The sequence below is a fragment of the Streptomyces sp. NPDC033845 genome (assembly GCF_055576225.1).
This window is the reverse complement of the sequence record NZ_JBVIRI010000014.1, coordinates 57,672-169,636: the sequence shown is the minus strand read 5'-3', so window position 1 is coordinate 169,636 and position 111,965 is coordinate 57,672. Positions and strand designations below refer to the sequence as shown.

General features: G+C 73.1%; 103 protein-coding genes, 5 tRNA genes and 1 riboswitch (2 of these 109 cut by a window edge). Of the genes, 31 read left to right on the top strand and 77 right to left on the bottom strand.

What is annotated here, in order from left to right:
• Positions 1–53, top strand: a tRNA-Lys gene (locus ACZ50K_RS27480) (it extends 21 nt beyond the left edge of the window).
• A gap of 52 nt (positions 54–105) precedes the next feature.
• On the opposite strand, the gene ACZ50K_RS27475 is transcribed toward ACZ50K_RS27480, so the two are convergent.
• The gene (locus tag ACZ50K_RS27475) at positions 106–1,341 is read right to left on the bottom strand and encodes a M6 family metalloprotease domain-containing protein (RefSeq protein WP_468907813.1); all 1,236 of its coding nucleotides are present in this window, start codon (positions 1,339–1,341) and stop codon (positions 106–108) included.
• Positions 1,342–1,688: 347 nt separating this feature from the next.
• Here ACZ50K_RS27475 and ACZ50K_RS27470 point away from each other — a divergent pair, with 347 nt between their 5' ends.
• On the top strand, positions 1,689–3,497 hold the full coding sequence (locus ACZ50K_RS27470; RefSeq protein WP_468907812.1) for a putative bifunctional diguanylate cyclase/phosphodiesterase: 1,809 nt from the start codon (positions 1,689–1,691) through the stop codon (positions 3,495–3,497).
• A 75-nt stretch (positions 3,498–3,572) separates the two neighbouring features.
• Here ACZ50K_RS27470 and ACZ50K_RS27465 read toward each other — a convergent pair whose 3' ends face one another.
• On the bottom strand, positions 3,573–5,261 hold the full coding sequence (locus ACZ50K_RS27465; RefSeq protein WP_468907810.1) for a glycosyl hydrolase family 18 protein: 1,689 nt from the start codon (positions 5,259–5,261) through the stop codon (positions 3,573–3,575).
• A 265-nt stretch (positions 5,262–5,526) separates the two neighbouring features.
• Entirely contained in the window at positions 5,527–6,663 is a 1,137-nt protein-coding gene (locus ACZ50K_RS27460) for an LLM class flavin-dependent oxidoreductase (RefSeq protein WP_468907809.1), read from the bottom strand.
• Positions 6,664–6,902: 239 nt separating this feature from the next.
• Between ACZ50K_RS27460 and ACZ50K_RS27455 the strand changes: the two genes are divergently transcribed.
• Both ACZ50K_RS27455 and ACZ50K_RS27450 read left to right on the top strand, forming a co-directional pair.
• A complete protein-coding gene (locus ACZ50K_RS27455; protein WP_468907807.1) occupies positions 6,903–7,661 on the top strand; it encodes an IclR family transcriptional regulator in 759 nt (252 codons plus the stop codon).
• Positions 7,662–7,723: 62 nt separating this feature from the next.
• Positions 7,724–7,797 (top strand) — tRNA-Lys (locus ACZ50K_RS27450).
• Between the two features lie 119 nt (positions 7,798–7,916).
• Here ACZ50K_RS27450 and ACZ50K_RS27445 read toward each other — a convergent pair.
• Entirely contained in the window at positions 7,917–9,008 is a 1,092-nt protein-coding gene (locus ACZ50K_RS27445; RefSeq protein WP_468907805.1) for an AI-2E family transporter, read from the bottom strand.
• Positions 9,009–9,086: 78 nt separating this feature from the next.
• Here ACZ50K_RS27445 and ACZ50K_RS27440 point away from each other — a divergent pair, with 78 nt between their 5' ends.
• Positions 9,087–9,953 carry a DMT family transporter gene (locus ACZ50K_RS27440; protein WP_468907804.1) on the top strand — a complete coding sequence of 289 codons (867 nt, stop codon included), beginning with the start codon at positions 9,087–9,089 and terminating at the stop codon, positions 9,951–9,953.
• A gap of 241 nt (positions 9,954–10,194) precedes the next feature.
• Here the strand turns inward: ACZ50K_RS27440 and ACZ50K_RS27435 are convergent, their stop codons facing one another.
• The 4 genes from ACZ50K_RS27435 to ACZ50K_RS27420 all read right to left on the bottom strand — a co-directional run bounded on the left by ACZ50K_RS27435 (position 10,195) and on the right by ACZ50K_RS27420 (position 17,290).
• Positions 10,195–11,883 (bottom strand): AMP-binding protein, encoded by a 1,689-nt coding sequence (locus ACZ50K_RS27435; protein ID WP_468907803.1) that lies wholly within the window; start codon positions 11,881–11,883, stop codon positions 10,195–10,197.
• Between the two features lie 25 nt (positions 11,884–11,908).
• Positions 11,909–12,517, bottom strand: coding sequence for a lytic polysaccharide monooxygenase auxiliary activity family 9 protein (locus ACZ50K_RS27430; RefSeq protein ID WP_468907802.1), 609 nt, complete (start codon positions 12,515–12,517; stop codon positions 11,909–11,911).
• Positions 12,518–12,755: 238 nt separating this feature from the next.
• Entirely contained in the window at positions 12,756–15,881 is a 3,126-nt protein-coding gene (locus ACZ50K_RS27425; RefSeq protein ID WP_468907800.1) for an SPFH domain-containing protein, read from the bottom strand.
• The gene (locus ACZ50K_RS27420; protein WP_468907856.1) at positions 15,878–17,290 is read right to left on the bottom strand and encodes a peptidoglycan-binding protein; all 1,413 of its coding nucleotides are present in this window, start codon (positions 17,288–17,290) and stop codon (positions 15,878–15,880) included. The genes ACZ50K_RS27425 and ACZ50K_RS27420 overlap by 4 nt, the downstream gene beginning before the upstream one ends.
• A gap of 199 nt (positions 17,291–17,489) precedes the next feature.
• On the opposite strand from ACZ50K_RS27420, the gene ACZ50K_RS27415 reads away from it, so the two are divergent.
• Positions 17,490–17,563, top strand: a tRNA-Lys gene (locus ACZ50K_RS27415).
• Positions 17,564–17,623: 60 nt separating this feature from the next.
• Here the strand turns inward: ACZ50K_RS27415 and ACZ50K_RS27410 are convergent.
• The 13 genes from ACZ50K_RS27410 to ACZ50K_RS27350 form a co-directional block, all read right to left on the bottom strand.
• Positions 17,624–18,283 (bottom strand): class F sortase, encoded by a 660-nt coding sequence (locus tag ACZ50K_RS27410; protein ID WP_468907798.1) that lies wholly within the window; start codon positions 18,281–18,283, stop codon positions 17,624–17,626.
• Between the two features lie 13 nt (positions 18,284–18,296).
• On the bottom strand, positions 18,297–18,983 hold the full coding sequence (locus ACZ50K_RS27405; RefSeq protein WP_468907797.1) for a hypothetical protein: 687 nt from the start codon (positions 18,981–18,983) through the stop codon (positions 18,297–18,299).
• A 130-nt stretch (positions 18,984–19,113) separates the two neighbouring features.
• Entirely contained in the window at positions 19,114–19,893 is a 780-nt protein-coding gene (locus ACZ50K_RS27400; RefSeq protein WP_468907795.1) for an HAD-IIA family hydrolase, read from the bottom strand.
• A 176-nt stretch (positions 19,894–20,069) separates the two neighbouring features.
• Complete coding sequence (locus ACZ50K_RS27395; protein ID WP_468907793.1) at positions 20,070–21,590, bottom strand: alkaline phosphatase family protein; 1,521 nt, start codon at positions 21,588–21,590, stop codon at positions 20,070–20,072.
• Positions 21,591–21,762: 172 nt separating this feature from the next.
• Positions 21,763–22,833: a 2-aminoethylphosphonate ABC transporter substrate-binding protein gene (locus ACZ50K_RS27390; RefSeq protein ID WP_468907791.1), complete on the bottom strand. Its 1,071-nt coding sequence runs from the start codon at positions 22,831–22,833 to the stop codon at positions 21,763–21,765.
• 97 nt (positions 22,834–22,930) lie between these two features.
• Positions 22,931–23,728: an ABC transporter permease gene (locus ACZ50K_RS27385; protein ID WP_468907789.1), complete on the bottom strand. Its 798-nt coding sequence runs from the start codon at positions 23,726–23,728 to the stop codon at positions 22,931–22,933.
• Entirely contained in the window at positions 23,715–24,650 is a 936-nt protein-coding gene (locus ACZ50K_RS27380; RefSeq protein ID WP_468907787.1) for a 2-aminoethylphosphonate ABC transporter permease subunit, read from the bottom strand. The genes ACZ50K_RS27385 and ACZ50K_RS27380 overlap by 14 nt, the downstream gene beginning before the upstream one ends.
• Positions 24,643–25,692 (bottom strand): ABC transporter ATP-binding protein, encoded by a 1,050-nt coding sequence (locus ACZ50K_RS27375; protein WP_468907785.1) that lies wholly within the window; start codon positions 25,690–25,692, stop codon positions 24,643–24,645. The genes ACZ50K_RS27380 and ACZ50K_RS27375 overlap by 8 nt, the downstream gene beginning before the upstream one ends.
• Positions 25,689–26,459, bottom strand: a complete 771-nt coding sequence (locus ACZ50K_RS27370; RefSeq protein ID WP_468907783.1) for a phosphonatase-like hydrolase — start codon at positions 26,457–26,459, stop codon at positions 25,689–25,691. Before ACZ50K_RS27370 ends, ACZ50K_RS27375 begins: the two co-directional genes overlap by 4 nt.
• A 5-nt stretch (positions 26,460–26,464) precedes the next feature.
• Positions 26,465–27,586, bottom strand: a complete 1,122-nt coding sequence (locus ACZ50K_RS27365; protein WP_468907781.1) for a TIGR03364 family FAD-dependent oxidoreductase — start codon at positions 27,584–27,586, stop codon at positions 26,465–26,467.
• A 162-nt stretch (positions 27,587–27,748) separates the two neighbouring features.
• Positions 27,749–28,627: a GntR family transcriptional regulator gene (locus tag ACZ50K_RS27360; protein WP_468907779.1), complete on the bottom strand. Its 879-nt coding sequence runs from the start codon at positions 28,625–28,627 to the stop codon at positions 27,749–27,751.
• Between the two features lie 19 nt (positions 28,628–28,646).
• Entirely contained in the window at positions 28,647–29,522 is an 876-nt protein-coding gene (locus ACZ50K_RS27355; RefSeq protein WP_468907778.1) for a hypothetical protein, read from the bottom strand.
• Between the two features lie 181 nt (positions 29,523–29,703).
• Positions 29,704–31,443, bottom strand: coding sequence for an ROK family protein (locus ACZ50K_RS27350; RefSeq protein ID WP_468907776.1), 1,740 nt, complete (start codon positions 31,441–31,443; stop codon positions 29,704–29,706).
• 55 nt (positions 31,444–31,498) lie between these two features.
• Between ACZ50K_RS27350 and ACZ50K_RS27345 the strand changes: the two genes are divergently transcribed.
• Positions 31,499–32,584: a Gfo/Idh/MocA family oxidoreductase gene (locus ACZ50K_RS27345; protein WP_468907774.1), complete on the top strand. Its 1,086-nt coding sequence runs from the start codon at positions 31,499–31,501 to the stop codon at positions 32,582–32,584.
• Between the two features lie 342 nt (positions 32,585–32,926).
• On the opposite strand, the gene ACZ50K_RS27340 is transcribed toward ACZ50K_RS27345, so the two are convergent.
• The 4 genes from ACZ50K_RS27340 to ACZ50K_RS27325 all read right to left on the bottom strand — a co-directional run bounded on the left by ACZ50K_RS27340 (position 32,927) and on the right by ACZ50K_RS27325 (position 36,218).
• Positions 32,927–33,784 (bottom strand): fumarylacetoacetate hydrolase family protein, encoded by an 858-nt coding sequence (locus ACZ50K_RS27340; RefSeq protein ID WP_468907772.1) that lies wholly within the window; start codon positions 33,782–33,784, stop codon positions 32,927–32,929.
• A gap of 121 nt (positions 33,785–33,905) precedes the next feature.
• Complete coding sequence (locus ACZ50K_RS27335; RefSeq protein ID WP_468907771.1) at positions 33,906–34,685, bottom strand: YidC/Oxa1 family membrane protein insertase; 780 nt, start codon at positions 34,683–34,685, stop codon at positions 33,906–33,908.
• Positions 34,686–34,885: 200 nt separating this feature from the next.
• Positions 34,886–35,236, bottom strand: a complete 351-nt coding sequence (locus ACZ50K_RS27330) for a DUF6412 domain-containing protein (RefSeq protein WP_468907769.1) — start codon at positions 35,234–35,236, stop codon at positions 34,886–34,888.
• 76 nt (positions 35,237–35,312) lie between these two features.
• Positions 35,313–36,218 carry a class E sortase gene (locus ACZ50K_RS27325; RefSeq protein ID WP_468907767.1) on the bottom strand — a complete coding sequence of 302 codons (906 nt, stop codon included), beginning with the start codon at positions 36,216–36,218 and terminating at the stop codon, positions 35,313–35,315.
• Between the two features lie 56 nt (positions 36,219–36,274).
• On the opposite strand from ACZ50K_RS27325, the gene ACZ50K_RS27320 reads away from it, so the two are divergent.
• Complete coding sequence (locus ACZ50K_RS27320; protein ID WP_468907766.1) at positions 36,275–37,273, top strand: SEC-C domain-containing protein; 999 nt, start codon at positions 36,275–36,277, stop codon at positions 37,271–37,273.
• Positions 37,274–37,355: 82 nt separating this feature from the next.
• On the opposite strand, the gene ACZ50K_RS27315 is transcribed toward ACZ50K_RS27320, so the two are convergent.
• Together ACZ50K_RS27315 and ACZ50K_RS27310 are read right to left on the bottom strand one after the other, a co-directional pair.
• The gene (locus ACZ50K_RS27315) at positions 37,356–38,336 is read right to left on the bottom strand and encodes a hypothetical protein (protein WP_468907764.1); all 981 of its coding nucleotides are present in this window, start codon (positions 38,334–38,336) and stop codon (positions 37,356–37,358) included.
• Between the two features lie 433 nt (positions 38,337–38,769).
• Positions 38,770–39,315: a GNAT family N-acetyltransferase gene (locus ACZ50K_RS27310; protein WP_468907762.1), complete on the bottom strand. Its 546-nt coding sequence runs from the start codon at positions 39,313–39,315 to the stop codon at positions 38,770–38,772.
• A gap of 222 nt (positions 39,316–39,537) precedes the next feature.
• Between ACZ50K_RS27310 and ACZ50K_RS27305 the strand changes: the two genes are divergently transcribed.
• Positions 39,538–39,699: a hypothetical protein gene (locus tag ACZ50K_RS27305; protein WP_468907760.1), complete on the top strand. Its 162-nt coding sequence runs from the start codon at positions 39,538–39,540 to the stop codon at positions 39,697–39,699.
• 132 nt (positions 39,700–39,831) lie between these two features.
• Positions 39,832–40,128, top strand: a complete 297-nt coding sequence (locus tag ACZ50K_RS27300) for a hypothetical protein (protein WP_468907758.1) — start codon at positions 39,832–39,834, stop codon at positions 40,126–40,128.
• Between the two features lie 96 nt (positions 40,129–40,224).
• Here the strand turns inward: ACZ50K_RS27300 and ACZ50K_RS27295 are convergent, their stop codons facing one another.
• The 5 genes from ACZ50K_RS27295 to ACZ50K_RS27275 all read right to left on the bottom strand — a co-directional run bounded on the left by ACZ50K_RS27295 (position 40,225) and on the right by ACZ50K_RS27275 (position 45,201).
• Complete coding sequence (locus ACZ50K_RS27295) at positions 40,225–41,592, bottom strand: DUF445 domain-containing protein (RefSeq protein ID WP_468907757.1); 1,368 nt, start codon at positions 41,590–41,592, stop codon at positions 40,225–40,227.
• Between the two features lie 56 nt (positions 41,593–41,648).
• Positions 41,649–42,404, bottom strand: a complete 756-nt coding sequence (locus ACZ50K_RS27290; RefSeq protein WP_468907755.1) for a DUF1707 SHOCT-like domain-containing protein — start codon at positions 42,402–42,404, stop codon at positions 41,649–41,651.
• A 119-nt stretch (positions 42,405–42,523) separates the two neighbouring features.
• Positions 42,524–43,480 (bottom strand): ABC transporter ATP-binding protein, encoded by a 957-nt coding sequence (locus tag ACZ50K_RS27285; RefSeq protein WP_468907753.1) that lies wholly within the window; start codon positions 43,478–43,480, stop codon positions 42,524–42,526.
• A gap of 7 nt (positions 43,481–43,487) precedes the next feature.
• Complete coding sequence (locus ACZ50K_RS27280) at positions 43,488–44,393, bottom strand: ABC transporter permease (protein WP_468907751.1); 906 nt, start codon at positions 44,391–44,393, stop codon at positions 43,488–43,490.
• Positions 44,386–45,201, bottom strand: coding sequence for an ABC transporter permease (locus ACZ50K_RS27275; RefSeq protein WP_468907749.1), 816 nt, complete (start codon positions 45,199–45,201; stop codon positions 44,386–44,388). The genes ACZ50K_RS27280 and ACZ50K_RS27275 overlap by 8 nt, the downstream gene beginning before the upstream one ends.
• Positions 45,202–45,350: 149 nt before the next feature.
• Here ACZ50K_RS27275 and ACZ50K_RS27270 point away from each other — a divergent pair, with 149 nt between their 5' ends.
• Positions 45,351–47,849: a transglycosylase domain-containing protein gene (locus tag ACZ50K_RS27270; RefSeq protein ID WP_468907747.1), complete on the top strand. Its 2,499-nt coding sequence runs from the start codon at positions 45,351–45,353 to the stop codon at positions 47,847–47,849.
• A gap of 124 nt (positions 47,850–47,973) precedes the next feature.
• On the opposite strand, the gene ACZ50K_RS27265 is transcribed toward ACZ50K_RS27270, so the two are convergent.
• The 3 genes from ACZ50K_RS27265 to ACZ50K_RS27255 all read right to left on the bottom strand — a co-directional run bounded on the left by ACZ50K_RS27265 (position 47,974) and on the right by ACZ50K_RS27255 (position 49,133).
• A complete protein-coding gene (locus tag ACZ50K_RS27265; protein ID WP_468907746.1) occupies positions 47,974–48,294 on the bottom strand; it encodes a DMT family transporter in 321 nt (106 codons plus the stop codon).
• A gap of 32 nt (positions 48,295–48,326) precedes the next feature.
• A riboswitch (guanidine-III (ykkC-III) riboswitch) is annotated at positions 48,327–48,396 on the bottom strand.
• A 52-nt stretch (positions 48,397–48,448) separates the two neighbouring features.
• Positions 48,449–48,790 carry a GroES family chaperonin gene (locus ACZ50K_RS27260; protein WP_468907744.1) on the bottom strand — a complete coding sequence of 114 codons (342 nt, stop codon included), beginning with the start codon at positions 48,788–48,790 and terminating at the stop codon, positions 48,449–48,451.
• A 22-nt stretch (positions 48,791–48,812) separates the two neighbouring features.
• Positions 48,813–49,133 carry a DUF3618 domain-containing protein gene (locus tag ACZ50K_RS27255; RefSeq protein WP_468907742.1) on the bottom strand — a complete coding sequence of 107 codons (321 nt, stop codon included), beginning with the start codon at positions 49,131–49,133 and terminating at the stop codon, positions 48,813–48,815.
• A 118-nt stretch (positions 49,134–49,251) separates the two neighbouring features.
• Between ACZ50K_RS27255 and bcp the strand changes: the two genes are divergently transcribed.
• The 4 genes from bcp (at position 49,252) to ACZ50K_RS27235 (ending at position 51,303) form a co-directional block, all read left to right on the top strand.
• Positions 49,252–49,719, top strand: coding sequence for a thioredoxin-dependent thiol peroxidase (gene bcp, locus ACZ50K_RS27250; protein WP_468907740.1), 468 nt, complete (start codon positions 49,252–49,254; stop codon positions 49,717–49,719).
• A gap of 156 nt (positions 49,720–49,875) precedes the next feature.
• Positions 49,876–50,526 (top strand): HNH endonuclease signature motif containing protein, encoded by a 651-nt coding sequence (locus tag ACZ50K_RS27245; RefSeq protein ID WP_468907738.1) that lies wholly within the window; start codon positions 49,876–49,878, stop codon positions 50,524–50,526.
• Positions 50,523–51,215, top strand: coding sequence for an HNH endonuclease signature motif containing protein (locus ACZ50K_RS27240; protein WP_468907736.1), 693 nt, complete (start codon positions 50,523–50,525; stop codon positions 51,213–51,215). Before ACZ50K_RS27245 ends, ACZ50K_RS27240 begins: the two co-directional genes overlap by 4 nt.
• Before the next feature lie 12 nt (positions 51,216–51,227).
• Positions 51,228–51,303 (top strand) — tRNA-Leu (locus ACZ50K_RS27235).
• Between the two features lie 57 nt (positions 51,304–51,360).
• On the opposite strand, the gene rdgB is transcribed toward ACZ50K_RS27235, so the two are convergent.
• The 4 genes from rdgB to ACZ50K_RS27215 form a co-directional block, all read right to left on the bottom strand.
• Entirely contained in the window at positions 51,361–51,963 is a 603-nt protein-coding gene (gene rdgB, locus ACZ50K_RS27230; RefSeq protein ID WP_468907735.1) for an RdgB/HAM1 family non-canonical purine NTP pyrophosphatase, read from the bottom strand.
• A 71-nt stretch (positions 51,964–52,034) separates the two neighbouring features.
• The gene (locus ACZ50K_RS27225) at positions 52,035–52,421 is read right to left on the bottom strand and encodes a hypothetical protein (protein WP_468907734.1); all 387 of its coding nucleotides are present in this window, start codon (positions 52,419–52,421) and stop codon (positions 52,035–52,037) included.
• Between the two features lie 207 nt (positions 52,422–52,628).
• Complete coding sequence (gene rph / locus ACZ50K_RS27220; protein WP_468907733.1) at positions 52,629–53,354, bottom strand: ribonuclease PH; 726 nt, start codon at positions 53,352–53,354, stop codon at positions 52,629–52,631.
• A gap of 115 nt (positions 53,355–53,469) precedes the next feature.
• Entirely contained in the window at positions 53,470–53,739 is a 270-nt protein-coding gene (locus ACZ50K_RS27215) for a PTS sugar transporter subunit IIB (protein WP_468907854.1), read from the bottom strand.
• A gap of 187 nt (positions 53,740–53,926) precedes the next feature.
• On the opposite strand from ACZ50K_RS27215, the gene ACZ50K_RS27210 reads away from it, so the two are divergent.
• Together ACZ50K_RS27210 and ACZ50K_RS27205 are read left to right on the top strand one after the other, a co-directional pair.
• The gene (locus ACZ50K_RS27210) at positions 53,927–55,228 is read left to right on the top strand and encodes a PTS transporter subunit EIIC (protein ID WP_468907731.1); all 1,302 of its coding nucleotides are present in this window, start codon (positions 53,927–53,929) and stop codon (positions 55,226–55,228) included.
• Between the two features lie 296 nt (positions 55,229–55,524).
• The gene (locus ACZ50K_RS27205) at positions 55,525–56,793 is read left to right on the top strand and encodes a PTS transporter subunit EIIC (RefSeq protein ID WP_468907729.1); all 1,269 of its coding nucleotides are present in this window, start codon (positions 55,525–55,527) and stop codon (positions 56,791–56,793) included.
• A gap of 73 nt (positions 56,794–56,866) precedes the next feature.
• Here the strand turns inward: ACZ50K_RS27205 and ACZ50K_RS27200 are convergent, their stop codons facing one another.
• Positions 56,867–57,619: an MBL fold metallo-hydrolase gene (locus tag ACZ50K_RS27200; protein ID WP_468907727.1), complete on the bottom strand. Its 753-nt coding sequence runs from the start codon at positions 57,617–57,619 to the stop codon at positions 56,867–56,869.
• Between the two features lie 218 nt (positions 57,620–57,837).
• On the opposite strand from ACZ50K_RS27200, the gene ACZ50K_RS27195 reads away from it, so the two are divergent.
• Entirely contained in the window at positions 57,838–58,251 is a 414-nt protein-coding gene (locus ACZ50K_RS27195; RefSeq protein ID WP_468907726.1) for a hypothetical protein, read from the top strand.
• Positions 58,248–58,610, top strand: a complete 363-nt coding sequence (locus ACZ50K_RS27190; RefSeq protein WP_468907725.1) for a DUF488 domain-containing protein — start codon at positions 58,248–58,250, stop codon at positions 58,608–58,610. The genes ACZ50K_RS27195 and ACZ50K_RS27190 overlap by 4 nt, the downstream gene beginning before the upstream one ends.
• On the opposite strand, the gene ACZ50K_RS27185 is transcribed toward ACZ50K_RS27190, so the two are convergent.
• The 9 genes from ACZ50K_RS27185 to clpS form a co-directional block, all read right to left on the bottom strand.
• On the bottom strand, positions 58,607–59,932 hold the full coding sequence (locus tag ACZ50K_RS27185) for a DUF2254 domain-containing protein (RefSeq protein ID WP_468907723.1): 1,326 nt from the start codon (positions 59,930–59,932) through the stop codon (positions 58,607–58,609). The two genes, ACZ50K_RS27190 and ACZ50K_RS27185, sit on opposite strands and share 4 nt — an antisense overlap.
• 10 nt (positions 59,933–59,942) lie before the next feature.
• Complete coding sequence (locus ACZ50K_RS27180; protein WP_468907721.1) at positions 59,943–60,407, bottom strand: DUF7144 family membrane protein; 465 nt, start codon at positions 60,405–60,407, stop codon at positions 59,943–59,945.
• 178 nt (positions 60,408–60,585) lie between these two features.
• The gene (locus tag ACZ50K_RS27175; protein ID WP_468907720.1) at positions 60,586–61,536 is read right to left on the bottom strand and encodes a PLP-dependent cysteine synthase family protein; all 951 of its coding nucleotides are present in this window, start codon (positions 61,534–61,536) and stop codon (positions 60,586–60,588) included.
• On the bottom strand, positions 61,536–61,823 hold the full coding sequence (locus ACZ50K_RS27170) for a MoaD/ThiS family protein (RefSeq protein WP_468907718.1): 288 nt from the start codon (positions 61,821–61,823) through the stop codon (positions 61,536–61,538). The genes ACZ50K_RS27175 and ACZ50K_RS27170 overlap by 1 nt, the downstream gene beginning before the upstream one ends.
• 103 nt (positions 61,824–61,926) lie before the next feature.
• Complete coding sequence (locus ACZ50K_RS27165) at positions 61,927–62,040, bottom strand: putative leader peptide (RefSeq protein ID WP_468907717.1); 114 nt, start codon at positions 62,038–62,040, stop codon at positions 61,927–61,929.
• Between the two features lie 88 nt (positions 62,041–62,128).
• On the bottom strand, positions 62,129–62,551 hold the full coding sequence (locus ACZ50K_RS27160; RefSeq protein WP_468907716.1) for a M67 family metallopeptidase: 423 nt from the start codon (positions 62,549–62,551) through the stop codon (positions 62,129–62,131).
• An 89-nt stretch (positions 62,552–62,640) separates the two neighbouring features.
• Complete coding sequence (locus ACZ50K_RS27155; protein ID WP_468907714.1) at positions 62,641–64,080, bottom strand: amino acid permease; 1,440 nt, start codon at positions 64,078–64,080, stop codon at positions 62,641–62,643.
• Between the two features lie 336 nt (positions 64,081–64,416).
• Complete coding sequence (locus ACZ50K_RS27150) at positions 64,417–65,046, bottom strand: DUF2017 domain-containing protein (protein WP_468907712.1); 630 nt, start codon at positions 65,044–65,046, stop codon at positions 64,417–64,419.
• A complete protein-coding gene (gene clpS / locus ACZ50K_RS27145) occupies positions 65,046–65,360 on the bottom strand; it encodes an ATP-dependent Clp protease adapter ClpS (RefSeq protein ID WP_468907711.1) in 315 nt (104 codons plus the stop codon). Before clpS ends, ACZ50K_RS27150 begins: the two co-directional genes overlap by 1 nt.
• A gap of 79 nt (positions 65,361–65,439) precedes the next feature.
• Here clpS and ACZ50K_RS27140 point away from each other — a divergent pair, with 79 nt between their 5' ends.
• Entirely contained in the window at positions 65,440–66,768 is a 1,329-nt protein-coding gene (locus ACZ50K_RS27140) for a nicotinate phosphoribosyltransferase (RefSeq protein ID WP_468907709.1), read from the top strand.
• 84 nt (positions 66,769–66,852) lie between these two features.
• Entirely contained in the window at positions 66,853–67,476 is a 624-nt protein-coding gene (locus tag ACZ50K_RS27135) for an isochorismatase family protein (protein WP_468907707.1), read from the top strand.
• Positions 67,477–67,539: 63 nt separating this feature from the next.
• Here ACZ50K_RS27135 and ACZ50K_RS27130 read toward each other — a convergent pair whose 3' ends face one another.
• The gene (locus tag ACZ50K_RS27130) at positions 67,540–67,863 is read right to left on the bottom strand and encodes a hypothetical protein (RefSeq protein ID WP_468907705.1); all 324 of its coding nucleotides are present in this window, start codon (positions 67,861–67,863) and stop codon (positions 67,540–67,542) included.
• A 153-nt stretch (positions 67,864–68,016) separates the two neighbouring features.
• A complete protein-coding gene (locus ACZ50K_RS27125) occupies positions 68,017–70,386 on the bottom strand; it encodes an immune inhibitor A domain-containing protein (RefSeq protein ID WP_468907853.1) in 2,370 nt (789 codons plus the stop codon).
• Positions 70,387–70,795: 409 nt separating this feature from the next.
• Here ACZ50K_RS27125 and ACZ50K_RS27120 point away from each other — a divergent pair, with 409 nt between their 5' ends.
• A complete protein-coding gene (locus ACZ50K_RS27120) occupies positions 70,796–71,059 on the top strand; it encodes a hypothetical protein (RefSeq protein WP_468907703.1) in 264 nt (87 codons plus the stop codon).
• Between the two features lie 41 nt (positions 71,060–71,100).
• Here the strand turns inward: ACZ50K_RS27120 and ACZ50K_RS27115 are convergent, their stop codons facing one another.
• Both ACZ50K_RS27115 and ACZ50K_RS27110 read right to left on the bottom strand, forming a co-directional pair.
• The gene (locus ACZ50K_RS27115; protein ID WP_468907701.1) at positions 71,101–71,850 is read right to left on the bottom strand and encodes an RDD family protein; all 750 of its coding nucleotides are present in this window, start codon (positions 71,848–71,850) and stop codon (positions 71,101–71,103) included.
• A gap of 122 nt (positions 71,851–71,972) precedes the next feature.
• A complete protein-coding gene (locus tag ACZ50K_RS27110) occupies positions 71,973–73,577 on the bottom strand; it encodes an RDD family protein (protein ID WP_468907699.1) in 1,605 nt (534 codons plus the stop codon).
• Between the two features lie 314 nt (positions 73,578–73,891).
• On the opposite strand from ACZ50K_RS27110, the gene ACZ50K_RS27105 reads away from it, so the two are divergent.
• The gene (locus ACZ50K_RS27105) at positions 73,892–74,371 is read left to right on the top strand and encodes an SsgA family sporulation/cell division regulator (protein WP_468907697.1); all 480 of its coding nucleotides are present in this window, start codon (positions 73,892–73,894) and stop codon (positions 74,369–74,371) included.
• A gap of 28 nt (positions 74,372–74,399) precedes the next feature.
• On the opposite strand, the gene ACZ50K_RS27100 is transcribed toward ACZ50K_RS27105, so the two are convergent.
• Positions 74,400–75,770: an FAD-binding oxidoreductase gene (locus ACZ50K_RS27100; protein ID WP_468907695.1), complete on the bottom strand. Its 1,371-nt coding sequence runs from the start codon at positions 75,768–75,770 to the stop codon at positions 74,400–74,402.
• 96 nt (positions 75,771–75,866) lie between these two features.
• On the opposite strand from ACZ50K_RS27100, the gene ACZ50K_RS27095 reads away from it, so the two are divergent.
• The gene (locus tag ACZ50K_RS27095) at positions 75,867–77,360 is read left to right on the top strand and encodes a tetratricopeptide repeat protein (RefSeq protein WP_468907693.1); all 1,494 of its coding nucleotides are present in this window, start codon (positions 75,867–75,869) and stop codon (positions 77,358–77,360) included.
• Between the two features lie 163 nt (positions 77,361–77,523).
• On the opposite strand, the gene hppD is transcribed toward ACZ50K_RS27095, so the two are convergent.
• Positions 77,524–78,678, bottom strand: coding sequence for a 4-hydroxyphenylpyruvate dioxygenase (hppD, locus tag ACZ50K_RS27090; protein WP_468907691.1), 1,155 nt, complete (start codon positions 78,676–78,678; stop codon positions 77,524–77,526).
• 122 nt (positions 78,679–78,800) lie between these two features.
• On the opposite strand from hppD, the gene ACZ50K_RS27085 reads away from it, so the two are divergent.
• The 5 genes from ACZ50K_RS27085 to ACZ50K_RS27065 all read left to right on the top strand — a co-directional run bounded on the left by ACZ50K_RS27085 (position 78,801) and on the right by ACZ50K_RS27065 (position 83,179).
• The gene (locus tag ACZ50K_RS27085) at positions 78,801–79,271 is read left to right on the top strand and encodes an Lrp/AsnC family transcriptional regulator (RefSeq protein WP_468907852.1); all 471 of its coding nucleotides are present in this window, start codon (positions 78,801–78,803) and stop codon (positions 79,269–79,271) included.
• Positions 79,272–79,309: 38 nt separating this feature from the next.
• A complete protein-coding gene (locus ACZ50K_RS27080; protein WP_468907690.1) occupies positions 79,310–79,957 on the top strand; it encodes an ABC transporter permease in 648 nt (215 codons plus the stop codon).
• Positions 79,958–80,111: 154 nt separating this feature from the next.
• Positions 80,112–81,311, top strand: a complete 1,200-nt coding sequence (locus ACZ50K_RS27075) for a betaine/proline/choline family ABC transporter ATP-binding protein (RefSeq protein ID WP_468907850.1) — start codon at positions 80,112–80,114, stop codon at positions 81,309–81,311.
• A complete protein-coding gene (locus ACZ50K_RS27070) occupies positions 81,308–82,180 on the top strand; it encodes an ABC transporter permease (RefSeq protein ID WP_468907688.1) in 873 nt (290 codons plus the stop codon). The genes ACZ50K_RS27075 and ACZ50K_RS27070 overlap by 4 nt, the downstream gene beginning before the upstream one ends.
• Positions 82,181–82,288: 108 nt before the next feature.
• The gene (locus ACZ50K_RS27065) at positions 82,289–83,179 is read left to right on the top strand and encodes a glycine betaine ABC transporter substrate-binding protein (protein ID WP_468907848.1); all 891 of its coding nucleotides are present in this window, start codon (positions 82,289–82,291) and stop codon (positions 83,177–83,179) included.
• Positions 83,180–83,217: 38 nt separating this feature from the next.
• Here the strand turns inward: ACZ50K_RS27065 and ACZ50K_RS27060 are convergent, their stop codons facing one another.
• The 6 genes from ACZ50K_RS27060 to ACZ50K_RS27035 all read right to left on the bottom strand — a co-directional run bounded on the left by ACZ50K_RS27060 (position 83,218) and on the right by ACZ50K_RS27035 (position 89,309).
• Positions 83,218–84,015 (bottom strand): S16 family serine protease, encoded by a 798-nt coding sequence (locus ACZ50K_RS27060; RefSeq protein ID WP_468907687.1) that lies wholly within the window; start codon positions 84,013–84,015, stop codon positions 83,218–83,220.
• Positions 84,016–84,189: 174 nt separating this feature from the next.
• Complete coding sequence (locus tag ACZ50K_RS27055) at positions 84,190–84,831, bottom strand: IclR family transcriptional regulator (RefSeq protein ID WP_468907685.1); 642 nt, start codon at positions 84,829–84,831, stop codon at positions 84,190–84,192.
• Positions 84,832–85,280: 449 nt separating this feature from the next.
• Entirely contained in the window at positions 85,281–87,068 is a 1,788-nt protein-coding gene (locus ACZ50K_RS27050; protein ID WP_468907683.1) for a DEAD/DEAH box helicase, read from the bottom strand.
• A gap of 139 nt (positions 87,069–87,207) precedes the next feature.
• Complete coding sequence (locus ACZ50K_RS27045; protein WP_468907681.1) at positions 87,208–87,597, bottom strand: type II toxin-antitoxin system death-on-curing family toxin; 390 nt, start codon at positions 87,595–87,597, stop codon at positions 87,208–87,210.
• A complete protein-coding gene (locus tag ACZ50K_RS27040) occupies positions 87,594–87,794 on the bottom strand; it encodes a ribbon-helix-helix protein, CopG family (RefSeq protein WP_468907679.1) in 201 nt (66 codons plus the stop codon). The genes ACZ50K_RS27045 and ACZ50K_RS27040 overlap by 4 nt, the downstream gene beginning before the upstream one ends.
• A gap of 39 nt (positions 87,795–87,833) precedes the next feature.
• On the bottom strand, positions 87,834–89,309 hold the full coding sequence (locus ACZ50K_RS27035) for an MFS transporter (protein ID WP_468907678.1): 1,476 nt from the start codon (positions 89,307–89,309) through the stop codon (positions 87,834–87,836).
• Between the two features lie 183 nt (positions 89,310–89,492).
• On the opposite strand from ACZ50K_RS27035, the gene ACZ50K_RS27030 reads away from it, so the two are divergent.
• Positions 89,493–89,564: transfer RNA gene (locus tag ACZ50K_RS27030), tRNA-Cys, on the top strand.
• Between the two features lie 48 nt (positions 89,565–89,612).
• On the opposite strand, the gene ACZ50K_RS27025 is transcribed toward ACZ50K_RS27030, so the two are convergent.
• The 12 genes from ACZ50K_RS27025 to ACZ50K_RS26970 form a co-directional block, all read right to left on the bottom strand.
• The gene (locus tag ACZ50K_RS27025; protein WP_468907676.1) at positions 89,613–90,134 is read right to left on the bottom strand and encodes a hypothetical protein; all 522 of its coding nucleotides are present in this window, start codon (positions 90,132–90,134) and stop codon (positions 89,613–89,615) included.
• 10 nt (positions 90,135–90,144) lie between these two features.
• Positions 90,145–92,427, bottom strand: a complete 2,283-nt coding sequence (locus ACZ50K_RS27020; RefSeq protein WP_468907674.1) for a DUF6571 family protein — start codon at positions 92,425–92,427, stop codon at positions 90,145–90,147.
• A gap of 71 nt (positions 92,428–92,498) precedes the next feature.
• A complete protein-coding gene (locus ACZ50K_RS27015) occupies positions 92,499–92,939 on the bottom strand; it encodes a hypothetical protein (protein ID WP_468907672.1) in 441 nt (146 codons plus the stop codon).
• Positions 92,940–92,943: 4 nt separating this feature from the next.
• Complete coding sequence (gene mycP, locus ACZ50K_RS27010; protein WP_468907670.1) at positions 92,944–94,134, bottom strand: type VII secretion-associated serine protease mycosin; 1,191 nt, start codon at positions 94,132–94,134, stop codon at positions 92,944–92,946.
• 20 nt (positions 94,135–94,154) lie between these two features.
• Positions 94,155–95,645, bottom strand: coding sequence for a hypothetical protein (locus tag ACZ50K_RS27005; protein WP_468907669.1), 1,491 nt, complete (start codon positions 95,643–95,645; stop codon positions 94,155–94,157).
• Entirely contained in the window at positions 95,645–96,226 is a 582-nt protein-coding gene (locus ACZ50K_RS27000) for a hypothetical protein (RefSeq protein ID WP_468907667.1), read from the bottom strand. The genes ACZ50K_RS27005 and ACZ50K_RS27000 overlap by 1 nt, the downstream gene beginning before the upstream one ends.
• Positions 96,227–96,373: 147 nt before the next feature.
• Entirely contained in the window at positions 96,374–98,701 is a 2,328-nt protein-coding gene (locus ACZ50K_RS26995; RefSeq protein ID WP_468907847.1) for a xanthine dehydrogenase family protein molybdopterin-binding subunit, read from the bottom strand.
• A 26-nt stretch (positions 98,702–98,727) separates the two neighbouring features.
• Positions 98,728–100,965: a 2Fe-2S iron-sulfur cluster-binding protein gene (locus ACZ50K_RS26990; protein ID WP_468907665.1), complete on the bottom strand. Its 2,238-nt coding sequence runs from the start codon at positions 100,963–100,965 to the stop codon at positions 98,728–98,730.
• A complete protein-coding gene (locus tag ACZ50K_RS26985) occupies positions 100,962–101,849 on the bottom strand; it encodes an FAD binding domain-containing protein (protein WP_468907663.1) in 888 nt (295 codons plus the stop codon). Before ACZ50K_RS26985 ends, ACZ50K_RS26990 begins: the two co-directional genes overlap by 4 nt.
• 310 nt (positions 101,850–102,159) lie before the next feature.
• Positions 102,160–103,818, bottom strand: a complete 1,659-nt coding sequence (locus tag ACZ50K_RS26980; protein WP_468907661.1) for a beta-N-acetylhexosaminidase — start codon at positions 103,816–103,818, stop codon at positions 102,160–102,162.
• Between the two features lie 190 nt (positions 103,819–104,008).
• Entirely contained in the window at positions 104,009–104,293 is a 285-nt protein-coding gene (locus ACZ50K_RS26975; RefSeq protein ID WP_150207851.1) for a DUF3039 domain-containing protein, read from the bottom strand.
• A 29-nt stretch (positions 104,294–104,322) separates the two neighbouring features.
• On the bottom strand, positions 104,323–104,883 hold the full coding sequence (locus tag ACZ50K_RS26970; RefSeq protein ID WP_468907659.1) for a YqgE/AlgH family protein: 561 nt from the start codon (positions 104,881–104,883) through the stop codon (positions 104,323–104,325).
• A gap of 262 nt (positions 104,884–105,145) precedes the next feature.
• On the opposite strand from ACZ50K_RS26970, the gene murA reads away from it, so the two are divergent.
• On the top strand, positions 105,146–106,492 hold the full coding sequence (gene murA / locus ACZ50K_RS26965; RefSeq protein ID WP_468907657.1) for a UDP-N-acetylglucosamine 1-carboxyvinyltransferase: 1,347 nt from the start codon (positions 105,146–105,148) through the stop codon (positions 106,490–106,492).
• 111 nt (positions 106,493–106,603) lie between these two features.
• On the opposite strand, the gene ACZ50K_RS26960 is transcribed toward murA, so the two are convergent.
• The 4 genes from ACZ50K_RS26960 to ACZ50K_RS26945 all read right to left on the bottom strand — a co-directional run.
• On the bottom strand, positions 106,604–106,885 hold the full coding sequence (locus ACZ50K_RS26960) for an HU family DNA-binding protein (protein ID WP_030875040.1): 282 nt from the start codon (positions 106,883–106,885) through the stop codon (positions 106,604–106,606).
• A gap of 319 nt (positions 106,886–107,204) precedes the next feature.
• Positions 107,205–108,641 carry an NAD-dependent malic enzyme gene (locus ACZ50K_RS26955; protein WP_468907655.1) on the bottom strand — a complete coding sequence of 479 codons (1,437 nt, stop codon included), beginning with the start codon at positions 108,639–108,641 and terminating at the stop codon, positions 107,205–107,207.
• A 382-nt stretch (positions 108,642–109,023) separates the two neighbouring features.
• Positions 109,024–111,342, bottom strand: coding sequence for a HelD family protein (locus ACZ50K_RS26950; protein WP_468907653.1), 2,319 nt, complete (start codon positions 111,340–111,342; stop codon positions 109,024–109,026).
• A gap of 92 nt (positions 111,343–111,434) precedes the next feature.
• Positions 111,435–111,965 carry the 3' portion of a CGNR zinc finger domain-containing protein gene (locus ACZ50K_RS26945; protein ID WP_468907845.1) on the bottom strand. 36 nt of this gene lie beyond the right edge of the window, so 531 of the gene's 567 nt are visible here — the last part of the coding sequence; its start codon lies beyond the right edge, outside the window; the stop codon is at positions 111,435–111,437.

Genomic DNA, 111,965 nt, shown 5'->3' with positions numbered 1-111,965 from the left:
AGAGCAGCTGACTCTTAATCAGCGGGTCCGGGGTTCGAGTCCCTGGCGGCGCACAGACGGAGGAAGGCCCCCACTCTCACGAGTGGGGGCCTTCCTCGTTTCCGTTCAGGTGGTGATCTTCACCGTGTAGGCCCCGGAGCGGGTGCGGTCCGCGACCTCGATGGTGATCCGTTCGCCCGGCACCGTGTAGGTCTCGCCGACCTCCAGCGGGGCGTCCGCCAGCGGCGGGTACACCGAGCGGTCCCAGCAGGCCTCGGTGTCCGGATGGGCGTCCAGGACCTCGATCGGGCCGCCGCCGGAGGCCGCCTCGTTGCGGACCCGGTAGACCAGGACCCCTTCGGTGCAGGTGTCCCCGTCGTTGCCGGCCGATCCGCGGGCCTCGATGGCGATGGCGCTGCCGGGGCCGGTCCGGACCACGGCCAGCCGGGTGCCGCCGGTGCCGCCCTCGGGGACCGCCTCGGCCAGCGGCTGGAGGGTGTGCAGCGAGGAGCCGTTCTGCACGCAGTCCACCTGGCCCGGGTCGAGCCAGCCCAGCTTCCACTTGTGCCAGGCGAAGAGGTCGGGGGCCATGCCGAACTGGCTGCCCATGACGTCCCAGTCGCCGACGTAGGTGTCCCAGTCGCCCTTGCCGTCGGTGGGCCGGTGGTAGAGGTCGGGCAGGTCGAAGACGTGCCCGGTCTCGTGGGCGAGGACGTTGCGGTCCGGCGGGTGCTGCTCGAAGACGGTGACGATCCTCCGCAGCTCGGTGCCGTCGGCCCGGATCGGCCGGTCGAAGTTGACCACCTTGGTGGCGTCGGAGTCCACGCCGGGGGCGTCCGGGTCGGCCACGAAGTAGACGATGTCGTAGGCCGAGAAGTCCACCGACCGGTCGGCGGTGGCGACCGCGTCCCGCAGGTAGGCGGCCCGGTCCTCCGGGTCCCAGTCGCGCTGTATGCCGTACGCGGTGGACGGGCGGGGCATCCGGAGCCACTGCCGCCCCGGGTGCGGCACCAGGCGGAAGCTGCCGTAGGAGGCCCGCTCGAAGAACTCGCTGGTCGCCGGGAAGTAGTCGGCGGTCAGCTCCTCCGGGCTGTTGCGCGGGGTCGAGTCCGGGAAGGACAGGAACACCATCACCGCGTCGAGCTCGGTCTCCGGCTTGGGGTAGGAGCGGTTCCAGCTGTCCAGGCCCAGGGAGTGGTGGGCGGCCGTGCGGGTGAGGGCACAGGGGCCGGCCCCGGTGTCGGCGGCCGCGGGCCCCGCGACGAGAGACATGGCGGCGAGCGCCGTCAGTGAGGTGAGTGAGGCCGCCGCGCTGCGCATCCGCCGACGGTCCACTCCCCCGGGTGTCTGCTGTCGCGGCACATCGACCTCCGGTGGGGGGATTCGATCTATCTCACCCACCTTGCGACGATTGTCCTACTTATGCATTGTTCCGGTGCCCCACACGAGTGAGCGACCAGGGGAACAACGCCCGCACGGACCCGAACGGGACATTACGAAGCGTCACGAGCGATCACGTGAGCACCCGGCGTGTTCACAGCCGCGCAGAAACGATCGGGCGTGGCGGGTCCGACCCGCCGTCAGCAGACCGTCAGCACACCGAAGCAGCCCGCCCCGGACGGCGACGCCGCTGGATAGGGCCCCCCGGGTGGCTCTATGATCGGCACACTTTCCTGCGCCGACGGCACGAGCACTGCGGGAGCGAAACGGTGAGCGGAACCTCAGAGGGGACCGGTTCGGCGGCCGACAGCATCCGCCCGGCCGTCACGGAGCGTGAACTGCGCGACTACCGGGCCGCCTTCAACGCGGCCCATCTGGCGATGGCCGTCGTCGACCGGGACGGCCTGGTCGTCGCCGCCAACGACGCGCTCGGCGGGCTGCTCGGCACCGAGCCGCAGTCCCTGATCGAACGGTCCGCGGCCGACCTGGTGGACCTGGCCGCCGAGGCCCGGACCTGGCAGGCCTACCGGGAGGTGCTGCGCGGCCGGCAGGCCCGGCTGCGCTGCACCCGCCGGCTCAAGCACCCGGACGGGCACAGCCTCTGGACCGAGGTCACCCTCGGGCCTGTGCCCGGTACCCGGGACGTCCTGATGTCGGTCGCCGACATCAGCGACCGGCGCGACCTCCAGGCCCGGCTGAGGCACCTCCAGATGTACGACCCGGTGACCCGGTTGCCCAACCGGGCGCTGTTCTTCGAGCGGCTCTCCGCCGCCCTGGAGCCCGCCGCCTACGAGCAGCGCGGCGCCACCGGCCGGATCGGACTCTGCTATCTGGACCTGGACGGCTTCAAGGCCGTCAACGACACCCTGGGGCACCGGGTCGGCGACCGGCTGCTGACCGCGGTCGCGGCCCGGCTCGCCCAGTGCGCCGACCAGTCCGGATACGGGCGGACCGGCGGGCACCTGGTGGCCCGGCTGGGCGGCGACGAGTTCGCGCTGCTGGTCGAGGAGTCCACCGGGACCGAGGAACTGGCCGACCTCGCCCGCTCCGTGCTGGCCGCCGTCCAGGAGCCCTTCGACCTGGCCGGGCAGCGGCTGTCGGTGTCCGCCTCCATCGGGGTGGTGGAGCGGGCCGCCGCCGGCACCTCCGCCACCGCCCTGATGCAGGCCGCGGACACCACCCTGTACTGGGCGAAGGCCGACGGGAAGGCCCGCTGGACCCTGTTCGACCCGGAGCGCAACGCGCACCGGATGACCAGGCAGGCACTCTCCAGCACGCTCCGTCCGGCCGTGGACCGGGACGAGTTCGAGCTGGAGTACCAGCCGCTGGTGGACCTGGAGAGCGGGGTGGTGCGCGGGGTGGAGGCGCTGGTGCGCTGGAACCACCCCCAGTTCGGCATGCTGACGCCGAATCGGTTCATCGGAATTGCCGAAGAGGACGGCTCCATCGTCCAGTTGGGCCAGTGGGTGCTGCGGACCGCCTGCCGGCAGGCCCGGCGCTGGCAGATCGACCACCCCAGCGAGGCCCCGGTGTTCGTCTCGGTGAACGTGGCGGTCCGGCAGGTCTGGGACTCCGACCTGGTGGGCGATGTGGCGGAGATCCTCGCCGAGACCGGGCTGGCCCCCCAGCTGCTCCAGCTGGAGCTGACCGAGTCGGCGGTGATGGGCTCGGCGGGGCGCCCGCTCCAGGCCCTCCAGGCACTGAGCGACATGGGGGTCCGGATCGCCATCGACGACTTCGGCACCGGCTACTCCAACCTGGCCTATCTGAGCCGGCTGCCGGTCTCGGTGCTCAAGCTGGACGGGTCCTTCGTCCGCGGCTTCCGCTACGAGGGCGGGGCGCACCCCAACCCGGCGGACGAGACCATCGTGGAGGCCCTGGTGCAGCTGGCGCACCGGCTGGGGCTGACGGTGACGGCGGAGTGCGTGGAGACGGCCGGGCAGGCGGCTCGGCTGCGCCGGGTGGGCTGCGACACCGGCCAGGGCTGGCTGTACTCCCGCGCGGTGGCCCCGCACCTGATCGCCCGGATGATCAGCGCCCGGTCCGGTACGGCGGCCGGGGTGCTGCCCGCCGAGTAGCCCCCGGGCACACCGCCGCCCCCCTGCCTGGTCGGAGCAGGGGGGCGGCGGGTCGCTCGGCGCGGGGTGGGGGGATCAGCAGGCGCCGAGGTCCTTCCAGACGCCCCACTCACCGGTCGTGCCCGGCGTCTCGTTCTGGGTCCACCACTGGGCCTTGTACTTGCGGCCGTTGTGGGAGACCTCGCTGCCGCCGGTGTAGACGGTTCCGGCGACGTAGGCCTGGACGGATCCGCAGCCGGTCGGCGGGGTCGTCGGAGGCGTGGTCGGCGGGGTGGTGGGCGGCGTGGTCGGAGGCGTGGTCGGCGGGGTGGTGGGCGGCTGCGTGGCACCGCCGAGGGCGTCCGAGATCTGGTTCAGCAGGGTGGTGTTGTTGTCCAGGCCGAGGAGCGAGTACATCATCGCGCCGGCCAGGCCGCGCTGCTTGCCGTAGTCCACCCGGGCCTGGATGGCCTTCTGGTTCAGGCCGGTGAAGAACTCGCCGTCCTTGTAGAAGTAGGCGGACTTGGCGCCCTCGTCCCAGAAGGTGGTCGCCGGGTTGTCGACGATCCCGCCGAGCTCCTTGTAGTGGGCGATGCCGGCCTGCTGGCTGACCGGGCGGACGTTGGAGGCGCCGGTGGCCGACTGGGCGAGGCCGTTGTTGGCGCCGGCCGGGACGCCCTTCCAGCCGCGGTAGTAGAACTCGTAGCCGAGGGTCAGCTTGTTGGCGGGGAAGCCGCCGGCGATCCCGTAGGCCGGGTTGCCGTCGATCCAGGAGTCGATGGCGTTGTCGATGCTGTACTTCTGGGTGCCCGGGGCGATCGGGTCGGTCGGGTCGCCGGCCGGGGAGTAGAGCGGGGACTGGTGGTAGGTCGGCCCGTCGCTGTCCCAGGCGCCGTGCATGTCGTACGTCATGATGTTCGCGTAGTCGAGGTACGCGCCGATCTTGTCCGTCTCGATGTACTTGATCTTGTCCTGGCCGGCCGGCAGGGCCGCGGTCAGCAGGTACTTCTTGCCGCCGTTGGCCGCGCCCTCGGCGTCGAGCTGCTTGCGGAACTCCTGGAGCAGCAGGGTGAAGTTCTGCTTGTCCTCGGGGCCGTAGTGGTTGCCCAGGTGGCCGCCGGAGGAACCCGGGTACTCCCAGTCGATGTCGATGCCGTCGAAGATGCCCGCCGCGGTGCCGGCGCCGCCGTAGCCGCCCTCCACCGGGAGGTCGCCCTTGATGTACTGCTTGATGCAGGAGGCGACCAGCTTCTTGCGGGAGGCGTCGGTCTTGGCCGCGTCGTGGAAGAACTTCGAGTAGGTCCAGCCGCCCAGCGAGATGTTGATCTTCAGGTGGGGGTACTTGGCCTTCAGTTCCTTGAACTGGTTGAAGACGCCCACGATCGGCTGGTCCCACTTGTCGGCGACGCCGTCCACGCTGTCGGCCGCGCTGAAGGACTTCTGGTAGTCCGCGTAGCTGTCGCCCGCGCCGTCGCCGGCGTTCGGGTTGTTGTCGTCACCGGCGGCCTTGTTGGCCTGGAAACAGGTGAGTTCGGTGGGGTGGATATTGCCGAACGAGTAGTTGATGACGTCCAGCTTGCCCGCTATGCCCCGGGTGTCGAGGTGCTTGGGGTAGAAGGCGTTCCCGTACACGCTCCACTGGTCGTAGTACGCGATGCGGACACCACCGGAGGCGGCGGCGGAGTCGGCGGCCTGGGCGGTGCCGAGGCCCGCGAAGGTGGCGAACGCGCCGGCGGCGAGCGCCGCGGTGGTCGCCGCCGCGACGAGGGGTTTACGGATGTGCATGAGCAGCCTCCGGAGGGGGGCGGGAGGGATGTGACGGCCCGGGTGGGAGCAGTGATATCGATCACGGCACTACCGCGTCAATGGTTTAGGCCAAAGCTCGGCCAAAGATGGACTAGACCTGTCCGGGCACACTTTCCCAAGTCAGAGGCCTGAGGGCGCATCAGAAAGCGCTCTCCACCCCCGGTGAAGAGCGCTTTAAGGCTCCCTTGAGGAACCGCTGTGCAAGGTTGCTGCAATAGACCAGCCAAACCCCGTTCATCTGCCGTCAGTCGGCCGGACGCGTCTCCTTCGGCATCCCGTACGCATCTGCGACGAGCCCGTACGAGCGCAGCCGGGCCTGCGCGCCGTGCGCGTTGGCGGTCAGCATCAGCTCGTCCGCGCCGGTCCGGGCGACCAGCGCGTCCAGCCCCGCCCGCACCTCCTCCGGGGTGCCGTACACCACGTTCGCGAGCCAGCCGTCCACGAACTCGCGCTCCTGCGGGGAGTACGGGTGGGCGGCGGCCTCCTCCGGGGTCGGGATCAGCCCGGGGCGGCCGGTGCGCAGCCGCAGCATGGACAGGGCGCCGGTCAGCACCTGGGCGCGGGCCTCGGCCGGGTCCTCGGCGGCCAGCGCGGAGACCCCGATCGCCGCGTAGGGGGCGTCGAGCACGGCGGAGGGCCGGAAGCTCTCCCGGTAGAGGCGCAGCGCGGGCAGGGTGCCGGCCGCCGAGAAGTGGTGGGCGTAGGCGAAGGGCAGTCCCAGCTCGCCGGCCAGCGCGGCGCTGAAGCCGGAGGAGCCGAGCAGCCAGAGCGGCGGACGGGCGGACGGGCCCTGGACCGGTCCGGGGACCGCGTGCACCCGGGCGTAGGGGTGGCCGTCGGGGAAGTCGTCGTCCAGGAACCGGGTCAGCTCGGCGAGCTGCCGGGGGAACTCGGCGGCGTCGGCGTCCGGGCGGTTCGTCCCGCGCAGGGCGGCGGCGGTGCGGCCGTCGGTGCCGGGCGCGCGCCCGAGCCCGAGGTCGACGCGCCCCGGCGCGAGCGCCTCCAGGGTGCCGAACTGCTCGGCCACGGCCAGCGGGGCGTGGTTGGGGAGCATCACCCCGCCCGAGCCCAGCCGGATCCGCCGGGTGTGGGCGGCGAGGTGGGCGAGGATCACGGCCGGGGAGGAGCTGGCCACCCCGGGCATCGAGTGGTGCTCGGCCACCCAGTGCCGCTGGTAGCCCCGGGACTCCGCGAGTCGGGCGAGTTCCACGCTCGTGCGCAGGGACTCGTGGGCGGTGCCGCCGGCGCCGACGGTCACCAGGTCCAGCACCGACAGCGGAACCGGCGCGCCTCCCAGGGCGGTCCCCCGGATCGGGTCCCGGTCGGGCTCCCGGCCCGAGTCTCGGTTCGTGTCCCGGTTCGCGTCCCGTACGTCACTCATCGTTGCCTCCGTCACATCGCCTACCGCCCGGTATCCCGTACGAAGGAGTCGAACAGGAGGTGCCCGTCGGGCATTCCCGGCACACCGGGACAGCGGCCGTGACCTAGGCATATGCCGCTGGGATAGGTCCCGGCCAGGGGGCATGATTGAGCCATCAATCTCATCAACAGGCGCTCCAAGAGCGCCCCTTGGTGGCTATCGTGGTAGGGCAAGCGGTAACAACCTGCTAGGGGGGAACCGTGGCGCTGAAGCCCGAGCCGACCGCGCCGTTCCATTCGGTGCAGTACGCCCTGCGCGTGCTGGAGACGATCGGACGGCACCACAGTGGCGTGACCGACACGCAGATCGCCCGGGAGACGGGCCTGCCGGCCGCGCACCTGGCCCCCATGCTGCTCATGCTCCGCCGCGAGGGCTATGTCCTCCAGGTCTCGGACGGGGCCTACGCGATAGGCGACTCGCTGGTCCTCCTCGGCTCCGGGGTCGACCGCAAGCAGGCCCTCCAGAGCAAGCTCCAGGAGACCCTGGACAGGCTGCGCGACTCCGTCGGCGCGGCCGTCTACATCAGCCGCTATGTGGACGGCGAGGTCCGGATCACCCAGTTCGCCGACAGCCCGCGCACCCCCAAGGTCCACGAGTGGGTCGACTTCCGCTCGGCGGCCCACGCCAGCGCGGTCGGAAAGTGCCTGCTCACACAGCTGGACGTGAACGGGCGGCGGGACCACCTGTCCCGCCACAAGATCGCCCGGCTGACCTCCAAGACCATCACCAACGAGCGGGTGCTGTTCTCCAAGCTCGACAGCCAGCCGGCCACCGTGCCGATGCTGGACCTCCAGGAGTACGCGGTGGGCACCGTCTGCGCGGCCGTCCCGATCACCGCGGGCGCCTCGGTGGGCTGCCTGGCGCTGTCCATGCCGGTGGAGCACGCCCACCGGCTGCGGGCCGCCGCCGACGCGCTCAACCGGAAGGCCGCCCCGCTGCTGCTCTCGCTGACCCTCTGAGCCCCTCCGGGCGATGGTGCGGAGCACCCCCGGGGACCGGGTAGTATTTTCTCTGTCAGCAGGCGCCGCTAGCTCAGTTGGTTAGAGCAGCTGACTCTTAATCAGCGGGTCCGGGGTTCGAGTCCCTGGCGGCGCACCTGATCTTCGGGCGGTTTCCGGTTCACCGGGAACCGCCCGAAGTGCTTTCCGACGGGTTTCCGGACGGTTTCCCGGTGATTTCCGGGCGGTTTCCGTCCTTCGACGACCGATCGCTTTTCAGCCAGGCGGGGCCGGCACCGGCGGCGCGGGCGGCCGCAGCGCCGTCCGGACCGACCAGAGCACCGACACCAGCGGGACGGCCACGACCGCGCCCACCACCCCCGCCGCGGTGGCCCCGGCCAGCACCGACACCGCCACCACCAGCGGATGCAGCCGGACGGCCCAGCTCATCACCAGCGGATGCAGCAGATGCCCCTCGATCTGCCCGATCACCACGATCAGCACGACCACGATCCCGGCCACCACCGGCCCCTTCGCGGCCAGCGCCACCACCGCCGCCACCCCCAACGCCACCGGTGAGCCGACCAGCGGGACGAACGCGGCGAAGAACTCCAGCAGGGCCAGCGGCACGGCCAGCGGCACCCCGAGGAAGTACAGCGCCACCCCGACCAGCACCGCGTTGGTGGCCGCGACCAGCACGATCCCGTGGGTGTAGCCGGTGAAGGTGCGCCAGGCCGCCCGGCCCGCCGCCTCCCAGCGGCCGCGCGCCCCGCCGGGCAGCTGGTCGCAGAACCAGGACCACTGCCGGTGCCCCGAGTGGAGGAAGAACACCGAGGCGAACAGGGCCAGCGCCAGCACCGTCAGCACGTGCACCAGCTGGCCGGCGCCGCTGAGGGCCGTACTGAGCAGGGTGGACCGGTGGCTGGACAGGTAGTCGCCGGTCTTGGACTGGAGGTCGGCCAGGACCCCGGGGTTCAGATGGAACGGCGGCCGCTCCAGCCAGTCCTCGATCCGGCCCAGCCCGTCCCGGAACTCCTTCACCAAGGTGGTGCGCTCCCCCGCCACCGCCTCGCCGACCAGGGCCAGCCCGCCCAGCACCAGGGCGATCCCGCCGATCAGGGTGATGCCCACGGCGAGCCCCCGGGAGGCCCCGGTCGAGGTCACCAGATCGGCCACCGGACGGAGCAGGGCGGTGACCACCAGGGCCAGGAACAGTCCGACGCCGATCTCGTGGAACCGGCCCAGCACGGCGAACACCGCGTAGACGGCCGCGCCGACGACGAGCAGCCGCCACGCGTGGGCCGCGGCCCTGCGCAGCGGCCGGGAGACCAGGTCCGGGGGCGTTTCCGTGGGCACTTGCGGGGGCATTCCCTTCCCCTACCACCACGGGCCGTACGGGCCACGCCCCGGCGGGCACATTCCCCCGACCGGGGTGAGGATCGGGCCATGGGTGTCGTGCTGCCGGTCCTGGCCGCTCTGTTCGCCGCGTGCAGCAACGCGCTCGCCACGGTGCTGCAGCGGAAGGCCGCGCTGACCGTGCCGAGCGGCCGCGGGTTCCGGCCCGGACTGATCCTCGACCTGCTGCGCAGGCCGGTCTGGCTGGCCGGGATGCTGGCCGTGCTGGCCGCCGGGGCCGGCCAGGCGCTGGCCCTGGCCACCGGGCCGCTGGCGCTGGTCCAGCCGCTGTTCGTGCTGGAGCTGCCGCTGGCCCTGCTGATCGCCTCGCTGTTCGCCCGGCGGGCGCTGCCGGGCGCCCAGTGGTGGGCGGTGGCCGGGGTGGTCGGCGGTCTGGGGCTGGCGCTGGTGGCGCTGGCCCCCGCCGGGAACCGTACGGAGGTGCCGCTGGACCGCTGGATCCCCACCCTGGCCGCCGGGGCCGGCGCGGTGCTGGCCCTGGCCGCGGCGGGGCTGCGGCGCTCCCCCGGGCTGGTCCGGGCGGCCTGTCTGGGCCTGGCCACCGCGCTCTGCTACGCGCTGACGGCCGCCCTCATGAAGTCGGCGGTGCACGCCTTCGACGGGGGCGGACTGAGCGGCTTCCTGTCCGCGTGGGAGACCTACGGGCTGGTGGTGGCCGGGATCGCCGCACTCCTCCTGTTCGAACACGCCATGCAGGGCGGGCCGCTGGTGGCCTCCCAGCCGGCGCTGACCCTGGGTGACGCGGGCACCGGGCTGCTGCTGGGCGTACTGCTCTACGAGGAGGAGGTGCGGACCGGCTGGTGGCTGGTCCCCCAGCTGCTGGGGCTGGGGCTGATCGCCGCGGGGGTGCTGGTGCTGGCCCGGGCGGCACAGGCCGACCCCCCGGACGCGGTCTGATCCGCGTCCGGGGAGGCCCGGCCGGGGGCCGGTCGCACGCGGTCCCCGGCGGTCTCCGCTCGTGAGCGTAGGGCGGCGGCCGGGCCGGCGGATTCGGCGGGTGGCCTGGATGGGTGCTCGAAAACATCCCGCTCGCCCCGGCGATCCCCGACAACTCCTCCCGAACCGCCCTCCCGAACTTGGCCCGGAACGAACGAACGGACGGACGGGCGGGCGAACTGGTGAGCGCATGGGTGGACGGTCAGCGGTCCAGCAGGGGGTGGCGGCCGTGGGCGGTGTAGGAGGCGATCAGCGCGGCCAGGGCCGCCGGGTCCAGCGGGGTGTAGTCCGGGGTGCCGGGCGGGCGGTGCCAGACCGGGTCGGTGGTGTGCCGGAAGCCTTCCCGGCGCAGGGCGACCCGGTGGACCTTGTTGGTGGCGGTGACCGGCATGGCGGGGACCACCCGGACGTACCGGGGGGCCATCTTGGTGCCCAGGTCGGGCTGGGCGGCGAGGAAGGCGGCGAAGCCGCCCGGGTCGAAGGCGGTGCCGGGGCGCAGCGCGAGGGCGGCCATCACCTGGTCCCCCGCGGCCTCGTCGGGGACGGCGTAGACGGCGACGGCGGTGCTGTCCGGCCAGCGGGACAGGATGTTCTCGATCATCGCGGCGGCCAGGTTCTCGCTGTCCACCCGGAGCCGGTCGTCGGTCCGTCCGGCGAAGTAGAGGTGGCCCTCGGGGTCGCGGAAGAAGAGGTCCCCGGTCCAGTACCAGCCGTCCCGGGTGCGGGCGGCCTCGGCCTCGGGGTTGCGCCAGTAGCCCTCGAAGAGGCTGCGGCCGCGGTTGACCAGTTCTCCGATGGCCTCCTCGCCGTTGAGCAGCTGGCCGGTGGGGTCCAGTCGGGCGGGCGGGCACTCCCGGCCGGTGTCCGGGTCGACGACGGCCAGGTCGTCGCCGGGGGCGGCCCGGCCCAGGGCGCCGGCCGGGGTATCGGGGCCGCGCTGGACGGAGGCGCCGCCCTCGGTGGCCCCGTAGCCCTCGACCAGCCGGACCCCGAAGCGCTCGGCGAACCGGGCGGCGTCCACCGCCCCGGCCTCGGTGCCGAAGCCGAGCCGGAGCGGGTGGTCCCGGTCGTCGGGCCGGGGCGGGGTGGCGAGCAGGTACTGGACGGCCCGGCCGACATAGGTGAAGTAGGTGGCGCCGTGGGCGCGTACGTCGTCCAGGAACGCGGAGGCGGAGAAGCGGCGGCGGAGCGCCACCGAGGCGCCGGCGGACAGGGCGGGCAGCCAGTCGGCGATCACCGCGTTGCCGTGGAACATCGGCATGCAGATGTAGTGGACGTCCTCGGGGGTGACCGAGAAGTGCCGGGCCAGTGATCCGCCGGCGGCGGCCAGCCGGCCCTGGGTGCAGATGGCGGCCTTGGGGGCGCCGGTGGAGCCGGAGGTGAAGTAGAGCAGCAACCGGTCACCGGGGCCGGGGGCTCGGCCGCCGGGGGTGAGAGCGGCCTCGCCGGGTTCGGCGCCGGCATAGGGGGCGAGGAGGTCGGCGTACTCCTCGTCGTCCGTGACCAGCATCCGCACCCCGGGCAGGTCGAGACCGCGCAGCAGGGGCAGATGGGCCCGTTCGGTGACCAGGATCCGGCAGTCGGTGTGCAGGATGTCCCGGGCCAGTTCGGGGCCGCGCCGGGTGGGGTTGATCCCGGCGACGGCGGCCCCCGCGAGGGCCGCCGCACCGAGCCAGAACGGGAACTCGGGGGTGTTGTCGAGCAGCACGCCGATGTGCGGCTCCGCGCCCGCGGGAAGCAGGTCCGCGAGGAGGGCGGCGCGCGCGGCGGCCGCCTGGGCGGTCCGGTGGTGGCTGAGGACGGTGTCCCCGTACCTCAGCCCCGGCCGGTGGTCGCCCCAGCGGCGTGCGACGAGTTCCGCGACGGTTCCGGGTGCCTCGGATGTCCCCATGCCGGGGACCATAGCTGACGGAACGTCAGAACTTAACGTCCGAGCAGGAGTAGAAGGCCATCGGGGTGTCGTTGACGGTCCAGACCGCCAGCACGATGTGCCGTCCGGACTTGCCGGTGGGGAGCTGGCCCTGGTGCGTGAAGGTCATGGGCGGGCGGGCCCCGTTGTAGGCCACCGTCAGGAAGGGCTGCGATTCCAGGGCGGCCCGGGTGAGGGGCTTGCTGGAGTCCCAGCCGTTCTTGGTGATGAAGTACTTGAAGTCGGTGGCGGAGTGGTTGGCCGTGAACTGCCAACGGAAGGTGAAGTTCTGCCCGTTGGTCAGCTGGGTGGCGGGCCAGGCGCCGCCCCGGGGGTCGTCGAGCTCGGCGAACTGGGCGTTGCCGCCGGCACAGATCTTGCCGTCGGCCGGCCCGGCGGCCGGGAACCCCTTGAAGCCCTCGACGCTCTGCGGCTCCCACTGGATCGCACCGCAGTTGGCGACCGTGCGGTTGGCGCAGAGCTTCTGGCGGCTGATGGGGTTCTCGGTGTAGCCGTGGCTGGTGGCGGTGGGGGCGACCAGCACGGACACCCCGGCGAGGACACCGAGGCCGAGCGCGGCTGCGCCGGCCCGTGTGGCGGTACGGGAGTTACGCATGATGCTCCTTGAACGTGGGGGGAGTTCTGTGAGCGCGCGCACGCTGTGGGGATCGAGGTCCGGAACTGGCGTAGGTCTAGACCAAGTAAGTCCCAGACTATTGACGCCAGTTGTCCATGTCCAGACCAATGGGAGAAGACGGGGGTTCCCGGGCACGACCGCGCCCCGCCGGATTCCCGGCGGGGCGCGGTGCGATGGACTGCTGGGGGGCGGGGGTGGTGGCCCTGGAGCCCGGGGGCTACTCCCCGCGCCCCGTGTAGAAGGCCACGGTGAGGTCCTTCACCAACGCCTTCCGCTCGTAGTCGTCCAGCTCCACCAGTCCCCGCGAGGTCAGCCGGTTGACCGTGTCGTCCACCGCGTCCACCACCGAGGTCAGCACGCTGTCCCGGTGCTTGGCGTCGATCGCCGCGATCCGGCGGCGGCGCATCGCGGCCGCGACCTCCGGGGCGTACTCGATCCGGGTCGGCTGCGCCGAGTAGACCTCGATGCCGACCGCCTCCGCGTCCGCCGCCAGCATCCGGGTCAGCGCGTCACCGACCGCCTCGGCGTCCCGCAGCGTCGGCGCGTCCTCGTGGAAGGCGTCGGCCGGCAGCTGGGACAGCACCCGGGCCAGCGCGGACTCGACCTGCTCGGACAGATAGGCGGTGTGCTCGGCCACCGCCAGGGTCGCCCGGGCCGTGTCCCGGACCTGCCACACCACCTGGACGACCACCTGGAGGGCGAGCCCGCCCGAATCGACGGCGGGCAGCGGGTCGCTGCGCCAGTGCCGCAGGCGTACGTCGACCCGGCGGCGCAGCAACAGCGGACTCACCCAGACCAGGCCGGTGCGGCGCACGGTGCCGCGGTAGCGGCCGAACAGGGTCAGCACCCAGGCGTGCCCGGTCTTGCCGCGGCCCAGACCACCGAGGGCGAGCAGCGCGAGCACCCCCAGGAAGGCGAGCGGCGGCCAGTGCTGGGCGCGAAGCCCCCGGTAGGCGCGGGGGGTCGCGCCGAAGGCCTCGACCAGGGGGGCCGGCAGGGCCCCCGCCGGCCAGAGCACGGCGGCACAGCCGACCGCCGCCAACGCCCCGACCCCCACCCCCACCCACCCCGGCAACACCGGCCCCCGCCGCTCCCGCAACCGCTCGTCGGCACGGGGAACGCGCCGCACCCCGGCCCGCGCGGGGGCGTCGGCGGTGGCGGCGGGGGTGCTCCGGCGGCGCTGGGCGGGGGTTGCGGGGGCCTTCGGGCCCGCCTGCCCGGGGGCGACAGGGGCGACGGACCCGTGCGGGCCGCTCCGGCCGGGGGCGGCGGGGGCGTTCGGGCCGGTCTGCGCGGGCGTGACGGGGGCGGCGGGCCCGTGCGGGGCGCTCCGGCCGGGGGCGGCGGGGGCGTTCGGGCTGGTCTGCCCGGTGGCCGCAGGGCCGTTCCGGTGGCTCCGCGCGAGAGCCGTGGCTCCGTGCGGACCCGCCTGCGCGGCAGCGGCGACGGCCTCCGCACGCCCCGGCGCACCGGGGCTGAGCTGATGCACGGCACCGGTCACCCCGGCCACACCGCCGGAGGCGGGGGTGGCGCCGTGCGCGACGGCCGCACCGCCGGAGGCGAGGGCGGAGGCGGCGCTGACCGCCGGTGCCGTACCGCCGGAGGCGGCCGGGCCGGCGCCCGCAACAGCGGCGCCGTACTGATCGCCCGCGCCCCGCGCGGGGACGGCGGCACTCCCGGCCCCCGTTGCCGGGGCGAGCGGCTTCGCTGCGGCGGGTCCGGAGGTGGCGTTCCGCGCGGGGGCGGCGGCGTACCGGCCCCCCAGGCCGGGAGCAGGCCCTTCCGCAGCTCCGCGCGCGGCGGCGACCCCGGCCGTACCGCCGGAGGCGGGGGTGGCGTCCGCGCTCCGCGCGGGGGCCGGGTTGTGCCCGGCCCCCGGTGCCGGGGATGGGTTCAGGCCGCCGGTCACCGAGACCCGGACCGGTACGGAGACCGGGCCCGCGCCGGTCCCCGGAACGGACACCGGCCCGACGCCGGGGCGGGCGCCCGGGCCGGACAGCCTGGGCAGGTCCTGGGTGTCGTCCTCCGCCATCCCCCGGGCCACGGCGTCGGCGACGAGCGTCTCCACCCCGGGCCCGGGGATCCTCCCGCGCTCCTCGGGGGTACGGTCCGCCCTGCCGGGCACCCCGATGACGGGCCAACCGGCCGTACCGGCCGGCCGGACAGCCTCGGCGGCCCCGGGCACGCCGATGGCCGTGGCGGCACCGGCCGCGCCGGTTCGCGCGCCGTGCCCGGTCTGCTCGGTGGGCGCGGCGACCAGCTGCGCCACCAGCCCATGACTGTGGCCATGGCCCTGCCCGCGGGGCGATCCGGCTCCGGTGAACTCGGCTGTTTCCGGGGCGGGTTCGGTCAGGGGCGGCACCGCCGCCAAGGTGCGGGCCCGCTCGCCGTCGGCGGGGTGCCCGGCCGACGTCTGCGCCCCGCGCGGGTGTGCCACCGGCGCGGGCTCGTGCCCCGAGGCCACCGCCGGCGCGCCGCCGTGCCGCACGACCGCCTGCGCCGCCTCCGCGCCGGGCCCGTCGGCCCTGGTCCGGGCCGCCTGCTCGGCCTCGTAGCGCTGCCGGGCCCCGGAGGTCACGACCGTGGCCGCCTCGCCCCGCGCCGGGTCCGGGTGCGCAGCGGCCGCCCGGCCGTGGACGTGAGCGGCGAAACCCTCCGCCTGGCTCCGGTGCGCCGTGCCCGAAGCGGAGCAGGAGACCGTGACCGGGGACGCGGCCGGCTCGCGCCCTGCCGGGTCCGGGTACGCGGCAGCGACCCGGCCCTGGGATCCGGCGGCCACGCCCGCGGCCTGCCCCGGGGACGCCTCCGCCGTCGCAACCGCTCGGCCCTGGTACGCAGCCACGGCCGCAGCCGGGCCCTGGTGCGCGCCGGCCGCCCGGCCGTGGACGTCGGCGGCGAAGCCTGCCGACTGGCCCTGGTACGCGGTAACGGCCGCCGCCGGAGCCGACCCCCCGCGCACCGGGTCCGGGTGCGCAGCGGCCGCCCGGCCGTGGAGGTCGGCGGCCAGGCCGGCCGGCTGGCCCTGGTGAGCGGTGGCCGCCGCGGCCACCGCCGGCTCGCGCCGGGCCGGGTCCCCGGCCGGGTGCTCCGCACCGGCCCCGCCCCGGGGGTCTGCGGCGGGGTGCGCGGCCGGAGCCTGGCGCGCCGCGGCGGGCGCGGTGTGCGAGCCGTACGCGTCGGCGGTCGGCGTGGGCGCCGGGCCGTGCGGCTCGTGCGGCGCGGGAACCGACGCGTAGGGCGCCGTCGGCGCGATGGGCGCCTTGGCGGGGGTGGTGGCCGGCGGGACTGGCATGGTGCCGGTGGTGGAGGTGGTGCGGGTGGGGAACATGGTTGCCTCCGTCATGCGAACAGCCGTCGCCAGGTTTCCGGTCCGGGGTATCCGTCCGCCGAGGCGCCGCGCCAGCCCTGGGCGCGCTGGAACGCCTCGACGGCGCGGCGGTCGGCCTCGGACCAGCGGGGGCCCGCCCCCGTCCGGTAGTGCTTGCCGAAGCCCTTCTGGATGAGCCGCCGGCCCAGTGCCTCGATCGCCGGGTGGGTGCGGCCCGGCCGGAACACGGCCGTGCCCGGGTACGGCGGTGCCGTCACCGGCCGGGTGCTCGGCGGGGGCGGGGTGCCCGCGCCCGGGCTGGGCGGGATGTCCTTGCCCTGTCTGTTGACCAGCAGCCGCCAGGTGTGCGAGCCGGGGATCCCGTCGGCGTCCGCGCCGGTCCAGCCCTGGGCCTTCTGGAAGGCCTGGGTGGCCAGTCGGTCGGCGTCCGACCAGCGGGTGGCCGCCCCGGCCGGGTAGAAGCGGGCGCCGCCGCGGTCGATCAGCATCCGGCCGAGCTGGGCCACGTACGGGTTGTCGGCGCCGGGGCCGAACTTCGAGGTCCCGGGGTACGTCGTCGTCCCGACCGGGGTCGTCGGCGTGGTGCCCGGGCCGGCCGGGGGCGCCGGGGTGGCCGGGACCCCGGGGTTCGGTTCGGCGGCGATGCCGCCGGTCACCCCATTGAACCGGTAGGGGAGGTACTTCGTCGCGTTGTTCCAGTACCCGTACGGGGTCGCCTGCTTCCGCGTGGTCGGCCGGGTCTGCTCGTAGGCGATGTAGTGCGTGCGGGTCTCGTCGACCCAGCCGCCGAAGAGGGTGACGTGGGAGCCCTTGTTGGGGTCGGCCGGGTTGTGGAAGAGCAGCATGTCGCCGGGCAGCAGCTCCTCCTTGGTGATCCTGGTGGCGAACTTGTCCAGGCTGCCGGTCCACTCGTTGGTGCCGAGGTTCCAGGCCATGGAGACGTAGCCGGAGCAGTCCTGGCGGTAGCCGTCCGTCCAGTAGGCGGTCATGCTGTACGGGACCTTGGCGTCCAGCCACAGCTTGGCCCGGTTGATGATCGAGGCGCGGTCGATCCGCTTGGCGGTCGGGGCCTTGACCGGGACGCCCTTGGGGCCGTGCAGCGGACCCCGGGTGCCCTGCGGGCTGCCCGCCGGGTCGTCCTTGCCGGGGAGCCGGGCCGCTCCCGCGCCCGGGTGGTTCGGGCCCGCGCCCGTGCCGGCGGCGCCGGGGAGCGGGCCGGTGGCCGCCGCGGAGGATCCGCCGCCGAGGACCACTCCGGCGGCCGTCACCAGGACCAGCGCGCGGCGGGCCCCGTGCGCCCCGGGGTGTCCGCCGTCCCGTAGCGGTATGGCCCGCGCGCCCGCCATGGCTCGGCGCTGCTCGACGCACCCCCGGCATGCGCAGTCACCCGCGGGCTGGTACTCCTCGAAGACCGGCGTCTGCATCTGCTGCGTCCGCATCTGCGTCGTCATGCGCTTCCGTCCACTCCGTCCGCTACTCACCCAGAGCTGCCGCGGCGTCAGATTCGACGCGACCAGGGACATCCTGCACGGAAAACCCCACGAATATGGGTTAATCGGACAACCCGGGCGTGGCTGGTTACGAGCATCCGCCGGGGTGGGGTAAAGTTTTCCCTGTCACCAAGCGCCGCTAGCTCAGTTGGTTAGAGCAGCTGACTCTTAATCAGCGGGTCCGGGGTTCGAGTCCCTGGCGGCGCACAGACGGAAGAAGGCCCCACTCGTGAGAGCGGGGCCTTCTTCGTGTCCGTCCGGTCCACGTCACTTCGGTGCGGGGGCCGCCGTCAGATAGGCGGAGACCACCACGTTCGCCGTGTACTCCCGGGCCTTCTTGTCGTACTCCCCGCCGCAGGTCACCAGCCTCAGCTCGGCGCGTCCCGGCACCCTCGGGCCATAGGCCTTGTGAGCGTCGAAGGACTTCCGCTCGAAGACCTCCACGGCCTCGATGGTGAACTCGGCGACCGTGCCGTCGGAGCGGACCACCCGGACCTTGCCGCCCGGCTGCGCCGAGCTCAGACCGTAGAACACGGCCGGTTTCGACTGGGTGTCCACATGGCCGACCAGCAGGGCCGGGCCCGCCTCCCCCGGTCTGGTGCCGGCGCCCCACCACCCGACCACACCCGGCCGCTCGTACGGCGGCGGGTCGATCGCCCCCTGCTTGTCCAGCCCCCGGGAGATCACCGGGGCCTGGATGCCTATGGACGGTACGTCCACCCGCAGCGGCGGGGCGCCCGCCGGCAGCGGGGCGTGCGGCGGCGGCAGGCCGGGGACGGAGACCGCCCCGGCCTGCCCGGACGAGCTCCCGGGCACCACGTCGGTGATCTCGCGGCCCCACAGCCACAGGCCGAGCACCAGGACCGTCCAGGCGCCGACGGTCACCAGCCGGCCACCGCCGGAGGTCCTCGGCTCGGCGTCCCTCACCGGAGGGCCGCCGTCATTCGCCGCTGCGGCGGCGCCGCAGCGTCAGGGCCCGGCCCGCGACCGCGAGGGTGGCGGCACCCGCCAGCACCCCGCCGATCACGGTGTGCGGCAGCCCGGGACCGCCGTCCCGCTCGTGCTGCTCCTTCGCGGCGGCCGAGGTCGCCCCGGCCCCCGCCCCGGCCCCCGCACCGGCAACCGCACCGGCACCCGCGTCCGTGCCCTTGCGCGCGCCCGCCGCCGGGTCGGCGGTCAGCGCCTCGGCCATCCCGCCGCCGCCCGCGTGGACCGGCCAGCGCGGGGAGCGGTAGGGGTCGGGCCGGTCGTGGCCCCGGTGCCGGACGATCTCGATCGAACCGGTCGCCTTGTCCTCGCGGCCGTCACAGCTCACCCGGATGGAGTGCCAGCCCGGCTCGGCGTACGAGCTGATCGTGGCCTCCCCGTACAGCGGGCCGTCCCGGCCGCCCCGGCTGTCCAGGCCGGCGTGCGAGACGAACACGGAGGACTTGGCCACGCCCCGGGAGGCGTCGCAGCCGGTGACCCGCAGTTTGACGCGCGCTCCCGGCTCGGCCGCGGACGGATCGACCCAGACCGAACCTCGTTGGTCCGGTTCGGCCAGGGCGGTCGGTGCGGACACCAGGGAAACGGCGGTCAGGGCGGCTGCCGCGCCGGTGGCACGGAGAGCGAGCAGTGCGATGCGCATCGTGAACCTCCTCGTCAAGGAGACTCGCGCGGCGTACGCCGCTCCGCATCCGGAGCGGCGCTCCACTGGCCCGTCCGGGTCCACGAACCCGCCGGTCGGACCAGGTCAGACCAGGCCAGATCAGATCAGGTCAGATCAGGTCGACCAGGTCGGCGATGGAGTCGACGGTCTTCGTCGGCCGGTAGGGGAACTGCTCGGTGTCCGCGAGGGTGGTGAGGCCGGTCAGCACCAGGAAGGTCTGCATGCCCGCCTCCAGACCGGCCAGCACATCGGTGTCCATCCGGTCCCCGATCATCGCGCTGGACTCGGAGTGCGCGCCGATGGCGTTCAGACCGGTCCGCATCATCAGCGGGTTCGGCTTGCCGGCGAAGTACGGCTGCTTGCCCGTGGCCTTGGTGATCAGCGCGGCGACCGCGCCGGTGGCCGGCAGCGGGCCCTCGGTGGAGGGGCCGGTCTCGTCCGGGTTGGTGCAGATGAACCGGGCACCGGCGTTGATCAGGCGGACGGCCTTGGTCATCGCCTCGAAGCTGTAGGTGCGGGTCTCGCCGAGCACCACGTAGTCCGGTTCGTGGTCGGTCAGGACGTAGCCGATGTCGTGCAGGGCCGTGGTCAGGCCCGCCTCGCCGATGACGTACGCGGTGCCGCCCGGGCGCTGGTCGTCGAGGAACTTGGCGGTGGCCAGGGCCGAGGTCCAGATGTTCTCCACCGGGACGTCCAGGCCCATGCGCTGGAGCCGTGCCTGGAGGTCCCGGGGGGTGTAGATGGAGTTGTTGGTCAGCACCAGGAAGGGCTTGCCCGACTCGCGCAGCCGCTTGATGAAGGCGTCGGCGCCGGGGATGGGAGTGCCCTCGTGGATGAGGACCCCGTCCATGTCGGTGAGCCAGGATTCGATCGGCTTGCGCTCTGCCACTGGACTGTTCTCCGCTCTGACCCGCTCTGACCTCTGGTCTGTACCACCCACCCTAACGGGAACGGGCCGTGGACAGCGGAGGCGTCCACGGCCCGGACGGCCTGCCTGGTCGGAGGGCCTGCCGGACGGCCCCGGGTGGTCCGGGGCCGTCGCGGCTCGGCTCAGCTCAGCTCAGCTCAGCCGAGGGTGACGTCGTCGACGGCCCAGAACCAGTTGTTGTTGCCGCTGTAGCGGAACCGGACCTGGACGTCGGTGGCGCCGGCCGGGACCTGGAGGCTGACGGACTCGGTCCTGGCGAGGCCGTCGGCGGTGTGGGTCTTCACCACGGCGGGGGTGCCGCCGTTGTACGAGACCAGGACCTGTGCGGTCTGGCCGGCCTCGTGCCGGTAGTGGCTCTGGTACTTGAGGGTCCTCGTCGTCCCGCCGGTGACCGCCCACTTGGGGGTGACCAGGGTGGAGTCGAAGGTGCCGGTGTGCGCCTTGTCGTCCCACTCGTCGGAGTCGGCGACGGCGAACACGTCGCGGGAGCGGACGTTCAGCTCGCGCCACTGGTCGCGCTGCGACTGGGTCCAGAACTCGTCGGTGGCGAAGGACCAGCCGGCCCACTCGGTGATCCCGCCGGTGCCCATCCGGGAGTTGTCCACGGCCCAGCCGGCCGGCGGGGTGCGGGTGAAGCCCTTGGTCGTGGCCGGGATGCCGGTCTCGTCGACCCGGGTGCGGAGGGCGGGCCGCAGGCTGTCGAAGGCGTCGCCGTCGGATGCGTTCAGGGGTACGCCGTCGAGCCCGGCGGTGGTCACCCCGACCTGCTGGAGGGCCGAGGCGGCGACGTCGACCAGGCGGACGTCGTCACGGACCGATCCGGCGGGGATGCCGGCGCCCTTGGCGAGGACGAAGGTGCCGCGCTCGGCGATCGTGGAACCGCCGTGGCCGCCCGCGTTGGTGTGCCCGTGGTCGGTGGTGACCAGGATCCGCCAGTTCTCCTGGGCGTACGTGGGCCGCTGCTGGACCGCGGTCAGGAGCCGGCCGACCAGGACGTCGACCCGGGCGATGGTGTCCAGATAGGTCTGGCTGGCGGCGCCGGAGGAGTGGCCGGCCGCGTCGATCTCCCCGAGGTAGACGAAGGCGGCGTCCGGGTTGCGGTCGCGGAGCTCCGCGGCCGCCGCGTCGGCGATCTTCGGGTCCTCGTTGCGGTAGCCGTCGCGGTCGCCCTTGAGGGAGAGTCGCTTGTCGACCTTGGCGGAGAAGATCGGGCCGTTCTGGTCGGTGGAGGTGATGGGCTCCCAGTCGGCGGCCGCGTAGGTGTTGAGCGCCGGGTCGGCGTTCTCGATGCGGGTCAGGAAGTCCGGGTACGCGGTGTAGTTCTTGCCGGTGAAGGAGTTGTCCTTCACCCCGTGCTTGTCGGGCCAGACACCGGTGGCGATGGTGGACCAGCCGGGGCCGGAGGAGGTGGCGCCCATCGGGTTGGAATAGAGGCTGCTCTTCGCGGTGAGCCCTTGGGCCATCAGGCCGTTCAGATTCGGCGCGTTGGCGGCCTTGACGCGGTCGAGGACCACGCCGTCGAGGCCGATGACGAGGACCTTGTCGGTGTTGGCCGCGGCTTCGTCGGCGCCGGCGGGCTGGGCGGCGACGGTGGCGAGCAGGGCGGCGGCCGCGAGGGTCACGGCCGCGGCGCGTCGTCCGGGCAGGACAGGGGACACGTACTCCTCCTGGGAGCAAGTGGGGTAAGAGCGGGGCGGGTTGGGGCGGTGGAGCGAGTGGAACCGGTGGAGCGGATGGAGCGGATGGACCGAGCGGAGCGGGTGCGGGTTCGGTCCAGACCCGTTATCCGAGGTTCACTGTTCCGGGGCGGGGTGGACAGGGGGTTACCGGTCAGCTGCCCGTTGCGGACTTCCAGGCGTCCACGTAAGCGGTCAGGTTCTTGTCGATGTCCGCCCAGTCCGGTTCGAACACCTCCACACCGGTCATCAGCTTGGTCAGCTCGACGGCGTTCGGGTCGGTCGGCTTGATGTCGGTGCGGGCCGGGAAGCCGCCGCCGATCTCGCTGACCAGCTTCTGGGACTCCGCGGTCAGCAGGTGGTCGAGGAGCTTCTTGCCGTTCTCGGTGTGCGGGGCGCCGGCGACCAGCCCGGCGGCGTACGGCAGCGCGAAGGTGGTGGGGGCGCCGCCCTCCCTGGCGGGGAACCAGATGCCCAGGTTCGGCATGGACTTGGACTGGGCGAAGTTCATCTGGACATCGCCGTTGGCGACCAGCAGCTCGCCCTTGTCGGTCTTCGGCGCGAGCTTGCTGGTGGAGGAGGACGGGCCCACGTTGTTGGTCTGGAGCTTCTTCAGGTACTCCAGGGCCGGCTCCTTGCCGCCGAAGTCGTGCATCGCCTTGATGAGGACGGCGGTGCCGTCGCCCGCCACGCCCGGGGTGGAGTACTGGAGCCGGCCCTTGAACTTCGGGTCCAGGAGCTGCTCCCAGGTCCTGGGCGCCTCGGACAGTTCCTTCTTGTTGTGGATGAACCCGAAGTAGTTGTTCACCACCGAGGTCCACTTGCCGTCGGCGGCCTTGTCCCCGCCGCCGACCTGCTCCGAGCCGGCCGGGCGGTAGGCCTGGAGGAGGCCCTTGCCGTCGGCCTGCTGGATGAACGGCGGCAGCGTGATCAGCACGTCGGCCTGGGTGTTGGTCTTCTCGCGGACGGCGCGCTGCACCATCTCGCCGGAGCCGCCCTCCACGTACTTGACCTCGATGCCGGTCTTCTCGGTGAAGTCGGCGAAGACCTTGTCGTACCAGCCGTCGCCCTTCTCCCCCTTGAGGCCGTCGGCGCTGTAGACGGTGACGACCTTCGCGCCGCTCCCGGCGTCGGCGGAGCCGCCGCAGGCGGTGAGGACGGGGGCGAGGGCCAGGGCGGCGGTGACGGCCGCGGCGGAGCGCAGCAGGGTGCGGTTGCGGGACATCGGGGTTCCTTAGCGGGAAGGGGAAGGGGATCTACGGGGACGGGACGCGCGAGGTGTGCGGGACCGGTGGGGCCTGCCCTCCGGCAGCCCGGCGGGATCAGCGGTACGAGGCCTTGGTGCGGACCCGGGAGACGGCCAGCAGGACCAGCAGGGTGGCGGCCATCAGGACCACGGCGAGCGCGGAGCCGCTGAACAGCGAGCCGCGGTCGGTGGCGGTGAACACGCGGACCGGGAGGGGCATCCAGTCCGGCGGGTAGAGCATCATCGTGGCGCTCAGCTCGCCCATGGAGAGGGCGAAGCAGAGTCCGGCCGCGGCCGTCAACGAGGGCAGCAGGAGCGGGAGTTCCACCCGCCACAGCACGTACGCGGGCCGGGCACCGAGGCTGGCGGCGGCCTGGGCGTAGGCGGGGTCGAGGCGGACCAGGGCCGCGGACACCGACTGGTAGGCGAAGGCGGTGACCAGGACGGTGTGGGCCAGGACCACGATGGAGGAGGTGCCGTTGAGGAGCAGCGGGGGCCGGCTGAAGGCGACCAGCACGGCCAGGCCGACGACCACCGAGGGCACTGCCACCGGCAGGACGAACAGGGCGTCCATGACCCGTCGGGCGGGCCCGCGCAGTCTGGCCGCGGCGAGCGCGGCCCAGGTGCCGGTGGCGAGGGCGAGGAGGCTGGCGGTGGCGGCGGTGACCAGGCTGGTGGTGAGGGCCTGGAGGGATTCGCCGCGCACGGCGGAGGCGTAGTGGGCGGTGGTCGGGCCGGAGGGGAAGGCGCCGGACCAGTGGGTGGAGAAGGAGGCCGCGAGGACCACCAGCAGGGGCAGGGCGAAGAGGGGGACGAAGAGCAGGCCGAAGAGGATCCATGCGGTCCAGCGGCCCGTCCGGCTATGCACCAGCACGCTTGCTCACCACCCGGTAGAGGCCGAACAGGCCCACGGAGATCGCGATGTTGACCACGGCGACCACGCAGGCGGCCGGGTAGTCGGATTCGAGGATGGCCTTGCCGTAGACCAGCATCGGCAGGGTGGTGACGCCCTTGGCGCCGGTGAAGAGGACGATCCCGAACTCGTTGAGGCACATCACCAGGACGAGGCTGCCGCCGGCGGCGAGGGCCGGGAGGGCTTCGGGGAGGATCACCCGCCGGACGATCCGGCCGGGGCGGGCGCCGAGGCCGGCCGCCACCTCCAGCTGGGCGGTGTCGATCTGCGAGAACGCGGCGAGCAGCGGGCGCATCACGAACGGGGTGAAGTAGGTGATCTCCGCGAGGAGTACGCCCCAGGGGGTGGTGAGGAAGTGGAAGGGGCCCTCCGGGGAGCCGGTGAGGTCGGTCCAGACCCCGTTGGCCATGCCCACGGTGCCGTAGATGAACAGCAGGGCGAGGGTGATGAGGAAGGAGGGGAAGGAGAGGAAGACGTCGATGAAGCGGGCGACGGCCCGGGAGCCGGGGAACGGGACGAAGGCGATGACCAGGGCGAGGGCGAAGCCGAGGACCAGACAGCCGGCGGTCGCTCCGGCGGCCAGCCAGACGGTGGTGCCGAGGGCCTCGCGGAAGGAGGCCGAGGCGAAGACCTCGGTGTAGGCGGCGAGGGGGCCGCCGGTGTCGGGGCTGAGGGACTGCCGGACGACCAGGAACAGCGGGTAGAGGAACACCACCCCGAGCACGGCCACCGGCGGCACCGCCCAGGCCGCGCGGGCCGCCGCGGCCCCCGGCAGCCGCCGTACGGGGGCGGGCGGAGGCGGCTCGACGGCCCGGGCCGGCTCCGGGACCGGAACGGGGGGCGGGGCCGTGGCCGTGGCCGCCGGGTGCGAGGGCTCAGCCATCGGTGACACCCGCCGCGAGGAGGACCCCGTCCCGGGGCTCGAAGTGGAGGGTGACCTCGGAGCCCAGCGGTGGGGTGTCGCGGAGCTCGGGCAGGTCCGCCTTGACCCGGTGGCCGTCCACGTCCACGTACAGCCGGTGCGTGGACCCCCGCCACTGCACCTCGCTGATCCGGCCGCGCAGCGCGTTCGGCCCTTCGCCCAGCCCGAGCAGGTGGGGGCGTACGCAGAGGGTGGCGCGGGCGCCCACCGCGGCCCGGCCGGTGTCCAGGGACAGCGGGCGGCCCGCGAAGACCGCGCCGCCGTCGGCGACGGTGACCGGCAGCAGATTGGCGTTGCCGACGAAGGAGGCGGTGAACTCGGTGCGCGGCGCCCGGTACAGCTCCTGCGGGGTGCCGCAGTCCCGCAGCCGGGCCCGGTCCATCACGGCGATCCGGTCGGCCAGGGTCAGCGCCTCCACCTGGTCGTGGGTGACGTACAGGATGGACACCTCGGGGAGTTCCCGGTGCAGCCGGGCCAGTTCGGCGAGCATCCCGGACCTCAGCTGGGCGTCCAGCGCGGAGAGCGGTTCGTCCAGCAGCAGCACCCCCGGCCGGATGGCCAGGGCCCGGGCGATGGCGACCCGCTGCTGCTGCCCGCCGGACAGCTCCCGGGGGTGCCGGCGGGCGTAGGCGGCCATGCCGGTCATCTCCAGGGCCTCGGCCACCCGGCCGGGGATCTCGGCCCTGGGGGTCTTCTGCGCCTTCAGTCCGAACGCGACGTTGTCCTCGACCCGCATGTGCGGGAACAGCGCGTACTGCTGGACGACCATGCCGATGCCCCGGCGGTGCGGCGGCAGCGCGGTGACGTCGCGGCCGCCGATCAGCACCCGGCCGGCGGCCGGGCGGACGAACCCGGCGACCGCCCGCAGGGCCGTGGTCTTCCCGGAGCCGGACGGTCCGAGCAGGGCCATCACCTCGCCGGGCTCCACCGTCAGATCGAGGGAGTCCAGGACGGTGTTCCCGCCGTACGCCACCGACACCGACTCGAACCGGATGCCGCTCACGGCCGCTCCAGCTCGGCGAGCAGCTCGGGGAGTTCGGCCACCGAGCCGAGTACGTGGGTGGCGCCGTGGGCGAGCAGGGTGTCCCGGTCGTGCGCCCCGGTGAGCACCCCGGCCACGGTCCCGGCGCCGGACCGGACCCCGGTGAGCATGTCGTAGGCGGTGTCGCCGGCCACCACGGTCCGCCGTACGTCGTCCACGGCGCCGGTGCGCAGGAACGCGGCGAGCACCATGTCCGGGTGGGGGCGGCCGCGGCCGCCCGCGTCGGCCGGGCACAGGGTCAGCGCGGCCAGGTCCCGCCAGCCGAGCGCGTCGAGGATGGCGTCCTGGGTGACCCGGGCGAAACCGGTGGTGAGGACGACGGTGCGGCCCTCGGCGCGGAGCCGCTCGATGGCCTCGCGGGCGCCGGGCAGCGGGGCGACGAGACCGCCGTCGACGAGTTCCGCGTAGGCCTCCTCGAAGGCGGAGTTGGCCCGGTGGGCCAGTTCCTCGGAGCCGAACAGGTGCCGGAAGACGGAGATCTTGGACTCGCCCATGGTGTCGCGCACGTACTGGAGCTTCGTGGCGTGGTCGGCGGATCCGGGGGCCACGCCGAGGCGTTCGGCGGCCCGCTCGAAGGCGCGCTCCACCAGACCGCCGTCGGCGACGGTGGTGCCGGCCATGTCGAGGACGACGAGATCGAGGGTGCCGGGCGGCCGGGGGGCCGTCGGGTCGGGTCGGGGGGCCGTCGGGTTCGGTCGGGGGGCCGTCGGGTTCGGTCGGGAAGTCATCAGGTTCACCAGCCCAGTTCGTTCGCGGTGGTTTCAGCGATGGCGGGAGAGCAGGTCATCCCGCGTCCGCCCGGTCCGGTCACCAGCCATACGCCGTCCCGCACCCGCTCGCGGTGGACGACCCGGGTGGTGTCGGTGCACTGCGCGTACACCCCGGCCCAGCGGCGCCGGATCTTCGGCAGCGGTCGGCCGAGGAAGGACTCGACCACCGCGGTGAGGTGGTCGTAGGGCTCCTCGACGGTGTCGAAGGCGAAGGGGTGCTCGTACTCGTGGGTGTCGCCGATGGTCAGGCCGCCGTCGAGCCGCTGCACCATCAGCAGCTGCATCCGGTGCGCGGCCGCGGTCTCCGACTGGAGTTGCTCGGCGTTGAGGGCGTCGAGCGCCGCCGACCGGTAGGCGGGGTAGTAGCGGAAGCTGTCGGCGTCGGCGACCGAGGTGGTCAGCGGCTCGCCGAGCGGTTCGGTCTGCATCATCTGCAACCGCACCCGGCGGACCGGGAGTTCGGGGGCGAGCTCGCGGACCAGTCCGGTCAGCCAGGCGCCGGTGGCGAGGATGACGGCGTCGCCCTCGTGGACCTGCCCGTGGTCGTCGCGGACCGCCGCGGGCCCGGTGACCTCGCGGACCTCGCGGCCGGGGAGGAAGGTGTAGCGGCCGGACTCGCGCAGCGCCCGGCGGAGGCCGAGCTGTGCGGTGCGCGGCTCGACGGCGGCATCGCGCTCGCACCACAGGGCCGCTTCGAAACCTCCGCGCAGCGCGGGGTTGAGCTTCCGGGCCTCGGCGGCGCCGAGCAGCTCGTAGCCGCGGGCCGCCGCGTCGGACCGCCGCGTGGCGGCCTCCGCGACGGCGTGTTCCCGGGCGTTGCGGACGGGGGTGAGCGAACCGATGGCGCGGAATCCGAGCTCGGGGACCCGCTCCCCGATGCCCTCCCACAGTTCACGGGCCCGCAGGGCCGTCTCCAGCTCCGGGCCGCCGGCCCGGCCGCTCACCCAGATCTGGCCGAAATTGCGCAGTGAGGCGCCGCGCGCCTCGGCCTCCCGCTCGATCTGTACGACCTCGTGGCCGCGTTCGACTGCTTGCCAGGCGTGCATGGTGCCGACCACGCCGCCTCCGACGACTATGACTCTCACACCGGCCAAGGTGGTCGCGGGCCGTGTCCCGGGAGGATCGGTCCGGCAACGGGACGGTGAACAGCCCCCGACGCTTGGACTAGACCCGTTATCTTAACGTGACCAACGAGAGGGGAAGGGCGACGCTCTTTCCTGGCGCTATGCCTGAAATGCGGCTATGGGTCAGGACTGTCGGGGCTTCAGGTGAGTCGTGAAGCTGAACCGGTCGCCACGGTAGAGCGAACGCACCCGCTCCAGCGGCCGCCCGTCGCGGTCCCGGGAGAAGCGGTGGATCAGCAGCATGGGGAGGGCCGGCGGAGTGCCGATGAGCAGGGCCTCGCGGGGGGTGGCCAGGACCGTCTCCAGCTTCTCGTCCGCGTCCCCGAAGGGGATCCCGAGCCGGTCCCGCAGGTACCCGTAGAAGGAGGAGTCCGGCTGGAAATCGACGTCCAGGCGCGGCACCCGGGCCACCCGGATGTAGGTGCTCTCCAGGCCGACCCGCTCGTCGTCGGCCAGCAGCACCCGCTCCAGGTGCCAGACGGGCTCGCCCGGTTCCGCGCCGATGCCGGCGACGAGGTCCAACGGGCAGGGGAACTGCTCCAGCCCGATCAGGTTGCGGCCCGGCCGGCGCCCCTGACGGCGTACGCCCTCGGTGTAGCTCGCCAGGGACAGCGGCTGCTCCAGCTTCGGCCCGGCGACCACGGTGCCGCGGCCGGACCGGCGCAGCCGGCCCTCCAGCAGCAGCTCGCGCAGCGCCTGCCGGACGGTCTCCCGGGCCACCTCGTAGCGTTCGGCGAGATCCCGTTCGGTGGGCAGCGCCCCGCCCTCGCCCAGCTCCTCCACGAGTTCGGCGATGCGGGCCTTGACCGCGTAGTACTTCGGGATGCGGCCGTGCTCGGGGATTCCCGACCGGACGGGCGAACCGGGCCGGTGCCCGGCGGACGGACCGCCCGCAGCGGTGCCGGGACCGCCCGCCGCTGCGGGCGGTCCCGGGGTGCCCGGGTCGCGGTCCTGCCCTGGTACGGAGTCCGGCACCGGCTGCTGCATGTCTGTCGCTTCCACGTGGGGACTGTACGGGCGCTCAGCGCCCGCGCAGCCGCCGGGCCCCGAGCAGCAGGCCCCCACCGGCGGCCACGGCCCCGGCCGCCACACCCGCGTACGCCCAGTCCCGCGCCCCGGGGACTCGGAGGGTCCCGCTGGTGCCGGTGGCTCCGCCGGCCTCGGTGGTTCCGGTGTCGGCCAGGGTCGCCGAGCCCGGCCCGGCCTCGGCGTCGGGCCCTTCGGGGCCCTCGACCGAGAACCGGTAGCCGCCGGCCTCACCGACCCAGTCCCCGTCGTCCCCCTTGCGCTGGACCAGCGCGGCATCGGCGACCACCTCGCCGACCGGGGCGCCGGGACCGAAGGACAGGGAGACCTTGACGGTGACGGAGCCGCCGGGGGCGACGGTGAACCCGGGGAAGCCGCGGCCGCCGTCGAAGACGGCGATCACCTCGTCGCGGTCGGTGTGCTCCAGGCTGACCGGGCGGCTGCCGGCCGGGGTCTGGAACTCCATCCGGAGGTGTTCGGGGCGCAGTGCCCGGTCCTTGTCGGTGAGCACCACCACCGGGTGCACGGCGGTGCAGGGTCCGGCGGTGGCGTTGGTGAGGTCCAGGTACCAGGTCTGCGGTTCGCCGCCGGTCCGGTAGACGGCCGGGCCGCCCCGGATCCGGGCGCCGATCGGGAACTCGGGGCTCTTGGGGTCACCGCAGCTGGCCTTGGCCAGCGAGGGCATCGCGGGCGCGGGCTTGGCACCGCTGCCGGCCCCGATGTCCCGGGGCACGGAGGTGTGCGGGGCAGTGTGCGGGGCAGTGTGGGGGGCGGTGTGGGGGGCGGTGTGCGGGATGGCCTGCGCGGCGGCCGCGGGCCCGGAGAGGGCGAGCATGACGCCGGAGAGGGCAAGGGCTTGGCGCAGTCGCACCGGCAGACGCACAGGCAGTCGCACAGGCTGTCGCATAAGGGGCCTTGCCTTCACTGCTCGCCGAACGATGATCAGACCAGGTGACAATCACCCCGCCATGCCCGGCAGCCTTTCACGCGCGCGACGGGCCCTCCGGCCACCACGCCACGGCGGCGGTCGCTTTCCGCCCGTATGGACCAGGTCAGGAGCCCCCGAAGAACCCCCGCAGAATCAGCTCCGCAGCCCCCTCGGCAACCCGGTCCCCCACGACGGCCACCGCCGCGCGGGGGGCGGGGCCGGGGGTGGGATCGGGGGCGGGATCGGGGGCGGAGTCGGAGGCCGGCGGGCCGGACGGAGTGGCCGGACTGGCAGCGGACCCCGGGGAGGGGATACGACTGGTGAGGGCGGTCCGCACGCCCCTGAGGAACAGCTCGGGGGCGGCCCAGACCACCCGCCCGCCGAGCAACACCCGCTCCACGTCCAGCAGGGCCACCAGGTTCGCCGCCGCCTCCCCCAGCAGCCGGGCGGCCAGCGACAGATCGCCCCGCTCGGCCGCCGCCAGACACAGCACCTCCACACAGCCCCGCGCCCCGCACCGGCAGGGCGGCCCGTCGAGCAGCAGCACCTGATGGCCGAACTCTCCGGCCGCCCCGCCGCCGCCCCGGTACACCGCGCCGTCCAGCCACAGACCGGCACCCAGCCCGCTCCCCAGATGCAGATACGCCACCGAGCGCTCGGGACCGCGACCGGCCACGGCCGCCACCCCGGCGTTCGTGTCCTTGTCGAGCTCCACCCGGAGCCCGAGCCGGTCGGCGAGGGCCTCCCGAAGCGGAAAACCCGCCCAGCCGGGCAGACCGGTGACCCGCCCCAGCACCCCGGCCCGATGATCAAGCGGCCCAGGAGCCGCCACCCCAACCCCAAGCAGCCGGGCCGCGGGCGCGGCCGTGGGCCCGGGCGCGGCCGTGGGCGCAGGCTCGGCCAGCGGCTCGGGTACGCCCGCGGGCGCGGGCGCGGCCGTGGGCCCGGGCGTGGCCGTGGGCCCGGGCGTGGACTCCGGCCCGGGCGTGGACTCCGGCCCAGGCGTGGACTCCGGCCCAGGCGTGGACTCCGGCCCGGCCACCGCCGCAGGCGCGGCCTTGGCCAGAGGCACATCCGCCGGCGCGGGCGGGGCCATCGGCCGCGCGTGCTCGGCCGTCGGCTCGGACTCGGGCCCGGTCGCGGCCAGCGGCTCAGGCGCGACCGTGACCAGGGGCGCATCCGCCAGCGCGGACGCGGCCGTCGGCTCGGGCGCGGCCGTGGGCTCGGGTACGCCCGCCGATGCGGGTACGCCCGCTAGCGCGGACTCGGGCGCGGCCAGCGCCGCAGGCGCGGCCAGCGGCTCGGGTGCGCCCGCCGGCCCGGCCGTGGGCTCAGGCGCGGCCAGCGGCTCAGGCGCGGGCGTCGGCACGGGCGTAGCCGCCAGCGCGGGCGCGGCCGCGAGCGGCGGCACGGGTGCGGGCGCGCCTGCGCGGGCGGGCATGGCGGCCAGCGCGGCGACGGCGTCGGCGATCGCGGTCACCGCCGCCCCCGGGCCGGCCGCGAGGTCCACCGGGGCGCGGGTCTCGGCCACCACCCGGCCGGTCAGGTCGACCAGCACCGCCCGGAGCTCGTCCCGGTCCAGGTGCACGCCCACCGCGTGCCTCGCGTCGGCGGCCAGCCGCAGCAGGGTGCGCGGCTTGCCGCCGGTGGAGGCGCCCCGCCCGGCCTCGACGACGAATCCCTCCGCCCGCAGCCGGGCGGTGATCTTGCCGACGGCCTGCGGGGTCAGCCCGGTCCGCTCGGCCAGCTCGCCGCGCCCGAGCCCGGCGCCGCCCGCCCTGCGCAGCAGGTCCAGCACCAGTGCCGCGTTGTGGCCGCGCAACCCCGGCAGGTTCACTCCGCCGCCTTCACCATCCCTGTTCACCTGGCCATTGTCCCTCCTCCTTGCACTTTGGAAACACTGTTGCCAAAGTGGACGTATGAGTACCAGCACCCCCAGCCCCCGCCGCGTCGCCCTGATCGGCTACGGACTCGCCGGCTCCGTCTTCCACGCCCCCCTGGTCTCCGCGACCGAGGGTCTGGTCCTCGACACGGTGGTCACCGCGAACCCGGAGCGCCGGGAGCAGGCCCGCGCCGAGTTCCCCGACGTACGGTTCGCCGATTCCCCCGAGGAGCTCTGGGCCCGGCCGGACGCCCCCGGTCTCGTGGTGATCGCCTCCCCCAACAAGACCCATGTGCCGCTGGCCACCGCCGCCCTGGAGGCGGGGATCCCGGTGGTCGTGGACAAGCCGCTCGCGGCCACCGCCGCCGAGGCCCGTGCCCTGGCGGAGCTCGCCGACCGGCGCGGGGTGCTGCTGTCGGTGTTCCAGAACCGGCGCTGGGACAACGACTTCCTGACCGTGCGCCGGCTGCTGGCGGACGGCGAACTGGGCGAGGTCCAGCGGTTCGAGTCCCGGTACGAGCGCTGGCGGCCGCAGCTGAAGGGCGGCTGGCGGGAGTCCGGCAAGCCGGAGGAGATCGGCGGGCTGCTCTACGACCTGGGCAGCCATCTGGTGGACCAGGCCCTGGTGTTGTTCGGCCCGGCGGTCCGGGTGTACGCCGAGGCCGATCTGCGCCGCCCCGGCGCCGAGACCGACGACGACACCTTCATCGCCCTCACCCACGCCAACGGGGTGCGCTCGCACCTGTACATGAGCGCCACCGCCTCCCAGCTGGGCCCGCGGTTCCGGGTGCTCGGCTCCTCGGCCGGGTACGTGAAGTACGGCCTGGACCCGCAGGAGGCCGACCTGCGCGCGGGCCACCGCCCGGGGGACCCCGACCGGGCCTGGGGCGAGGAGCCGGAAGACGGCTGGGGCACCCTCGGCTCCGGCGAATCCCCGCGCACCGGCGGCGGCTGCCCGGTCCCCACCGCCCCCGGCGACTACCCGGCCTACTACGCGGCAGTGGCAGCAGCCCTACGGGACGGGGGCGAGGCCCCGGTGACCGCCCACGAAGCGGCCCAAACCCTGGCCGTCCTGGAAGCCGCCACCCGCTCCTCCCGCGAGGGAACCACCATCACCCTCTGAGCCACGGGCCTACGGCCGGCGGGCGCGGCCGACCGCGACGGGGCAGCACGCACCCCGCCGCGCCGGTCGGCGCGACAGCGGGCGCCAGTGGGCTCCGCCCCGGCACGGCGTGGGTCCGCAGCCCGCAGGTCGCGCCCGCAGCAGCCCGGCCCAGGTCGGGCCGGCTGTGCACTGCGGCGCGGTTGGGGGCCGGACGGGCCTGCACCGCCCGGCGACCTCCCGAGCAGGTACGGCCCAGCGGCCCGGGCAGGCGGCCGGGCGAGCCCGCCCGACCGTCCGGCCCGTACAGCCGCGGCCCGCGCGGGCGCACCGCGTCGGTGGGTGGGTGCGGGTTGGGGTGGGTCAGGCGCTCTTGAATTCCTGGCGTTGGCGGCCCAGGCCGGAGATCGCGACCTCGACCACGTCACCGGCCCGCAGGAACGGCTTGGGTTCCGGCTGCCCCGCGGCCACGCCGGCCGGGGTGCCGGTGACGATCACGTCGCCCGGGTAGAGGGTCATGAAGTGGCTGAGGTAGCGGACGACCTCGCCGACCGGGAAGATCTGGTCGGCGGTCGAGCCGTTCTGGCGGACCTCGCCGTTCACCCACAGGTTGACGTCGAGGGCCTGCGGGTCGGCTATCTCGTCGGCGGTGACCAGCCAGGGGCCGAGCGGGGTGAAGGTCTCGCAGTTCTTGCCCTTGTCCCAGGTGCCGCCGCGCTCGTTCTGGAAGGCGCGCTCGGTGACGTCGTTCGCGAGGGCGTAGCCGCCTACGTGGGCGAGGCCCTCCTCGGCCGAGCCGAGGTAGCGGGCGGTGGCGCCCACGACGATCGCGAGTTCCGCTTCCCAGTCGGTCTTCACGCTGCCGCGCGGGATCAGCACGGTGTCGTCGGGGCCGACCACCGTGTCCGGGGCCTTCATGAAGACGATCGGTTCGGCGGGGGCTTCCGCGCCGACCTCGGCCGCGTGGCAGTGGTAGTTCAGGCCGATGCCCACGATCTTGCCGATCCGGCCGACCGGCGCACCGGTCCGCAGGCCTTCCGCGTCCAGCACGGGGAGCTCGCCGGAGGCCGCCGCGTCCCGGACCCGGGACAGCGCGGACTCGTCCGCGAGCAGGGCACCGTCCACGTCCGCGACGAGGCCGGACAGGTCCCGGAGGGTCCCGTCCTGGTCGAGCAGCGCGGGGCGCTCGGATCCCGCCGGGCCGACACGAAGCAGCTTCATGGGCATTCTCCCGTGGTCGAGATGGTCGGCCCATGGGCATGCCCCGGGCCGGACGATGGGTTGCGGCCATCGGAGGATTGGTTGATCCTCCAAGAACTCGGTTCAATCCGCAAGACCCTGTTCACATTCCGGACCGCCGAATTCCGCGCTCCGCTTTCCGGTCCCACCGGCGCTGGAGCCACGCGCGCTCGCCGGCCGTCCACGCGGTGGTGGTCAGCAGGTAGAGACCGGCCGCAAGCGGCACCAGCGCGGCGGTGATCAGCGTGCCGAACGCCATCAGCGGCATCACCTTGAGCATCCGGCCGAGCAGCGCCGCCCCCGGCTCGTCCCCGGCCGGGACGACGGGGCCCTGACCGGCGGCGGTGGCCCGGCGCGCACGGAGCACCGTCCAGCCGGCCACGGCCGCGATCGCGGCGAACAGTCCGAGGAACACCAGCCCCTCTCCCCCGAGCAGCCCGCCGCCGGACAGCGCGTCCGCCCACCGCCCGCCGAGCGGGGCACCGAGCAGCCCCTCGGCCAGCAGCCCGTTCACCTCCCCGCCGATCCGGCCGGCCGAGAACACCTGGTACATCACGAAGAACACGGGCAGCTGCACCAGCGTCGGCAGGCAGCCGGCCAGCGGCGAGGTCCCCGACTCGGCGTGCAGTTCCAGGACGGCCTTCTGCAGCCGGTCCGCGTTCTTCGGACCGAGGTGGCGGCGCCGCAGCTCGGCGAGCCGAGGCGCGAGCTCGGCCCGCGCCCGCTCCCCCCGGAAGGCGGCCCGGGTGAGCGGGTGCATGAGCACCCGGACGAGCACGGTGAACAGCACGATCGCGACGGCCGTGGCGGAGCCCGCGAACAGCGGGTCCAGCGGGCCGGCGAGACCGGAGACGACATCGGCGAACACAGCGAAGACGGACACGGGAACCCTCCGGGGGTCTCGTCCTGCCGCCACCCCCGCCCGCACGGAACACGCGCGGGGAACCACCGGCGGTCGCAGGGCGGATCGCCGGGGATCAGAGGGTCAGGCGGCACCGAAAGATGGGATTTCGGTGTGACGAGCCACGAGGGGCACGCGAGAACGAACGAGCGGCCGGCGATGCGCCGACCCGAAGCGAGCCCCTACGCGGCCGTCAGGGACGGCCGGCCGGGCGCCCTGGGCCGGGACCGGCCCGAGGCGTCGGGGTCACGCTGCGGCAGGAACGCCGTACGCTGCTCGCGGTCGCGGATCGCGGTGCGTATTCGGGTCGGCGGGACCGGGGAGGCGCTGCGGGCGACCAGCGCCACGCAGCCCAGCACGGCGGCACCGACGGCGGCGGTGGCCGCGAAGGTCACGGCGGAGGCGAGCCCGCCCTCCCCCAGGACGAGGGCGACCACTCCGGCCAGCCCCAGCAGGGCGAGCAGGAACAGCCCGGCCACCGGCCCGACCCGCATCACCCGCGCACGCAACCGCGCGCGCATCCGCTCCCCCATCCCGCCCCCTCTCCTCACGTTCCTACCCCTCCCAACGTCCGCACTCCGCCGCCCGGTTCCCGGATCGCGGAGAACTTCAGGAACCCGTCCGGAGCGTCCCCCAGACCACCAGCCGGTACGTGGAGGTGTACTCGGGCGTGCAGGTGGTGAGCGTGATGTAGGCGCCCGGTGCGCCGTAGCCGTACCCCGGCCGGACCGTGCTCCGCGGCACCCGGGCGATCACCCCGGTGTCCCGGGGCGTGGTCTGCGGGAGGGTCTTCCCCACCACGTACACGAACCGCTTCCCCTTCACATCGACGATCAGCTCGTCCCCGGCCCGCAGCCGGTTGATGTAGCGAAACGGTTCCCCATGCGTGTTCCGGTGCCCGGCGAGCGCGAAGTTGCCCAGCGCCCCGGGCTCCCCGGTCCCCGGGTAGTGGCCGGCGTACCCCTTGTCCAGTACGGACTTGCGGCTCACGCCCCGGGCCACCGGCACGACCACCCCGAGGCGCGGGATCCGCAGTACCGCGTACGCCCCCGAACCCCGCACGGGCCCGGCCGGCGGCCGCGCCGTCCGCCCCGGCGCCGGCCCGGCCCCGGAGCCGCCCCCGTCACCGCCACCATTCCCGTCACTCCCGTCACCGGGGAGTACGGCCGCCGGATCCCCCGTACCCCCGTTGTCCCCGGTATCCCCATCCCCCGTATCCGCCCCGCCCGAAGGGGACGCCTCCGCAGACGACCCGCCCGACGGCTCCCCGCCCGCCCCCAGGCCCTCCCCCGTAGCCTCGTCCGCCCACGCCCGCTCCAGCGCCGCCACCTGCTGCCGCGCCCCGGCCGCCGCCTGCCGGTTGGTCCACCACACCTGGTGCACCACCAGCAACATCACGATCACCCCCACCGTGACCGCGAGTTCGGCCGCACCCCACAGTCCGCGCGCCAGCAACCCGCCGCGCCGCCGCCCGCCCCGCCCCCGCTGGACCACCACCGGTATGCGATCTCTCACGGCCGGCACCCTAGGTCCTCCCCCGCCAACTGACCAGCGGCAGTACCGTGTGAACCATGCGCCCCGACACGCCTGCCGAGCACACCGCCGAAGCCGAGCGCCTGATCCGCACGGCGTCCCGCTACCCCGAGGACCAGGAGCCCCTGCTCCTCCAGGCCGCGGCCCATCTCGAACTGGCCGACGCCCGGGACCGCGCCAGCGCCCTCTACGACCAGCTCCTGGCCGGCACCCCCGCGGACCCCCACCTGATCAAGGCCCTCCAGGCCGCCAACCTGTGGGAGTACGGCCACGAAGCCGAGGCCCGCGCCCTCATCTCCGGCATCCGCGCCGCCGCACCCGCCGACCCGGCACCGTGGGAGGTGATCGCGGAGGCCCTGGAGGCCCATGACGAGCTGACCGCCTCCGAGGAGTGCTTCACCGAGGCGGCCACCCTCCTGATCAAGGAGTCGGAGCCGCTCACCCAGGCCACCACCGCCCTGCTCACCGGCCGGCACCGGGTCCGTCGGCTGCTCGGGCTCCCGCACGACGACTGGGACATGGTCGCGGACACCCGGCACACCGGCCCGGTCCCCCTGGACGAACTCCACGACCCCAAGCGCATCTGGGCACTCGGCTCCGAGGACCCGGCCGAACTCCGCGCCGAGATCGCCCGGCTGCGCGCCGAACTCGGCGACCGGCGGGCCGCCCTGTCCCGGCCCTTCCCGGTGGCCCTGCTGCACTGGCCGGTCGAGGAACTCACCGAACTCCTCACCGCCTACCCGACCCTGGGCGCCGAGTACCCCTCGCACGCCGCCCATCTGGCCGGCATCGAGACCTCCCTGCGCGCCCTGGCCGCCTCGGGCACCCACAACCTGGGGATCGTCACCGCCAGCGTCCCCTCCTACGAGGCCTTCGCCGCCTCGGAGAAGACCTCCCCGGCCTCCCCCTCCCTGCTCCCGGAGTACGCCACCACCCTCGCCGCCCGCGGCAAGGCCGCCTCCTGGCCGCCCTCACCCACGGCCCCCTGCTGGTGCAGCTCCACCAAGCCGTACGCGGAGTGCCACGGGCTGCCGTAACGGCGTCGTCGCGGGTCCCGTCCGGCGGGCGGGGCCCCGCCTGACGGGCGGGACCCCTTCCGACCGCCAGGGTCCCCGAGGGTCATACGGACAGCTCCAGTTGGGCGTGGCCGCGGGCGCGGTCCGCGGGTGGGCACGGGCGGGTGGCGGCGAGGGTGAGCAGGGCCCGGAGGGCTCCGACCACCTCGGCGGGGGTGTCGCGGAGCTGGCCGGGGGTCGCCGAGACCACCAGGACCCCGTGCGCCTCCAGCCGGAGGCGCCGGCGGAGGGTGGCCTGCCAGGAGTCGCGGGTGTAGTGGTATTCGGCGGAGTCGACCTCCAGTGCCACGCCCTCGTCGGGCCAGTACGCGTCCGGGCTGGCCAGGAACGTGCCGTCCGGAGTGTGCAGGCGGGCGTTCCACAGGGGTGCGGGAAGGTCGGTCCCGGTGAGGGCCTCCCGGGCCCTCGCCTCCGCCAGCGACCGGGTGCCGGCCAGGAGTTCGGCGGCGGCCGCGCGGACCCCGGGGCGGTTCAGCAGGCGGGCGGCGCGGAGTTCGGCGTGCAGGTCGGTGGGATGGCACCAGCCCGACTGCACCACGTGCGCGAGGACCGAACGGACCAGATCCGGCTCCTCCGCCCGCGCCGCGAAGTCGGCGGCGGCCCGGAGCGGGCGGGCGCTGGGCACTCCGGCGACGGTGACGGTGGCCGGCCACCGGGTGGTCGGCACCGGTCGGACCCCGCCGGTAGGGGCCAGCCGACGCGGAGCCCGGATCAGCACGTCGTGCGGCGCCGCCGGAGCGTCCCGTACGCCGAACAGGGCGAGCGCGGCCCCGCCGGTGAGCGCGGCGGAGCTGCCGGACAGGGGGTCGGCATCGGGCAGGGCCGCGTACAGGACCGCGGCCAGGGCCCGTTGGCGCGGGTCCGGTGGGCCGGTCTGGAGGAGGTAGACCCGGGGCAGCAGCCGCTGCCAGGGGCCTGCGGCGCGGCGGGCCCGACCGGCGACGGTGGCCGCGGGCACGCCGGCGCGACGAAGCTGGTGGGTGGTGGCCAGGTTGAGCTGACGGCGCGCGAGTCGACTGATCATGCCGCCTGTATTCCCGCACCCTGCCGGGCCACTCCCCCGGCGGGAGCCGCCCCGGGGCGGTGCGCCGGACTCGGCAACGGCTCTCGGCCCGGGCTCCAACGCTGGTTCCCCGCCGGCCGAACGCCGGTCTCGACCCGCGCGCGGACGCCGGGTGCGGACACGAGCTCGCACCGGGGCGCCGCTCGCCCGAGGTTTGGATCGCGGTGGAGCGCGGGATGGCGTGACGGCATGACATCGGGCTCTGGCCGCACGGGGACACGGGGACTCCGGGACTCCGGGACGCGGGGACGCGGGGTGCGGTGACCGGGCTCGCGTCGGGGTTCGCCCGTACCGGAGCGGTCTGCCGCCGGGGTCGCGGCCTGCGCGCCGCCGGGGCCGCGCAGTAGTGGCCTGGTGCCGGTGCTGAGGCGGGGTGGGCTGAGGCGGGGTGGGGTCAGGACGGGGTGGCGGCGGGGTGGTCGGGGGCGAGGAAGACCACCACGTTGTTGGCGGTGCCGGGGAGTGGGGCGACCTCGTGCCAGCCGAGACGGCGGTACGTGGCGACCGTGTCCCGGGCGGTGCGTGCGGTGAGCAGCCAGGCACGGCGGTCGGGGGCGTCGGCGGTGATCTCGGCGAGCAGGGCCCGGCCGGTGCCCCGGCCGCGGGCGTGCGGGCGGACCGCGAGCTCGTTTATCTCCAGCGCTCCCACGAGGAGTTCACGGACCCGGGACGCGCCCAGCTGGGCGGCGACCTGGGCGTAGCTGCGGTCGGCCGGGAAGGGGGCCTTGGTCAGCCAGGCGGTGGCGAAGCCGTCGAGTCCGGCCCGGGTCTGGGCCAGGGCGGCCCGGAAGCCGTTGCGGCGGGTGTCGGCGGTGAGCCGGCCCGCGAACTGGCGAATGGTTTCTTCATCCTCGTTCCACGGCGGGGCGGAGAACACCTCGGCGTAGGTGTCGACGAGTTCGTCCGACAGGTCGAGGACGGTCGGTCCGTAGCAGATCACGGTTGGCCGCTCCTGGGATGGGTGGGGGAATTTCCTCCCCTTTGGAGAGTGAATCTATGCCTCCGGGGTTGCTCGCCCCGGGCGGCCGGCGGATCCGGCGAGTGTGCGACAAATCCGCCCGTGTCGGATGTCCGGCCGTGTCGCCGCGCCCGCGCGGCGCGTTGAGCGGGCGTGGACGGATTCATCGGGAGGCTGGGCGCTTGGGCGCTGGCGTTCCTTCTCGTGTTCCTGGTGGTACTGGGGCTGCTGGCACTGCTCCCCGCGACCGTGCAGGCGGCTGTGCCGGACGCCGGGGTCGGCGGGGCGGTGCTGCTGCTGGGCTTCGCGGTGGCGCGCCGCTTCGACCCCCGCGGCCATGCGCGCAGCGCCAGGCGCTCGCGCTAGCCGCCGCCGGAGCTGGACGGTCCGAGCCGCTCGGGGCTCGGGGCTCGGGGCTCGGGGCTCGGGGCTCGGGGCTCGGGGCTCGGGGCTCGGCGGAATCGTACGCTTGTCGCAGTCGGCGAAAGGATGGACATCATGGCGCAGGTACCGACCTCCGCAGTGGCGGCCGTGGGGCTGGTCGGCGGCTATGCCGTCGCCCGTTTCACCCGGAAGCGGCCGCTCGGCGGGGTGGTGCTCGGTGCGGCGGGGATCGCGGCGGGGCGGGAGTGGTACCGGCGGGCCGGCACTCCGGCAGCGGCCGCCCTCGGCACGCTGTACGTCGCCGCGTTCGCGGGATCGCACCCGCTGGCCAAGAAGGTGGGTGCCTGGCCTGCCGTGCTCGGCGCAGCCGGGGTCGTCGCGGCCGCCTCCTGGGCCGTCGCCGACCGCTGACCGCGGAACCCCGATCCGGGGACACTCCGGGGACACCCCGGGGCCGTCGAGGCCGTCGAGGCGCCCATCTCGGCGGCCCCTGCCGCCCCTCCCCGCTCAGGCGCCCAAGGCGCGCGATACGGAGTAGATCAGGAGGCCGGCCAGGGCGCCTACCACCGTGCCGTTGATGCGGATGAACTGGAGGTCGCGGCCGATGTGGGCCTCGATCTTGCGGGAGGTGTGTTCGGCGTCCCAGCCCGCCACCGTGTCCGTGATCAGGGAGGTGATCTCGGTCCGGTAGGTGGTCACCACGTACACCGCGGCACCCTCGATCCAGCCCTCCACCTTCGCCTGGAGCCGCCCGTCGGTGGCCAGTCGCGCACCCAGGGACATCAGCGAGGACCGGACCCGGAGCCGCAGTTCGCTGCGCTCGTCCTCCGCAGCCGAAATGATCATCGTGCGGATCGCCGCCCAGGCGGAGGCGATGACGTCCTGGACCTCGCCCCGCGCCAGGATCTCCGACTTCAGCCGCTCCACCCGGGCCCGGGTGTCGGTGTCCCCCTGGAGGTCGGTCGCGAAGTCCTTCAGGAAGCGGTCGACCGCGCCGCGCGCCGGGTGCTCCGGCATGTCGCGCATCTCGGTGACGAACCGCAGCAGTTCCTTGTACACCCGGTCCCCGACCTTGCGGTCCACGAACCTCGGGGTCCAGCCCGGGGCACCGCCCTGGACCGCGTCCATCACCGAGTCCCCGTGCGTCACCAGCCAGTCGTGGGCCTTGGCGCACACCAGGTCGACCACCCGCCGGTGCCCGCCGTCCGCGACCACCTTCTCCAGGGTCTTGCCGATCCCCGGCGCGATCTCCGCCGTCTCCGCCCGCCGGGTGATGGCCTCGCCGACCACCGCCTGCACATCGGAGTCCCGCAGCACCGCGAGGGCGCCCCTCAGGGCCGTCGCCAGCTCCGCCGTGACCCGGTCGGCGTGCGCGGGCTCGGCCAGCCAGGCACCGAGCCGCCCGCCGATCCCCAGGGCGTGCAGCCGGGTGCGGACCACATCGGAGGAGAGGAAGTTCTCGCCCACGAACTCGCCCAGCGAAACCCCCAGCTGGTCCTTCTTCGTGGGGATGATCGCGGTGTGCGGGATCGGCAGGCCCAGCGGCCGCCGGAACAGGGCGGTGACCGCGAACCAGTCCGCGAGCGCACCCACCATCCCGGCCTCGGCCGCGGCCGCCACATACCCGGCCCAACCGCCCGCGCCCCAGGAGTGCTGGGCGACCTTGGCCAGCACGTAGACCACGGCGACCAGCAGCAGCAGACCCGTCGCGGTGGCCTTCATCCGCCGCACGCCCCGCCTGCGCTCCTCGTCCGCCGCGTTGAACACGAACGCGCCGGGGCGCACCGCCGCCGTCACGCGGTCGTCCGTGGTGCCAGTGCCGCTGCTGTTCACGTGCTCCTGCCTTCCCCCGAAGGGCGCCGGTTTTGTCTGCATAGCATCCGACTCCCGGGAGGCGCGAGGAGTTCCCGGCGCGCCCGTACTCCCCGTACTCAGAGTTCCTTGCGGGCCGGACCGCCGCCGCCCAGTTCGTCCGGGCCGCGTTGTCCCTTGGGTGCCTTCACCTTGATCTCCACCCCGCCCCAGAAGGCGAAGCCGGTGACCACCACGCGCGGTGCGCCCGGTTGCGGGGGTCCCGGGTCGCCCTGCTGGTCGAAGGCGCCCATGACGCCGATGCCCCGTACTTCCAGTGCCACGCCCGGCGGGACCTTGATCTGGATGCCGCCCATCACCGCGACACAGTTGATCACCACTTCGCGGGCCGCGAAGTTCGCCTCCCGCAGGTCCAGCTCGCCGCCGCCCCAGAACGCCACCGCGGTGAAGCGGGCGGGCACCGTCCAGCGGCCCTTGTGCTGGAAGCCCGACATCACGCCGACGCCCACGGTGGAGGTCCCGGTGCCGCCGATCCGGTCCGGCCACGACCCCCCGGAACCCGGGTGGGCGACGGGGCCCGGCCGCCCCTGCCCGTACGCGGATCCGTAGCCCTGCCCGTAGCCCTGCCCGTAGGCCGGTCCGTGGGCCGGTCCATGTCCGTACGGGGGCCCCGCCGGTGCCGGCAGGTCGCGGGTCAGCGGCTCCAGTTCGGCGTAGGTCCGGGAGGCGTACGCGGCCTCCATCCGCTCCTCGAACTCCGACATGTCGAGCCGGCCCTCGGCCATCGCGTCGCGGAGCCGCTCGACCACCCGTTCACGGTCCGCGTCGGACGCCCTCAGCTGCGGAAGCGACTTGTCGGACCCCTCGTCATCCATGAGGACCAGCCTATGCAGCGGCTCCGCCCGGCGCCCCCGCCTCGACCCTGATTTATCCCCCAGACCCGCCCCTCCTCCCCCCTCCCTCCTCCTCCCTCCGCCCCTCTCCGGGGTCCCGCTCAGCTCCGGCCCGCGTACATCCGGGCGATCACGTCCTCGATGTCCGGTTCCCGCACCGACAGGTCCACCAGCGGGTAGTCCGCCGCCACCGCCGCCACCAGCGGGGCCGCCGAGCCGCCCGCCGGGAACGCCAGCCACTGCCGCGGCCCCTCCACCTTCACCGTCCGGGCGCCCGGCACCACGATGGGCGGCAGTTCCCGTTCCAGGTCCACCACCAGGGTCCGCTCGCTCTCCCCCACCGAGTGCAGTCCGGCGAGCGCCCCCTCGTAGACCAGCCGCCCGTGGTCGATCACCATCACCCGCCCGCACAGCTGCTCGATGTCCTGGAGGTCGTGGGTGGTGAGCAGGACCGTGGTGCCCAGTTCCTCGTTCAGCTGCCGCAGGAACCCCCGGACCTTCGCCTTGCTGACCACGTCCAGCCCGATCGTGGGCTCGTCCAGGTACAGCACCTCCGGGTCGTGCAGCAGCGCCGCCGCGATGTCCCCGCGCATCCGCTGCCCCAGGGACAGCTGACGCACCGGCACGTCCAGCAGGGCGGCCAGGTCCAGCCGTTCCACGCACCGCTCCAGGTTCCGGCGGAACCGGTCCTCCGGGATCCGGTACATCCGGCGCATCAGCCCGTACGAGTCCTTCAGCGGCAGGTCCCACCACAGGGTGGTGCGCTGCCCGAAGACCACGCCGATCCGGTGGGCGAGCCGGGTCCGCTCGCGCGCCGGGTCCAGGCCGGCCACCCGCAGCCGGCCGGTGCTGGGAGTGAGGATCCCGGTCAGCATCTTGATCGTGGTCGACTTCCCGGCGCCGTTGGGGCCGATATAGCCGACCACCTCGCCCCGGCCGACCGTGAAGCTGATCCCGTCCACGGCCTTGACCTGGTGTTTCTCCCGGCGCAGCCGGCCGACCCGGCGCCGCACCTCGAAGGTCTTGGCCACGTCCCGCAGCTCGATCAACACGTCCATCGGTCGGTCAACTCCCCGTACTGCGGTAGGAACGAAGGCCGGCCCGCCAGGCCAGCGAGGCCGGTACGAACACCAGGAACGCCACCAGCGGGCTCAGGTACGCCGTCCAGCCGGGCAGCCCCAGCGGATCCGGCCGGCCCAGCACCGCCATCGCCGGCAGCCAGTTCACGAAGGCCAGCGGCACCACGAAGGTCACCCCGCGCACCAGGTCCTGGGCGAAGATCGTCGGCGGGTACTGGAGCATCGTGCAGCCGCCGTACGTGAAGGAGTTCTGCACCTCGGCCGCGTCCCCGGCGGCGAACTGGAAGGCCGCCCCGGCCACCAGCACCGCCCCGAAGATGGCCGCACCGGACAGCACCATCACCGGCACCAGCAGCACCCGGCCCGCCGTCCAGTCCAGGTCGAGCACGGCCACCGCCCAGCCCAGCACGGCCAGCCCCTGCACCACCCGGCCCAGCCGGCGCAGCGCGAACCGGTCCGCGGCCACCTGCGCCAGCACCGGCACCGGACGGACCAGCATGGTGTCCAGCGAACCGTCCCGGACCCGCTGCCCGATCCGCTCCATGTTGCCCAGCAGCAGATCGGCCAGGCCCAGCGAGGCCGAACAGGATCCGTAGAGCAGCGCGATCTCGGGCAGCGAGAACCCGCCCAGCGCGTCCACGTGCCGGAACATGATGTAGATCCCGGCGAAGTCCAGCAGGGTGATCGCGGCGTTCCCGAACGTCGACAGCAGGAACGAGGTCCGATAGGTCATCGTGGCCCGGACCCACATGCCCACGATCAGCCCGTAGCCGCGCAGTCCCTCCCACGCCCGGCCGCGCCGTCCCGGCAGGTCCGCGTACGGCTCCGGAACCGCGGCCGGCTCCCGGACCGCCGCCTCAGGCGCCTCCGTCGCTCCCGTCAGCTCAGCCACCCTGGACCACCACCTTCCGCGTCGCCGCCGACTGCGCCAGCCGGCCCGCCCCCAGCAGGGCCGCCGCCCAGCCCAGTTGGAAGGCGAGGGCCGGCAGTGCGGCGCCCGCACCCGAGTGCTTGCCCATCAGCACGTCCAGCGGCACCTGGAGCACCGCCGCCCAGGGCAGCGCCCGGACCACCTCCCCGAACACCCCGGGGACCACGGTCAGCGGCAGCACCATCCCGGAGCAGAAGATGCAGAGCACGGTGGCCATCAGGTTGATCCCCTGCCCGTCCAGCAGCCAGAACGCGGCCAGCCCCAGCAGGTAGCGGATCGCGAAGCTGACCACCAGCCCGAGGGCCACGGACAGCAGGAACAGCAGCCAGCGCAGCGGGTCGGCGGGCAGCGCCAGCCGGAACACCAGCGCCCCGGCCAGCAGCGGCACCACCCCGCGGCCCAGCAGCTGGAAGGCCGCCCGGCCCAGGTCGGCGGCCAGCCACCACAGCTGGAGGTCGGCCGGGCGGTAGAGGTCCACGGCGATGTCACCCGTACGGATGCGTTCCTGCAACTCCTCCTGGAAGCCGCCGCCGATGAGCGCCCCGGCGGCCAGCAGGGACTGGCTCACCCAGACGAAGGTGAGGGCCTCCGACTGGTCGTAGCCCCCCAGATCGGGGCGTTCCGCCCAGAGTGCCACATAGGTGTAGGCCACGATGAAACCGAACACGGTGTTGGTGAACACCCCCGCCGCGGTGGCGGTTCCGTAAGTGGCGTAGCGGCGGAACCCGCCGGCGGCCACCGCCGGGTACAGAGACGCCGTCGAGCGCACCGTTTCCCTCCCCGTCCTGGGTCGTTCCCCTCCTGGGCCAAAGCGCGCGAGCTTAGTACGGAGGGGCTATCCACGCGACCGAATTACGCCCGTCCGGAGCGGAATCGCCCGGAGTCGGGTAGACACCATGAGGTACGGACGGTACATACATGGATATTTCGCGCGGCGCCGAGGAGTCCCCGGAGATGAGCGACCCGTCACCACCCCCGGCCTGGACCCCGCGCGACCCGGACACCCCCGGCCCCGGCGGGCCGGAGCAGCGGGGTGGTCCCGGCAAGCCCACCCGCCCCGGCAAGCAGAAGCGCAAGCGCTCCGGATGGCGCCGGCTGCTGCCCACCTGGCGGATGCTGCTCGGCCTGTTCCTGCTGGGCGCCCTGCTGCTCGGCGGCGCCCTGGTCGCCGGCTACCTGCTGGTCGACATCCCGCCCGCGAACGCCGCCGCCACCGCCCAGTCCAACGTCTACCTCTACTCCGACGGCTCGCAGCTGGCCCGCGACGGCGAGGTCAACCGGCAGAACGTGTCCCTGGCGCAGGTGCCGGTGACCGTGCAGGAGGCCGTACTGGCCGCCGAGGACCGGGACTTCCACTCCGAGCGGGCGGTGGACCCCAAGGCGATGGTCCGGGCCGCCTGGAACACCGTCACCGGCAAGGGCAAGCAGTCCGGTTCCACCATCACCCAGCAGTACGTCAAGAACTACTACCTGGGCCAGGAGCAGACCCTGAGCCGCAAGGCCAAGGAGTTCTTCATCGCCGTCAAGCTCGGCCGGGAGAAGTCCAAGGACTACATCCTGGAGGGGTACCTCAACACCAGCTACTTCGGCCGCAACGCCTACGGCATCCAGGCCGCCTCCCAGGCCTACTACGGCAAGGACGTCAACAAGCTGACCACCGCCGAGGGCGCCTACCTCGCCACCCTCCTGAACTCCCCCTCCGCCTTCGACGTGGTCACCCACCCGCAGGGCCGCGGCCGGGCGCTGGCCCGCTGGAACTACGTGCTCGACGGCATGGTCAAGAAGGGCTGGATGACCCCCGCCGAACGCGCCGCCACCCGCTTCCCCGAACCGCAGAAGGTCCGGCCGGCCTCCGGCCTCTCCGGCCAGCGCGGCTATCTCGTCGAGGCGGTCAAGGACTACATCACCGGGCACAAGATCCTCGACGAGAACACCCTCGCCGAGGGCGGCTACCGCATCACCACCACCATCGACAAGGCCCGCCAGTCCGCCTTCGTGGACGCCGTGGACGAGGAGCTGACCGCCGAACTGGACCCGGCCGCCCGTCCCGTCGACCGCGTGGTCCGGGCCGGCGGCGCCTCCATCGACCCGACGAACGGCGAGGTCGTGGCCCTGTACGGCGGGATCGACTACACCAGGCAGTACGTCAACAACGCGACCCGGCACGACTACCAGGTCGCCTCCACCTTCAAACCGTTCGTGTTCACCTCCGCCGTGGAGAACGGCTCCCGCACCCAGGACGGCCGCCGGATCACCCCCAACACCCTCTACAACGGGGACAACAAGCGCCCCGTGACCGGCAGCCGGATCCCCTACGCCCCGGAGAACGAGGGGCAGCGCTCCTACGGGGACATCAGCGTCCGCACCGCCACCGACCTGTCCGTGAACACCGTGTTCGCGCAGATGGTCGTGGACGTGGGCACCCGCGAGGTCAAGGACACCGCCATCGCCCTGGGCGTCCCGGCGAACACCCCGAACTTCGACCCGGGCCCGGCGATGGCCCTGGGCACCATGCAGGCCTCGGTCCTGGACATGACCCGGGCGTACGCGACGCTGGCCGACCACGGCCGGTACACCCCGTACACCCTGGTCGAGAAGATCACCAAGCGCGGGGACTCCGTCAGGCTGCCCGAGCGGGAGCAGCGCCAGGCGGTCAGCCGCGAGGCCGCCGACACCACCACCGCGATGCTGGTCTCGGTGGTCGACAACGGGACCGGGACCGCGGCCCTGGCCGCCGGCCGGCCGGCGGCCGGCAAGACCGGCACCGCCGAGCTGGACCGCTCGGCCTGGTTCGCGGCGTACACCCCGGACCTGGTGACCGTCGTGTCGATCATGGGCCAGGACCCGGACACCGGGGCCCTGAAATCCCTCTACGGGGCCCTGGGCGAGGAACGGATCAGCGGCGGCGGGTATCCGGCGCGGATCTGGGCGGCGTACACCCGGGCGGCCCTGGAGGGCAGCGACCCGGTCGAGTTCGACCTGGAGCTCCAGCCGGGCGCCCGCGAGCCGCTGCGGCCCCCGCCGCCGTCCTCGCAGCCGCCCCGCACCGGCCGCCCGCCGACCCCCACCCCTTCGGGCAGCGGGACCGACGGCGGGCGGGCGGACGGGGGCCGGACCGACGGCGGGCAGACCACCGGGGGCCAGAACCAGGGCGGGACGACCGACGGCGGCCGGACGGACGGCGGTCGGACCGACGGGGGCCAGAACCAGGGCGGCCAGACGCAGGGCGGGCAGACCCAGGGCGGGCAGACCCAGGGCGGGCAGACCCAGGGCGGGCAGACCTCCGACGGCCAGACCGACGGGGGCACCGACACCGGGGGCGGGACGGACGGCGGCCAGAACGGCGGCGGCACCGACACCGGCGGCCAGACGGGCGGCGGCGCCGAGGGCACCGACGGCGGCGGCCCGGGCCGCTGAGACGGCCGAGCCGCCGGGCCGGGAGGCTCGGCGGCTCAGTGACTCGGTGACTCAGCGGCTCGGCGAGTCGGCGGCTCGGCGAGTCGGCGGCTCGGCGAGTCGGCGGCTCGGCGAGTCGGGGGGCTCAGTGGCCGGAGGTGGCCTTCAGCCCCACCACGGCCACCAGCAGCAGACAGATGAAGAAGATCCGGGCGGCGGTCACCGGCTCGCCGAGCACCGCCATCCCCAGGATCGCCGCACCGGCAGCGCCGATGCCGACCCACACCCCGTAGGCGGTGCCGATCGGCAGGGTCTTCGCCGCGTACGACAGCAGCACCATGGACGCGACGATGCCCGCACCGGTGAACACGCTCGGCCAGAGCCGGGTGAACCCCTCGGTGAACTTCATTCCGATCGACCAGCCGACTTCGAGCAGACCGGCGAGCAGCAGCAGGACCCAGGCCATGACAGGCACCTCCGAGACGGGAGCGGTACGGGGGTGCGTCGTCTTGTCCAGCCCGGTACGGCGCGTCTCGTCGGGTTCCCCTCCACCGTAGCAAAGGCCCACGCAAGGGGCCGGTGACCATGGTCACCGGCCCCTTGGAACCACAGGTCGGGAACTACAGGTACAGCCCGGTGGAGTCCTCCGACCCCTCCAGCCGCTCGGCGGCCACCGCGTGCAGGTCCCGCTCCCGCATCAGCACGTAGGTCGCGCCCCGCACCTCGACCTCGGCCCGGTCCTCCGGGTCGTACAGCACCCGGTCCCCGGGCTCCACGGTCCGCACGTTCTGGCCGACCGCCACCACGGCGGCCCAGGCCAGCCGCTTGCCCACCGCGGCGGTGGCCGGGATGAGGATGCCGCCGCCCGAGCGGCGCTCGCCCTCCGGGGAGTCGGACCGGACGAGGACGCGGTCGTGCAGCATCCGGATGGGCAGCTTGTCGTGGGTGGGGTTCTCGCTCACGCCGTGAACCTACCTGGCCCGGTCAGCCGCGCTTGCGGCGGGCCGACACGGCCACCAGGCCGACCAGCCCGACGGCCAGCAGCGCCACCGGCAGGATCCGCTCCAGCCGGGGCGCGCCGGCCTCGTCGCGCATCCCGCCCGTCACGTCCGTGACCAGCCGGTTCACCGAGGCGAGGGCGCGGCCCGCGGTGTGGTCCACCTGGGAGGCCACCTTCGCCTTGGCGTCCCCGATGATGGTCTTCGGGTGCATGCGCACGCCGATCTCGTCGAGCGTCTCGGCGAGCTGCTCGCGCCGGCGGACGATGTCCGCCTCGATCTGCGCTGGGGTCCTGACGTCCGACACCGCGCTGCCTCCGTGGTGATGGTCTGCGGGATGGGTCCTGGTTGGTCCTGGTCCTTCGTGGACAGTCTGTCAGCTTAGTCTCGTCGGGTACCGATCCCCTCCCGAGGAGACTGTGAACATGAGCGAGCGACTCCAGCCGGGCGACACCGCCCCCGCCTTCACCCTGCCCGACGCGGACGGCAACGAGGTCTCGCTCGCCGCCCACCTCGGCCGCAAGGTGATCGTCTACTTCTACCCCGCGGCCCTCACCCCCGGCTGCACCAAGCAGGCCTGCGACTTCACGGACAACCTGGACGTCCTGGCCGCCGCCGGCTACGACGTCATCGGCGTCTCGCCAGACAAGCCGGAGAAGCTCGCGAAGTTCCGCGAGCAGGAGGACCTGAAGGTCACCCTGGTCGGCGACCCGGAGAAGACGACCCTGGAGGCGTACGGCGCCTTCGGCGAGAAGAAGCTGTACGGCAAGACGGTGACCGGGGTCATCCGCTCCACGGTGGTCGTGGACGAGGCCGGCAAGGTCGAGCACGCCTTCTACAACGTGAAGGCCACCGGCCACGTAGCCAAGATCATCAAGGACCTGAAGATCTGACCCTCCCCGCTCCCCCGCCTTCCCCCGCTTTCCCCCGTACGGCGGCCCGCACCCGAACCGGTGCGGGCCGCCGCGTAACCGTCCGACTATCGGACCGTTACTCCGTACGGGGGGCCGCACGCACGGGCGGGCGGCCGGGACCGGAGAGGGCCGGACATGCCGGCGAGTCCGTACACGCACCAGCGGCTCACGGAGGCGGCGAGCGCCTCGCGCACGCTGAGCGAGGCGCTGGAACGACTGGGCGTCGATCCGAGGAACCGGAACCGACGCCGATACCTGCACGACCGCATGCGGAAGCTCGGGGTGGACATCCGGCACTTCGAGCGCGAGGGCACCAAGTGGACCCGGGAGATCCTGAGCGAAGCGGTCGCCGCCTCGACGAGCATCTACGAGGTACTGCGCCGCCTGGGGATGGACGTGGTGGGCGGCAACCACACCCACATCAGCCGCAGGGTGAAGGCCTTCGGCATCGACTGCTCGCACTTCACACCTCCCCCACGGACCGAACGCACCAAGGACAACCACCGCCGTCGCCCGGCAGACGAGATCCTCCGCGCCGAAACCGCACCGAACGCCACACGGACCCCGAACCACCGACTGCGCCGCGCCCTGCTGGAAACCGGCCGCGAGGAGCGCTGCGCCGGGTGTGGAACGGAGCCCCGCTGGCGAGGGGAGCCGCTGCCCCTGGAGGTCGACCACGTCGACGGCGACTGGCGGAACAACACGGCGCAGAACCTGCGGTTCCTCTGCCCCAACTGCCATGCGACGACCGACAGCTACCGGGGCCGCGGCAAGGTCCGCCGATGAGCGGCGGGCGGCGCTACACCCTGGAGGTCCTGGCCGAGGCCGCGGCGCGATGCCGCAGCATCGACGAGGTGATCGTCTTCCTCGGTGCGACCCCCTACCGGAATCTTGTCCGCCATCTGACCCAGCGCTTCGCGGACCATGGCATCGACATCTCCCACTTCCCACCGACCGGGCGACGGGAGCGCCCGTCGGCAGAGGAGCTCGGGAGGGCGGTCACCGGAGCGTCCAGCGTGGCGGAGGCCCTGCGGGTACTCGGAAGGCCGGACAACGGCAGTCAGCGTGCGGGGCTGCGCAAGTGGGTGGCTCAGGACGGCCTTTCCACGGACCACTTCCTCGGACAGGCCCATCAGCGCGGAAAGCCCGGCACGACACCACGCAAGCCCGCTGCGGCCATTCTCGTCCGACACGAGGGAAAGCGGCGCACCCGCACTTCCCTCCTCCGCAGGGCACTGTCCGAGGCGGGAGTCCCGGAGTGCTGCGACACCTGCGGATCACCCCCCGAATGGCTCGGGCGGCGGATGACCCTGGAAATCGATCACATCAACGGCGACTGGGGCGACGACCGCCTCCAGAACCTCCGTCTTCTGTGCCCCAACTGCCATGCGATCACCAGTACGTGGTGTCGTGGCGGCAGCGGACGGGGTCCGCGTGGAGGCTTCTCTTCGCCAGAGGGAGCACGCGACCAGTAAGGTGACCCGAGCGGGTCCGTACCCCAGCTGGCCAAGAGGGCGCCGGTTTAGGTCCGGTGTGTCGTGGGTTCGAGTCCCACCGGGCCCACCCAGGCGGCCGGTTGTCCTCACATGAGGACAACCGGCCGCGGACGTGGGGCGGGTCTCAGCCCAGGAGGTCGCGGAGGACCGGGATCAGGGCTCGGAAGGCCTGGCCGCGGTGGGAGATGGCGTTCTTCTCCGCGGCGGTGAGTTCGGCGCAGGTCCTCGTGTCGCCGTCCACCTGGAGGATCGGGTCGTAGCCGAAGCCGCCGGTGCCGGCCGGGGCGTGGCGGAGGGTGCCGGTGAGGCGGCCCTCGACCACGCGTTCGGTGCCGTCGGGCAGGGCCAGGGCGGCGGCGCAGGCGAAGTGGGCGGCGCGGTGTTCCTCGGCGATGTCGGAGAGCTGGGCGAGCAGCAGCGACAGGTTGGCGGAGTCGTCGCCGTGGGTGCCGGCCCAGCGGGCGGAGAAGATGCCCGGGGCGCCGTTCAGGACGTCCACGCAGAGGCCCGAGTCGTCGGCGATGGCGGGCAGTCCGGTGGCCTGCGCCAGGGCGTGGGCCTTCAGCAGGGCGTTCTCGGCGAAGGTGACGCCGGTTTCCTTGACGTCGGGGATCTCCGGGTAGGCGTCCGCGCCGACCAGCTCGTAGGGCAGGTCGGCGTCGGACAGGATGGCGCGGAGTTCGGTGATTTTGCCCGCGTTGCGGGTCGCGAGGATCAGGCGGGTCATGGCCCCAGTATCGCCGTCCCCGCCGTGGTCACGGACCGGGCGTCGCCGGTCACGGGCTCTGCGCCGGTCGGTCAGCCCGGGGTGCAGACCTTGGAGATCTCGGAGGCGGCGTCGGCGACCGGCTGGATGTCCGGGGTGGCGTCGCCCTTCTCGATGGCGGTGCGGACGTTCGCGACGGCCGCCTCCATGGAGTCGATGGCCTTGCCGAGGTCGGCGTTGTCGGTCTGGTCGCCGATCTTCTTCAGGTTCTCGTCGATCCGGTTGAGGGCGTTCTGGGCGTCCTGCGGGCTGTCGCCGGCGGTGGAGACAGCCTGGGTGAGGTCGCCCGCGGCGTCCGTGATGGCCACCGCCGTGTTGGCGCAGTCCATGGCGGTGGAGATCGCGTCGCAGGCCGTGAGGGCCGGGATGCTCAGGACGGCGGCCAGGGCCAGGGCGCTTATGCGGTGGTGCTTCTGCATCGGGACGGCTCCCCCTCGAAGTGTGCTTGCGTGGACGGGCGCACGGTTCTCAGGCCGTGCGCCCGTGTCCGGTCAGACGCCCGTCGGGGCTCTTCCGGTTGCGCGTGGTGACGTGCGGCGGTGCGTGGTGACGTGCGGTGGGTGGTGATGTGCGGCGCGTGGAGCGTGGTGGTACGTGACGCGTGGTGCGTGGTGCCGGTCGGCGGGTCAGCCTTCCAGCGCGTGCAGCTGGAGCGCTTCGAGGTCGGCGCAGCCGCCGGCGGCGAGGTCGAGGAGGGCGTTGAGTTCCTTGCGGTCGAAGGGCTCGCCCTCGGCGGTGCCCTGGACCTCGACGAAGCGGCCGTCGCCGGTGCAGACCACGTTCATGTCGGTCTCGGCGCGGACGTCCTCCTCGTAGCAGAGGTCGAGGAGCGGGACCCCGTCGACGATGCCGACGCTGACGGCGGCGACGGTGCCGGTGAGGGGCTTCCGGTTGGGCTTGATCAGCTTCTTGGACTGGCCCCACGCGACGGCGTCGGCGAGGGCGACGTAGGCGCCGGTGATGGCGGCGGTGCGGGTGCCGCCGTCGGCCTGGAGGACGTCGCAGTCCAGGACGATGGTGTTCTCGCCGAGGGCCTTGTAGTCGATGACGGCGCGCAGCGAGCGGCCGATCAGCCGGGAGATCTCGTGGGTGCGGCCGCCGATCTTGCCGCGGACGGATTCGCGGTCGCCGCGGGTGTTGGTGGAGCGGGGCAGCATGGAGTATTCGCTGGTGACCCAGCCTTCGCCGGATCCCTTGCGCCAGCGCGGGACGCCTTCGGTGAAGGAGGCGGTGCAGAAGACCTTGGTGTCTCCGAAGGAGACGAGGACGGAGCCCTCGGCGTGCTTGCTCCATCCGCGTTCGATGGTGACCGGGCGGAGCTGTTCGGGCGTGCGGCCGTCGATGCGAGACATGGGGTGGAGCCTAGTCGTTGCCGGTGGTCGCCGGTCGTCGCCGGTCGATGTCCGGGGTACGCGAAGACCCCGTCCGGCAAGGCCGTGACGGGGTCGGCGGAGCCGGGGGCTCAGGTCACATCATGTCTTCGATCTCGCCGGCGATGGGGTCGGCGTCGGTGCCGATGACGACCTGGATGGCGGTGCCCATCTTGACGACGCCGTGGGCGCCGGCGGCCTTCAGGGCGGCCTCGTCGACCAGGGACGGGTCCTTGACCTCGGTGCGGAGGCGGGTGATGCAGCCCTCGACCTCTTCGATGTTGTCGATTCCGCCGAGCCCGGCGACGATCTTCTCAGCCTTGGTGGCCATGTGTTCTCCCTGAGTGCCTGAGTGCGGGGTCCGCATGCTGGTCCGCTTTGTCACGGTAGCCCACGGTTGGCCCAACTTCGCGAGCGCACGTCCGTCTTCTGTCGAATGATAACGATCAAGAGCCGCCTGCCCGCGCTTCGGGAGGGCGGTCCGCGACCGCATCAGAACTGGTCTACACCAGTGAGGCGGAACTGCCAAAACGGGCCGGTCAGGGAGGACTGAGATGAGCGCGAGCAGCGCCGCCGCAGTGCCGCAGCACAAGTGGTGGAACGGCTTGTTCCAAGGGCTCCAGAAGATGGGCCGCAGTCTCCAGCTGCCCATCGCCGTGCTGCCCGCGGCAGGCATCCTGAACCGGCTGGGCCAGCCGGACGTGTTCGGGGACGACGGTCTGGGCTGGACGAAGGTCGCCAAGGTGATGGCCGCCGCGGGCGGCTCGCTCCTCAACGCCGACCTGGGGCTCCCGCTCCTCTTCTGCATCGGCGTCGCCATCGGCATGGCGAAGAAGGCGGACGGCTCCACCGCCCTCGCCGCGGTCGTCGGCTTCCTGGTCTACCGGGGGATCCTCCAGGTCTTCCCGAAGGCCTGCCCCTCGGGCACCAAGGACATCGGCGGCGGCTGCCTGGGGCCGGACGACACCTTCGCCGAGTACACCTTCCAGAACCCGGGGGTGTTCGGCGGCATCATCATGGGCCTGCTGGCCGCCTGGTTCTGGCAGCGCTACCACCGGGTGAAGCTGGTGGACTGGCTCGGCTTCTTCAACGGCCGCCGGCTGGTCCCGATCATCATGACCTTCGTGGCCATGGCCTTCGCCGTGATCTGCCTGTGGGTCTGGCCGCCGATCGGCGACGCACTGGAGAGCTTCTCGGACTGGCTGGTGGGCCTGGGCGCCTGGGGCGCCGGCATCTTCGGCCTGGCCAACCGGGCGCTGCTGGTGATCGGTCTGCACCAGTTCCTGAACGTGCCCGTGTGGTTCCAGTTCGGCAGCTACACCAAGCCGGACGGGACCACGGTGCACGGTGACATCCCGATGTTCCTGGCGGGCGACCCGAACGCGGGGCAGTTCCTCACCGGGTTCTTCCCGATCATGATGTTCGCGCTGCCGGCGGCGGCGCTCGCGATCACCCACTGCGCGAAGCCGCGGCGCCGCAAGGAGGTCGGCGGGCTGATGCTGTCGGTGGGGCTGACCTCGTTCGTCACCGGCATCACGGAGCCGCTGGAGTACTCCTTCCTCTTCGTGGCTCCGGCGCTGTACGCGATCCACGCGCTGCTGACCGGTGTGTCGATGGCGGTGACCTGGGCGCTGGGGGTCAAGGACGGGTTCAGCTTCTCGGCCGGTCTGATCGACTACGTCATCAACTGGAGCCTGGCCACCAAGCCCTGGATGATCATTCCGATCGGTCTGGCCTTCGCGCTCGTGTACTACGCGGTGTTCCGGTTCGCGATCACCAGGTTCAACATCCCGACTCCGGGGCGCGAGAGCGATGCGGAGATCGACGCGATGGAGTCGGAGAACACGAAGGCCTAGACCGTGCGAGGCCTTTGAGCCCGGCCGTCCCGGGCCCTCGGATCCTGTGATCCGGGGGCCCTTCGGCGTGTGCGGACGCGATCGGGCGGGACCTTCGGTCCGACATCCCCGAGTGTGGTCCAGACCACATGAAATCGAAGGTTCCTTATCTATCCCTCACCGTGCTACAACTGGTCTACACCACACATTGGTGTAGACCACGCGGCTGGTTCAGGCCCGTGGGCCCCCCGTTTTGAGACGCCGCCGTCCCCCTTCTGCATGTCCCCTGGCGGCGCCTTGCCCACTGGAGGAAGTTCATGTCCACAGCCACCGCTGCGGAAAACAAGAAGGGCGCTGGCGTGATGGCCGTCATGCAGCGCATCGGCCGGAGCCTCATGCTCCCGGTCGCCGTGCTGCCCGCCGGCGCTCTCCTGCTTCGCCTCGGCGCGGACGACATGCTGGGGAAGGACACCTTCCCGACCTTCGTGAACAAGATCGCCGGCTACATGGCCGCCGGTGGTGGCGCGATCCTCGACAACATGGCGCTGCTGTTCGCCGTCGGCATCGCGATCGGCTTCGCCAAGAAGTCGGACGGCTCCACCGCGCTCGCCGCGGTCACCGGCTACCTGGTCTTCCAGAAGGTCCTCGGCACCTTCACCGACTCCAACCTCCCCAAGGTGGCGAAGGTCGTCGGCGGCAAGATCGTCAACGTGGACGCCCCGGTCAACGCCGGTGTGCTCGGCGGTGTCGTGATGGGCATCATCACCGCCCTGCTCTACCAGAAGTTCTACCGGACCAAGCTGCCGGACTGGGCGGGCTTCTTCGGCGGCCGCCGACTGGTCCCGATCCTCTCCGCCTTCGCGGGCCTGCTCACCGGTATCGTCTTCGGCCTGATCTGGCCGGTCCTCGGCGCCGGTCTGCACAACTTCGGTGAGTGGCTGGTCGGTTCCGGCTCGGTCGGCGCGGGCATCTTCGGTGTCGCCAACCGTGCGCTGATCCCCATCGGCATGCACCACCTGCTGAACTCCTTCCCGTGGTTCCAGGCCGGCTCCTTCGACACCGCCGACGGTGCCGTGCACGGTGACATCGCCCGCTTCCTCGCCGGTGACCCGAGCGCCGGACAGTTCATGACCGGCTTCTTCCCGATCATGATGTTCGCCCTCCCGGCGGCCTGCCTCGCGATCGTCCACTGCGCCCGCCCCGAGCGCCGCAAGGTCGTCGGCGGCATGATGTTCTCCCTCGCGCTCACCGCCTTCGTCACCGGCGTCACCGAGCCCATCGAGTTCACCTTCATGTTCATCGCCCCGGTGCTGTACGCGATCCACGCGGTGCTGACCGGTGTCTCCCTGGCGCTCACCTGGGCCCTGGGCATGCGTGACGGCTTCGGCTTCTCCGCCGGCGCGGTCGACTTCCTCCTCAACCTGGGCATCGCCGAGAAGCCCTGGATGCTCGCGGGTGTCGGCCTCTGCTTCGCGGTGGTCTACTACTTCGTCTTCCGCTTCGCGATCACCAAGTGGAACCTGCCCACCCCGGGCCGCGAGTCCGACGAGGAGCTCGCCGAGCTGCTCAAGGCCGAGGGCAAGTAAGCCCCCGGTTCATACGCCGAAGCCCCCGTTCTCCCTTCCGGGAGGGCGGGGGCTTCGGCGTGGTCGGCGGGGGTCAGACCGTGTAGACCGCGCCCGCGGTGGCCAGTTCCACCGGGCCGTCGTAGACCGCGCGGGCGTCCGCGAGGTTGCGGGCGGCGTCCGTCCAGGGCGGGATGTGGGTGAGGACCAGCCGGCCGGCCCCCGCGTCGCGGGCGCACTCGCCGGCCTCCCGGCCGTTGAGGTGGAGGTCCGGGATGTCCTCCTTGCCGTGGGTGAAGGAGGCCTCGCACAGGAACAGATCGGTGCCCTCGGCGAGGGAGCCGAGTTCGGGGCAGGTGCCGGTGTCCCCCGAGTAGGCCAGCGAGCGGCCGCCGTGCTCCACCCGGATGCCGTACGACTCCACCGGGTGGGCCACGCGTTCGGTGCGGACCCGGAAGGGGCCGATCTCGAAGGTGGCGGGCTTGAGCGTGCGGAAGTCGAAGACCTCGCTCATCGCCCGGTCGTCGGGCACGTCCTCGTACGCCGTGGTCAGCCGCCGCTCGGTGCCCTCCGGTCCGTAGACCGGGATGGTGCCGCAGCGGCCGCCCTCGTGCCGGTAGTACCGGGCCACGAAGTATCCGCACATGTCGATGCAGTGATCGGCGTGCAGATGGCTGAGGAAGATCGCGTCGAGGTCGTAGAGACCACAGTGGCGCTGCAGCTCGCCCAGGGCGCCGTTGCCCATGTCGAGGAGCAGCCGGAAGCCGTCGGCCTCGACGAGGTAGCTCGAACAGGCCGATTCCGCGGATGGGAACGACCCCGAGCAGCCGACGACGGTGAGCTTCATGGAGCAGGAACCTCCGTGGACGGTCCGTGGACGGGAGCGACGGATGCGGCGGAGCCGTGCGTGGGTCGAGCGTAAGGCGCGAAACCTCCGGTCGCTCCTCCGCGGTGGGCCGTTGTGCGGTAACTCACCTGTGCTGTCACCCGGGGGAGCGACGAACCGCTCCCGGTTGCCGTGCCGGTTGCCGTGCCGGGTGGTGCGGGCGCGGTTACGGTCGATGCATGGACACCTCGTGGTGGCCGGCGGTCGTCGCCGCGGTGGCCGTGGTGCTCGTCGTCCTGGTCGCCGGGCGGAGCCCCGCTCCCCCGCCGCCCGCCCGGTCCCCGCACGGACCGGGTCCCGAACCGCGCCCCCGGCCCGGGGAGATCTGGCGGCTGGAGGGGGATCTGGCCGCCCTGGTGCTGTCGGTGCGGGCGCACCGGGCGCGGATCGCCCGGATCACCTCCAAGTACCACGACGGGCGCCCCGGGGTGATCGCGCTGCCGCCGGGGACCGCGGGCGACGTGCACGGACGGCGCGGGTTCCTGGAGGCGGACCGGCCCGTCGAGGTGTCGGTGTGGGCGTTCCGGCGGCGGGTGGGCGAGCTGGACCCCACCCTGTGGGACGAGGTGAAGGGACTGGGTGGCGGGCGATGATCCGGCTGCGACGGGTGTACGAGCCGCCGGACCCGGCGGCCGACGGGGTACGGGTCCTGGTGGACCGGCTGTGGCCGCGCGGGCTGGCGAAGGCGGCGGCCGGGGTGGACGAGTGGCCGAAGGTGCTGACCCCGTCCACCGAGCTGCGCAGGTGGTACCACTCGGGGGCCGGGTCCGCGGCGGAGTTCCGGGACCGGTACGAGGCCGAGCTGACGGCCGCCGGACCGGAGGCGGCGGCCGCGCTGGCGCGTCTGCGGGCCCTGGCCGCGGCCGGGCCGGTGACCCTGCTGACGGCGGTCCGGGAACCGGAGCACAGCCATGCCGGGGTCCTGGCGGAGCTGCTGGCGGCCGCCGGCTAGGCGGTCGCCGGGGGGCGGGGTGGGCCGCCGAGGCCCTGGCGGTCGGGGGGTGTGGTGAGGGCGCGGTAGAGGGGGTCCTCGAACCGGGCTCCGGCGAGCCGGGCCAGGGCCCTGCGCCGCTCCTCCACGGGGGCGGTGCGGTCCGGCGGGACCGCCGCCGTCAGCGTGTCGAGCGCGGCGTGCAGCCGGCGGACCACCTGGGGGTGGCCGGCCCCGTAGAGGAGGGTCTCGTCCAGGCCCAGGGCGAGGAGGTCCTCCCAGCGGGGGGCCGGGCTGAGGACCCGGGGGACGCCCTGCCGGTCGGTGATCTCGACCGGGCCCAGCGGGCGGGTGGCGATCCTGGCCAGGACGTCGGTGATCTGGTCCAGGGTCTGCACCGAGGTGGTCGGGTCGTTGACGGCCGGGGAGAGGGCCCGGATCCCGATGTCGGCGAGCAGCCGCAGGCCGAAGGCCGGGTCCTGCTCCAGGGTGCGGGCGGGGCCGAAGCGGAGACAGCCGGCCACCCGCCCGGTCAGCCGGTCGGGCGGCGGTCCGGAGCCGGCGGGGGCGGTGAGGGTGGCGATCGGCTGGTCCTCGGAGACGAAGTCGCCGACCACGGCGTGCAGCTCGATCCGCAGCCCGTGCTCGGCGGCGAGCCGCACCAGGCGCTTCTCGTCGACCGACCGGACGACCGCGGGCACCCCCTCGTACCGCACCGGAAGTGCCACCACCTGCCCGGCCGGGTCCTCGGGGTCCCAGGGGACCGCCCCGCCCTCCGGGGTCGTCGTGGCCGGCGGGTAGACGCGGTCCGCCACCTCGCGGAGCCGGTCGGCGACGGCGCGGGAGAGGCCGCCGGGGGTGACCGCGCTGCGCAGGGCGGAGAGCAGGTAGACCACGGCGACGGTGGCCGCGAGGACCAGCACGATGGCGAAGGTGACGGTGGCCCGCGGGGCGGGCCGGTCGCTGTCGATGCCGCTGAGCGCCACCAGGGCGTAGAGGGCGGTGCCCACCAGCAGGCCGAAGACCAGGAGGTACTGGCCGAGGTGGCCGAGTGCGCCCACGAGTCGGGGGGACAGCGACTGGATCGTCTGCACCACCAGGGTGATCGCGGTGACCACGAACCCGGCCAGGGTGATCATGCTGGCGGCGATGGCGGCCAGGGTGGCCTGGGCGGTGCCGGCATCGAAGTCGAGCCCCGCCCCGGCGGGAAGGTGTCCTTCCCACCGGGGCAGGGCCCAGCCGAGGGCGGCGCCGCCCAGGACGGCCGTCAGGGCGGCCGCGTGGCTGCGGAGCCTGCGGGACCGGTGCTCGTTGCCGGTCCCGACGGGCGGCCGCCGCCTCACCGCTCGGCCCTCACCGCTTGGCCGTGTACCGGTCCGGGTGGTCGGTGCACAGGGCCCAGACGACGAAGACGCCGATGGCGATCGCGATCAGCGACCAGAGGGGCTGGTAGGGAAGCCACAGGAAGTGCAGGATGATCGACAGGGAGGCCAGGAAGATACCGGCGACCCGGCCCCACTCGGCGCCCTTGAGGATGCCGATGCCGACGATCAGCGCGATCACGCCGATGATCAGGTGGATCCAGCCCCAGGTGGTGAGGTCGAACTTGAAGGTGTAGTCGCCGATGCGCTGGTAGACGTCGTCCTTGGCGATCGCGGCGATGCCCTCGAAGATGCCGAAGACCCCGTCCACGATCAGCAGGACGCCCGCGAACATGGTGCCGCCCGCGGCCCAGGCCGAGGAGGCGTCCGGGTACTGCGGCGAGGACCTCGGAGGGGTCGGCGCGCTGGGAGGCGTACTGCCCGGTGTGGTGGTCATGGCGCCACCTTCCTGCTGCGGGGAACCGGTCGGTTCCGAGCGTGCGGGAGGGCGGCGGGCACGGCGAGCGGTGTGGGCCGAACGGGTGACCCCCGGCGGTGCGGCACCGCCGGGGGTCACCCGTTCGTCGTTCCCGGTCGTGGGACCTTTCGTGGGACCGGTCGTGGGCCCCGGCCGGTCAGGCCCAGAGCTGGCCCTGGAGGACCTCGATGGCCTCTTCGGTGGTGGCGGCCGTGTAGACCCCGGTCGAGAGGTACTTCCAGCCGCCGTCGGCGACCACGAACACGATGTCGGCGCTCTCCCCCGCCGCCACCGCCTTGCGGCCCATGCCGATGGCCGCGTGCAGGGCGGCGCCGGTGGAGACCCCGGCGAAGATGCCCTCCTGCTGGAGGAGTTCCCGGGTGCGGGTGACCGCGTCCGCCGAGCCGACCGAGAAGCGGGTGGTCAGCACCGAGGCGTCGTAGAGCTCCGGGACGAAGCCCTCGTCCAGGTTGCGCAGGCCGTAGACCAGGTCGTCGTAGCGCGGTTCGGCGGCGACGATCTTCACGTCCGGCTTGTTCTCGCGGAGGTAGCGGCCGACGCCCATCAGGGTTCCGGTGGTGCCCAGACCCGCCACGAAGTGGGTGATCGAGGGCAGGTCTGCCAGGATCTCCGGGCCGGTGCCGGCGTAGTGGGCGCCCGCGTTGTCCGGGTTGCCGTACTGGTAGAGCATCACCCAGGACGGGTTCTGCTCGGCCAGTTCCTTGGCGACCCGGACGGCGGTGTTGGAGCCGCCGGCGGCCGGCGACGGGATGATCTCGGCTCCCCACATGGCGAGGAGGTCACGGCGCTCCTGCGACGTGTTCTCCGGCATCACGCACACGATCCGGTAGCCCTTGAGCTTGGCCGCCATGGCGAGGGAGATGCCCGTGTTGCCCGAGGTCGGCTCCAGGATGGTGCAGCCCGGATACAGCCGGCCGTCCTTCTCCGCCTGCTCGACCATGTGGAGCGCGGGGCGGTCCTTGATCGAGCCGGTCGGGTTGCGGTCCTCCAGCTTCGCCCAGATCCGGACCGAGTCCGAGGGCGAGAGCCGGGGCAGCCGGACCAGCGGGGTGTTGCCGACCGCGGCCAGCGGGGAGTCGTAGCGCATTACTTGGAGCCGCCGGCCACGGCCGGGAGGATGGTGACGCTGTCGCCGTCCTTGAGGGCGGTGGAGATGCCGTCGAGGAAGCGGACGTCCTCGTCGTTGAGGTAGACGTTGACGAAGCGGCGCAGCTGGCCGCCGGCCGCCTGGTCCACGATGCGCTCCTCGATGCCCTGGTGGCGGGTCTCCAGGTCCGAGAACAGCTCGGCCAGGGTGGTGCCCTCGCCGTTGACGGCCTTCTCGCCGTCGGTGTAGGTGCGGAGGATGGTGGGGATGCGGACCTCGATGGCCATGGCAGGCTCCTGAATCGTCACGTAGGGGCGGGCGCGCGCTGTCGGCCCCCGCGCGGGTGGGGCTGTGGTGCGTGGGGCTGGTGGTGCTCGGTGGTGCAGCGGTTCAGGCGGCAGCGGGACAGATCGCGCTGGCGAGGCGGCACAGGTCGACGTGCAGCCGCGCCACGAGCAGCAGCTGCCTGCCGGGCGTATCGGTGCTCACGTCGTGGGAAACCATGCGGGCATCGTAACGATTCCCGGTCACCCGAATGGAGTGACGTATCGGATGCTGGACGAAAACCGTTCGAATGCTGGACCGGTGGGTGCTAGTAGCCCGCCACGACCTGCACTTCTTCCTCGGTGACGACCCCGTCCACGATCCGGTACGAGCGGAACTGGAACTCGCCCAGGCCGTCCGTGTCCGCCGTGGACACCAGGACGTAGTGGGCGCCGGGCTCGTTGGCGTAGGTGAGGTCGGTGCGCGAGGGGTAGGCCTCGGTGGCGGTGTGCGAGTGGTAGACGATGACGGGTTCCTCGTCCCGGTCGTCCATCTCCCGGTACAGCTTCAGCAGGTCCTTGGAGTCGAACTCGTAGAACGTGGGCGACCGGGCCGCGTTGAGCATCGGGATGAACCGCTCGGGGCGGCCGGTGCCCGCCGGGCCCGCCACCACTCCGCACGCCTCGTCCGGGTGGTCCTCGCGGGCGTGCGCCACGATCCGGTCGTACAGGGCCTGGGTGAGGGTCAGCATGAGCGACAGGATAAGCAGACGGGCCCTCCCGTACCGAGGAGCGGTACGGGAGGGCCCGAATGGTGGACAGGACCCGTGCGGGACCAGTGTCAGACGGGGCGGTCGGCCTTGGCCGGCACCTCGGGGGTGCTGCTCCTGCGGACCCAGAGGTAGTAGCCGGCGGCCAGCGCCAGACCCCACAGCGGGGCGCAGTAGAGCGAGACCCGGGCGTCCTTGTCGGCGCCCATCATCACGATGACCATGCCGATGAACAGCAGCGCGAACCAGCTGGTCCAGGGTGCTCCGGGGGCCCGGAACGAGGAGGCGGGGAGTTCGCCGCGGTCGGCCTTGGCCCGGTAGCGGAGCTGGCAGACCAGGATCATGATCCAGGCCCACATGCCGGAGATGGTGGCGAAGGAGACCACGTAGTCGAAGGCCTTGCCGGGGGCCACGTAGTTGATCCAGACGCCGACCAGCATCAGCGCCGCCGAGAAGGTGGTGCCGACCAGCGGGGTGCCGTTGCGGGTGAGCCGGGTGAAGAACTTCGGGCCCTGGCCGTTCAGCGCCAGGTCGCGGAGCATCCGGCCGGTGGAGTACATGCCCGAGTTGCAGGAGGACAGGGCGGCGGTGAGCACCACGAAGTTGACGATGGCGGCGCCGACGCCCAGGCCCATCCGCTCGAAGGCGGCCACGAAGGGCGAGACGCCCGGCTGGAAGTGGCTCCAGGGGACGACCGACAGGATCATGATCAGCGCGCCGACGTAGAAGACGGCGATGCGCCACGGCACGGTGTTGATGGCCTTGGGGAGGGTCTTCTCCGGGTCCTTGGACTCGCCGGCGGTGACACCGACCAGCTCGACCGCGAGGAAGGCGAACATCACGATCTGGAGGGTCATCAGCGTGCCGCCGATGCCCTTGGGGAAGAAGCCGCCGTCGTTCCACAGGTTGGAGACGGTCGCGGTGTCACCGGCGTCGGAGAAGCCGATGGTGAGGATGCCGGCGCAGATCAGGATCATGCCGACGATGGCCGTGACCTTGACCATGGAGAACCAGAACTCCAGCTCGCCGAAGAGCTTCACGGAGATCAGGTTCGCGCCGTAGAGGATGACCGTGAAGATCAGCGCGTAGGCCCATTGGGGGAAGTCGTCCCCGGTCCAGTAGGCCATGTACTGGGCGGCCGCGGTGACCTCGGTGATGCCGGTGACCACCCAGAACAGCCAGTAGGTCCAGCCGGTGACGAAGCCCGCGAAGGGGCCGATGAACTCGCGGGCGTAGTCCGAGAAGGAGCCCGCGACGGGCCGGTACATGAGCAGTTCGCCCAGGGCCCGCATGATGAAGAAGATGACCAGGCCCGCGATGGCGTAGGCCAGGATCAGGCTGGGGCCGGCCTTGGAGATGGCCTTGCCCGCGCCCAGGAAGAGCCCGGTGCCGATGGCTCCGCCGATCGCGATCATCTGGATCTGGCGGGCGCCGAGGGTGCGGTGGTAGCCCTCGCCCGGAGCGTCTTCGCCGGACGGGCGGTCGTTCGTCTCGACCTGCACAGAGGTCATGTTTGGTGCGCCTTTCTCCACGCCGGTCCGCGCCAGTGCAGTGGCTGCGGATCGGGTCCTCGATCCCCCCGGATACGGATTGGAGTTGCACGCCGGCGGTCTGCCGGTTCAAGCGGCGCCGTGGGGACAGGGGTGGCGTCCCGGCGGCGGTCGTGAAGATTTATCACGGGCTTATGGGCCGCCGGGGCCGTGGAGTGTGACGCAGGGCACGGGAAGAAGGGGACAAAGGTCCTGATACAGATCAGATCACCACAACGTGGTGATCTGATCGTTATCCGGATTTGAGGGTCCGCTGAGCGAACCGGCCGGGCCGGGAGCGGGCTCCCGGGGGCCGGCTCAGAGGGTCTCGATGAGGGTCTCCTGGAGCCCGCCCAGCCAGAGGTACGCCATCACCATCGGCTTGCGCGGATCCTCGTCCGGCAGCCGCAGGAGCAGGGCGCTCTCGTCGTCCTCGGTGAGTTCCAGCCGGGAGGCGATGGTCAGCCGGAGGTCGTTCAGGGCGCCCAGCCAGCGCAGCGGGAGCTCCCCGGTGAGCTCCAGTACGGCCCCGCCCTCCCCGGTCGCGCCGAGCCCGTCCAGGCTGCGGACCACGGCGAGGGCGTCCTCCCGCTTGCGGGTCCGCAGGTCGTTCTCGGTGAACCGGCGGAACTCCGCCGACCGGGCCTTGAGCTCGGCCGGATCCACCCGTGCGGCGGCACCGGGGGCCGGGTCGGGGTCCGCGCCGGTGGCCGGCGGGCCGCCGTAGGCGTCGGGGAAGAGCCGGGCCAGCGCCGGATCGGAGGGGGGCTCGGTGGGGCCGTCGGTGAACAGCGCGGCGAGCGGGTCGGCGTCGGGTGCCGGTTCGGGTTCGCCGGGGCCGATCAGCTCCAGCAGCTGCACGGCCAGCGAGCGCAGGATCGAGATCTCGATCCCGTCCAGGGCGACGGCGGCGCCGCCGTCGCGCAGCGGGGCGAAGGTGCCGCCCATCAGTCGCGGTCCTGGGAGAGGGTCGCCCACAGGCCGTAGCCGTGCATGGCCTGCACGTCGCGCTCCATTTCCTCGCGGGTGCCGCTGGACACGACCGCCCGCCCCTTGTGGTGGACGTCCAGCATCAGTTTGTTCGCCACGTCCTTGGAGTAGCCGAAGTACGCCTGGAACACGTACGTCACGTAGCTCATGAGGTTGACCGGGTCGTTGTGCACCAGGGTCACCCAGGGGACGTCCGGTTCGGGGACGGCGGAGGCCTCTTCGGCGGATTGGGTGCGTTCGATCTCAATGGGAGCAACACTCACTCGTCCCATGCTGCCACTGCGACCGGCCCGTCGCACAAACGGCCTTAGATTTCGTCACTCTGACGAGATGTGCGCTAGCATCCCTGACATGAACCCTGCGGACTTGGGCCTGCCGGTGGACGTGCCGTCGACAGCGCTCTTCACGGACCATTACGAGCTGACGATGCTGCAGGCCGCGCTGGCGAACGGCACCGCCGACCGCCGCTCGGTCTTCGAGGTCTTCACCCGGCGGCTGCCCGAGGGCCGGCGCTACGGGGTCCTCGCGGGCACCGGCCGGGTGCTGGACGCGGTGGAGAACTTCCGCTTCGACCCGCCGGTGCTGGAGTTCCTGCGGGAGCGGGCCGTGGTGGACATGCGGACCCTGGACTGGCTCGCCTCCTACCGCTTCTCCGGGGACATCTGGGGCTACCCGGAGGGCGAGGTCTACTTCCCCGGCTCCCCGGTGCTCCGGGTCGAGGGCAGCTTCGCCGAGTGCGTGCTGCTGGAGACGGTGATCCTGTCCATCCTCAACCACGACTCGGCGATCGCGGCCGCCGCCTCCCGGATGGCCTCGGCGGCCGGCGACCGCCCGCTGATCGAGATGGGCGCCCGGCGCACCCACGAGCTGGCGGCGGTGGCCGCCGCCCGCGCCGCGTACGTGGGCGGCTTCGCCTCCACCTCCGACCTGGCGGCCGGCTTCCGCTACGGGATCCCGACCGTGGGCACCTCGGCGCACGCCTTCACCCTGGTGCACGACACCGAACGGGACGCCTTCACCGCACAGGTGGCCTCGCTGGGCCGCGGGACCACCCTGCTGGTGGACACCTACGACGTGGCGGAGGCCGTCCGCACCGCGGTGGAGATCGCCGGACCGGAGCTCGGCGCGGTCCGCATCGACTCCGGGGACCTGCTGCTGGTCGCGCACCGGGTCCGCCAGCAGCTGGACGAGCTGGGCGCCACCGACACGAAGATCGTCGTCACCTCCGACCTGGACGAGTACGCGATCGCCTCGCTGGCGGCGGCCCCGGTCGACGCCTACGGGGTGGGCACCCAGCTGGTCACCGGCAGCGGGCACCCGACCTGCTCGATGGTCTACAAGCTGGTCGCCCGCGCCACCTCGGCGGACCCGAAGGCCGCGCTGGCACCGGTGGCGAAGCGTTCCTCCGGCGGCAAGACCTCGATCGGCGGCCGCAAGTGGGCGGCCCGCCGGCGGGACGCGGAGGGCATCGCCGAGGCCGAGGTCATCGGCACCGGCCCAGTGCCGGCCGCCCTCGCGGCCGACCAGCTGGCGGTCCAGCTGGTGAAGGCCGGCGAGGTGGTGGCCCGCGAACCCCTGGAGGCCGCCCGCGACCGCCACCGCGGCGCCCGCGCCGCCCTCCCGCTGTCCGCCACCCAGCTCTCCCGCGGCGAAGCGGTGATCCCCACCGAGTACGCGTAGCCGCCCCGGGGCGGGGGAAGAGGCCCCGCAGGGAGCCGCACCCGGAAGTCAGAGCCAGCCGCCACCGAGCCGAAGGACCGCGCCATGCACCGCGCACTGATCGTCGTCGACGTCCAGAACGACTTCTGCGAGGGCGGCAGCCTCGCGGTGGCCGGCGGCGCCGACGTCGCCGCCGCCATCACCGAGCTGATAGGCCAGGCCACCCCCGGCTACCGGCACGTGGTCGCCACCCGCGACCACCACGTCGACCCCGGTCCACACTTCGCCCGGCCGCCGGCCGAGCCGGACTACGAGACCTCCTGGCCGGTGCACTGCGTGGCCGGCACCGAGGGCGTCGGGTTCCACCCGAACTTCGCGCCCGCCGTCGCCTCCGGCGCGGTCTCGGCCGTGTTCGACAAGGGCGCCTACGCCGCCGCGTACAGCGGGTTCGAGGGCGCCGACGAGAACGGCGGCGGGCTGGCCGACTGGCTGCGCGAGCGCCAGGTGACCGAGGTGGACGTGGTCGGCATCGCCACCGACCACTGTGTGCGGGCCACCGCGCTGGACGCGGCGGCCGCCGGTTTCACCACCCGGGTCCTGCTGGACCTGACCGCCGGGGTGGCCGCGCACACCACCCGGCGGGCCCTGGAGGAGCTCCGGGCGGCCGGTGTGCGGCTGACCGGGGTCCCGGTGGTCGCGGGGGCCGCGGACGCCCCTGAGCCCGCCTAAAGGCCGCGTAAGGGCCCCTGGGGTCACGGGGGCGCTCCCCCGCCCGGCCGGTCGGTGCTCGGGTCAGGCCCCGCGCAGCAGGGCCCGGATCGGGTGCCAGAGCTCCACGGCCCCGTCCGGCACCGCCCGCCAGAGCAGCCCGTCCGGATGGTGCAGCACCGCGGTGATCTCGTCCGGGGTCGGCGGATGGGCGTTCCCCCGCAGGTAGACGGCGCGCATCCCGTGGTTCCGCAGCCTGGTCAGGGCGCGGGCCCGGTTCGCGGCGTGCACGAGGACCCGCACGGGTCCCGGGCACGGTCCGGCGTCGTGGCCGGCCCCCGGTCTGGGCAGGGTCAGGGCGACGACGACGCTCCCGTTCGGCAGCTTCACGAATCCTCCGGCCGGCATGTGGCGCTCCCCCGTACAGTCCCGGTCTTCGCCCCGATCCGGTCCGATCGGAGCGGAGTGTCAATACGACACTCGCACCGGCATCTAAACGCGATCGGCCGCCGCCCGCTAGAGGGCGACGGCCGATCATGCTCTGACCTGCGGGTTTACCGACTACTTGGTGGAGGGACCGACCTCGACCGTCATCTGGAGACCGTCGTAGGTCTCCTTCAGGATCTTGATCTTGGTGTTGGTGTCAGTGACCTTCACCGAACCGGTCGGGTTCTCGTCGTAGTAGTACTTGCCCTTGTGGTCGTCGAAGACCAGGTTCGTCGGCTTCGGCTTGACGAAGAGCGACTCGCCGTTCTTGTGCAGGGTGAACGCGTCCGTCGAGTAGGCGCTGAAGGTCGCGTCGTACGGCTGGATCTTGTTCCGCAGCAGGGTGCCGTCGGCCCACTTCATGGGCTTGGCGTTCGCGTCGATCGGCAGGATCAGGCCCTGGCCCGGGTGGACGCTGGTGTTGTTGTCCTTCTGGGAGGTGTCCCACTGCCAGATCAGCAGACCGTCCTGGTAGGGGTAGTGCTCGACCCAGTCCGGGCGGGTGTTGCCGAATCCGAAGTTGTACGGGCCGACCTGGAGGGTCTTGTCGTACGACACGTAGCGGCGGTTCTCCGCGAGGTAGTACTGCGCGTACTCCTTGGTGAAGCCCGCGCCGATCCGGGAGAAGCCCTTGCCGGTCCAGCCGTTGTCGCCGTTCTCCGCACCGTCGGTGAAGAGGGTGGCGCCGTCGGCGGTCAGGGTGATCGCGTCACCGGTGAAGCCCTTGCCGCCCGCGCCGCCGTCCGTCTGGTAGCGGAAGCGGAGGTCGAACTTCTTGCCGGCGTAGGCGTCCAGCGGGTAGTTCAGGTTCTGCCAGCCGCCGGAGACGTCGGTCAGCGACGGGGAGCCCGCGGCGTCGACCGGGATGGCCTTGCCGTTGGCGGTGCCGGCGAGCGCGGTCCAGTTGGCCCCGCCGTCGGTGGACACCTCGGTGTAGAGGTAGTCGTAGTCCTTCTCGATGTCCCACCAGCCCTTGAGGGACAGCGCGGCGGACTTCTTGCCGGTCAGGTCCACGGACCGGGTCAGGGTGTTCTTGAGGTCGTCACCCATGTTGCTCCACCACTGGGTGGAGCCCTCGGCCGGAGCCACCACGTCGGTGGTGACCTTCTTCTTGGGCAGCTCGACGACCAGCGCCTGCTTGTCCTTGGTGTTGTACGCCGACACGCCCAGGGTGTGGGTGGACTTCGTCGCGGCCTTGGCCTTGTCGTAGTTCAGCCAGCCGAGCTGCAGCTTGTCCCAGGCGGTCATGTCGCCGGGCAGGTCGCCTATGGAGTCCTTGCCCTTGCCGAGCCAGGAACCGGCCGACATCAGCGACCAGAAGCCGACCGAGTTCTCGCCGCCACCGGTGGTGTCGTAGAGGTCGGGCAGGCCCAGGTCGTGGCCGTACTCGTGGGCGAAGACACCGAGGCCGCCGTTCTCGGGCTGCATGGTGTAGTCGCCGACCCAGATGCCGGAGGTGCCGATCTCGGTGCCGCCGGCCTTGTTGTTGGCCGGGCCGGTCTTGCCGGCGTTGGTGCCGTAGGCGTACCAGCGGTGCGCCCACAGGGCGTTGGTGCCCTCGGCGCCGCCGCCGGCCGACTCGTCCTCGCCCGCGTGGACGATCTGGAAGTGGTCGATGTAGCCGTCGGGCTCGTTGAAGTTTCCGTCGCCGTCGAAGTCGTAACGGTCCCAGAGGTCGTACTTGGCCAGCTGCGCCTTGATCTGCGCGTCGGTCTTGCCGGCCTTCTTCTGCGCCGCGGCCCAGGCGGTCACACCGTCGCGGACGGTGTCCCACACGTTGGCGCAGTTGCTGTTGCCGCAGTAGTTGGAGCCGTAACGGGCCTCGTTGTACGGGACCTTGACCCAGTCGGCGACCTCACCCTCGACCGAGTAGCGGCCCGAGGAGGTCTTCTCGTAGTACGTCTTCAGGGAGTCCTTGCCCTTGCCGGTGGCAAAGTAGAGGTCCTGGAAGTGCTGGCGGTTGAAGTCCTTCTGCCAGGCGGTGCTGTTGTCCTTGGTGCGGTCCGGCTTGGCGATCTTGTTGTGCAGCGGACCGGGGGTGCCGCCGTACTTGACCACCGGCGGCTTCGGGCCGTCGGGACCGTCCGGGTCGAAGGTGGTGGTGTTGTCCACCTGGTCACCGAACTCGACCAGGATGGTGAAGATCTTGTCGGTCTTCTCCCGGCCCAGCTCGACGTACTTCTTGTCGTCGAGCTTGACGACCTTGGAGGCGCCGCGCTGCTCGGACTTCTTCTTCCCGGAGAGCACCTGCTCCAGGGCGGCCTTGCGGGCCTGCTCCTGCTGCTTGCTGAACGGGCCTTCGAGGTCGTGCTCGACGTGCGCCTTGGACTGGCCGGCCGGGTCCTGGTGGTCGGCGGCCGGAGCCTGGACCGGGGCCGCGGGGCCCTTGGTCTCGGCCTGGGCGCTGCTGGTGAAGGCGAGGGCGGTCGCTGCGGTGGCAGCCATGGTCACGGCCACGGCGGTCGCGCGCATGACACGTCCTCGGGTGGAATTGCTGGTCACTTGATGTCGTTCCCCTCCCGCGGCCGCTGCCTGAAACGGACGGAACGTCGCCAAAGGGTGGGGGGTTCCGCGCGGCACGCGTCTCAAGTGACGCCATTTGACCGGAGACACTCAAGAAAAGACAGACCTTGACTTGGCCCGGTCAACTGCACTATGCGGTCAGTCAGTTCCGCTATTCGGACATTCGGTGGCTTTCATCAAGTTACCGGCGAGTAACGGACGGGTCTGCCGACGGAGCGTGACTCCGTGCGCCCCCTGTGCACCGGCACCCCTGGTGAGGCCACGCTTACCATCGGTACCGCCCGGGAATCCACCGTCTGAGAGTCACTCCGCCATGAGGACGGATACCGCCATGCCGCGTCCGACTGCCGCACAGCTCGTCTACGGGTCCGCCACCGTGATCGTCTCCACGGTCGCCATGCTGCTGCTCTCGCAGACCAGCGCCGGACCGGGGGTGGCCGTCATCGCCGTCGCCGCGCTGGTCCTCGGGCTGCTGGTCGCGCTCACCGCCCCCATGCCGAAGCGGCGCCGGGCCGCGGCCGGCGCGCACACGACTGCGGCCGCCCGGGTGCCTGAGCCTCGGGCGGCCGCTGCCGAACTGCCGGTGCACCACTAGGGAGCGGGTCGACCGGCACTCGTGGAACCTGACCTACTCGGCTAACTCGCGGTGACCACCACCGTCTTGGCGACCTTGTCGTGCAGGCCCTGCTTGTAGGGCTTGTCCACGAGCATCGAGATCACCAGCGCCAGCGGCCACAGGCAGAAGCAGCACAGCAGGGTCGGGATCCAGAGCACCGCGGCCCGGGACAGCGCCGGGCCCGACTGCGGCACGCTGCCGTCGTTGAGCATGGCCACCCGGAGCTTCAGCAGCTTCTTGCCGAGCGTCTGCCCGTTCTTCTTCGTGAAGAACCAGTCGTAGCCGACGTAGGCGATGATCCCGATCAGCGTCCAGATCAGCCCGCTGCCGTTGTAGGAGCGGGTGATGATCTCGGTGACGTCCTCGCCGTCGTTCGTCTCCACCGTGTAGCGCTTGGAGTTGAAGGGCAGCTGGATCAGGAACAGCGGCACCGTGACGATCAGCGCGTCGAGGATACGGGCGGCCAGCCGCCTGCCGAAGTCGGCCAGCGGCGGCATCCCGGCCAGCGGATCGGGCATGCCGTAGCCGCCCGGGCCGCCTCCGGCACCGCCGTAGGGGTCACCGCCACCGCCGTAGGGGGGCGGCGGGGGCGGATAGCCGCCACCACCGGGCGGCGGAGGCGGGAAACCGCCGCCCGCGGGCGGCGGGGGGCCACCGGGGGGCGGTGCACCGTACGGCGAACCGCCCGACGGAGGCGTCGGTTCCTGGGGCTTCTTGAGGAACGGGTCGTCCTCGGGCGGCTGGCCCGGCGGCGGCTGATCGGTGCTCATGGCCCGAGTCGAACCCGGGCCGTTCACCCTCGCAACGGGAGACGGTCCGTTCGGGGGACGAGGTACGGGGGTGGGCTGTACGGGGATGGGGTACGGGGGGGGTGGCTGTCCGGGACGGCCCGTCAGCGGACCACGGCGGTGCGGGCCGCCTTGTCGTGCCAGCCCTGCCGGCGCGGGCGGTCGACCAGGCACCAGAGGGCGGCGGGCAGCCCGAGCGTCCCGTAGACCAGCCAGCGGCGCAGGGCCGCGCCGAAGGACGGCGGGCGGCCGGTGGCCACGGCCGCGACCCGGATGCCGAGCAGCTTCTTGCCCGGGGTACGGCCCCAGCGGGCCGTCGGCAGCACCTCGTAGAACACCCCGAAGACCAGCACCGCGCCGGCCACCACGGCCAGATGGCCGGCGGTGGTGGAATCCAGCAGCCATACGGTCACGGGCTCGCCGTTCCCGGTCTGCGCGGCGGCGTCCACCTTGGCCCGGAGGTGCTCGGTCACCGCGGGTACGGAGGGCCAGGCGGCGGCCGCGCCGGCCGCGGCGAGCGGCACGGAGTCCAGCAGCCGGGCCGTCAGCCGACGCCCCAGCCCGGCGGGCCGGGAGGCCCGCTCGGCCATCCGCTCGAACAGCGCCCGATGCTCTGCCGCGGACCGCCCGACCCGCGCCGCGGGCCCGGCGGCCCCGGCGGGGGCTTCGGTTGCCGGGGCCGGAACGGCCGCACCGGCGCCGGCCGGCACCCCGGCCGGGCCGTGGGCGCCCGGGGCAGCGGGCGGGGACACCCGGGCCGGGGCGGCGGCGGCCGGGGAAGGGGTCGACAGGATCCCCGCGGAGGCGGCGGGGGCGTGCGCGGCGGCCGACGCGGGAGCCGTGGCGGCGGCCTGTACGGGGGCGGCAGCCGGGGCGGCGACCCGGGTCCGGGCCGCCGGCAGCCCCGGCCCCGGAAGGGCCGCACCCGCCGCCGGCAGCGCCTCCCCGCGGGGCGCGGGCCACGGCCCGTCGGGCGCGGAGCCACCGCCCGCCGGAGCCCCGCCACCGTCCGCCGCTTCCCCGCGGGGCGCGGGCCAGCGTTCCTCCGGCGCCGGGCCGCCGTCGGAGGCGGCCCGGCCGCCGTTCCCCGACTGCCCGCCGGGCGCGGGCCAGCGCCCATCCGTATCGGCACCGCCCACGGGGGCGGGCCAGCGGTCCTCCGGCGCGGAGCCGCCGCCGGACGGGGCCCGGCCGCCGCCGCCCACCGCCGCCCCGCCGGGCGCGGGCCACAGCCCGTCCGCCCCGGACGCGGCCCGGCCGCCGTCCGCCGCTTCCGCGCCGGGTGCGGGCCACCGGTCGGCCGGGGCGGCGTCCGGTGTCGGGGAGCCCCAGGAGACCAGTTCGTCGCGGGGGCCGCCGAAGCCGTACTGCTGGGCCGGGTCGGCCTGCCAGGCCGGGGGTTCGGGGCGGGGCCGGGGGGACGGGGGTTCGGGGCGGGTCCTCGGGACCGGGTCGAGTGCCCCCGTCTCGTCCAGGAAGACCGGTCCGGTCTCCTCGGCCGGGGCCGCCGGGGACATCGGGGCCACCCGGGGCGTGGCGGACGGCGCGGCGGCCGGCCGGTCCGCCCGGCGGTCCTCCGCGGTGGCCGGGCGGCTGGTGCCCGGTACCCAGGCGGAGCCGTTCCAGTAGCGGACGAACCCGGGGATGGACGGATCGGGGTAGTAGCCCTCGCGGGCCGCGTTCTCGCCGTCGCCTGGGGAGGCCGTCAATGTCCCCAACTCCGATCGTGGCTTGAGGCTTGGCTTGTGCAAGGGGACTTGCGCAAGGGAGGACCATAGCCAAGAACCCCGGGCCCTCAGGTCCGGTAACGGGGGAATCCAAGCCTTCGGGCGAACTCCGCACCCGTTTACGGACAAGGACGTCCCATAACCGTCCTCATCGATCACTTCCGGCCATCATGGCGAATTCCGGCCATTCTCTGATCGGTGCCCGAAACCCGCGTCATGACCGGCCCGCAGCCCGCTCTCTCCCAGCGCGGGGCCGGAAGGCACCGGGCCCCGCACCGAACGAGAGGGTCACCGCCATGCACTACCCGGTCATCGAACGCGAGCTGGAACTCAAGCTGGTCCTGTCCCCCGAGCGCAGCGTCTCCGTCCCCGCCCGGCTGGCGTACCGGTCCGCCGACCCCTACGCCGTGCACATCACCTTCCACGCCGGCTCCAGCGCCCCGGTGAACTGGACCTTCGCCCGCGAGCTGCTGGTGGAGGGGGTGTTCCGGCCCTGCGGCCACGGGGACGTCCGGATCTGGCCCACCAAGATCGACGGCCGGGTGGTGCTCTGCATGGCGCTCAGCTCCCCGGACGGCGACGCCCTGCTGGAGGCCCCGGCCGCCGCCGTGTCGGCCTGGCTGGAGCGCACCCTGCACGCGGTGCCCCCCGGCGGCGAGGCCGAGCGGCTGGGGCTGGACGACGCCTTGGCCGAGCTGCTGGCCCCCACTCCGGCGGACGACCTGTGGCTGCGCGACCCCTGGCCCTCGGACGAGTCCGGGGACGCCGACCTGTGAGCCCCGCGGCTCCCCGGGGCGCCGGAGCTCAGAACACCTTGCCGGGGTTCAGCAGGCCCAGCGGGTCGAAGGCCAGCTTGACCGCCCGCTGCGCCTCCAGGCCCACCGGGCCCAGTTCACGGGCCAGCCACTCCTTCTTCAGCACCCCGACCCCGTGCTCACCGGTGATCGTGCCGCCCAGTTCCAGCCCGAGGGCCATGATCTCGTCGAAGGACTCCCGGGCCCGCCGGGTCTCGTCCTCGTCCGCCGGGTCGAAGCACACCACCGGGTGGGTGTTGCCGTCCCCGGCGTGCGCGCAGACCCCGATGGTGAGCGCGTACCTCGCGGCGACGGCAGCGGTGCCGTCCAGCATCTCGGCCAGCCGGGTCCGGGGCACGCACACGTCCTCGACCATGGTGGCCGGGCGCAGTGCCTCCAGGGCGGTCAGCGACATCCGCCGGGCCTGGAGCAGCAGTTCCGATTCCGCCTCGTCCTCGGCGGGCACCACCGCGGTGGCCCCGGCCGCCGCGCACAGCTCCCCCACGGCCGCCAGGTCGGCCGGCGCGTCCGGGGTGTCGAAGGCGGCCAGCAGCAGGGCCTCGGTGGTCTCCGGCAGGCCCATCCGGCCCAGCGCGTTGACGGCGCGGACCGTGGTGCGGTCCATCAGCTCCAGCAGGGAGGGCGTGAGCCCGCTCTCCATCACGGCGCAGACCGCCGCGCAGGCCGCCGCCACCGAGGGGAACTCGGCGGCCAGCGCCAGTTGCCGGGGCGGGGCCGGGCGCAGGGCCAGGACGGCCCCGACGACCACTCCGAGGGTGCCTTCGGAGCCCACGAACAGCCGGGTGAGGTCGTATCCGGCGACCCCCTTGGCGGTCCGGCGGCCGGTGCGGAGCAGCCGGCCGTCCGCCAGCACCACGTCCAGACCGAGCACGTACTCGGCGGTGACCCCGTACTTCACGCAGCACAGTCCGCCGGAGGCGGTGCCGATGTTCCCGCCGATGGTGCACTGCTCCCAGCTGGACGGGTCGGGCGGGTAGGACAGGCCGTGCTCGGCCACGGCCCGGGAGAGGGCGGCGTTGACCACGCCGGGTTCGACCACCGCGATCCGGTCGACCGGGTCGATCTCCAGGATCCGGTCCATCTTCAGGAGGGAGAGCACGATGCAGCCGTCGACGGCGTTGGCGGCGCCGGACAGACCGGTACGGGCGCCCTGCGGGACCACCGGGACCCGCAGGGCGGTGGCGGTGCGCAGCACGTGCCGCACCTGGTCCACGGTGCGGGGCAGGACCACGGCGGCGGGGCGTCCGGCGGCGCAGAAGCTCGCCATGTCGGTGGCGTAGGAGGCGGTGACCTCGGGGTCGGTGAGCAGGGCCTCCGGGGGGAGTCCCGCGGCGAGCCGGGTGTGCAGCTGACTGTCCATGGTGCCAGCGTGGCACCGGGGGCCATCGGTGTGAACCGTGCGGCGACCCCGTCCGGACACCGCGGCGAACTCTTCATATTGACGCACAGTGAGCGGGTGGAACGTCAGGATGCAGAATTCCAGCCGCCGCGGCCCGTGACCCTCACCGGCCGCAAGACCGTTGTGGGCGCGGCGATCGCCGTGGTCCTGATCGCCGGGGCCCTGGTGATCCGCCCGGCCCGGGTGGACGACGACCCCCGGCCGCCGGGGCCCACCGAGCGGGCCGCCTCGGCGGTCGGGATGGGGGCGCCGGCCGCCTCGGTGGACCTGGCGGCGCTGATCGCCGACCGGGAGAAGTGGCTGCGCGGCCACGCCGAGGACCACGGTTCCTGGGCGGTGCTGGGATCCGCCTATCTGGAGCAGGCCCGGCACGCCTCGGACGCGGACTGGTACCCGAAGGCGGAGAAGGCCTTCAAGCGGTCGCTGGAGCTGCGGCCCGCCGAGCGCGGCAACTTCGACGCGATGACCGGGATGGGCGCGCTGGCCAACGCCCGGGGCGACTACGCCACCGGGAAGAAGTGGGGCGAGCTGGTCCGGGCGCAGTCCAAGCGGCGCTGGACGGCCTATCCGGTGCTGGTGGACGCGTACGGCGGGACGGGCGACTACAAGGCGGCCGAGCAGGCCCTGGAGCGGCTGCTGGAGCTGCGGCCGGGGCTGACGGCCGACGCGCGGGCCGCTCAGGTCTACCGGGACCGGGGCTGGCGGGAGGACGCGGCGGTCTCGATGGAGAGGGCGTCCGGGGCGGCGAAGTCCCCGGCGGAGAAGGCGTACTGCCTGACCCGGCTGGGCGAGCTGGCCTGGGAGCGGGGCGAGTCCTCGGAGGCGCTGCGGCTGTTCGAGGCGGCGCTGCGCACGGATCCGGGGCAGGCGCGGGCGCTGGGCGGCCGGGCCCGGTCGCTGGCCTCGCTGGGCCGGGACGGGGAGGCGGTCCGGGACTACCGGATGGCGCTGGGCCGGTCCCGGGTGCCGCAGCTGGCGCTGGAGCTGGGCGAGCTGCTGGAGTCGCTGGGCCGTACGGAGGAGGCGCGGGCGGCGGACGGCCCGTACACCCTGCTGGGGCTGCTGGCCGCGCGGGGCACGGCGAACGGGGTCCGGGAGCCGGTGGTGCTGGGCCTGTACGAGGCGGACCACGGGGATCCGGCGGCGGCGGTGCGGCGGCTGACGGCGGAGTGGGAGCGGCACAAGAGCGTGCAGGTCGCGGACGCGCTGGGCTGGGCGCTGCACCGGGCCGGGGATTCCTCGGCGGGTCTGGAGTACGCGAAGAAGGCGACGGACCTGGGGCTGCGGAGCGCGGCCTTCGCCTACCACCGGGCGGAGATGGAGCGGTCACTGGGCGAGGTCTCGGCGGCTCGCCGGCACCTCCAGGAGGCGCTGCGCACCAATCCGGGGTTCTCGCCGCTGCGCGGGCCGCGGGCCCGGGAGGCGCTGGAGGCGCTGGGGCAGCCGGGGGCGGGCGGCCCGGAGAACGTGCTGCCGCGGGGGAAGTGGGTGGCCCCGGACATGAGCCAGTACATCGTCCCGGCGAAGCCGAAACCGAAGTCCGGGCGCTGATCCGGCGGGCGTGCCCGGCCCGCACCGGCGGGCGGACCGGACGCACCCCTCCGGCGTCCGGTCCGCCCGGCGGGTCCTCACGGGCAGGGCGGGGCCCCGCCGCGGGTGAGGGCCGCGGCGGGGCGTTCGGGGCGGGGAGGCCCGGGGTGGCCAGAGGCCGGGTTTAGAGGTTGCCGCGCTTCTCCTGCTCGCGCTCGATGGCCTCGAACAGGGCCTTGAAGTTGCCCTTGCCGAAGCCCATGGAGCCGTGGCGCTCGATCATCTCGAAGAAGACGGTCGGCTTGTCCTGGACCGGCTTGGTGAAGATCTGGAGCAGGTAGCCGTCCTCGTCGCGGTCGACGAGGATCTTCAGCTCGCGGAGGGTCTCGACGGGCACCCGGGTCTCGCCGGCCCACTCGCCGAGGGTGTCGTAGTACGAGTCGGGGGTGTCGAGGAAGGAGACGCCGGCGGCGCGCATGGCGCGGACGGTGGCGACGATGTCGTTGGTGGCGAGGGCGATGTGCTGGACGCCGGCGCCGCCGTAGAACTCCAGGTACTCGTCGATCTGCGACTTCTTCTTCGCGATCGCCGGCTCGTTGATCGGGAACTTGACCTTCAGGGTGCCGTCGGCGACCACCTTGGACATCAGCGCCGAGTACTCGGTGGCGATGTCGTCGCCGACGAACTCCTTCATGTTGGTGAAGCCCATGACGTTGTTGTAGAAGGCGACCCAGTCGTTCATCCTGCCGAGCTCGACGTTGCCGACGCAGTGGTCGATGGCCTGGAAGGTGCGCTTGGCCGGGGGCTCGACGATCGGGTTGGCGGCCACGTAGCCCGGCAGGTAGGGGCCGGTGTAGTCGCGGCGCTCGACCAGGGTGTGGCGGGTCTCGCCGTAGGTGGCGATGGCGGCGAGCACGACGGTGCCGTGCTCGTCCTTGACCTCGTACGGCTCGTCCAGGCCGCGGGCGCCGTGCTCCACGGCGTAGGCGTAGGCGGCGCGGGCGTCCGGGACCTCGATGGCGAGGTCGACGACCCCGTCGCCGTGGGCGGCCACGTGCTCGGCGAGGAACCGGCCGCGGTCCGTGGACTGCTTGATGACCGAGGTCAGGACGAAGCGGGCGGCGCCGTTGGTGAGGACGTAGCTGGCCGTCTCGCGGGTGCCGTTCTCCGGTCCGGAGTAGGCGACCAGCTTCATGCCGAAGGCGGTGGAGTAGTAGTGCGCGGCCTGCTTGGCGTTGCCCACGGCGAAGACGACGGCGTCCATGCCCTTCACCGGGAAGGGGTCGGCCTCACGCGCGGTGTGCGGGGTGGTTTCGAGGTTCGCCAGAGACTCAGTCATGAGCGCAGGCTCCCGCCGATCCACAAGCTGCGCAATAGTTTGTTGTTCGAATGTACACATTGCGCAGTCCAGCGGGCACCCGGCTGGAATATCTGTGCAGTATGACCACCAGGAAGGTGCCCATGGGAATCGACTCCCTCGACGGCCGGCTCATCGTCCTGTTCGCCCGCGAGCCGCGGATCGGGGTGCTGGAGGCCTCCCGCCGGCTCGGGGTGGCGCGGGGCACGGTGCAGGCCCGGCTGGACCGGCTTCAGTCGAATGGAGTCATCCGCGGATTCGGTCCGCAGGTGGATCCGGCGGCCCTCGGATACCCGGTGACGGCCTTCGCCACACTGGAGATCAAGCAGGGCCAAGGGGCCGATGTGCGGGCCCATTTGGACACCGTGCCGGAGGTCCTGGAGCTGCACACCACGACCGGGCACGGGGACATGCTGTGCCGGCTGGTGGCGCGCTCGAACGCTGATCTGCAACGGGTGATCGACCGGGTCGTCGGGTTCGATGGGATCGTCCGGGCCTCCACGGCGATCGTCATGGAGAACCCGGTGCCACTGCGCATCATCCCCTTGGTCGAACAGGCGGCCGAGGACCACTGACGCCCGGGTTTCCGGCGCGCCGGAAAGGCGGACCGGAGATGGGCTTCTGGCATTACGTGTCCACCCGCCACGAACAGCTCCTCACCGACGCCTACCAGCACGCCAGCGCCGTCTTCCAGTGCATGGTCGCCGCGACCCTGCTGGGCATCGCGATCGGCCTGCTCACCTACCGCAGCCGCTGGGCGGGGAACGCGGCCATCACCTCCACCGCGGCGATCCTCACCATCCCCTCGCTGGCCCTGATCGGCCTGCTGATCCCGCTCGTCGGCCTCGGGGTGGCACCCACCGTGATCACCCTGACCCTCTACGGGCTGCTGCCGATCGTCCGGAACTCGATCGTGGGCCTGCGCGGGGTGGACCCGGCGCTGGTCGACGCGGCCAAGGGGATCGGGATGTCCCGCACCGCCCGGCTCCTCAAGGTGGAGCTGCCGCTGGCCTGGCCGCCGATCCTGACCGGCATCCGGGTCTCCACCCAGATGCTGATGGGCATCGCCGCCATCGCCGCCTACGCCTCCGGCCCCGGCCTCGGCAACGAGATCTTCCGCGGCATCGCCTCGCTCGGCAGCGCCAACGCCCTCAACCAGGTGCTGGCCGGAACGCTCGGCATCATCGTCCTGGCCCTGCTCTTCGACGCCGTGTACGTGCTGCTCGGCCGACTCACCATCCCGAGGGGGATCCGTGCCTGAGCCCGCCACCCCCGAGCCCGCCGGCCCGTCCCGGCCCGCGAACCCCGAGGCCGCGAACCCCGAGGCCGCCGACACCGCGGGCGCGACCCCCGGGCCCGCCGCCCCCTCCGAGCCCGAACACCTCCGGCCGGGGCGCACCTCGGGCGCCGCGATCGTGCTGGAGAACCTCACCAAGCGGTATCCGGGCAACCCCGAGCCCGCGGTGGACGACGTGTCGATGGAGATCAGGGCGGGCGAGACCGTGGTGTTCGTCGGCCCGTCCGGCTGCGGCAAGTCCACCACCCTGAAGATGATCAACCGGCTGATCGAGCCGAGCTCCGGCCGGATCCGGATCGGCGACGAGGACGTCACCGACATGGACCCGGTGAAGCTCCGCCGCAAGATCGGCTACGCCATCCAGTCCTCCGGCCTGTTCCCGCACATGACCGTCGCCGAGAACATCGCCCTGGTGCCGAAGATGACCGGCTGGTCCAAGAGCCGGGTCAAGGACCGGGTGGAGGAGATGCTCGACCTGGTCGGGCTGGACCCCCGGGAGTTCCACGGCCGCTACCCCCGCCAGCTGTCCGGCGGGCAGCAGCAGCGCGTCGGAGTGGCCCGGGCGCTGGCCGCCGACCCGCCGGTGCTGCTGATGGACGAGCCGTTCGGCGCGGTGGACCCGATCACCCGGGACCATCTCCAGGACGAACTGATCCGGCTCCAGCACGAACTCCACAAGACCATCGTGTTCGTCACCCACGACTTCGACGAGGCCATCAAGCTGGGCGACCGGATCGCGGTCCTCCGGGAGCGCTCGCACATCGCCCAGTTCGACACCCCCGAGGCGATCCTCACCAATCCGGCCGACGACTTCGTCTCCGGGTTCGTGGGCGCCGGCGCCGCCCTCAAACGCCTCAACCTGACCCGGGTCCGGGACGTGGAGGTCGCCGACTTCCCGACCGTCGGCGTGGACGACCCGCTCCAGAAGATCTTCAACACCCTCCGGCTGGGCCCGCACAACGAGGTGCTGATGCTCGACCGGCGCGGTCGCCCCTACAAGTGGCTGCGGCGCGGCGACCTGATGCGCGCCAAGGGCTCGCTGGCCCGCGCCGGGCAGCTGGTCCACGACACGGTGACCCGGGACGCCACCCTGCACGACGCCCTGGAGGCGGTGCTCACCGACAGCGGCGGCCGGGTCGCGGTCACCGGCCGGCGCGGCGAGTACATCGGCGTGGTCGACATGGAGACCCTGATGAACTCGGTGCACGAGATGCTGGAGGCGGACCGGCTGGCCGCCGCCGAGCACCGGCACGATCTGGAGGAGCTGCGGCACCACCGGACCGAACAGGAGCTGGAAGGCGGGGCGACCCGCTCATGAGCACCGGCTCCCCCGACACCCGCCCGCCCGGCGAACACGAGGTCAAGGGGCACGCGTTCCGCGACCAGGAGCTGATCGAGCCCGCGCCCGGCGGCCCGGGGGCCGGGAAGCCGTCCGCGCCGGAGCGGCCGGCCCGCCGGCTGACCTGGCGGCGGCTGGTGATCGCCCCCGTACTGCTGGCCCTGGTCCTCCTCGCCCTCTACCTGTGGATCACCAACATCCCGCTGGACTCCATCGAGCGGAACTCCCTCGGCGGCGGCAATGTGGAGCTCCGGCTGCGGCAGCACATCGAGCTCACCGCCGTCTCCACCTTCTGGGTGCTGGTCATCGCCGTCCCGCTGGGCATCGCCCTCACCCGGCAGCGGCTGCGCCGGGCCGCCCCGCTGGTCACCGCCGTCGCCAACATCGGGCAGGCCACCCCGGCGATCGGCCTGCTCGCCCTGCTGGTGATCTGGCTGGGCATCGGCCCGCGGACCGCGATCATCGGCATGGTGGCGTACGCCGTGCTGCCGGTGCTGTCCAACACGGTGGCCGGGCTGCGGGCCATCGACCCGCCGCTGGTGGAGGCCGCCCGCGGGATCGGGATGTCCCCGCTGGGCGTCCTGCGGAAGGTGGAGCTCCCGCTGGCCGTCCCGCTGATCCTGGCCGGGGTCCGCACCGCCCTGGTGCTCAACGTCGGCACCGCCACCCTGGCCACCTTCGGCGGCGGCGGCGGACTCGGCGACCTGATCACCTCCGGGATCCAGACCCAGCGGATGCCGGTCCTGATCGTCGGCTCGGTCCTGACCGTGGTCCTGGCCCTGTTCGTGGACTGGCTGGCCGGACTGGCCGAGACCGTCCTGACCCCGCGCGGGCTGGAGGCGAGCTAGATGAGAGACGTACCGGCCGTACGGGCGCTGCGCGCGGCCGCCACCGCCTGCGCCCTGCTCGCCCCGGCCGCCCTGACGGCCGGCTGCGGCCTCAAGAGCGGCTCCCCGATGGTGGACGAGGTGGTCCCCGGCCGGCTCGGGCACGGGCAGCCCCTGAAGGGCACCTCGATGACCGTCACCTCGAAGAACTTCAGCGAGAACATCGTGCTCGGCCAGATGATCGGCCTGATCTTCAAGGCGGCCGGGGCGGAGGTCCTCGACCGGACCAACCTGCCGGGCTCGATCAGCGCCCGCGAGGCGGTGGTGAAGGGCGACGCCGACGCCATGTACGAGTACACCGGCACCGCCTGGATCACCTACCAGGGCAACGCCGAACCGATCACCGATCCGCAGCAGCAGTGGAAGGCGGTCCGGGACGCCGATGTGAAGAACGGGGTGGCGTGGCTGCCCCAGTCCACCCTCGACAACACCTACGCGCTGGCCGTCAGCAAGGAGAAGAACGCCAAGTACGGGCTGAAGACCCTCTCCGACGTGGCCCGGCTGGCGAAGAAGGACCCCGGCGCGGTCACCGTCTGCGTGGAGAACGAGTTCGCCTCCCGGGACGACGGACTGCCCGGCATGGAGAAGGCCTACGGGATGAAGATCCCCGCCGCGAACATCAAGAAGATGGACGCCGGGATCATCTACACCCAGGTCTCCAAGCCCGGGTCCTGCCTGCTCGGCGAGGTGTACACCACCGACGGCCGGATCAAGGCCATGGACCTGGACGTCCTGGAGGACGACCGCCACTTCTTCCCCAACTACAACGCGGCCCCCGAGATCAACGCGAAGACCCTCGCCGCCCACCCGGAGATCGCCGCCCTGCTCGACCCGCTCTCCGCGAAGCTGACCACCGAGGTGGCGCAGGACCTGAACGCCAAGGTGGACGTGGACGGCCAGGACCCGCACCAGGTCGCCAAGGACTGGCTGATCGAACAGGGTTTCATCAAGGAACGCTAGGAGGAGCCGCCGGGCGCCGTCCCGGCCGCCGAGAGCCGTCAGCAGGAGGGGACGGTGCCGCCGGAGTCCAGGGCGCGTAGGGCTTCCACGGCGCCGGTCAGGGTGGTGACGGGGATCAGGCGGAGGCCTTCGGGGAGCTCGGAGCGGGCGTCGGAGCACTCGGCGGCCGGGACGAGGAAGACGCTGGCGCCGTCCCGCTTGGCGGCCTGGGTCTTCAGGGCGACCCCGCCGACCGCCCCGACCGCGCCGTCCGCGCCGATGGTGCCGGTCCCGGCCACGGTCCGGCCGCCGGTCAGGTCGCCGCCGCGGCCGTTCCCGTCGAGCTTGTCGACGATGCCCAGGGAGAACAGCAGTCCGGCGCTCGGTCCGCCGACATCGGCCAGGTTGAGGTCCACCTTCACCTGATCGGGGTTCCGGTTCAGGAAGCCGAGGGCGGCCTGGGTGGCGGTGGACTGGGACTTCGCCATTTCCTCCAGGTTGTGCGCCTCGATCTCCTTGTCGCTCTCCCCGGCCGGATAGACGGCCTCCTTGGGCATCACGGCCCGGTCCGTGCGGAACCAGTCGTCCAGCAGCTCGGGGAGGCCCACCCGCTGCGAGGGGCCGGTGGCGACGATGGTGGTCATCAGCAGTTTCCCCTCGGTGGGCCGGGTGGGGGCTCCGGTGACCGTGATGACGCTCTTGCCGTCCTTGCTGCCCAGGACGTCGGCCGTCAGCCCCGGCTGGGCCAGGACGAACGGCAGGGGGGCGAAGGCCGCGGTGAGCAGCAGCGCGAGTGCGGGCACGGCGCAGACGGCCAGGGCGGCGGGGCGCGGGAGACGCGAGAGGCGTGAGAGCACCCGGCCAATCTAGCGTCCGCACACGGCGGTGCCCCCGGGCGCCGCCGTGTGGGCGGGACCGGGGGCACGGCACGCGGGCCCCGTCAGGGCTCCGTCAGGGCTCCGTCAGGCCCGCGGCGGGGCCGCTTCAGGGCCTGGCTGCGGAGCCTGGGCGCGGGGCCCGGGCGCGGGGCCTCAGCGGAGGGCGTCGGCGACCTCCCGGGCCGCGTCGACCACCCGCGGTCCGACCCGTTCGGGGACGGCGTCGGCGAGCATCACCACGCCCACGCTGCCCTCCAGTCCGGTGATGCCGACCAGCGGGGCCGCGGCTCCACTGGCGCCGGCTTCGAGTTCCCCGTGGGTGAGGGTGTATCCGGGCTCGGTGAGCGCACCCTGCCTGGCGGCCAGGATGGCTCGGCCCGCGGCTCCGCGGTCCAGCGCGTGCCGGAATCCGGCCCGGTAGGCGACGTGGTAGTCGGTCCAGGTCGGTTCCACGACGGCCACGGCCAGTGCCTCGGTCCCGTCGACGAGGGTCAGGTGCGCGGTGGCCCCTATGTCCTCGGCGAGGGAGCGCAGCGCGGGCAGGGCGGCCTCGCGTACGAGCGGGTGGACCTGCCGGCCCAGTCTGAGCACGCCCAGTCCCACCCGGGCCCGGCCACCCAGGTCGCGCCGGACCAGGGCGTGCTGCTCCAGGGTGGCGAGCAGGCGGTAGACGACGGTGCGGTTGACCCCGAGCCGGTTGGAGAGCTCGGTGACGGTCAGACCGTGATCGGTATCGGCGAGCAGCTTGAGGACTCTGAGCCCTCTGTCGAGAGTCTGGGAGGTTTCCGCGGTCACGACGCCTCTCCCTCTGTGGTGAGCGGCGGTGAACTCTCACGGCAAAGGCGCCGCCGGTCCCATCGGCGACGCATGGAGAGGCCGCCGGATGGGCCATGGCACCGGCTGCGCTCCCGTGGCGGCGCTGCCACGGGGCGTTTCGATGCGGGGACAGTAGCGAGCGGGTCCGCTCAGCGGAAGGCCTCGTCCAGAATCCGGGCGGCGAATCCCCGTATGTGCGGTTTGCGAGCGGCCGGATGTACCGATTCGTAACCTCAGAAACCACAGGGGTCTTTTGCCTCCCCAGGAGCACGGGGGCCGTACGAATCTCCGCACGGCCCGCGCCTTCCGGCCCGTACGAACGGCTCACCGGGCCCGGTCAGCACATTCGCACCCGCGTACGCGAGGCCGCCGCGGGCCCGTCCGGGCCTCCGCCCGTGAGCCCGCCCGTGAACCCGCCGGTACGCCCGTCAGCGCATCCGGGTGGCCCACTCCTGGACCTTCTTGATCCGCTCGCGCAGCTGTCCCGCGGTGGCCTCGGCGCTCGGCGGTCCGCCGCAGACCCGGCGCAGTTCGGTGTGGATCACCCCGTGGGGCTTGCCGCTCTGGTGGACGTAGGCGCCGACCATGGTGTTCAGCGACTTGCGGAGCTCCAGCAGCTCCTTGTGGGAGACCACCGGCCGCCGCTCGGCGGGGAGTTCCAGCAGGTCCGCCTCCGCGTCCGGCTTCTTGCGGCTGTGCGCGATCTGCCGGGCCTGCCGCTTCTGGAGCAGCATCTGCACCTGGTCGGGCTCCAGCAGCCCGGGGATGCCGAGGTAGTCCTGCTCCTCCTCGCTGCCCGGGTGGGCCTGCATGCCGAACTCGGCCCCGTCGAACAACACCCGGTCGAAGACGGCGTCGGACTCCAGTGCCTCGAAGGACATCTGCTCGTCCTCGCCGGTGTCCTCGTCCTCCAGCCGGTTCGCCTCGTCCATCTCCTTCTCGGACTCGGCGTAGGGGTCCTCGTCCTCCCCCTTCTTCTTCGGCCGGTCGAGGACGTGGTCGCGTTCGACCTCCATCTCGTTGGCGAAGCCGAGGAGGTAGGGGATGGTCGGCAGGAACACCGAGGCGGTCTCGCCGCGGCGTCGGGAGCGCACGAAACGGCCGACGGCCTGGGCGAAGAACAGCGGGGTGGAGATGGTGGTGGCGTACACGCCGACGGCGAGCCGGGGCACGTCCACGCCCTCGGACACCATCCGGACCGCGACCATCCAGCGGTCCTCGTTGGCGCTGAAGTCGTCGATCCGCTTGGAGGCCCCGGTGTCGTCGGAGAGCACCACGGTCGCCTTGCTGCCGGTGATCTCGCGCAGCAGCTTGGCGTAGGAGCGGGCCGAGTCCTGGTCGGAGGCGATGACTAGGCCGCCCGCGTCCGGAATGCCCTTGCGGACCTCGGTGAGCCGCTGGTCGGCGGCGCGCAGCACATTGGGCATCCAGTCGCCGCGCGGGTCCAGCGCGGTGCGCCAGGCCTGGCTGATGGCGTCCTTGGTCATCGGCTCGCCGAGCCGGGCGGCGATCTCGTCGCCGGCCTTGGTGCGCCAGCGCATGTTGCCGCTGTAGGAGAGGAATATGACCGGCCGGACCACCCCGTCGTTCAGGGCGTTGCCGTAGCCGTAGGTGTAGTCGGCCGAGGAGCGGCGGATCCCGTCGTTGCCCTCCTCGTACGCGACGAAGGGGATCGGGTTGGTGTCGGAGCGGAACGGGGTGCCGGTGAGGGCGAGCCGCCGGGTGGCCGGGTCGAAGGCCTCCTGGCAGGCCTCGCCCCAGGACTTGGAGTCACCGGCGTGGTGGATCTCGTCGAGGATCACCAGGGTCTTGCGCTGCTCGCAGCGGTTGCGGTGCAGCATCGGGCGCACCCCGACACCGGCGTAGGTGACGGCGACCCCGTGGTACTCCTTGCTCAGCGGGCCCGCCGAGTACTCCGGATCCAGCCGGATCCCTATCCGGGCGGCGGCCTCCGCCCACTGCTTCTTCAGGTGCTCGGTGGGCGCGACCACGGTCACCTGCTGCACCACGTGGTGGTGCAGGAGCCAGGAGGCCAGGGTCAGCGCGAAGGTGGTCTTCCCGGCGCCCGGGGTGGCGACCGCGAGGAAGTCCCGCGGCTGGGTCTGGATGTACCGGTCCAGCGCCCCCTGCTGCCAGGCACGCAGCTTGCTGGCGGTGCCCCAGGGGGCGCGGCCGGGGAAGGCGGGTGAGAGGTGGTGGGAGGCGGTAGTAGTCACGGTCTCCGGTTCAGTCGCTCTCGGCGTAGCGGGTACGCGCAGGCAGGCGGTCGTACGTAGGACAACCGGGCCACCTTACCCGTGCGGCCGCACCCCCCGCGGAGGGACAGGCCCGTGACCTCGCCGCGTGCGTCGAGCGTCACACCTGCGGTGCCTGGAGGGCCGCCAGTCCGTCGGCGATCGCCTTGAGCTCGTCCACGCGGCCGGTGGCCACGTCGATCACCAGGCGTTCGGCGGCGTCGATGTCCGGCCGCAGCTCGACCCCGTTGATCGAGAGGAAGACCATGCAGGACAGCCAGGCGGTGCGCTTGTTGCCGTCGAAGAGGGGGTGGTTGACGGCGAGCGACTGGAGCAGCGCGGCGGCCTTCCCGAAGAGGTCCGGATAGGCCTCCTGCCCGAACATCGCGGCGGACGGCCGGTGGACGGCGGACTCCAGAAGTCCGGCGTCCCGGACGACCACCTGCATGTCGTCACAAGCCGCGGCGGCGATCTCCAGGACGTCTTCGGCGGACAGGTAGACGTAGGTCACTTGAGGCGCTCCATGAGCTCGCCCCACTTGGCGGCCTGCTCCTTGGCCGTCTTACGCACCATCGCCTCGTGCGCCGTCCGGGCGAGGTAGTCGTCCACGGCCCGCAGCAGTATGGCGTGCATGCTGACACCCTCCTGCTCGGCGCGCTGCTTGAGGGCCTCGGTCTGGTCGTCACGGAGACGCAGGTTGGTTGCCATGCCAAAACGGTACCACCAGCGGTACCAACCTGGTACCGGCTACTCCCGGGCGGCAGCGGCAGCAGGCTCCGGGGCCGGATCCAGGCGGGTGGCCACCCAGGCGCCCACCAGGGCCACGCAGGCCATCGGCAGGAACACCACCACGAACGCCCCGGGGTGCGAGGCCGTCCCCTCCGCCACCGAGTGGGCGGCGCCCACCGCCCCGCCGCCCAGCGCGGCGAACGCCGCCCCGCCGCCGGCCAGCAGCACCACGTTCGCCAGCGCGTCGGAGATCTGCAGGGCGGCCGAGTTCGAGCCCGCCTCCTCCGGCGCCGACAGCTCCAGCAGCAGCACGCTGGTGGAGCCGATCACCAGGCCCATGCCCAGACAGCCCACGGCCCAGGCCAGCGCCACGCTCCACACCGGAACCCAGTCGACCAGCACCGCGGGCGCGGCGGCGATCGCCGCCGCGACCATCAGCATGCCCGTCACCATCAGCCGCTCCCGGTACGGCGCCATCCGGCCCTTCGACTGGATCCAGGACCCGAGCGCCCAGGTCACCCCGCCCGCGGCCAGCGAGAGGCCGGCCAGCGTGGGGCTCATGCCCCGCTGGGTGACCAGCATCAGCGGCACGAAGCTCTCGGCCGCGATGAACGAGCCGGCCGCCACCCCGCGCAACAGCACCACCGAGGGCAGTCCGCGCCGGGCCAGATAGGTGCCCCGCGGCAGCAGCCCGAGGACGGCCGGCACCAGCAGGGCCACCCCGGCCGCGCCCGGCAGCAGGGACAGCCAGCGCAGGTCCTGCGCGGCGAACTGCAGCAGTCCGGCGCCCAGCGAGATCCCCAGGGCCAGCCGGATCCGGCGCCGGTCGAAGGCGGCCGGCGGCCCGGACGGGTCCACCGGGCCGGACGCGGTCCGCCGGATGGCGGGCAGCGCCACCACCAGCGGCACCACCACCAGCGCCGGGATCCCCAGGAACACCCACCGCCAGCCCAGGTGCTCGGTGACCGTACCGGCGGCCAGCGGGCCCACGATGGACGGCACCACCCAGCTCGCCGCGAAGGCCGCCATGATCGCGGGCCGCAGTCGCTCGTCGTAGGCCCGGCTCACCACCACGTACAGGGCGACGATCACGAGCCCACCGCCGAAGCCCTGCACGGCCCGCCCCAGCACGAACAGCCACATCGCCCCGGCGGTCCCGGACAGCAGCAGCCCGCCCGCGAAGGAGGCGATGCCGAGGGTGAGCGGCCGCAGCGGGCCGGCCCGGTCGGACCACTGGCCGGACAGCACCATGCCGAAGAGGCTGGTGGTGAAATAGGCCGAGAAGGCGAAGGCGTAGAAGGCGATGCCGTCGAGCTCCCGGGCGGCCACCGGCATCGCGGTGCCGACGGCGGTTGCCTCGAAGGCCACCAGGAAGATCACCGAGATCATCCCGATGCTGAGCGTCCGGTGCGCGGCCCCCATGATCCCGGCGGCGGGAGGGCTCGGGACGGCGGGGGCCGCCTTCCGGGGGGTGCGGGGTTCAAGGGCGCTCATCGCCCCAGAGTAAGGCGCGCTGAATCGATTCACCCCTGTCATTTCGGCGGATCCGGTCTCCGTCCGGGGACCTAGGACCGACCCTCGACTGTGAACGCGGCATGGCGGTCCTGTTGCGTCCCCCCGGAACCCCTTCCGACCACCCGGGACCCCCGCCTAACGTCGAGTCCATCACCACCCCGCAGCCGTGTGCCCGAGTGGTTGAGGGACTCGCCTGCAAAGCGGGGCACGCCGGTTCGAATCCGGTCACGGCTTCTGGAACAGGGCCGCCGGCCGCACCCGCCAAGGTGCGGCCGACGGCCCTCAGTCGCGGCAGCCGAGGTCCTTGCGCACGGTGTCGTGGAACTTCCGCAGCAGTGCGGACAGCAGTTCCCGGGCCCGGGCGCCCTCTTCCGCCCCGAGCGTCCCGGACACCGTGAGCCGGACCTCCGACTCCCCTCCGTCACTCCGGCAGCTGAACTCGACGCGCGCACCCCGGTCGTAGACCCAGCCGTTCCGGCCGAAATCGAGTCGGGCACGATCCATCCCGGCGTACATGCCGTCGCTGAACGCCTGCCCCGCACCGAGCCGTGCCACCTGCGCGGAGAACCCGTGTTCGCCGTCGATGTAGACGAGACAGATGCCATCGGAGCCGGGGAACCCGGATGGTTCGTCGAGCTTCACCTTGGACCCGTCGCCCACGAACGGAGCGACCTCGGCACCGGTGAAGAGGCCCCCGCAGACCCGTGCCGGGATCTCGGGCGGCGCCTTCTCCTGGGAGCACCCCGCAGCGAGTCCTCCGGCCAGCAGCACGCCGAGCGCCCGGGAAGTCCACTGACCGCGCATGACCATCCCCTCACCCCTGGGCACGGGGACGCTCGCCGCGCCCGATCGCGTGCGCGTTCCCCGTCTCCGTGGCCGCCACACCGACGAGGACGCTGACGTCGCGCTCCGAGTAACCGGCCTTCTCCGCGGCCTTCCGCACAGCCTCCCCCACCGAGTCGCGCGCCCCCGATTCCGCGTCCGCGTAGTCGTAGGCCGCCTTCTTGTCGTCCTCGTCCGTCTTCTTCGCGATGTCTTCCCTCGCGCCCTCCACCGCGCTGCTCGCGATGTCCTCCTGGACCCAGCCCAGCATGTCGCCGGCGATGGGGAACAGTTCCAGGTACTTGGCGCCGGCCATGTCGATGCCCCGGTTGATCCACTTCGCCGTGTCCTCGACGCCCTTGACGTACTCCTCCTGCTCGTGGGCGCTCTCCGCGTACACCGCGTGGGCCCTCGCCTCGGAGAGGATGCCGGCGACCTCGCCGCCGGGATGGACCGCGATCTTGATGGCGCCGTCGATCTCGCTGTACTCGCCGCGGTGCGCGAACACGTCCCGGACGAGGACCTCGGTGAAGGCCCGCTGGGAGTTGGTGATCGCGCCGTACGCCTCGGGGTCCTGGGCCACGACGCCCAGGAAGTCGGTCACCTCCGCCTTCCCGAACTCGGCCATCTCGCCCGACACCTTGATCATCCCGGACTGGTTGCCCATCGCGGCCTGGATATCGGCCGCGTACTCGGCCGACATATGGCCGAAGGCCCCGGACAGGCCCGCCAGCGGCTCGCCCTGCTCCCCCGTCTTGGCGACCAGGTCGGGGTTGTCCGCGATCTTCGCGACGACCCGTTCCATCACGTCCGTCATGGGTCCGGTGTGCGGGACCGGCGGGGCGTCCTCCACGCCGGTCGGGCGGCCGCTGACCGCCGCCATCAGCGCCTCCCCCAGGGCGGCCTGGGCGGGCGTGAACTCCCCGCCGCGCCCGTCGAACCCGCTCGCCCACGCCTTCTGGTCGAGGAAGTAGTCCACCATCCCCTGGGGTTTGCCGTGCTGCCCGCCGACCGCCTTGTCCGCTGCGGTGACGATCCCGTCGCCGTCGCTGTCCTCCCGGACCGGCTCGTTGAAGAGGGCCGTGGCCGCGTCCGGGTTGTTGCCGAGCGCCTCCAGCAGGCCGGTCAGCGGATAGAACCCGGACCCGCCCTCCCGGCCGTGGTTGAGCGCCGGGTCCAGCCCGATCGGGGCGCCGTACTCCCAGCGCCGCGGATCGCTCCGGTCCATCGCGACCATGTCCCGGCCGACGGAGGTCAGGAACTCCTTGTCGTACCGTCCCTCGCGGATCAGGGCGCCGAGCGCCTGGTACCCGTAGACCTTGGTGCCCATCCCGGAGACCCGGCTGACGTCCATCTCCTTGCGGCCGGCCTTCATCAGCTCCGCCGTCCAGGAGGCGTCCAGACGGCCGGGGACGTCCTTCTGGGTGGCCAGGCCCAGCAGCGCGCCGAGATCGCTCTGGATGTTGCCGACCATGGCGACCCGGTCCCGGCCGGCCGCGCCCAGGCCCGTCGCGTCCAGGGACAGCGCGGTGTACGCCTGGAGGGTGCCCTCCGCGCCCGCGGTCCGGAAGAAGGCGGTGGCGAACTCGGGGTTCTTCCGGTTGTCGTCGAGGAGTTCCTCCAGCTCCCGCAGCTTCTCCGGATTGCGGGCGGTGCCCCCCTTGGCGAGGGTGTCGAGCAGTCCCGCCGCCCGGGCGGCCTGTTCGGCGGCCAGGCTGGTGTAGCGGGGGCCGCCGAAGTCGTGGGCGTCGGCGACGTTGGCGGCGAGAAGCCGGGCCAAGGACTGGTCGGCGTCGTCGCACTGCTCGACCAGGGCGGTGATCCGGCGCTGCCATTCACCCCGGTGCTGCTGTTCCGTGCGGATGAAGTCCGGATCGTGGCGGGCCGCGTTCTCCGTGCCCGGGTCCTCGAACGGGATACGGGACACCTGGCCGTAGGCGCTCACCCGGAACCCCGCGGCCGGCGCGTCCACATCGGCGATCCGGCGCAGTTCGTCCCTGGCCGCCTTGAACGCCGCATGGCCGCTGGCCAGCCCCTGGTGGACGCCCTTGGCCTCCTTGGCCGCGTCCTCGAACTCCTTGGCCACCTTGTCGATGAAAGGGCGGCCGGTACCGGCCGTGACCCCGCTCCACTCGGCCTTGTCCGCCTTGGCCTTCATCCCGTCCCGGGCGTCCCTGGCCAGCTCCGCCAGCTTGGTCGCCATGGCGCTCCAGTCGGCCACGGCGGTCCCGAGCCCGTCCAGGGGCGCGTTGATCACGTTCTCGTACGTCAGCACGTCTCTCCGATCCGACCCGACCCGATCCTGCGCTCGCGCCTGTGCGCGTGCCTGTTCCGTTGCCTCGCCGGCTACTTGAGGTGCTCCTCGACCGCGGTACGGGTGAGCGCCGCATGGATCCGGGCGTCCTCCCGGCCCAGGGAACGCACCGAGTAGTCGAGGGAGTTGGAGATGTGCGCGCAGCCGGAGAGCAGGGTCCGCACCTGGGAGTCCCAGCGCTCCTGAAGCGTGGTGAGCGCGGCCCCGCTGGCGAAGCCCTCGCCCTTCAGGGCGGTCGCGGCCTCGGAGGTCGCCGCCTTGGCGTGCGCGCTGTCGCGGCCGAGCCGGTCGTGCAGGACGTACGCCTCGTGGCCGACGGCCCCGATGTGGTCCTGGTTCACCAGCAGGTCGTCCCCGCCGGTCCCGGGCCCGCCGCCCGGCCCGCCGGGATCGGCGGGGAGCTGGTTGAGCCGGGTGCGGGCGTTCTGTGCGGCGGCGGCGCGCTGGGCGGACCACTCCTCGTCGAAGGACATGGGCTCAGCGGTTCCTTCCTCGCAGGGCCACGGCGGTGACACCGCCGCCGATGATCACGGCCGCGCCGATGCCGAGGGCGATCCACGGCAGGCTGCTGCCGCCGCCGTCGTCCGCCGCGGCGGCCACCGGAGTGTCGGCCACGGCCGGGGCGGACGCCTCCGGGGTCGCACCGGGCGCCGGCGCGCCCGAAGGCGCGGGCGCCGCGGCCGCCAGGTCGGGCAGCGGCCACTTGTCGGCCGGCCCCGGGTCCCCCGGATCGGTCAACGCGATCCGCGGCCGGACCACGCCGTACCCGATGTAGTCGTTCCGCTCGACCCCGTCCCGGGGCTTCCCGGCGGTGTTGAGCAGCACCCGCAGCACCTGGTTGTTGGTCCAGTCGGGATGCGCGGCCCAGATGAGGGCGGCGGAGGCGGAGGCGAGGGCGGTGGCGTCACTGGTGCCGTGCGAGTTGCAGACCCCGCTCGGCTTGGTGCACGCCGAGACGATGTCCTCCCCGGGCGCGGCCAGGTCGACCTGCGGGCCCTTCTGGGACTCGGCGGTGGCGTTGCCCTTGCTGTTGATGGCGGCGACGCCGACCACTCCGGCAGTGGCCCCCGGGTACTCCACCCCGTTCGCGGTGTCGCCCGAGTTGCCCACCGACGAGAAGATCAGCTTCCCCTTGGACAGGGCGTACTTCACTGCCGCCACGCGCGCGGGATCATCCGCGACGTTCACGCCGCCGGTCCCCTGCGAAATGTTGATGATCTTGGCTTCGGAGTCCGCGGCGTACCGGATCGCCGCGGTCCAGGTCGGCTGCTCCGAGCCGACCTCGGCCTTGACCCGCAGCGGAAGGATCTTCGCTCCGGGCGCCAGCCCAAAAGCACCGTCCCCGGACGGATGCCGTCCTGTTCCCGCGATCATCGTCGCGATCCCCGTGCCGTGGTTGCTGAAGTCGACCCGCTCGTCGCCCGGGGCGTTCGGGGCGAAGTTCTTGCCGGGCACGACCTGTCCCTCAAGTTCCGGCACCCGGCCGACCCCACTGTCGATCACCGCGACCACGATGCCCTTGCCCGTGCTGGCCTTCCACATCTGGTCGGCCTTCATGGAGTCGAGGTGCCATTGCTGGGACCTGATCGACTCCGCGTGGGCCGGAGTCGCGGCGACTCCGGCCAGCAGCAGGCCCATCAGGACAGAGGTGGCGTTCCGCATGCGCATCCGGTGCAGTGTCCGTTCGCTCAGTCGATGACCGGAGGGCCAACGCGACGGCTGCCCTGCCAGGTCTCTTCGTCCTCGACCAGATAGTCCGGCCGCTCTCCGTCGGTGTCCTCACGTCGATCGGTGCCCCGGACCAGCCCCGAGCCGCCCTGGGTGAACGGGCGGCCACCGGCCCCCGGACCCGTGCCGCCGGCGACCGGATGCCCGCCGACCACACCGCCGGGCTGGCTCGCCAGTCGGCGTCCCGACCCGGGTCCGCCTGCACCCGCGGCGCCACCTCCGGGGAGACCACCGCCACCCATGCCCGGACCGTAGCCGCCCGCGCCCGCACGGCCCGCCGGGGCATGGCCCTCGGCTCCGATCACGGTGCCGCGCGGAATACCGGCGTTCGGGCCGCCCATGGTGACCGGGCGGCCGCCGTGGATGCCCGGGTCACGGGGCGGGACCCCCGGGACCAGGCCGCCCTTGCCCAGCGGGCTGCCGGGACCACCCGGGCCGCCGGTGCCGGGCAGGTGCGGCAGCAGGCCGTTCGGCACGCCGGGGCCGGAGCGGGGGACGCCGCCCGGGGGAAGGCCGCCGAGCGGCGGACCGCCCACCGGCGGCACGAGACCGACCGGCGGCGGAACCATCGGCCCGGGGCCGGGCCCCGGTCCGGGACCCGGAACGTGCGGCACCATCGGGGTCTGGGGCTGCGGCGCAGGCAGGGTCTTGACGTTGTCCAGGTCGGTGCGCACATCGCTGTCCGGCAGCGTCGGCAGGACGGGCAGCGGACCGGGGTCCCGGTCCTGGGTGGGCGGGACCACGGGCGCCGGTGTGGTCGGACGGGTTTCCCCGGAGGGCGGCTGCCCGGGAATCAGACCGGTGTCGGAGCCCCCGCCGTCGTCACCTCTGCCCGACTGCGTTCCGCCTCGACCACTCTGATTGAGGATGTCCGGGTTCACTCCGCCCCGGACGATCTCCTCCGACCCTGACCTGTCGACCGGCACCAGCACCGCCGGCGCCGGCGGAAACGTGGGAATGGTCGCCGCGTTCATCTGCGTGGTCGAGGTCTCGTACGACTGCGCCAGCTTGTTCATCTGCTGGACCGCGTCGGCCCGGTCGCCCGACAGCTTGGAGTGGGCGTCCTGGCCGATCTGGCGGGCGTCCGGGTCGTTGCGGGCCTCGCGGGAGGCCTCCAGGTTGTCGTACGCCTTCTGGTCGTACGACGGCATGCTGGCCTTGACCTCGACGATCGTCTGGGCCGCCTGGACCATCCACTCGCCGCCGGTCTTGCTGTACTCGCCCAGTCGCAGCGTCGAGTTGCCCAGGCTGTTCACCCAGTTCTGGAAGGCCTCGGCGGCCTGGCCCTCCCAGTTCTCGACCTTGTGGTTCTTGAGGTCGTTGCCGATCTTCGTGATCTCGATCTCGGCGTCCTTGAGGAGCTGGCCGCGGGTCTTGACCTTCTCGCCGTCCACCGAGGCCAGCATCGCCAGCAGTTCCTTGTGCGAGTAGCCCTCGAAGTTCGTCGCCATTACAGGTCGCCTCCGGACGTGCTCTCGTCGGTGCCGGTGCCGGTGCCGGTGCCGTTGCCAGGGCCGGTGCCGGGGCCGGTGGGTGCCTGGTCGCCGACGGAGCCGCCGCGGTGCTTGGCCTCCGGGTCGCGGGCCGGCACGTACTCCTTGTGTGCCTGCCGCTGCAACGACCGCATCCGCGCCTTGACTTCCTCGTCCATGTTCTCGTAGCCCACCCGGGAGGCCTCGACCGCGATCGCCAGCGATTCGATCTGGTTGGCGAGCGCCTTCGAGAGGTTCTCCATCTCGGTGCGGACCTTGTTGTACGCGGTGTGCAGGCCGTCCGCCTCGACGAAGCCGGTGCCCAGGTCGCGGGCCCCGAGGGTGCCCTCGGTGAACTGGCCGTGCTCGGCCTTGGAGCCCTTCAGCTGGTCGAGGAGCGCGTCCACGCGCTTCTTGTAGCTCACCATGGACTCGTGCTCGACGAAGAGGGCCGGGGCTTGCGCCGCGATCAGCCCCTTGTTCGCCAGAGCGAGCATGTCCCCGCCCGGCACGAAGGGCAGCAGTGGCCCCACCGCCCCCAGCCCGCCGTCGTCCGCCACGATGGCCTCCCCGTCTCTCCCCGTCGCCGCGGCGAGGCTGGCCCGCCGCGCCCCGTCACGTCCCCGTTCGCATACGTACCCGCAACTCTAGCGAGCCGCTCCGACACACCCAAGTCCGGGGTTGCACGTGCAATGCGGGTCAGAAGGTCACGAGTTGGTCGTACGGGATGCGGCGGCGGCCGGTGCCGCGACGGCCGCGGAGGGGCGGATCGGGAGGCGGTTGACGGGGCGGCCGGTGGCCGCCCGGACCGCGGAGGCGACCGCCGCCGGGGCGGTGACCACCGGGACGGCGCTCGCGGCCTTCGCGCCGAACGGCGCCACCACGTCCCGTTCCTCGACGAGCCGGACGATGCGGACGGCCGGGGCGTCCAGCGCGGTGGGCAGGGCGTATCCCGTCAGGTCCGGGTGCCGGACCAGCCCGGAGGCGGTGCGGAGGTTCTCGGTGAGGGCCGCTCCGACGCCCTGGACGACCCCGGCCTCGATCCGGGCCGCCAGCTGGCGCGGGTTGAGGACCCGGCCGACGTCCTGGGCCACGGCGAGTTCGACGACCCGGACGGATCCCAGCTCCACGTCCACGTCCACGACCGCGCGGACGGCGCAGAAGGCCAGGCCCACGAAGGCGTCGCCCTGGCCGTCCGCGTCCAGCGGTTCGGTGGGGTGCGGGCGGCACTGGGCGGTGGCCCAGAGCTCCTTGCCGGCCAGCGCCTCGGCGACGGTGGTGGAGAACGCCCCGTCGTAGGAGGTGATCCGGCCGTCCGCGATCTGCAGGAGTTCGGTGGACATGCCGAACTTGGCGGCCATCGGCTGGAGCAGCTGGGTGCGGACCATCTTGGCGGCCCGTTCCACGGCCCCGCCCGACACCCAGGTGTGCCGGCCGTGCGCGGACGGCCCGGCCGGCGGCTGGTCGGTGTCCACGGGGGCCAGCCGGACCTCGTCGACGCCCAGGACCTCCTGGACGATCTGGCGGGCGAGGGTGGCGAAGCCCTGCCCGGTCTCCACGGCGGCGCAGATCACGGTGGCGGTGCCGTCGGTGACCTTCACGGTGGCGGTGGAGACCTCGTCGGTGCCCTCCGCGCCGAGCATGTGGACCATGCCCAGGCCGTAGCCGACCCCGCGCCGGACCGCGCCCGGCTCCCCCGCGCCCTCCGGGCCGCCGGGCAGCAGCCATTCGTCCTCGGGGGTGTCCTTGGGAAGCGGGGGCAGTTCGAAGTCGCGGACGGCGCGCAGCAGTTCGGCGACCGGTGCGGGGCAGGTGACGGACTGGCCGGTGGGCAGCAGGTCGCCGGTGGCCAGGACGTTGCGCAGCCGCAGTTCGGCGGTGTCCAGGCCGAGTTCGGCGGCCAGCTTGTCCATCTGGCCCTCGTAGGCCGCGCACACCTGGAGGGCGCCCTCGCCCCGGACGTGCCCGGACGGGGGGTTGTTGGTGCGGACGGCCCAGCCCTCGACGAAGGCGTGCGGGACCACGTACGGGCCGCAGGCGAAGGCCACGGCCGCGGCGAGGGATTCGGCGGAGGAGTCGGCGTAGGCGCCGGAGTCCATCAGGATCTGCGCCTCGACCTTGACGAGGCGGCCCTCGGCGTCGGCGTGGTGGCGGTAGCGGAGCAGGGTGGGGTGCCGGTGGGCGTGCCCGAGGAAGGACTCCTCGCGGGTGGCGGCGAGTTTGACCGGGCAGCCGGTGCGCAGGGCGAGCAGTCCGAGCGGCAGGGTGAAGGCGGCGTCCTCGCGGTCGGCGGTGGCGCCGGGGACCCCGGTGACGACGACCTTGACGCGTTCGGGTTCCAGGCCGAGGCAGGAGGCGACGAGGTCGCGGTCGGCGTGCGGGTCGGTGGAGGCGGTGTAGAGCTCGACGCCGCCGTCGGGGCGGGGCACGGCGAGTCCGGCTTCCGCGCCGATGGGGGCGGGGTCCTGGCGGCCGATCCGGTAGAGGCCCTCGACGACCACGTCCCCGGTGGCCTCGGGGTCGCCGTAGCGGAGCGGGATGTGCCGGATCAGGTTGCCGTCGGGGTGCAGGGGCGGGGCGGCGAAGGCCTGTTCGGGGTCGGTGACCGCGTCGAGGAGCTCGTACTCGACGGTGATGGCGGCGGCGGCCAGCCGGGCCGCGTCCGGGTGGTCGGCGGCGACGGCGGCGATCGGTTCGCCGTGGTGGCGGACCACGTCGTGGGCGAAGACCGGGCGGTCGGCGATCCGCCGGCCGTGGGTGGTGGAGCCGGGGACGTCGGCCTGGGTGACCACGGCGCGTACGCCGGGCATGGCGGCGGCGGCGCTGGTGTCGATGGACCGGATCCGGGCGTGGGCGTGCGGGGAGCGCAGCACGGCCGCCCACAGGAGGCCCTCGGCCCAGAGGTCGGCGGCGTAGGGGAAGGTGCCCTCCGCCTTGGCGCGGGCGTCGGCGGGCATCACGGAGGCGCCGATCCCGCGCGGTTCCTCGGCGGTGTCCTGGCCGGTGGCGGGCCGGTCGGCGGCCGTGCCGGTCACCAGGGCGGTCGCCGCGTCGCTGGCAGTCACGCCGTGCCTCCGTGGTGGTCGGGGTGGATGCCGCCGGCGGGGTGGATGCCGCCCGCGCCGGGCGGGGCCTGGTGCGGGATGCGGGCTTCGGCGGCCTGGTCGGCGGCCGCCTCGGCGGCGGCGGTCCGCTCGGCGACGACCTCGCCGACCGCGTCGATCACCCCGTGGTAGCCGGAGCAGCGGCAGAGGTTCCCGCAGAGGGCCTGGCGGGTCTCCAGTTCGCTGGGGGCGTGGTTGCCCTCCAGCAGGTCGTGGATGGTCATGGCCATGCCCGGTACGCAGAACCCGCACTGGACGGCCCCGGACCGGCAGAGGGCCCGCTGGACGTCGGAGAGCTCGCCGTCGGTGGCGAGGCCTTCCACGGTGCGGACCTCCGAGCCGGCCGCGGTGGCGGCCGGGACCAGGCAGGAGTTGACCAGCCGGCCGTCGACCTGCACGGCGCAGGCCCCGCACTCGCCCTGCGAGCAGCCGTCCTTGGCGCCGGCCAGGCCGAGGCGCTCGCGCAGCACGTAGAGCAGCGACTCGCCGATCCAGGCGCCGGTGACGGGCCGGTCGGCGCCGTTGACCCGGAGCACGAAGGAGGCGAGCGGGTGCTCGGCGCTGTGCACGACCACGGGGGCCTCGTGGCCCGCCGCTCCGGCGGCCACCTGCCCGGCCGCCTGCCCGGCCGCGGCCTCGGCGGCGTCCGGCACGGCCGTGTCGGCCTCCGGTGCCACGGGCGCGGTGTCCGCGGCCGGCTCGGCCGCCGCCAGGTCCGTGCCCGGCTCCATGGCCGGTTCCGGGGCCGGTTCCGGGGTCTCCGGGGCCTCGGTCCGGGGCTGTTCCACATGCCCGAAGAGATTGGCGACCGGCGCGGGCTCGGCGGCCGGGACCTCGGTGCCGCCGGCGGGGGTGAAGGCGTACGGGTCCGGGCCCGGCAGCGCGACGCCCTCGGCGGGGGTCGGGTGCGGGTGGTGCGGCGGGGAGTGCGTCGGGGCCGCGGTGTGGCTGGCCTCGATGTCGGGCGCCACCGGGAACGGCTCGCCCGGCTCCGCGTGCGGCCGCCGGTCGGGGGCCTCGCCGAACAGTCCTTCCGGCGCCACCGCCCGGTACGGGTCCTCCGCCGCCGCGTGCGGCGACTCCTCGGGGGCCGCACGGAACCGGGCGTCCTCCGCACCGACGGCGAACGGCGCGCCCTCCGGGCCGGAGCGGAGGCCGGTGTCCTCCGGACCGGCGCGGAGACCGGCGTCCTCCGGACCGGCGTGGAACGCGGCGTCCTCCTGGCCGGAGCCGGCATGGAACGGCGCGTCCTCGGGACCGGCCGGGAACGGCGTGTCCTCCTGGCCGGTGCCGGTGCCGGTGCCGGGGTGGAACGGCGCCTCCGCCGGGCCGGCCGTGAACCGCGCGTCCTCCGGGGCGGCATGGAACCCGGCGTCCTCCGGACCGATGGAGAACCCGGCGCCGTCCGTGGCCGTGGTCGGGGCCTGGTGGAACCCGGCGCCGTCCGTCGCCGTGGCCGGGGCCGTCTGGAACGGGGTGTCCTCGGGGAGGGTGCCCACGCCGGGGCCGCCGAGCACCCGGCCCCGCATGGGGGCGGACGGGTCCGCGGGGGCGGCGGGCACGTAGGCGCGGGCGCCGTCGAACTCGGGGCCGGTGGCCCAGGGCGCGGCCGCCCCACCGGGCAGGGTCGCGGGGGCCTGGCTCCAGTCGGCCACCGGGATGGCCCACTGGCCGGTCTCGTGCCCGGTCGCCGGGGCGGGCGCGGGAACGTGCTCGCCGGCCCCGCCGCCGCCCCCGCCGACCTCGCCGAAGTGCCATTCGGCGGTGGCGCCCGGGTCCGGTTCGGGCAGGGTGCCCGGGTCGGCGTCCAAGGCCTGTTCCTGCAGCTGGGTCTGGGGCTGGTGGGCGGCCGGGTCGGGCCACTGGACGGGGATCGCCCAGGTGCCGGTGGTGCCGGCCGGGTCGGTGCTGACGGCGGCCACCGCGGCCATGGCCGCGCCGGGGGTCACCGGCGGGGCGGGCGGTACCGCGATCACCGGGGGCACGATCACCGGCGGCACGTAGCCGTGGCCCGGGGCGGCCAGGGGTTCGCCGGTGCCCGCGGTGCCCAGCATGTCGTCGGGGAGCTTCACGAACGCCGTCGCGTCGGGTTCGTACTCGCCCCCGTGCGGAACCGGCTCCCAGCCCCAACCCGCGTTTTCCGTACCGCCACCGCTCACGTGCCCGTGCCCGTTCTCGTGCTCGTTTCCGCTCATGAGGTCAGTGCCCTCCCCAGGGCCCTGCGTGCCAGTACGGCCACCGTGCGCCGCAGCTGGAGCACTCCGGCCGGGACCGGATCGCCCTGGTCGGGCACGCAGGCGGCGGCGACGTACTCGCCGAAGGCCTCCAGGGCCTCGGGCGCCAGCCGCCGTTCCGCGTCCCAGTCGATCAGCGAGGCCACCCACTGCTCGGCCTCCAGGGGCCGCAGCGGCATCGGGGCCACCGCGCCCACCGCGATCCGTACGCCGCGCCGCGCCGGGTCCAGGACCAGGCCGACCGAGGCGATGGCGCGCCCGGGGCCGGTCCGGCCGGTGGCCTTCAGGAAGACCTGGGGGGCGTGCAGCAGCGGCACCCGGACGAAGCCGATCAGTTCGCCGGGGCGGAGCATCTCGCGGCCGGCGAGCAGGTGCGAGACCGGGATCTCGCGGCCGGTGCCGCCGGGCCCGGCGATGACCAGGACGGCTTCGAGGGCGGCCAGCACCGGCAGGGCGTCGCCGGTCGGGGCGGCCGTGGCGATGTTGCCGCCGAGGGTGCCGGCGTTGCGGATCTGCGGGGGTCCGGCGGCGCGCGCGGCCGCGGCCAGGGCCGGGATCAGCGCGGCGAAGTCGGGGCGGCCCATCCGGGCGTGGGTGAGGCCGGCGCCGAGGAGGGCGTGGCCGTCCTGGTACTGCCAGCCGCGGATCTCGTTGATCCGGCCGAGGCCGACGAGTCCGGCGGGCCGCAGCAGGCCGGCGTTGACGGCCGCCATCAGGTCGGTGCCGCCGGCGACCGGCACGGCGGCGGGCATGGCGGCGAGTGCCTCCACCGCCTCGTCGAGCGAGGTGGGCAGCGTGACGGACTGCGTCACGGACTGCGCCGCCTGCGGTGCGTGCGTGGTCAACCCGGCTGCCCCTTCCCGATGTCCCGGTCTCGGCGCTCGCGCGCTCACGCCTGTTCCGCCGTACGGTACGTGCTCACCGCCGGGACGTGGCAACTCTGGCACATCTTCGGGGCCGCTCCGGCGCGAGGGTGGGCCGGGCGCCCCCGGCTCCGCCCCCGTCCGGCGGGCCGGGTCGCCCACAGAGAAGAAACGTCCGTTTTCGGGGGGTTTCCTTCTCTGCGGGGCGACTTGGCCGCCTTGGCGGGAGAGTTCCGCTTGGCGGTGTCACTCCGGGTTCATCCCGGGTTCATCCGGGTGCGGCGGTCCCGGGTCACACGTTCGGAGGCTGCCCCTCCAGGGGTCGGCCGGGCACTCCGGGCCGCCGCTGCCACGGCAACGGGCCGCCGGGCGGCCGGTAGTGGACGCCGAGTGCGGCGAGCCGCCGGTAGTGGCCGGCCGCCATCCGGGCCTCGAAGCCGGGGTAGTCCCGGGCTTCCGGTTCCGGGAGTTCGGACCAGACGGCCTCGGCGAAGGCGGCCAGCCTGGGGAACACCTGGTAGTCGACGCGGCCCTGGTCCTGCATCACCTCGGTCCACACGTTGGCCTGGGCGCCGAGCACGTGCCGGGCGGCCTCGGCGGACAGCTTGGGCGGCACCGGCTCGAACCGGTAGACGTCCTCCAGCGAGCGGACGTAGCCGATCGGCATCGGCTCCTCGGGGCCGCCGTCCTGACGGTGGTCCAGATAGACCTGCTGCTCCGGGCACATCACCACGTCGTGGCCGGCCTCGGCGGCGGCGATGCCCCCGGCGTAGCCGCGCCAGGAGGACACCGCGGCCCCGTCGGCGAGGCCGCCCTCCAGGATCTCGTCCCAGCCGATCAGCCGGCGGCCGCGGTCGGCGAGCCAGCGGTCGAAGTGCCGGATGAACCAGGACTGGAGCTCCTCCTCGTCCCGCAGGCCGAGTTCGGCGATCCGGGCGCGGGCGGCGGGCGAGGCCTTCCACTGCTCCTTGGGGCATTCGTCACCGCCGATGTGCACGAAGGGCGAGACCTCCACGGGGAAGAGTTCCAGGACTTCCTCGAAGACCCCTTCGTAGAACCGCAGCACCTCCTCGGTCGGGGCCAGCACGTTGGGGTTGACGCCCCAGTCCTCCCAGACGCCGAGCGCGGCCGTGTCCACCACGTCGGTGTTGCCGAGCCGGGGGTAGGCGGCGATGGCGGCCTGCGAGTGGCCCGGCAGGTCGATCTCGGGGACCAGCCGGACATGGCGTTCGGCGGCGTAGGCGACGATCTCGCGGAGGTCGTCCTGGGTGTAGAAGCCGCCGTGCGGGGTGTCGTTCCAGCGGTCCGAGGAGCCGTGCCCCCATTTGCTGCGGGCCCGCCAGGCGCCGGTCCGGGTGAGCTCGGGATGGCGCAGGATCTCGACCCGCCAGCCCTGGTCGTCCGTCAGGTGCAGGTGCAGCACGTTGAGCTTGTGGGCGGCGAGCAGGTCGATCCAGCGCAGCACCCCGTCCTTGGGGGTGAAGTGCCGGGCCACGTCGAGCATCATGCCGCGCCAGCCGAAGCGCGGGGAGTCCTCGACGGTGCCGGCCGGCAGCAGCCAGGTCCGGCCGGGCAGCGGGGCCTTGCGGTAGGCGTCCGGGCCGAGCAGCTGACGGAGCGTCTGGGCCGCCCAGAAGAGTCCCGCGGCGGAGCCGGCGGTGAGCCCGGCCCCTTCCGGTCCGGTGGTCAGCCGGTACCCCTCCGGTCCGAGCGCCTCCAGGAGGGCGGGCCGGACCTCCAGCCGCAGCACCTGCCGTACGTCCGCGCTCCCGGCCTCCGGGGCGGGCGGCAGCGCCCAGCCGGTCGCCGCCCCTATCTCGCGGCGCAGCCAGCGGGCCACGCCGTCGGCTCCGGGGCCGGTGGCGGCGAGCAGCGGATCGCGCAGCGCGCACGTCCGGTGGCCGTCTCGGGCGAACCGCTGTTCACGGGGCTTCGGAATCAGGTCGGACATGCTGTCGGTCCCTCCACGGCCAGGCGTTGCATCCTGTGCAACGCGTGTTTCGCAGAACGCATCTGACGCCGACCTTACCCGCCGGGCGGGCATACGAAAGGGCCCCCGGGGTGCTCGCGCACACCCGGGGGCCCGGTTCCCTCCGCGACGGGCCCGGAGGCCCGGCGGAGGGGAGGTGAGGGGGTGGGGGCTACTTGTCCTTGCCGCCCTTGTCCTTGTCCCCGCCCGCGCCCATGGAGTCGTAGATCTCCTTGCACATGGGGCAGACCGGGTACTTCTTCGGGTCGCGGCCCGGTACCCACACCTTGCCGCACAGCGCCACGACGGGGGTCCCGTCGAGTGCGCTCGCCATGATCTTGTCCTTCTGGACGTAGTGGGCGAAGCGCTCGTGGTCGCCGTCACCGTGGGACACCTGCGGCGTCGGCTCAACGAGGGTCCCCGTGCCAGTCCCGCGCTCGGGCTCAAGAGTGCTCATGCGCCCAAGGGTACTGAACACCCACCCGCCTAGTTGAGCGACGGGTCGTCCGGATAGGTGGCGATCATCGCGAGTTCGCTGCGCTGGCGGCGCAGCACCGCGCGCCAGAGCCGTTCGGGGTCGGGGTGGGACACGTCCCCGGGCTCGGAGTCGACCACGTACCAGGCGCCGTCGGTGAGCTCGTCCTCCAGCTGCCCGGGGCCCCAGCCCGAGTACCCGGCGAAGATCCGCAGCCCGCCGAGGGCGCCGGTGAGCAGCTCCGGCGGGGCCTCCAGGTCGACCAGCCCGATGGCACCGTGCACCCGGCGCCAGCCCAGCGGGCCCTCCTCGCCGGGGATGACGGCCACCCCGAGGGCGGAGTCCAGGGCGACCGGGCCGCCCTGGAAGACGACGCCCGGATCGCCGGCCAGCGGGGCCCAGGGCAGCAGGATGTCGCCGACGCCCACCGGGGTGGGCCGGTTGAGGACCACGCCGAGGGAGCCCTGCTCGTCGTGGTCGAGCAGCAGCACCACCGCGCGGTCGAAATTCGGGTCCGCGAGGGCGGGAGTGGCGACGAGCAGCCGCCCTGTGAGGGAGGACACCTCGGTCATGCCGCCATGATCTCGCACATTCGCCCTTCGGGGGGAGTGGACGGCGAATCGGGATCAAGGGCAGCTCAGGGCGCACGGCGGCAGTGCGGAGCGCACGGCCGTCACCCCTGCGGAACGCAACACTCCGCCATTTCGCCGGTACGCAGGGTGCTGTGGCGAATTCATGACAGTCCTACGGCCGCGTCGGCCTTACGAACGGGGGGGCACTGCCCCTTACCCTTTTCACTGGCCCCCTGCCCACCCCTCCCGGAACGCGAGATTCATGACCGGCACTGACAGCCAAGATGTACTGCTCGTCCACGGCGGTACCCCGCTGGAAGGCGAGATCCGGGTCCGCGGCGCGAAGAACCTCGTGCCCAAGGCCATGGTCGCCGCCTTGCTCGGCAGTGAACCCAGCCGGCTGCGCAACGTGCCGGACATCCGCGACGTGCGCGTCGTGCGCGGACTGCTCCAGCTGCACGGCGTAACGGTCCGCCCCGGCGACGAGCCGGGCGAGCTGGTGCTCGACCCCACCCATGTGGAGAGCGCCAACGTCGCCGACATCGACGCCCACGCGGGTTCCTCCCGGATCCCGATCCTGTTCTGCGGACCGCTGCTGCACCGCCTCGGCCACGCCTTCATCCCGGGCCTGGGCGGCTGCGACATCGGCGGCCGGCCGATCGACTTCCACTTCGACGTGCTCCGCCAGTTCGGCGCGACCATCGAGAAGCGCGAGGGCGGCCAGTACCTGGAGGCCCCTCAGCGCCTCCGCGGCTGCAAGATCCGCCTGCCGTACCCCTCCGTGGGTTCGACCGAACAGGTGCTGCTGACGGCCGTGCTGGCCGAAGGCGTCACCGAGCTGAGCAACGCGGCGGTCGAACCGGAGATCGAGGACCTCATCTGCGTGCTGCAGAAGATGGGCGCGATCATCTCCCTGGACACCGACCGGACCATCCGGATCACCGGTGTGGACCGCCTCGGCGGCTACAACCACAAGGCGATCCCGGACCGTCTGGAGGCCGCCTCCTGGGCTTCCGCGGCCCTGGCCACCGGCGGCAACATCTACGTCCGCGGCGCCCAGCAGCGGTCGATGATGACCTTCCTCAACACGTACCGGAAGGTCGGCGGCGCCTTCGAGATCGACGACCACGGCATCCGGTTCTGGCACCCGGGCGGCCCGCTCAACGCGATCGCGCTGGAGACGGACGTCCACCCCGGCTTCCAGACCGACTGGCAGCAGCCGCTGGTCGTGGCCCTCACCCAGGCCGCCGGCCTCTCGATCGTCCACGAGACGGTCTACGAGTCCCGGCTCGGGTTCACCGAGGCCCTGAACCAGATGGGCGCGCACATCCAGCTCTACCGCGAGTGCCTGGGCGGCTCCGCCTGCCGCTTCGGCCAGCGGAACTTCCTGCACTCGGCGGTCGTGTCCGGCCCGACCAAGCTGCAGGGCGCGGACCTGGTCATCCCGGACCTCCGGGGCGGGTTCTCGTACCTGATCGCGGCGCTGGCGGCCGAGGGCACCTCCCGGGTGCACGGCATCGACCTGATCAACCGCGGCTACGAGAACTTCATGGAGAAGCTCCAGGAGCTCGGCGCGAAGGTGGAGCTGCCGAACGGCGACCTCGTCTGACCGGCTGACGGTACCGAGAGCACGCGGAAGGGCGGTCACCCCGTGGGGGTGGCCGCCCTTCGCGGTACTGCCTGGCGCCTGCCTGCCGGCCGCGGGGGCCGGCGAAGGGGCTTACTTGCCCTTGGCGGCTTCCTTGAGCTTGGAGCCCGCGGAGACCTTCACGCTGTAGCCGGCCGGGATCTGGATGGGGTCGCCGGTCTGCGGGTTGCGCGCGGTGCGAGCGGCACGGTGGGTGCGCTCGAAGGTCAGGAAGCCGGGGATGGTGACCTTCTCGTCGCCCTTGGCGACGACCTCACCGATGGTCTCGGCGAGGGCGGCCAGAACGGCGTCGGCGTCCTTGCGGGTCACCTCGGCGCGCTCGGACAGAGCGGCCACCAGCTCACTGCGGTTCATGTTGTACTCCCGTGTTCAACTTGCCTATGAGGCGTGAGATCGAAGCCGATGCTGCCAGGGCCCTCGGACAGTCCCCGGACCCGGGTCTGCCGTCAGACCCTCTCGCCACGGTTACGCATCCTGCCCCCACCAGCGGCGGGAAAGCCAATCCGGCACCCTCCGGGGTCACACGAAAAGCGCCACGGTCACGCCGCGGTGACGCTCCGTCCACACTCCGTCCAGGCCCGATGGCGGACCTGGATGCGGTACCGCGGACCACGCGGGCATCCCCGCAACCCTAGAGGCGGTCCGGCGGCCCCGCATCCCGCGACGCGCCGGATCAGACGGACGTGCCGGACGCCACACCCGGGGCGGCGGCCGCGGTCGCGGCCTTGCGGACGGCGCCCGCGACGGCTCCGGCGACCTTGTCGTTGAACACCGAAGGGATGATGTAGTTCGCGTTCAGTTCGTCCTCGCCGACCACGTCGGCCAGGGCGCTGGCGGCGGCCAGCATCATCTCGGTGTTCACGGTGCGGGACTGGGCGTCCAGCAGACCGCGGAAGACGCCCGGGAAGACCAGCACGTTGTTGATCTGGTTGGGGAAGTCGGAGCGGCCGGTGGCCACCACGGCGGCCGTCTGGCGGGCGACCGCGGGGTCCACCTCGGGGTCCGGGTTCGCGAGCGCGAACACGATGGCGCCGTCGGCCATGGCGGCCACGTCCTCGCCGTTCAGGACGTTCGGGGCGGAGACGCCGATGAACACGTCGGCCCCGACCACGGCCTCCTTGAGAGTGCCGGTGTAGCCCTCGGGGTTGGTGTTGTCGGCGATCCAGCGCAGCGGGGAGTCGTCCGGGGCGTCCACCAGGTCGGGGCGGTCCGCGTGCACCACGCCGTGGATGTCGGCGCTGACCGCGTTCTTCACACCCGCCGCGAGCAGCAGCTTCAGGATGGCCGTACCGGCCGCGCCGGCGCCGGACATGACCACCTTGATGTCCCCGACGGCCTTGCCCACCACGCGCAGGGCGTTGGTGAGGGCGGCGAGCACCACGATGGCGGTGCCGTGCTGGTCGTCGTGGAAGACCGGGATGTCCAGGGCCTCGCGGAGCCGGGCCTCGATCTCGAAGCAGCGCGGGGCGGAGATGTCCTCCAGGTTGATGCCGGCGAAGCCCGGGGCGATCGCCTTGACGATCGCGACGATCTCGTCGGCGTCCTGGGTGTCCAGGCAGATCGGCCAGGCGTCGATCCCGGCGAACCGCTTGAACAGGGCCGCCTTGCCCTCCATGACGGGCAGCGCGGCCATCGGGCCGATGTTGCCGAGGCCGAGCACGGCCGAGCCGTCGGTGACCACGGCGACCGAGTTGCGCTTGATGGTGAGGCGCCGGGCGTCCTCGGGGTTCTCGGCGATCGCCATGCAGACCCGGGCCACACCCGGGGTGTAGATCATCGAGAGGTCGTCGCGGTTGCGGATGGGGTGCTTGGACGCCATCTCGATCTTGCCGCCGAGGTGCATCAGGAAGGTGCGGTCGGAGACCTTGCCGAGGGAGACCCCCTCGATCCCCCGGAGCTTCTCGACGATCTCGTCGGCGTGCGCGGTGGAGGTGGCCGCGATGGTGACGTCGATACGGAGCTTCTCGTGGCCGGATGCGGTCACGTCGAGGCCGGTGACCGACCCTCCGGAGGATTCCACCGCGGTGGTGAGCTGGGAGACCGCGGTACCGCTCGCGGGCACCTCCAGACGGACCGTCATCGAGTACGAGACGCTGGGCGCCGTTGCCATGACCGGGTTCCTCTGCTTTCCCTGTGTTCGCTGTACACGGGTCCCGCACACGGCAGGTGTGGCAGGACCTGTTGTCCGATCGTCCCACCTACCGGCTGGTACCAGGTAACCAGCTACAAAATTCGGAAAGACTCTTCCACCATACGAGATATCTCCGGGCGTCGGAAGGGTGGGTCCATACGAAACAGGTCCGCGCCCTCCACCTGTGGAGGGCGCGGACCTGGTTGAACGACTGGAAAGACTGAGACACCGACCCGCCATGCTCGCCTCGCGGCAAGTGGTCGCTCTAGGCGACTAAGGTTGGGCCCGGGGGCTTGGATCGAGCCGGTGTCGTCTCCCAGGCTAACAAAGGATCGCCGAAAACGAGCCCCCCGCCGCCGCCTTACCGCTCCTCGTCGCGCAGCAGCTCCGGCACCCCGGCCGCGTCCGGGGCGTCGCCCCGGCCGGAGACCACCGTCAGCTGCTGGGTGGCCCGGGTCAGCGCCACGTACAGCACCCGCAGACCGGCCGGGGACTCCCCGGCGATCTCCGCCGGGCCGACCACCACGGTGGCGTCGTACTCCAGGCCCTTGGCCTCCAGACTGCCCAGCGCCACCGCCCGGCCGCCCAGGTCGGCCAGCCACTCGGCGGCCTCCGCGCGGCGGTCCATGGCCACCACCACCCCGACCGTGCCGTCCACCTGGGACAGCAGCCGCCGGGTCTCCTCCCGTACGGCCTCCCGCAGCCCGGCGGGGCCCTCGCCGGCCGCGGTGAACCGGGGCTCCAGACCGGTGGAGCGGACCGCCGACGGGGGCTCCATGCCGGGCATGGCCCGCTTCAGCACGGTCGCCGCCAGCTCGGCGATCTCCGCCGGGTTGCGGTAGTTCACGGTCAGCGTGAACCGGCGGCGCGGCCGGCTGCCCAGGGCCTCGTCCCGGGCCGCGGCCGCCTCCTCCGGATCCGACCAGGAGGACTGCGCCGGATCGCCGACCACCGTCCAGGTGCCGTGCCGGCCGCGCCGGCCCACCATCCGCCACTGCATCGGGGTCAGGTCCTGGGCCTCGTCCACGATCACGTGCGCGTAGTCCACCCGCTCGGCGGCCAGCCGTTCGGCCCGCTCCCGCTGGGTCTCCTCGCGCTGCGGCATCAGCTCCTCCAGCCCGGTCAGCGCGTCCAGCGGGTCGTACTCCCGCTTCCGCTTGGGCCGGGCCGGGGCGCCCAGCAGCAGCTGGAGCTCGTCCAGCAGCGCCACGTCGTGCACCGACAGCTCCTTGCGGCGCAGCGAGCGGGCCAGCTGGCGGATCTCGCGCTGGTTGAGCACCCGGCGGGACCAGCGGCCCAGCCGGCGCTCGTCGGCCATCGCGGCCAGCACCCCGCGCGGGGTGAGCTCCGGCCACCAGGCGTTCAGGAAGTCCAGGAACACGTCCTCGGTGGAGATGTCCTCGTCGAAGGCGGACCGCAGCTCGGCGGCCAGTTCCGGGTCGGTGTGCCGACTCGCCCCGCCGGCCTTCGACCAGAGGGCGTCCAGCAGCAGCCGGCGGGCCCGCGGGCGCAGCAGGTTCACCGGGGCGGTGCCGCTGAGCACGGTCTGCCGGATCCGCTCCAGCTCGGGCGCCTCCAGCTCCTGGCGGCGCCCGAAGGCGACCACCCGCAGCCGGTCCGGGGCGGTGCCGGCGGGTCCGCCGAGTTCCAGGGCGCCGCGGACGGCGCTGCGCAGCACCTTCAGCATCCGCGCCGAGCCCTTGACCCGGGACACGGCCGGTTCGTCGTAGGCGGTGGCCTCCGCCCCGTCGACCAGGGAGCCCAGCGCCCGGATGGCGACCTGCCCCTCCTCGCCGAGGGAGGGCAGCACCCCCTCGGTGTAGGCGACCAGCAGCGGGGTGGGCGAGACGATCAGGATGCCCCCGGAGTACCGGCGCCGGTCCTGGTAGAGCAGATAGGCGGCCCGGTGCAGGGCGACGGCCGTCTTCCCGGTGCCGGGACCGCCGGCCACCTCCGCCACCGAGGCGGCGGGGGCCCGGATCACCAGGTCCTGCTCGGCCTGGATGGAGGAGACGATGTCCCGCATGGAGTGGGTGCGGGCCCGGCCCAGGGCGGCCATCAGGGCGCCGTCGCCGATGGCGGGCAGTTCCGCGCCGTCCAGGAAGGCGGTCACCTCCGGGCGCATCAGGTCGTCCTCCACCCCGAGCACCTTGCGGCCCTTGGAGCGGATCACCCGGCGGCGCACCACCCGGCCCGGCTCCTTGGGGGTGGAGCGGTAGAACGGTGCCGCGGCCGGCGCCCGCCAGTCGATGACCAGCGGGGAGTAGTCGGAGTCGAGGACCCCGATCCGCCCGATGTGCAGGGTCTCCGCGATGTCGGCCGTCAGGTCGGGCCGGATCGCCTCCTCCGCGGGCTCGATGGAGGTGTAGGCCCCGTCGGGTCCGCGTTCCCCGTCCTTTCCGAGGACCAGGTCGATGCGTCCGAAGAGGAAGTCCTCGAACTCGTTGTTCAACCGGTTCAGATGGATCCCGGCCCGGAAGACCTGCGCGTCGCGCTCGGCGAGCGCGCCGGGCGTGCCGACCTGGCCACGCTGGGCCGCGTCGTTCATCAGGAACTCGGCCTCGTCGATCTTCTCTTCGAGCCGGCGGTACACCTGGTCCAGATGAGTCTGCTCGACCGCGATCTCCCGATCGCGGACGGAATCCGCCGTGCTGTCGACAGCGGCATTCTGCGCGGCCACCAAGGCCCCCTTCTGACGTGCATGGGCGACCGTCAACCGTACGCGAACGGAGCGGGTTCCCGCACGCCGGTCCGGCCGGAAGCCGGGGCCGGTCAGCCGGGGCGGGCCGCCAGGGCGCGCCGCCGGTGCCGGGCGACCCGCTCGCGGTTGCCGCACTGCTCGCTGGAGCACCAGCGGCGGCGGTGTCCGCGGGAGGTGTCCAGGTAGACCCGGGCGCAGCCGTCCCCCTCGCAGGCGCGCAGCAGGGCGCGGTCGCCGGGGTCGGTGAGGAGCTCCACGGCGTCCCGGGCCACCGCGGCGAGCAGCGCCGCGCATTCGACCCGGCCGCACAACTCCCGTACCAGGTGGCCTTCCCCGTCCGATACCGCGCAGAGTCCGGGAGGGGGACCGGCGGCCAGCGTGTTGACGCGTCCGAGGGCGGCGCCGGGGGGCGGGCCGCCGTCGAGTTCGGCCCGCACGAGGGCTCCGAGGTCCGCGCGCAGTTCCCGGAACGCGGCGAGCCAGCCGCCGTCCGCGTCCACCCGGCCGGCCGGGGTGCCGTCGGGCACCAGCCCGGCGCCGGTCAGCCACAGCCTCAGGTCGCGTCCGTCCCGGATGCGTTCGGGCGGCCCCTGGGTGGCCAC

Excerpts from the sequence above, each read along its gene's own strand:
- ACZ50K_RS27465 (WP_468907810.1), bottom strand. The coding sequence starts at position 5,261 with ATGCACATCCGTAAACCCCTCGTCGCGGCGGCGACCACCGCGGCGCTC.
- ACZ50K_RS27460 (WP_468907809.1), bottom strand. The coding sequence starts at position 6,663 with ATGAGTGACGTACGGGACGCGAACCGGGACACGAACCGAGACTCGGGC.
- ACZ50K_RS27445 (WP_468907805.1), bottom strand. The coding sequence starts at position 9,008 with ATGCCCCCGCAAGTGCCCACGGAAACGCCCCCGGACCTGGTCTCCCGG.
- ACZ50K_RS27440 (WP_468907804.1), top strand. The coding sequence starts at position 9,087 with ATGGGTGTCGTGCTGCCGGTCCTGGCCGCTCTGTTCGCCGCGTGCAGC.
- ACZ50K_RS27435 (WP_468907803.1), bottom strand. The coding sequence starts at position 11,883 with ATGGGGACATCCGAGGCACCCGGAACCGTCGCGGAACTCGTCGCACGC.
- ACZ50K_RS27430 (WP_468907802.1), bottom strand. The coding sequence starts at position 12,517 with ATGCGTAACTCCCGTACCGCCACACGGGCCGGCGCAGCCGCGCTCGGC.
- ACZ50K_RS27425 (WP_468907800.1), bottom strand. The coding sequence starts at position 15,881 with ATGACGGAGGCAACCATGTTCCCCACCCGCACCACCTCCACCACCGGC.
- ACZ50K_RS27420 (WP_468907856.1), bottom strand. The coding sequence starts at position 17,290 with ATGCAGACGCCGGTCTTCGAGGAGTACCAGCCCGCGGGTGACTGCGCA.
- ACZ50K_RS27405 (WP_468907797.1), bottom strand. The coding sequence starts at position 18,983 with ATGCGCATCGCACTGCTCGCTCTCCGTGCCACCGGCGCGGCAGCCGCC.
- ACZ50K_RS27390 (WP_468907791.1), bottom strand. The coding sequence starts at position 22,833 with ATGTCCCGCAACCGCACCCTGCTGCGCTCCGCCGCGGCCGTCACCGCC.
- ACZ50K_RS27380 (WP_468907787.1), bottom strand. The coding sequence starts at position 24,650 with ATGGCTGAGCCCTCGCACCCGGCGGCCACGGCCACGGCCCCGCCCCCC.
- ACZ50K_RS27370 (WP_468907783.1), bottom strand. The coding sequence starts at position 26,459 with ATGACTTCCCGACCGAACCCGACGGCCCCCCGACCGAACCCGACGGCC.
- ACZ50K_RS27345 (WP_468907774.1), top strand. The coding sequence starts at position 31,499 with ATGAGTACCAGCACCCCCAGCCCCCGCCGCGTCGCCCTGATCGGCTAC.
- ACZ50K_RS27340 (WP_468907772.1), bottom strand. The coding sequence starts at position 33,784 with ATGAAGCTGCTTCGTGTCGGCCCGGCGGGATCCGAGCGCCCCGCGCTG.
- ACZ50K_RS27330 (WP_468907769.1), bottom strand. The coding sequence starts at position 35,236 with ATGGGGGAGCGGATGCGCGCGCGGTTGCGTGCGCGGGTGATGCGGGTC.
- ACZ50K_RS27320 (WP_468907766.1), top strand. The coding sequence starts at position 36,275 with ATGCGCCCCGACACGCCTGCCGAGCACACCGCCGAAGCCGAGCGCCTG.
- ACZ50K_RS27315 (WP_468907764.1), bottom strand. The coding sequence starts at position 38,336 with ATGATCAGTCGACTCGCGCGCCGTCAGCTCAACCTGGCCACCACCCAC.
- ACZ50K_RS27300 (WP_468907758.1), top strand. The coding sequence starts at position 39,832 with ATGGCGCAGGTACCGACCTCCGCAGTGGCGGCCGTGGGGCTGGTCGGC.
- ACZ50K_RS27295 (WP_468907757.1), bottom strand. The coding sequence starts at position 41,592 with ATGCAGACAAAACCGGCGCCCTTCGGGGGAAGGCAGGAGCACGTGAAC.
- ACZ50K_RS27290 (WP_468907755.1), bottom strand. The coding sequence starts at position 42,404 with ATGGATGACGAGGGGTCCGACAAGTCGCTTCCGCAGCTGAGGGCGTCC.
- ACZ50K_RS27285 (WP_468907753.1), bottom strand. The coding sequence starts at position 43,480 with ATGGACGTGTTGATCGAGCTGCGGGACGTGGCCAAGACCTTCGAGGTG.
- ACZ50K_RS27270 (WP_468907747.1), top strand. The coding sequence starts at position 45,351 with ATGGATATTTCGCGCGGCGCCGAGGAGTCCCCGGAGATGAGCGACCCG.
- ACZ50K_RS27265 (WP_468907746.1), bottom strand. The coding sequence starts at position 48,294 with ATGGCCTGGGTCCTGCTGCTGCTCGCCGGTCTGCTCGAAGTCGGCTGG.
- bcp (WP_468907740.1), top strand. The coding sequence starts at position 49,252 with ATGAGCGAGCGACTCCAGCCGGGCGACACCGCCCCCGCCTTCACCCTG.
- ACZ50K_RS27245 (WP_468907738.1), top strand. The coding sequence starts at position 49,876 with ATGCCGGCGAGTCCGTACACGCACCAGCGGCTCACGGAGGCGGCGAGC.
- ACZ50K_RS27240 (WP_468907736.1), top strand. The coding sequence starts at position 50,523 with ATGAGCGGCGGGCGGCGCTACACCCTGGAGGTCCTGGCCGAGGCCGCG.
- rdgB (WP_468907735.1), bottom strand. The coding sequence starts at position 51,963 with ATGACCCGCCTGATCCTCGCGACCCGCAACGCGGGCAAAATCACCGAA.
- ACZ50K_RS27225 (WP_468907734.1), bottom strand. The coding sequence starts at position 52,421 with ATGCAGAAGCACCACCGCATAAGCGCCCTGGCCCTGGCCGCCGTCCTG.
- rph (WP_468907733.1), bottom strand. The coding sequence starts at position 53,354 with ATGTCTCGCATCGACGGCCGCACGCCCGAACAGCTCCGCCCGGTCACC.
- ACZ50K_RS27215 (WP_468907854.1), bottom strand. The coding sequence starts at position 53,739 with ATGCGGACCCCGCACTCAGGCACTCAGGGAGAACACATGGCCACCAAG.
- ACZ50K_RS27210 (WP_468907731.1), top strand. The coding sequence starts at position 53,927 with ATGAGCGCGAGCAGCGCCGCCGCAGTGCCGCAGCACAAGTGGTGGAAC.
- ACZ50K_RS27205 (WP_468907729.1), top strand. The coding sequence starts at position 55,525 with ATGTCCACAGCCACCGCTGCGGAAAACAAGAAGGGCGCTGGCGTGATG.
- ACZ50K_RS27200 (WP_468907727.1), bottom strand. The coding sequence starts at position 57,619 with ATGAAGCTCACCGTCGTCGGCTGCTCGGGGTCGTTCCCATCCGCGGAA.
- ACZ50K_RS27195 (WP_468907726.1), top strand. The coding sequence starts at position 57,838 with ATGGACACCTCGTGGTGGCCGGCGGTCGTCGCCGCGGTGGCCGTGGTG.
- ACZ50K_RS27190 (WP_468907725.1), top strand. The coding sequence starts at position 58,248 with ATGATCCGGCTGCGACGGGTGTACGAGCCGCCGGACCCGGCGGCCGAC.
- ACZ50K_RS27180 (WP_468907721.1), bottom strand. The coding sequence starts at position 60,407 with ATGACCACCACACCGGGCAGTACGCCTCCCAGCGCGCCGACCCCTCCG.
- ACZ50K_RS27175 (WP_468907720.1), bottom strand. The coding sequence starts at position 61,536 with ATGCGCTACGACTCCCCGCTGGCCGCGGTCGGCAACACCCCGCTGGTC.
- ACZ50K_RS27170 (WP_468907718.1), bottom strand. The coding sequence starts at position 61,823 with ATGGCCATCGAGGTCCGCATCCCCACCATCCTCCGCACCTACACCGAC.
- ACZ50K_RS27165 (WP_468907717.1), bottom strand. The coding sequence starts at position 62,040 with ATGGTTTCCCACGACGTGAGCACCGATACGCCCGGCAGGCAGCTGCTG.
- ACZ50K_RS27160 (WP_468907716.1), bottom strand. The coding sequence starts at position 62,551 with ATGCTGACCCTCACCCAGGCCCTGTACGACCGGATCGTGGCGCACGCC.
- ACZ50K_RS27155 (WP_468907714.1), bottom strand. The coding sequence starts at position 64,080 with ATGACCTCTGTGCAGGTCGAGACGAACGACCGCCCGTCCGGCGAAGAC.
- ACZ50K_RS27150 (WP_468907712.1), bottom strand. The coding sequence starts at position 65,046 with ATGGGCGGCACCTTCGCCCCGCTGCGCGACGGCGGCGCCGCCGTCGCC.
- clpS (WP_468907711.1), bottom strand. The coding sequence starts at position 65,360 with ATGGGACGAGTGAGTGTTGCTCCCATTGAGATCGAACGCACCCAATCC.
- ACZ50K_RS27140 (WP_468907709.1), top strand. The coding sequence starts at position 65,440 with ATGAACCCTGCGGACTTGGGCCTGCCGGTGGACGTGCCGTCGACAGCG.
- ACZ50K_RS27135 (WP_468907707.1), top strand. The coding sequence starts at position 66,853 with ATGCACCGCGCACTGATCGTCGTCGACGTCCAGAACGACTTCTGCGAG.
- ACZ50K_RS27130 (WP_468907705.1), bottom strand. The coding sequence starts at position 67,863 with ATGCCGGCCGGAGGATTCGTGAAGCTGCCGAACGGGAGCGTCGTCGTC.
- ACZ50K_RS27125 (WP_468907853.1), bottom strand. The coding sequence starts at position 70,386 with ATGGCTGCCACCGCAGCGACCGCCCTCGCCTTCACCAGCAGCGCCCAG.
- ACZ50K_RS27120 (WP_468907703.1), top strand. The coding sequence starts at position 70,796 with ATGCCGCGTCCGACTGCCGCACAGCTCGTCTACGGGTCCGCCACCGTG.
- ACZ50K_RS27115 (WP_468907701.1), bottom strand. The coding sequence starts at position 71,850 with ATGAGCACCGATCAGCCGCCGCCGGGCCAGCCGCCCGAGGACGACCCG.
- ACZ50K_RS27105 (WP_468907697.1), top strand. The coding sequence starts at position 73,892 with ATGCACTACCCGGTCATCGAACGCGAGCTGGAACTCAAGCTGGTCCTG.
- ACZ50K_RS27100 (WP_468907695.1), bottom strand. The coding sequence starts at position 75,770 with ATGGACAGTCAGCTGCACACCCGGCTCGCCGCGGGACTCCCCCCGGAG.
- hppD (WP_468907691.1), bottom strand. The coding sequence starts at position 78,678 with ATGACTGAGTCTCTGGCGAACCTCGAAACCACCCCGCACACCGCGCGT.
- ACZ50K_RS27085 (WP_468907852.1), top strand. The coding sequence starts at position 78,801 with ATGGGAATCGACTCCCTCGACGGCCGGCTCATCGTCCTGTTCGCCCGC.
- ACZ50K_RS27080 (WP_468907690.1), top strand. The coding sequence starts at position 79,310 with ATGGGCTTCTGGCATTACGTGTCCACCCGCCACGAACAGCTCCTCACC.
- ACZ50K_RS27070 (WP_468907688.1), top strand. The coding sequence starts at position 81,308 with ATGAGCACCGGCTCCCCCGACACCCGCCCGCCCGGCGAACACGAGGTC.
- ACZ50K_RS27065 (WP_468907848.1), top strand. The coding sequence starts at position 82,289 with ATGGTGGACGAGGTGGTCCCCGGCCGGCTCGGGCACGGGCAGCCCCTG.
- ACZ50K_RS27040 (WP_468907679.1), bottom strand. The coding sequence starts at position 87,794 with ATGGCAACCAACCTGCGTCTCCGTGACGACCAGACCGAGGCCCTCAAG.
- ACZ50K_RS27035 (WP_468907678.1), bottom strand. The coding sequence starts at position 89,309 with ATGAGCGCCCTTGAACCCCGCACCCCCCGGAAGGCGGCCCCCGCCGTC.
- ACZ50K_RS27025 (WP_468907676.1), bottom strand. The coding sequence starts at position 90,134 with ATGCGCGGTCAGTGGACTTCCCGGGCGCTCGGCGTGCTGCTGGCCGGA.
- ACZ50K_RS27015 (WP_468907672.1), bottom strand. The coding sequence starts at position 92,939 with ATGTCCTTCGACGAGGAGTGGTCCGCCCAGCGCGCCGCCGCCGCACAG.
- mycP (WP_468907670.1), bottom strand. The coding sequence starts at position 94,134 with ATGCGCATGCGGAACGCCACCTCTGTCCTGATGGGCCTGCTGCTGGCC.
- ACZ50K_RS27005 (WP_468907669.1), bottom strand. The coding sequence starts at position 95,645 with ATGGCGACGAACTTCGAGGGCTACTCGCACAAGGAACTGCTGGCGATG.
- ACZ50K_RS26990 (WP_468907665.1), bottom strand. The coding sequence starts at position 100,965 with ATGAGCGGAAACGAGCACGAGAACGGGCACGGGCACGTGAGCGGTGGC.
- ACZ50K_RS26980 (WP_468907661.1), bottom strand. The coding sequence starts at position 103,818 with ATGTCCGACCTGATTCCGAAGCCCCGTGAACAGCGGTTCGCCCGAGAC.
- ACZ50K_RS26975 (WP_150207851.1), bottom strand. The coding sequence starts at position 104,293 with ATGAGCACTCTTGAGCCCGAGCGCGGGACTGGCACGGGGACCCTCGTT.
- ACZ50K_RS26970 (WP_468907659.1), bottom strand. The coding sequence starts at position 104,883 with ATGACCGAGGTGTCCTCCCTCACAGGGCGGCTGCTCGTCGCCACTCCC.
- murA (WP_468907657.1), top strand. The coding sequence starts at position 105,146 with ATGACCGGCACTGACAGCCAAGATGTACTGCTCGTCCACGGCGGTACC.
- ACZ50K_RS26960 (WP_030875040.1), bottom strand. The coding sequence starts at position 106,885 with ATGAACCGCAGTGAGCTGGTGGCCGCTCTGTCCGAGCGCGCCGAGGTG.
- ACZ50K_RS26955 (WP_468907655.1), bottom strand. The coding sequence starts at position 108,641 with ATGGCAACGGCGCCCAGCGTCTCGTACTCGATGACGGTCCGTCTGGAG.